The organism is Peribacillus sp. NPDC096379 (assembly GCF_044762875.1).
GTDB lineage: Bacteria > Bacillota > Bacilli > Bacillales > DSM-1321 > Peribacillus.
Window position 1 is genome coordinate 1 of record NZ_JBIWFD010000002.1, and the last position, 115,343, is coordinate 115,343.

Below are 115,343 nucleotides of genomic sequence, written 5' to 3' on the forward strand. Positions count from 1 at the left end.
AACCCTGTAGCTGAAACTTCGTTCCCTCCTGAGTGGATCCTGAGTACGGCGGGACACGAGAAATCCCGTCGGAAGCAGGGAGGACCATCTCCCAAGGCTAAATACTACCTAGTGACCGATAGTGAACCAGTACCGTGAGGGAAAGGTGAAAAGCACCCCGGAAGGGGAGTGAAATAGATCCTGAAACCGTGTGCCTACAAGTAGTTAGAGCCCGTTAATGGGTGATAGCGTGCCTTTTGTAGAATGAACCGGCGAGTTACGATTTCATGCAAGGTTAAGTTGATAAGACGGAGCCGCAGCGAAAGCGAGTCTGAATAGGGCGCATGAGTATGAGGTCGTAGACCCGAAACCAGGTGATCTACCCATGTCCAGGGTGAAGTTCAGGTAACACTGAATGGAGGCCCGAACCCACGTACGTTGAAAAGTGCGGGGATGAGGTGTGGGTAGCGGAGAAATTCCAATCGAACCTGGAGATAGCTGGTTCTCTCCGAAATAGCTTTAGGGCTAGCCTCGAGATGAGAGTATTGGAGGTAGAGCACTGATTGGACTAGGGGCCCCCAACGGGTTACCGAATTCAGTCAAACTCCGAATGCCAAATACTTATTCTCGGGAGTCAGACTGCGAGTGATAAGATCCGTAGTCAAGAGGGAAACAGCCCAGACCACCAGCTAAGGTCCCCAAGTTTACGTTAAGTGGAAAAGGATGTGGAGTTGCTTAGACAACCAGGATGTTGGCTCAGAAGCAGCCATCATTTAAAGAGTGCGTAATAGCTCACTGGTCGAGTGACTCTGCGCCGAAAATGTACCGGGGCTAAACGTAACACCGAAGCTGTGGATGGATACCGTATGGTATCCGTGGTAGGAGAGCGTTCTAAGGGCGTTGAAGCTAGACCGGAAGGACTGGTGGAGCGCTTAGAAGTGAGAATGCCGGTATGAGTAGCGAAAGAAGGGTGAGAATCCCTTCCACCGAATGCCTAAGGTTTCCTGAGGAAGGCTCGTCCGCTCAGGGTTAGTCGGGACCTAAGCCGAGGCTGAAAAGCGTAGGCGATGGACAACAGGTTGATATTCCTGTACCACCTATACATCGTTTGAGCGATGGGGGGACGCAGAAGGATAGGGTAAGCGCGCTGTTGGATATGCGCGTCCAAGCAGTTAGGCCGGAAACGAGGAAAATCCCGTTTCCATCAAGGCGGAGCTGTGATGGCGAGGGAAATATAGTACCGAAGTTCCTGATTCCACGCTGCCAAGAAAAGCCTCTAGTGAGATGTAGGGTGCCCGTACCGCAAACCGACACAGGTAGGCGAGGAGAGAATCCTAAGGTGTGCGAGAGAACTCTCGTTAAGGAACTCGGCAAAATGACCCCGTAACTTCGGGAGAAGGGGTGCTTTTTAGGGTGAATAGCCCGGAAAAGCCGCAGTGAATAGGCCCAGGCGACTGTTTAGCAAAAACACAGGTCTCTGCGAAGCCGCAAGGCGAAGTATAGGGGCTGACGCCTGCCCGGTGCTGGAAGGTTAAGAGGAGAGGTTAGCCGCAAGGCGAAGCTTTGAATTGAAGCCCCAGTAAACGGCGGCCGTAACTATAACGGTCCTAAGGTAGCGAAATTCCTTGTCGGGTAAGTTCCGACCCGCACGAAAGGCGTAACGATCTGGGCACTGTCTCAACGAGAGACTCGGTGAAATTATAGTACCTGTGAAGATGCAGGTTACCCGCGACAGGACGGAAAGACCCCGTGGAGCTTTACTGCAGCCTGATATTGAATTTTGGTACAGCTTGTACAGGATAGGTAGGAGCCTGTGAAGCCGGAGCGCTAGCTTCGGTCGAGGCGTCGGTGGGATACTACCCTGGCTGTATTGAAATTCTAACCCGCGCCCCTTATCGGGGCGGGAGACAGTGTCAGGCGGGCAGTTTGACTGGGGCGGTCGCCTCCTAAAATGTAACGGAGGCGCCCAAAGGTTCCCTCAGAATGGTTGGAAATCATTCGTAGAGTGTAAAGGCACAAGGGAGCTTGACTGCGAGACCTACAAGTCGAGCAGGGACGAAAGTCGGGCTTAGTGATCCGGTGGTTCCGCATGGAAGGGCCATCGCTCAACGGATAAAAGCTACCCCGGGGATAACAGGCTTATCTCCCCCAAGAGTCCACATCGACGGGGAGGTTTGGCACCTCGATGTCGGCTCATCGCATCCTGGGGCTGTAGTCGGTCCCAAGGGTTGGGCTGTTCGCCCATTAAAGCGGTACGCGAGCTGGGTTCAGAACGTCGTGAGACAGTTCGGTCCCTATCCGTCGTGGGCGCAGGAAATTTGAGAGGAGCTGTCCTTAGTACGAGAGGACCGGGATGGACGCACCGCTGGTGTACCAGTTGTTCTGCCAAGAGCATCGCTGGGTAGCTACGTGCGGACGGGATAAATGCTGAAAGCATCTAAGCATGAAGCCCCCCTCAAGATGAGATTTCCCATAGCGTAAGCTAGTAAGATCCCTGAAAGATGATCAGGTTGATAGGTCAGAGGTGGAAGCGTGGCGACATGTGGAGCTGACTGATACTAATCGATCGAGGACTTAACCTTATTGTTCTTGAAAAAAGCAAAAACCCTTCTTATTATCTAGTTTTGAAGGAATGAAAAAATATTATTGACTTTATTTAAAAGTATGATATAATAATAAATGTCTTTCAGAAAAAATGTCTGGTAATGATGGCAAAGAGGTCACACCCGTTCCCATTCCGAACACGGAAGTTAAGTTCTTTTGCGCCGATGGTAGTTGGGGGTTTCCCCCTGTGAGAGTAGGACGTTGCCAGGCAGTTTTTTAAAACCACATTATATTATTCCGCAGTAGCTCAGTGGTAGAGCATTCGGCTGTTAACCGAACGGTCGTAGGTTCGAGTCCTACCTGCGGAGCCATATGGAGAGCTGTCCGAGTGGCCGAAGGAGCACGATTGGAAATCGTGTAGACGGGTAACCCTGTCTCAAGGGTTCAAATCCCTTGCTCTCCGCCATTCTAAATAATGTGGCCCCTTGGTCAAGCGGTTAAGACACCGCCCTTTCACGGCGGTAACACGGGTTCGAATCCCGTAGGGGTCACCATATAAATAACGGAGGATTAGCTCAGCTGGGAGAGCATCTGCCTTACAAGCAGAGGGTCGGCGGTTCGATCCCGTCATCCTCCACCATTATTTTCATCATTTCTATTATCGCGGGGTGGAGCAGTTCGGTAGCTCGTCGGGCTCATAACCCGAAGGTCGCAGGTTCAAATCCTGTCCCCGCAATCTGGTCCGGTAGTTCAGTTGGTTAGAATGCCTGCCTGTCACGCAGGAGGTCGCGGGTTCGAGTCCCGTCCGGACCGCCATTTTATTTAGTAGTTAAACAAGCTTGTTGTTAATATAAATTAACCGGCTCAGTAGCTCAGTCGGTAGAGCAAAGGACTGAAAATCCTTGTGTCGGCGGTTCGATTCCGTCCTGAGCCATCAGTAACTTAATATGGAGGGGTAGCGAAGTGGCTAAACGCGGCGGACTGTAAATCCGCTCCTTCGGGTTCGGCAGTTCGAATCTGCCCCCCTCCACCATTAATTATAGGGGTATAGTTTAAAGGTAGAACAAAGGTCTCCAAAACCTTCGGTGTGGGTTCAATTCCTACTACCCCTGCCAACTTAAAAATTCATCTACATCATGGCGGTTGTGGCGAAGTGGTTAACGCACCTGATTGTGGTTCAGGCATTCGTGGGTTCGATTCCCATCAGTCGCCCCATTTTTAAACATAATGAATTGATTATTGAATATATATGTAACAATGGGCTATAGCCAAGCGGTAAGGCAACGGATTTTGATTCCGTCATGCGAAGGTTCGAATCCTTCTAGCCCAGCCATATGCGGAAGTAGTTCAGTGGTAGAATACAACCTTGCCAAGGTTGGGGTCGCGGGTTCGAATCCCGTCTTCCGCTCCAAAAGATGGCGGCATAGCCAAGCGGTAAGGCAGAGGTCTGCAAAACCTTTATCACCGGTTCAATTCCGGTTGCCGCCTCCATAAAGTTTTTGCCGGTGTGGCGGAATAGGCAGACGCGCACGACTCAAAATCGTGTTCCGTAAGGAGTGCCGGTTCGACCCCGGCCACCGGTATCAAATGGTCGAGTTAAAGAAAATACACTAGAAAAAGAGTTCTCACATTTTGTGGGAACTCTTTTTCGATTCTTCATAAATAGCAAAAATAGTGTCTTAATACAGGAAACCTTTGATAATGTAGGATTTTTTCTTATTACGCAAACGGACCAGATTGTGGAACAATACCCTCAAAGAAATTTTAATATCTAAATTAAAATTTAGAAGAGTTTGTGTGTGGGGACTTATTCTATTGGAGGTTAGTTTAATAAGAAAGGTAATTTAACACAGGGTTAAATTACCCCGTGTTAAATTACTTCTGTTTATCTAACGCTAACTTTAACCCTTTTTGATAATATTGATTCTTCATTTCTTCAGGAACCATGCTACCACCAGTCCCCCAAATAATATGTGTACCCTTACTCATCTTTTCTGTTAAACTATGCTTCTGTAAATAATCGATGCCCTCTGTACATAATTTACTTGGTCCTATCATGCCTGCTAGTGCAGAAGGTTCTAAATGAAGCCCCTCTGTATCGACTAATTCTTTTAGCAACTTATACAACTGTTCATCACTAACCGTATAATTACCACTTAAAAAAGGCTCAATAGTTTTACCGACAAACCCAGATGGCTTTCCTACAGCAAGTCCATCCGCGTCTGTTACATTATCGATACCAAGATCTTGTACAGAAACTTTATCATGAAGTCCAGTCATTAAACCGAGTAACATGCATGGTGAGTGGGTAGGTTCTGCAAAGAAGCAGTGAACATGGTCTTGATACAATAATTTCAATCCAAAAGCTACGCCACCAGGGCCGCCACCTACTCCACATGGAAGGTAAACAAACAAAGGATGATTTTCATCAATTGTTATCTCTAGCTCTTCTAATTGTTTCTTCAATCGAGATGCAGCTACTGCATATCCTAAAAATAGGTCGTGAGAATTTTCATCATCCACAAAATAACATGTTGGATCACTATCTGCTTGGATTCGACCTTCCTCTACAGCTTTACTATAATCAGCTTCATATTCAATAACTTTGACATTTTTGCTTCTAAGCAAGTCTTTTTTCCACTGTTTTGCATCAGCTGACATATGAACAGAAACATTAAAACCTAACTTTGCACTGATGATGCCAATACTAAGTCCTAAATTTCCAGTCGAGCCTACTGCGATTGAATATTGTGAGAAGAAAGTTCGAAACCTATCACTATCTAAGATCGAATAATCATCATGAATCGTTAATAATTGATGTTGAAAAGCTAATTCTTCTGCATGTTTGAGAATTTCATAAATCCCGCCTCTTGCTTTAATAGATCCTGATATAGGAAGGTGACTATCACATTTTAGTAATAATTCGCCTAATATAGGCTGTTGATACTCCCGTTCTAAGGATTGTTTCATCGAAGGAATTCTTACTAAAGGAGATTCTATGATACCATTCGATTCTTTTGTTTCAGGGAAAACCTTGGCGATATATGGGGCAAAACGTTTCAACCTTTCTTCTGCATCTCTTACATCTTCTTGAGTAAGGGGGGATTTTTTAATTCCCGATTGAAATTTTTCGACGTTTGGATTGAGCCAAAATACTTCATCCATCGAAATGAGCTTATTTAGTAAAGGATATTGGTCTTTCCATGTTTGTAATTCCTGGATTTCAATCTCTTTCATTTGTATGATCCTCCTAATTATCTTGTAGCAAGTTATTTTATGAATTATAATTAAATAAACTTAAATACAGTTTAACACACACTTAACTATATGTTAATTAATATTAACTTTATTTAAATTAAATTTAACATATTATGAAGGAGTATCGATTATGGAAAATATAGATATTGGTAAGAAAGTTGAAAAATATAGAAAAGCTAAAGGATTGAGTAGTAGAGAGTTAGCAAAATTAGCTGATATTACACCTTCAATGCTAAGCCAAATTGAACGTGGATTGGCAAATCCTTCTATTCAAACCTTAAAGGTCTTAGCTAAAACCCTAAATGTTCCAACTTTTAGTTTTTTACTTGAAGAAACAATTACGGAGGATTTAATCGTTAGGTCCAGTAAACGTAAGAAAATGATCATCGATAATTTGTCTTATGAGTTATTATCGCCGAATTTTACGGGGAATTTAACAACAGCGATTATGAATGTACCTTCGAATACTTCTTCATCCGAAAATCTTCTAGAACATAAAGGAGAAGAAGTAGCATTTATTTTGGAAGGAAAAATTAAGGTGTATTTGGGTGAAGAAGAATATCTATTAGAAGCTGGTGATAGCGTGAAAATACCAGCAAATTTGAAACATAAATGGGAAAATAATTTTAGTCAAAAGGCAATTGTATTATTTTCAGTTACCCCACCTGCGTTTTAATGGGAATAGGTTATTCTAGAGAATCATAGTTATCTTGAAAGGCTGAAGTTTTTTTGAGGGATGGGTTTTAATTTGAATCGAAGGGGAAGGGTATGGAACCGGTCATATTAATGAACCAGAAAGTACGGAAAGGGCTTCACTTCCTAATTTTTGGCTGGCGATTGTACCACTCGTACTTGTAACCTTATGCAATTATTTGTTTAGCCGTAGCGGAATTTCCGTTAAGAACTGGTACGATCAAACCGTATTAGCAGACACATTTAATATAGCTAATGTTAGTACAGTTACTTCTTCTTGGTCATTGATTGTTGCTTTAACAATTTGGGGACTGGCAGCGATGCTTTTAAATGTTAAACGGATTAAAGTAAAGCTGGCAAGCGGATTAACAGCTGCTGCAATGGGTTCATTGCTAGCTATTTTTAACACAGCATCTGAAGTTGGGTTTGGGAATGTAGTCCAAACATTACCTGGTTTTAAAGTAATTCAAGACTCAGTTTTCAATGCTAGTAGCTAGTAGCAACCCACTCGTCTCTGAAGCGATTGCTGTAAACGTTCTTGCAAGTATTACCGGTTCTGCTTCTGGCGGATTGTCCATCGCTTTGGAAGTAATGGGAAGTCACTATTTGCAATTGGCACAAAATCTTGGCATTTCGCCTGAGATGCTACACAGGATTGCTTCCATGGCTTCCAGTGGAATGGATACACTTCCACATAATGGCGCAGTTATCACACTACTTGCCATCACAGGGCTAACACATCGTCAATCTTATAAAGATATTTTTGTCATTACGATTTTGAAAACAGCGGCCGCATTTATTCTTGCATTTTTAGTATCATTATTTAGCTAAAGAATACGAAAGAATGGGGATGGGAAAATGGGGAAAGTTCTATCATCATTAGACGAAGTCATTCAACAAATTGAGGATGGCGCGACAATCGTTGTTGGTGGCTTTGGCTTATGTGGAATTCCAGAAAAATTAATTACGAGTTTACGAGATAAGGGAGTAAAAGATTTAACAATAGTCAGCAATAATTGTGGTGTCGACGACTGGGGACTAGGTTTGCTTTTGGAAAATAAACAAATAAAAAAAATGGTCGCTTCTTATGTAGGCGAAAATAAATTGTTTGAACAACAATTTTTAAGCGGCGAACTTGAGGTAGAACTTGTTCCTCAAGGTACACTTGCTGAACGCCTACGAGCAGGAGGAGCAGGAATTCCCGCTTTTTATACAGCTACTGGGGTAGGGACAGAGGTCGCTAAAGGGAAAGAGCATAAAGAGTTTGATGGCAAAACATATATTATGGAAAAAGGAATTGTTGGCGATTTCGCGTTTGTGAAGGCGTGGAAAGCAGATCCATTTGGCAATCTTGTTTATCGGAAAACGGCTAGAAACTTTAATCCCGTAGTCGCCACAGCTGGGAAAGTGACAATCGCAGAGGTTGAAGAAATAGTTGGAATCGGTGAACTGAATCCGGATGAAGTTCATACGTCTGGCGTGTACGTTCAAAAAGTTTTCGTTGGTGATAATTATGAGAAACGAATTGAAAGGCTTACAACAGCTAATGCATAAAGGGGAGGGGTTGTTATGACTGGAAGAAAACGTATTCTAGAACGTGCAGTTAAAGAATTACGAGATGGAATGTGTGTGAATTTAGGAATCGGGATGCCAACCTTAATCGCTAATATGATTCCGGAAGATGTCGATGTCATGTTGCAATCAGAAAATGGCTTACTGGGAATTGGTGCTTATCCGAAAGATATCGAAGTAGACCCAGATTTAATTAATGCCGGAAAAGAAACGGTCACAGCAAAAGCAGGTGCTTCCTATTTCGACAGCGCAGAATCGTTTTCGATGATTCGCGGTGGTCATATTGATCTTGCTATTCTTGGCGGGATGGAAGTTGCCGAGAATGGCGACTTGGCAAACTGGATGATCCCAGGGAAAATGGTAAAAGGAATGGGTGGCGCAATGGACTTAGTGCAGGGTGCTAAACGAATAGTCGTGATTATGGACCATGTGAATAAGCATGGAGAATCTAAAGTTAAGAAGGCTTGTACATTGCCACTAACCGGTCAAGGCGTCGTTCATTGCTTGATCACGGACTTAGCGGTGTTCCATTTCTCGGAATCAGGAATGGAATTGGTGGAGCTACAAAAAGGGGTTACCCTTGATGAAGTAAAAGCGAAAACGGAAGCGGATTTTGTGGTGAGTGAAACTCTTTCGGTAAATAATTAATCTGGAGTTTTAGCTTCATGATAGCAAAAGAGGGAGAAGCGAAGGCTTTTTTCTCTTTTGGATTTTTGTTAGAAAATATTACCGAACTTTCCGATAAGTTTTTGAATACCCAATACAAACTGATAATATTGTTTAAGAAAAACTTGCCTCATACATAAATTTCGTAAAAAAGAATGAAACTAGTCATTCATATTAGGACTCTTTTTTCTCTTTTCATCCTAGCCAAAGGTGTATATGATAGAGTTATACATAATTTGAACTAGGAGCTGTTGAAGTTGATTAAAGCGATCTTTTTTGATTTGGATGATACCCTTTTATGGGACCAAAAAAGTATAAGTGAAGCGTTTAAAGCTACTTGCGAGTTTGCTGTAGAGAAGTATGAAGTAGATGCTTTGCAATTAGAGGAAGCAGTGCGAGAAGAAGCGAGGAAGCTTTACGCATCGTATGAGACCTATTCTTTTACACAAATGATTGGCATTAACCCGTTTGAAGGATTGTGGGGAGATTTCGGTGATGAGGGGATCGAATTTGGTAAGATGAAGGAGTTTGCACCTGCTTACCGCCGAGATTCTTGGACTAGGGGCTTAAAGTCGCTTGGGATCAATGATGAAGAATTTGGTGCTGAATTAGCGGAACGCTTCCCCAAAGAGCGGAAAAAGCGGCCTTTTCTTTATGACGAAACGTTCCAGGTATTGGATGAGCTACATGATAAATATCGTTTATTATTGCTGACAAATGGTTCACCAGAATTACAAAATACGAAACTAGCTATTACACCTGAGCTTGCTCCATATTTTGACCATATTGTTATTTCGGGAGGATTCGGAAAAGGGAAGCCTGACGTATCCATTTTCGAACATGCATTAGAACGGATGGATGTGAGTAAGGATGAAGTCTTAATGGTTGGCGATAATTTAATGACAGACATCCTCGGAGCATCCCGCTTAGGCATTCAGTCCGTTTGGATTAATCGTCATGAGAAAGAACGAAATGAGGTTATTCCAACTTATGAGATTACACATTTAGAAGAGTTGTATCCCATTTTGCAGTCTTTGAAATAAAAGAATCAATTGCATGAAAAAGTTCTCCTATGGGGGACTTTTTCAATTTCACGAAAGCCCCGTAGAATTTTTTGAAAAAAGAGTTGCAAAAATCATGAAAGAAATATATAATTAATTTTATCGATAAGGAAACGCAAATTTCGACAAATTACATGCGGGTGTAGTTTAGTGGTAAAACCTCAGCCTTCCAAGCTGATGATGAGAGTTCGATTCTCTTCACCCGCTCCATACATAGCTACTAACGCAGTGTTTCGTTACATAGAGAACGAGGCATTGCGTTTTTTTATGTTTACCAAGGATTTGATCGCATTATGAGGTTAGGTCCTTTTTGAGTGGAAGTTATTTGACCTTTTCCAAATAGATAATACAACCTTGCTAATTTATATCGTGTGCAAAAGCATGACGTACATCCATTGACAAGAATATAAAAAAAGTGTAAATTTTAAACAACTACTTTGCATAATCAAGTAGTTACTTTTTTAGCAAGCTATCTTGCTTAATCAATTAGTGATTTTCCAAACAATTAAACGTAATTGGCGTAGTTTTTTTCTGATCACTATCTTGTTTAACCAAATAGATATTGAAGGATGGTGTATATGTCGATAAGAAGTCAATTATTAAAAGGGATTTTAGATGGATGTGTATTGGCAGTGATCGAGAAAGAGACTGCTTATGGGTATGAACTTTCACAAAAACTGCAAAATATTGGGTTAAAGGATGTAAGTGAAGGGACGATTTATCCTGTTTTACTAAGACTTCAAAAGAATGGATTAATTAGAGGAGAGATGAGACCATCTGATTTTGGACCTAATCGAAAATATTATTTTTTAACTTCTGCTGGACAAGAAGCTTTATCCACCATTATTGAGGAGTGGAAACAAATATCTGATCCAGTGAATGAATTATTAAAAGGAAGGTGAGTAAGGAATGGAGGCAAGAAATATGTTATCAGCTAAAAGTGAAACCTTTATTGATAATCTAAGACTTTATCTTATGACTTCAGGAAAAAATGAAAGTGAGATAAAAGAATTGATAGAGGAATTAAGGGGTCATCTCATTGAAACACAAAAAAACGGAAGAAGTATCGATGAAATCATTGATGGTACCCCAGAACAATATATGGTTTCATTAAAAAGAGAAATGAAAACTGATTATAAAAGTCTTATAAAAAATCTGCCGTTCTATTTTACAGGAGTCATTGCTTACTTAATAATGGGGCCTGCCATTAAAGGAGAATTTGAACTAAATATGGTTCAAGTTATTGGGTTTCCCATTTTCGCCGTGATCGGACTTCTTGTTTACGTGTTCTTTTTACAACAGTCAGGGAAAAAGCAATTCTCAAACAAAAAGTTTTTCCTTGTAGGAATTATTGCAAGTTCAAGTGTGACTGCACTTTTTATCATTCTATTGGTGGGAAGTGGACTTATTGTCGAACCTTTCTACAAAGGGAGCACGACAATCAACTGGATCGTCGTGGTCATCTGCACTTGTATTTTTGTTTCTTGCGCTATCTGGAGCAAAGTATGGTTTCCTATTTGGATACCAGCAATATTATTCATCCCAGATCTCCTTTACCGTTTTTCAAATTTAACGGATGAAACGATTCTCATTATTGGTTTTGTATCCATTATTCTTATCTTTGTTTTAATGATTTTAAGTCTTGTCATAACAGAAAGATATAGGGTAAAAGTCTAATGGTTGTCCTCCATAGTCAGTACCAACTATAGACTGGGATTATATTAGTTCTTTTCAATAGGATTTATAGTTTGATGTGTAACTTGTAATGGTTTGTTCAAATCTTAATCCTTCGAAGGAATAGAAACTGGATCGATTGGATGAGAATGAATGGTGTATAGTAACTTAACTTCTTATTTGTAAGCTCTAAAATTTCGTCAGTTCCATCAATTCTAAACGGTACATGCATATGTAGCCGTTCATATTAGCAGAAACGGGGTAGTAAAATGAAAGCATTAATCTTTGAGTCGTTTGGTGGTCCAGAGGTATTACACTATAAAGAGATATCAGACCCATCCATTAAGAAAGGGGAAATATTGGTGCGAATGAAGGCGATAGGATTGAACTTCGCTGATGTTTACAGAAGGAAGGGGAATTATCATTTAGCAGGTCTGCCACCCTATATTTTAGGCTATGAAGGTTCTGGTATTGTCGAAGAGGTAGGTGTGGGGATTACCGATATTAAAGTTGGTGACCGAATTGCATTTGCGGATGTGCCGTTTGCCAATGCAGAATTGGTTGCTGTTCCTGTTGAAAAAGCCATTTTGTTACCAGATGCTATTTCTTTTGAAACGGCATCAAGTGTTTTACTTCAAGGGTTAACGGCTCATTATTTAACAAAGGATAGTTTTGAAGTCAAAGCAGGAAACTCTGTTCTTGTTCACGCGGCAGCAGGAGGTGTCGGACAACTACTTGTTCAGATCGCTAAACTGCTTGGCGGGCAGGTTATTGGATTAACCTCTTCAACAATAAAGGCGGAGGCAGCGTATTTAGCTGGGGCGGATCATGTATTCCTATATGATGAAAAATGGTATGAAAAAGTAAAAGAAGTGACAAATGGTCGAGGAGTGGACGTCGTTTATGAGTCCGTGGGTTCGACTTTAGGAGACAGTTTTGAAGCAACAAAAATCGGTGGTACGATTGTGTTTTATGGCATGGCAGGTGGCGATCCTGCTCCAGTTGATCCACGTATGCTGATGGATACTTCAAAAACCCTAACTGGTGGAGACCTTTGGAATGTTCTAACTTCTTATGAAGAAAGGAATACACGCTCAGGACAATTATTTAACTGGATTATCGATGGAAAACTAGTACTGAAAGAACCGACTACATTCGCTTTAAAGGATGGCGCAAAAGCACATAAATTACTGGAAAGCCGAAAAAGCACAGGGAAAATCTTATTGATTCCATAAAAATCATGAGAGTTTATTGATCCTAAAAACTTTCTTTATGAGTAATCGCGCCTTTTGTATGATTTAGTTATGGGATTGCAGCATCAGCTTTTTTAAATACCTCAGTACAAAAACACCGTCCGATGATTTGGACGGTGTTTAGAGTCTTCAAAATTACTCTAACTGTAAGGAAGAGGGTCTATTTAACGATTGTATAAACCCCTTCACCGCCATGAACTTGTAGAAACATCTTCATTAATGATTGTGTCAGCTTATCTGCCTCATCTAGTGAAGTGGAGGGCTTTAGATAAATGATTTGTAGGGCAGAAGTTGTTGTTTCCGTTACCTTGGTACGCTCTGAATCAACGAAAGGACTGCCGAAAGGTCCATTTTTGTCGGCTGATGTAATCATATCTTTCATGGAATTCCTGCGACCATTTAACCCATCGTATTGATCGGTTTCTGCGCCAATTTTTAGCGTGACATCTCCCTCTATTTGGTCGAGGGTATATATACCAATTGGCACCTCGTATTGTAGAGAAAAGAAATTGTTTAAGTCGATGGCGGAATGGATAGGCTGTATGTAATTTTGTTTGCTTATTCGGCGATACAGGGCTTCAACAGACGGTCGGTAGCGTGATGGGTTTGTTCCAGTTGCTTTGAATGTTTGACGCCATTCTGTAATTCCAGAAAGATCACTTAATTCTTTGTCTTGAAGATCAAAGAAGATCGATTCCTGAAATAGCTGGAGCCTGCCTTTGACCATTTGCGGCGAGTCACCTACTACAATATTGTTATAAAAAATAATACCCGCTTTAAAATTAGGAATTTTATCACGAAGTATGGAGTCAATCTGAACTTCCAAACCTTTCACCTCCAAAAATGGTTGGATATAGTTTATCATAGATGAGAAGGGTTTAAGAAGGAGTATGCTCCTTTTAGTTAGTTGATAGGAGTGAATGATGTGGATATAGATGCATTTAAGCAAGAAGTGATTCAATATAGTAAGGAAATTGGCATAGATAAGATTGGTTTTACAACGGCTTCAACGTTTCAGGAAATGAAGAATTTACTTATTCGCCAGCAGGAATTAAATTACCAATCGGGCTTTGAAGAGCCAGATATCAATAAAAGAGTGGATCCAACGTTGATTTTCAATGAACCGAGATCGATTATTTCGATTGCGCTTGCTTATCCTTCGAAAATGAAGAATGCACCGCAAAGTAAGAAAGGTGAACGTCGTGGGATTTTTTGCCGAGCTTCATGGGGACAGGATTATCATGTTGTTCTACGTAAGAAACTACAACTACTTGAGGATTTTATTAAGGAAAAAATACCAGGAGCCATGGCGAAATCAATGGTTGATACTGGTGAACTAGTTGACAGAGCCGTTGCAGAGCGTGCTGGGATTGGTTGGAGTGGAAAGAACTGTGCAATTATCACTCCTGAATTTGGTTCGTATGTTTATTTAGGGGATATGATTACAAACATCCCTTTTGCACCAGATCAACCGATTGAGGATCAATGTGGCACATGTAATAAATGTGTGGACGTATGTCCGACAGGTGCACTCGTTCAAGGAGGACAGCTGAATGCGAAGCGTTGTATTGCATTTTTGACGCAAACAAAAGGATTTTTACCAGATGAATTCCGGACAAAAATCGGCAATCGGTTGTATGGTTGTGATACATGTCAGACTGTTTGTCCGAAAAATAAAGGCATGGATTTTCACTTTCATGAAGAAATGGAGCCTGATCCAGAGTTGGCTAAGCCGTTATTGAAGCCGCTCCTTACAATTTCAAACCGCGAGTTTAAGGAGAAATACGGCTCCGCATCAGGATCTTGGCGAGGCAAAAAGCCGATTCAACGAAATGCGATTTTAGCGTTAGCTCATTTTAAAGATGAGACTGCACTGCCAGATTTGATAGCCGTTATGAAAGAAGATCCACGACCTGTCATACGCGGGACAGCTGCATGGGCAATTGGTAAAATCGGTGGGGATGAGACGGTACCCTTGCTTAAAGAAGCACGTGAAAAAGAGACGGACGAAGAAGTACTAGCAGAAATTGATAAAGGTCTTCGTTTTAGTACGATAACTGAGTAATGGAGGTTCGACCTTTCGTGAGGAATTGCGGGGGTCAGCCTTTTTTTGTGTTTTTACTGAAGTTTTATACATATATCTTATCATATGGGTTTATTCCTATTTCAAATGTGTAAGAACATCAGGGAAATTATAGAGGTAAAATAGTAGATAAATCCCTGATTCATTCATCTGTATAAACCACGTTTTTCGGGTTAAGATCCCAACTGATGGAAGTTTCACTTTAAGAGGAGGGATTCGTTTGAAACTTCAGCTAAAAGCGATTGTGCAGAAGCGGATTGAACAATATATTGGAAAGTCGCGTGAAGAGGTAGAAGGAAAACTCTTACGTAAACAAAACTTATTTAAACAACGGGAAGCAGAAATTGTCCATGTTAAGGCAACTGGCCAAGTGCTATCGAGGCATGAGAAGCAGAATGAAACCGAATTAGATTATCAGCTCCATCTTCAATATTTTATTAAACAGGGAGACACTTTCTTCATTGAAGAAGAAACAGAAGATAGAAGAGTTACGTTTCAAGATGGAAGAGTGGTCAGTGATTATGAAAATGAAAGAATATATGGTCAGAATCGGGAAGAACGCGAAATCGATGTCGTTGCAGAAAGAATGGATTATACGTACGATCGCTTGAAGGCCGTAAAATATGCAGAAAGATGGTGGAATGATTTCAATCCAGCTTATCCTAAGTTTACGGATGATTGTTCAAGTTTTATCTCACAATGCCTTCATGCTGGAGGAATTCCGATGTGGGGAAGTCCGAATCGAAATAAGGGATGGTGGATGTCAGGAAAGAGTTGGAGCTTTAGCTGGACGGTTGCAAATGCATTGCAGCAGCTACTTGCAGGAGGAAAGGGAATTAGGACAAAGCAAGTTCGTACGGCTGAACAATTGAATGTGGGGGATATTATTTGTATTGATTTTGAAGGAGACGGCCGATTTAATCATTCGTTGATGGTGACGGCTAAGGATGAATACGGAATGCCGCTTGTGAATGCACATACCACAAACAGTCGACATCGTTATTGGACTTATGAAGATTCAAGCGCCTATACGCCTAATATTGTTTACAAGTTTTACAAAATCCTTGATGGAAGCTGATGATGAGGCACAAGGTACATTTAGTGATATAATATGGATTGAAGTTTATACTAGAGGTGAACAGAACGTGGCAATACATGTCGTTTTATATCAACCAGAAATTCCGGCGAATACCGGAAATATCGCAAGAACCTGCGCGGCAACTGATACGAAGTTGCATTTAATTCGTCCGCTTGGATTTTCCACAGACGATAAAGCTTTGAAAAGGGCCGGACTAGATTATTGGCATCATGTTGATATTCAATATTATGATTCTTTGGATGAGTTTTTTGAACAAAATGAGGGCGGCGATTTCTATTATCTGTCCAAATTTGGAGAAAAACCACATACTAGCTTTGATTACAGCAATCAAGAGCGTGAAATTTATTTCTTGTTTGGCCGAGAGACAACCGGGTTACCTAAGGATTTAATCCAACAGCAAAAAGACCGCTGTCTTCGTATTCCGATGACTGGAAATGTTCGCTCATTGAACCTTTCTAACACGGCTGCCATTCTCGTTTATGAAGCGTTAAGACAGCAAAATTACCGGGAGCTCGATTTGAAGCTAGAAGATTGACTTAAAAGTACATGTTCAAAAAGGAGGATAAAAGAGCGGGAAAGTTGTGCGAGCGCATCTCGAGAACCTTTCGCGTATGTAGTAATGCGTGAGGATCAGAGACAGAGCTTTGGTGCAATTCGCAAGCTTTTTTACCGGACTTGTTGAACATCATTTAAAAGGGCCGGTTTAAAAGCTGAGCCCTTTTTTACTAAGCTCTGTTAGATGAAGCTGTTGATTATTGGCTCATTTTTCTCTTGCCGATGAAACGGTGGTTTCACATGCTTCAAATAAAAATTATTTTATCATCGATTTGGGTGAATAAAGCTTTACCAAATGAACTTACATGAGGGTGAATAGGGTATGAATGAAATTATTGCAAAGATAATGGATCATCGTTCCATTCGATCATTTCAAGACAAGCTATTAACGTCCGAACAGATTGAAGCAATTGTCCAATCTGCCAAAGCAGCTTCTACTTCAAGCTTTGTACAAGCGTATTCGATTATCGGGATTACGGATCCTGTGAAAAAAGCGGCGTTGGCAGAACTTTCCGGTCCGCAGTCTTATGTGGAACATAATGGACACCTATTTATATTTTGTGCAGATTTGCATCGCCTTGAGATTGTAGCGGAAATGGAAGAAATGGATTTATCTGTGCCGTTAGAAAGTACGGAAAAATTCATGGTTGCGACCATTGATGCTGCACTTGCCGCCCAAAATGCTGCTTTAGCTGCGGAATCGATGGAACTTGGTATTTGCTATATTGGCGGCATTCGCAATCATTTACCTGAAGTAATAAAGCTTCTCAATATTCCATCCAAAGTCATCCCATTATTCGGTATGGCTGTCGGGTATCCAATGGGGAAAAGTGAAAAAAAGCCACGTCTACCCATTGAAAATGTGTATCATGAAAATGAGTATCAGCCTGATAAAGAGGAATTTATTGCTCAATTGGAGAATTATAATGATACGATTTCCGGGTATTACCGAAAACGGACGAATGCCGTTCGGAAAGATACATGGACAAGACAAATGGTCGGGATGATTACGAAAAAAAGCAGAATGTATATGAAGGATTTTATAGAACGTCAAGGCTTGAACAAACGATAAAGTAAAACTTTCATCAGGGGGTTATTATTTTTTGTAAGCGGGATAAATATGAGCTACCCGTACAAATGTAACGAAACCTTTTTTTAAATAGTGTTTTGAGTAGAGCCATACACATTTATGAATCGTTCTATTTTCTGTGTTCAGAATGAGGCGATGAAGATGAAATAGTTGACATAGAAATCGAAGACAAAGCCGTAGCGATCATTCTAAAAAAGGATGTCCCATATGAGACATCCTTTTTTAGAATGATCGCTACATTTTAAGTAAAACACTTATTAATTCTACCCCATTTAAACTTTGCCACGTGTTTTCTCTTACTTTTTCACAAATGGTTTGTCATTGTATCCAGCTGTGAAAATTGCGACTAAAAATGTCACCATGACCGCAAGAACAATTACCGTTCCCATTATGTACCCCCCTCTAAACCGAATTCTTCCAATATTGCGTATAAAGGTAGTATACCCCAATTTTTCAACGTTGTGAACGTTAATGGAGGGAATTTTTTGAATAGTACATGGGGCGTTTCCGAATTGCTTTTTCATTTCGTCTGAACTTTTGTACATGTTTGTCAGATTCGGTGCATAGATTAAAGTATTCATCTCTGATAGGTAACAAGGGGAGGTTGCTAAAGATGGACATTTTAGGAAAGATTGCGAGATTTAGAGAAGAAGAGCACAAGTTGAAATGGGAAGGCACCTTCGCGGAATATTTGGAGATTGTCAAAGAACAATCATGGGTTGCGCAATCTGCACATTCACGTGTATATAACATGATCAGAGATGCTGGTATAGAAGAAGTTAATGGAACACGGAAGTATAATTTTTTTAGTGGTCAATTATTTGGATTAGAGGAGTCGCTTGAACGCCTTGTAGAAGAGTATTTCCATCCGGCTGCAAAACGATTAGATGTGAGAAAAAGGATTTTACTCCTGATGGGACCGGTATCGGGGGGGAAATCGACGCTCGTTTCAGCACTGAAGCGAGGATTAGAATCGTATTCACTTAAAGATACAGGTGCTATTTATGCAATAAAAGGCTGTCCAATGCATGAAGATCCACTTCATTTAATTCCACAAAATTTACGCCAAGACTTCTTTGATGAATATGGTATTCGCATTGAAGGGAATTTGTCTCCACTGAATTTAATGAGGCTTGAGCAGGAGTATGGAAATAGAATTGAAGATGTGATCGTTGAGCGGGTATTCCTTTCCGAAGATAAACGGGTAGGCATTGGAACATTCAGTCCATCTGACCCGAAATCTCAAGATATTGCTGACTTAACAGGAAGCATTGATTTCTCGACGATTGCTGAGTTTGGATCGGAGTCTGATCCACGTGCATACCGATTTGATGGTGAGTTAAATAAAGCAAACCGAGGGATGATGGAATTTCAAGAAATGCTGAAGTGTGATGAGAAATTTCTCTGGCATTTACTTTCGCTTACACAGGAAGGGAATTTTAAAGCAGGTAGATTTGCACTGATTTCTGCTGATGAACTCATTGTAGCCCATACAAATGAAACCGAGTACAAATCATTCATTTCAAATAAGAAAAATGAAGCCCTGCATTCACGAATCATCGTTATGCCAATTCCATACAATTTAAAAGTAACAGAAGAAGAAAAGATTTATGAAAAGATGATTAACGAAAGCGATGTCCATAATGTTCATATCGCGCCACATACATTAAAAGTAGCAGCGATGTTCAGTATTCTGACCAGGATGAAGGATCCGAAAAAAGGAGATATCGATTTAATTAAGAAAATGCGTCTCTATGATGGTGAAAACGTGGAAGGCTTCAATTCAGCGGATATTAATGAGCTGAAAAAAGAGCATCAGGATGAAGGGATGAGCGGAATTGACCCACGATATGTGATCAACCGCATTTCTTCGACGATTATTCGCAAAGAAAACCCATCGATCAATGCACTTGATGTACTTCGTTCTTTGAAAGAGGGGCTTGACCAACATCCTTCGATTACAGCTGAGCTACGTGAAAGATATTTAAATTTTATTTCACTTGCCCGCAAGGAATATGACGCGATTGCGAAAAATGAAGTTCAAAAAGCATTCGTGTATTCATATGAAGAATCGGCGAAAACATTAATGGATAATTATCTCGATAATGTCGAAGCATACTGCAATAAATCGAGACTGCGCGATCCATTAACTGGTGAAGAGATTTCTCCAGATGAAAAGTTGATGCGTTCGATTGAAGAACAAATTGGAATTTCAGAAAATGCGAAGAAGGCGTTCCGTGAAGAAATTTTAATTCGAATTTCGGCTTACGCTAGAAAAGGAAAACGGTTTGACTATAATTCACATGACCGTCTGCGTGAAGCCATTCAAAAGAAACTATTTGCTGATTTAAAAGATGTTGTCAAAATTACAACATCTTCGAAAACACCAGATGAGAGCCAATTGAAGAAAGTGAATGAAGTAGTGGCAAGGCTAATCGAAGAGCATGGCTACAATTCTACATCTGCAAATGAATTGCTCCAGTATGTTGGCAGTCTATTGAATCGATAATTTATAGAAGGGGTCTGACTTCAGTTTGAGAGGTCAGATCCCTTTTTGCTTCGGACAAGTCATACTATTCAATTATGTTAAATGAACTTTATATTTAGAAGCTTGTACAGTTTAAAGGTATTTACCTATTTTAAAAATTTTTTTGTAAATTATTGCGTGTCCTTGCATAGGATAGAGTAATACAATCTTTTACGAAAATAATTTGCAAAGTCTATGGAGTTTCACTTTATAGTATTAGGGTTATAAAGATTTCCGCACTACCGTATCATATGCAAGGAGATAAAGGATGGTTCGAGAATTTATTAGAAATAAGAAGACTAATTCATAGAATATTGGTGTATAGCACGATACACGATCATGATTGCGATGATTGTACGGACTTCGATATTTGCAAAAAGAGTGTGGCAGAAATAGACAAAGTTTCATAAAGTCGCCTGTGTGTCAACGGCCAGAGATCACAAGTTAATCTGTCAAGAAAATCATAAAGTGATCTTTATACCTGCTCATATTGTTCTTGTCGCCGATAAGCAGGCGCATTATGCTTTGCTATTAAGGGGGGAAAGTGTATGACGAAAGAGAATAATCATCAGTTTGCAATTTCACAGGAGGATTGGTCCCTCCACCGAAAAGGTTTTGATGATCAACAAAGACATCAGGAAAAGGTGCAAGAAGCGATCAAGAATAATCTTCCGGATTTAATTTCTGAGGAAAGTATTATCATGTCTAATGGAAAAGACGTCGTGAAAATCCCCATTCGTTCATTGGATGAATATAAGATCCGTTATAACTATGATAAAAATAAGCATGTAGGTCAAGGTGATGGAGAAAGTCGAGTTGGAGATGTAGTGGCAAGAGATGGATCATCGGAAAAAGGACCAGGTAAAGGTCAGGGAGCAGGGGACTCGGCAGGAGAGGATTATTATGAGGCGGAAGTAACCATGCTTGAAATTGAAGAGGCATTGTTTAGTCAGCTAGAACTTCCAAATTTACAGCGCAAAGAAAGGGATGATAACACAGTAGAGGATATTGAATTTAATGATATTAGAAAAACGGGTTTGATGGGAAATATCGATAAGAAAAAAACGATGATCTCTGCATTTAAACGAAATGCCTTAAGTGGTGATCCAGGTTTTCATCCGATTTATAAAGAAGACTATAAATTTAAAACCTGGAATGAAATCGAAAAGCCGGACTCTAAAGCAGTCGTTTTAGCGATGATGGATACGTCAGGAAGTATGGGACTCTGGGAAAAGTATATGGCTCGTAGCTTCTTCTTCTGGATGAATCGCTTTCTCCGGACGAAATATGAATCTGTTGAAATAGAATTTATTGCTCACCATACAGAAGCCAAGGTCGTTTCAGAAGAAGATTTCTTTTCAAAAGGAGAAAGCGGTGGTACGATTTGCTCATCCGTCTATCGCAAAGCTTTAGAGCTCGTTGACACAAAATACGCCCCTGATAGATTCAATATCTACCCATTTCATTTCTCAGACGGTGACAATCTTACCTCTGATAACGCCCGCTGTGTAAAACTCGTCGAAGAACTCATGAAGGTATCTAATATGTTCGGTTATGGAGAGGTCAACCAATACAATCGCCACTCAACTCTTATGACAGCCTACAAAAATATAAGCAACGAAAAGTTTCGCCATTATATTTTAAAACAAAAATCTGATGTTTTTCACGCGATGAAGAGCTTTTTTAAAAATGAAGAAACGCAAATACATGCTTAATTAGGGCAAACGCAGAACAAGATTTCTTGGTCTGCGTTTATTTGTTATGATGGGGTGGAGTATAAAAATTTAAAGAATACACAGTATGCCATGTATTGGGCAAGAATGAGAAATGGGTGAAAAAGATTGAACGATTCACATACAGATTTTCAAATTTCTTTGCAAAATATCGAATTTCTTGCACCTAGAGTAAACAAAGGAATTAAGATCATCCTTGTTATAAATGGTGAATTAAAAATTGAAACCAATAGTCGTTTTTATCATTTGGAAGAAAAAGACTTGCTTGTTATTAATCGCAATCAGCTTTATCAGGTCCAAGGAAGTGAAAGTAATAGCACGCTTTCCTTAACTATCTCGGATGCCTTTATGGATCATCATTACGCGGAGTATCGGAATCGTCGATTTGAATGTTATTCTCGAGAAATCGATATGGGAAGAGATGACATGATTCAATCCATTCGAAGGTTGCTTGCAAATGTGATGGTCAGCCATTATAGACAAGAAGAAAGCTATAAGATCGAGATTTATGGAAATATCATGCAAATACTTCTGATCCTCATCCGTCGTTTCAAAGAAGAGGGTAGTGTCTTTGAAAGGGCAGATACGGACAACTTACGATTATCCAAGATGATTGACTATATGGAAAAGAATTATGAGCAGATGATTACTTTAGAAAAGGTAGCTGAGAAATTTTATCTTTCTACGAGCTATCTATCCCGCTATTTTAAACAAAAAATGGGGATGGGGTTCAGCCGTTTTTTAATGAATATCAGGCTTAAACATAGCATGAAGGATTTACTATATACGTCTGATTCCATTTCGCAAATTGCCATGAACAATGGATTTCCCAATTCTAAGTCTTTCTCTAGCCTTTTTAAAGAAGTATACGAAATAACCCCTCATGCTTATCGGGAAAAACATGGGATACAAACAGAAGATTCTGTTCAAAGCTATAGCATTGAGGATGCTGCGATGCTGATTCGTTCACCAGAAATAGTTGCGAATTTAAGCAGTCTGCTGATGGAAGATCAAAAGTCGTATTCTCACACTGAGACACGTTTTGATAAGCTGTCAATCAACTTGTCCAAGCCGTTATCGTTGAAATTAAATTGTCCAGATCACATTCTTAATATTGGAGAAATCGTCGAATTATTAAAGGAAGATGTTCAATCTCAAGTACTGGCAGTGAAACAAGATTTACAGCTTCGGTATATTGGAGTTCATCATCTACTCAGCCGCACAGTGATTCCTCCAGAGGTAGAAACAGATGAAGCGATTGCGACGACCTCTCCATATTTTAATATTGATCGTGCACTAGAATTTCTAAAAAAGTATGATTTGGCTCTATTCGTACGGATTGATTATAAGGATATTTCAAGGAATGAAGATCGTTATTTTACTAAGCTCACTCAATTCATGAGGCATTGTTTGCAAATATACGGAGAAGAGTTTGTTAAACACTGGCATGTTATGTTTTATGAGTCGTATTCTACAGGTGTCGAAGCGAAAGAGCTTCAAAGAATCTATCTAAAATTACACGGAGTACTGAAAAAGTATATTGGGTCGATTCGTGTTGGGGTCTATATGCCGTTTTCTTTCCACAAAGAAAAAACAAGTGATCATCATATATGGCAATTAGGATGCAGTGAGTACATAGATTTTATCGGCTACAGTGCGAACCAAAATGAGTTTATTGACTTTGAAGAAATGGTAGATGACTCGTTCCAATTAGCGAAGGATTATATTAAAGAAAAAACAAGTAAGGTGAAGCGGTATTTAAAGAAAAACCATTTAGAAAAACCGCTTCATCTCGTATCATGGAATACGTTGTCTGGGAATACCCGATTTACAAACGGCACTTTTTTTCGGGGAGCTTTAGTCTTAAAAAACGTTTTGGATATCGCGAATGACGTGGAATCGGTCGGATTCTGGATTAACACAGAAGTCCATGAAGAGGAGGGGAGCGATCAGCGTTTTCGAATGGACGGCTTAGAATTATTCCATTATTTTAACGGAAAGCGTCCTGCTTATTTTGCCATGATGTTCTTAAAACGTCTTCATGGCGAAGTTGTGGCACACGGTTCAGATTACGTGATGACGCAAAATGAGCGAGGTTTTCAATTGGTATTGATGAATTGTACAATTGTTAATCCTTATTTCTCACTCGAAGAGACAATCCTTCAAAAACTTAATAAAGATATTCGCATTACTATTTCTGGATTACAAACTGGCGAATATCAAATACGTAAACAAGTGTTTGACAAAGAACATGGAGCTTTATATACGAAATGGTGGAACTTAAACAGTAACCATGGAATGGATGCCGAAATTATTGATTATATCATCAATTCCAGCCGTCCTTCTTTGGAATTATTTGATGAAACGATTGATGGAAATTGGTCATTTTATTCCTACTTGACGAGCAACGCAATTCACTTTTTTGATATTCGAAAAACGTATCAATAAATAAAAGGATCAGACCACCAGCAAAAGAATATGGGGTCTGATCCTTTTTTGCTTTTAAAAAACATCTTTAATTAATAGATGGTAAAAAATCAACCCTCTTTTTTTTACCTGATTCGAGACGAGGTTTAATATTTCACTCAAAATGGTATGAAACAACATAAGGATTGACTCTACTGATTTATCTATATTTTTTATAATGAATGTAGAGAAAATAAACATAAGGTTCCTGTTAAGATTTGTTCTAATAGATTATTTCCACAAATTAAAGCTATTATGGATATTATTTCTATTGTGAAAACTTTACCCTATGCAAATGATAGAGGTAAGTAATCATTTAATCTTTAGACAATCTGATAGAAATCTAATCAAAACATCAGGAGGTTCACCATGGAAACAAATTATAAAGGCACAAATAAATTGATTATTGGTATTGTTTTCGGGGTTATCACGTTTTGGCTGTTTGCTCAATCAATGGTCAATGTCGTTCCGGCCGTTCAATCAGATTTAGGGATTTCACTTGGAACAATAAACATAGCCATTAGTTTATCTGCCTTGTTCTCAGGCATGTTTATCGTTGCTGCTGGTGGCTTTGCAGATAAGATTGGGCGTAAAAAAATCACGTATGTAGGGTTAATTTTAAGCGTTATCGGCTCCTTGCTGATTGTTATAACACAAGGAGCAGCATTGTTGATTATCGGACGTATACTTATAGGGATTTCAGCAGCATGTATTATGCCAGCAACAATTGCGTTAGTAAAAGATTATTATGAGGGGGCTGATCGACAACGAGCCCTCAGTTACTGGTCCATCGGTTCTTGGGGTGGCTCAGGTGTTTGTTCACTTGCTGGTGGAGCAATAGCAACATATATGGGCTGGCGATGGATTTTCATCTTTTCTATTATCTTCGCACTTCTTGCGATGTGGCTTATAAAAGATACTCCAGAAAGTAAAGCAGAATCAACAGGTGCTTTTAAATTTGACTATTCTGGATTAGGTATTTTTATTATTACGATGCTTGCTTTAAACTTGTTTATTACTCGCGGTGCGGATTGGGGCTGGACAAGCGCTTTAACTTTAATTTGTGCAGTGGTCGCAATCATAGGGATCATTGTATTCGTTAAGGTGGAATTAAAGAAATCGATTGCATTGATTGACTTCTCTTTATTTAAAAATAAACCATACGCAGGAGCCACATACTCCAACTTCTTGTTAAATGCAATTGCTGGAACACTTGTTGTAGCGAATACGTATGTTCAAGTCGCTCGCGGATTTACGGCCTTTCAATCAGGCATGCTATCAATCGGTTATTTAGTAGCAGTGCTTGCGATGATTCGTGTCGGTGAGAAAATTTTACAAAAATCAGGCGCAAAGTCTCCAATGATTTGGGGGGCTTTAATAACTACAATTGGTGTAGCTCTGATGGGATTAACATTCTTACCCGGTATTACCTATACAGTTGTCGTATTTATTGGGTTTGCTTTGTTCGGTCTTGGACTTGGAATTTATGCAACGCCATCTACAGATACATCTGTATCTAATTCACCTTCTGATAAAGTTGGGGCAGCGGCTGGGGTTTACAAAATGGCAAGTTCACTCGGTTCGGCGTTCGGCGTTGCGATTTCTGCGTCTGTTTACGGTGCCATTGCGGCTACTAGTAGTGTTGAATTAGCTGCAACAGGAGGGATAATTGTCAACGTAATCTTCGGTATACTTTCCATCATCTCGATTATTTTTATGGTTCCTAGTGATGCTGGAAAAACATCCAATGAGCCATCACCTCGATCAAGAAAAAATACTGGTCAACCACATCCTAGTCATTAAAGAAACACGTTGGGGAGAAGTCTTCTCTCCTAATATTTCACTTGGAACATCGAGTGGGGGAAGATTAATTCATTGAGAGGAAATACAGGAAACTGTCTAATCTTAACTTATAAATGAGGTAGATATAATGCGAAGTGAATTAATGGATTTGTTAGAAGCGCGTAAAGATGAAATGATTCAAATTCGTCGATATCTACATGAAAACCCCGAATTATCTTTTCAGGAAGAAAAGACAGCACAATATATTGTTGATTTTTATAAGGGCAAAGATGTGGATATTCAAACGAATGTCGGCAATGGGTATGGAATTATCGTAACGATTAAAGGTGACAAACCGGGAAAAACAATTGGATTACGGGCAGACTTTGATGCGCTGCCCATTGTTGAGGAAACGGATGTTCCGTTTAAATCGAAAAACGAAGGAGTCATGCATGCATGTGGGCATGATGGACATACGGCATATTTATTAGTGTTAGCCGATTGTTTAATTCAACTAAAAGATTCTCTTACAGGTACGATTAAAATCATACACCAACATGCGGAAGAGGTTCCACCAGGTGGAGCCAAGAGCATTGTTGAATCTGGCTTGCTTGATGACTTGGATGCGGTATATGGAATTCACTTGTTCCCAACAAGTCCAGCGGGTAGTGTAGGCTACCGTAGTGGCTATGCAATGGCAGGAAGAACATATTTCAAATTAGGGGTTCAAGGAGTGGGGGGACATGGTTCCTCGCCTCATTTAGCTAATGATGCCATTGTGGCCGCTGCCCATTTTGTAACAGCTGTTCAAACGGTGATCAGCCGTCGATTAAATCCATTTGAGGTCGGTGTTATTACGATCGGATCTTTTGACGGAAAAGGTACTTTTAATGTGATTAAAGATCGTGTTGAACTTGAAGGCGACGTTCGTTATATGACGAAGGAAACGCAAACTTTGATCGATCAAGAAATCCATCGAATAGTGAAAGGAATTGAAGCTGAATTTGATGTGAAATGTGAGCTCATATATACTGCGGATTATCCGCCATTATACAATGATCCTGAACGGACAGCTGAAGTTGTGAAAAGTCTTGAAAGCTTGAAAAAAGATGATCCGGATATTAAAAACGTTTATGAGTTCGACATGCTGTCTGGATCCGAAGACTTTGCTTACTATTTGGAAAAATTTCCTGGCGCATTTTTCTATATTGGCTGTAAACCTAAAGGGGTAGAGAAAGCCTATTTCAATCATCATCCAAAATTCGATATCGATGAAGATGCCCTTCTTGTAGCGGCAAAAGCAGTCGCTCAAGTAGTTTGCAGTTATTCCGATATAGAATAAGGTATCAAGTTTAATTGGATAATAATGGAATAACCTCGTTTTTGTAATAAAAGTGGTCATGATTAGGGAGGGAACTATTGTGAGAAAACAGTTAATGGAAATGTTAGAAGCACGAGAAGAGGAAATCATTCAAATTCGCCGCTATTTACATGAAAATCCGGAGTTGTCTTTTAAAGAAGAGAAAACAGCTCAATATATTGCTGATTTTTACAAAGGAAAAGATGTTGAAATTCAAACAAATGTAGGTAATGGTTATGGCATTATTGTAACGATTAAAGGTGGAAAACCAGGAAAAACAATTGGTTTACGAGCAGATTTTGATGCATTGCCAATCGTAGAAGAAACAGATGTCCCTTTTAAATCGAAACATGAAGGGGTTATGCATGCATGTGGTCATGATGGACATACAGCATATTTATTAGTGTTAGCTGATTGTTTGATTCAATTAAAAGAATCAATTCCAGGAACGATTAAAATTATTCATCAACATGCGGAAGAGGTTCCGCCAGGTGGAGCAAAGAGTATTGTTGAGTCTGGTTTAATCGACGACTTAGATGCTGTTTACGGCATTCATTTGTTACCAATGGGTCCAGCAGGAGTTGTGGGGTATCATGCAGGATTTTCATTCAATGGAAGAGCGTATTTCAAATTAAAAGTTCAAGGGATAGGCGGACACGGTTCGTCGCCTCATCTGGCTAATGATGCGATTGTTGCTGGTTCATACTTTGTTACTGCCATTCAAACGATTATTAGTCGCCGGTTAAATCCTTTTGAAGTCGGCGTTATTACAATTGGTTCATTTGATGGAAAAGGTACTTTTAACGTCATTAAAGACAGTGTTGAACTTGAAGGTGATATCCGTTATATGGCTTTAGAAACAAAGGAAAAGATTGAAAAAGAAGTTCGTCGTCTTGTTAAAGGCCTAGAAGAAGAGTTCGGCGTGACTTGTGAGCTAACATATGAACCGGATTATCCGCCTTTATACAATAACCCTGAACTTACAGAACAGGTTGCAGCAAGTCTAAGAAGTATGAATGATAAAGATATTAAAGAAGTGAAGGAATTTCCGGCATTACCGCCATCCGAAGACTTTGCCTACTATGCAGAAAAATTCCCTGCTTGCTTCTTTTACATCGCATGTTCTCCAAAAGGTGTAGAAGAACCTTACTTCAATCATCATCCAAAATTTGATATTGACGAAGATGCCCTTCTTGTAGCGGCAAAAGCAGTAGGACAAGTTGTATGCAGCTACTATGAAGTAGACTAACACAAAAAGTATATGACTTCGTTATTCAAATTTTTTCCTAAAATGAGAGCTTAGTGTTTTTACATCCCTTTTATTCGAATGAAACCTTATTGCATTCCTCGTGTTGTACGAGGGTGTGATAAGGTTTTTTTGTTTTATATAGAAATTTATACCGGTGATCCTACGTCTCGAGACTTAGAAAAAGATAATCCTAGGGCTCCATGCATTTAATGTAATTTTTTTCTAAAATGAACATGCAACCTACATATTAGCTAAAAGGAGGAATTATGAATGAAATGTAAAATTGTTAACTTTTAAAATTAACTAAATATTCGATACTTTTCTAGTGGGTCTATGGTAATATTTGTATCGATGTCAAATTTATCTATTGAGAGGTGACGTGGAAGTGTCGTTTATAACGAAGTGGGCGTTTGGTAATAAAGCTGCAGTTTCATTAATGACTATATTAATTTTAATCATTGGTATTGTTAGTTATTTGAGATTGCCAATGGAGTTTCTGCCTGCTGCTGATAATCCACAGGTAACGATTATCGCAATGGGTCAAGGTACCGATTCGAAAACAATGGAAACGGAGGTAACCATTCCTGTAGAAAGAGTAGTAACAGGTGTGAATGGAAAAACATCGGTTTACTCTACAACGGGAGATGGTTTCTCAAAAGTTGACATATTTTTCGAAGCTGGCTCGGATATGAAGCAAGCTAAACAAGAGGTTCAAGATGCGTTAAATCGTGTAACATTACCTCTTAATATATCAAAGCCTACCGTTTCACAACTTAATACATCTATGATTCCTATCGCTAATATAGCCGTAACTTTTGAAGATGGAATGACGGCAGATAATATGGCATTAGCACGGGAAAAACTCCAACCGCTATATCAAGATATCAAAGGTGTCTCGAGTGTTGATGTGTATGGGATTACAGATTCCAGCGTATCCGTCAAAATTAATAATGATAAATTAAATGAAAAACAAATTTCACTCCAAGCAGTTATGGGAGTTCTTCAAGGTCAAAACACAGCCTTATCCATCGGGGAAAAAATCATTGATGGAAAAACAAGCAATATTAAGGTGATCGGTGACGTAACTAGTTTAGAGAAGCTGAAAGGATTAGTGGTAGCTCCAAATGTAACGCTTGGAGATATAGCAACGATTGACGAAACAAAGAATGCCAATTTCATTAGTCGTTTTAATGGGAAAGATAGTCTAGATATTAGCATTACGAAGGACAGCCAATCAAATGCAGTGACAATAAGTAAAGAGGTAGAAAAAGTAACGAAGGAAATAAATGAAATGTATGATCAGCAGGAGTCTGTGGTTTACATATCATCTGCTGACATGGTACAGACCTCCGTACAAACCATGATGAAAGAAGTCCTGCTTGGTGCACTATTCGCAACCATTGTCATTATGGTGTTTTTGAGAAATATCCGGTCTACTTTTATTACCATTGTTTCGATTCCACTATCACTTTGTTTTACACTGTTCTTGCTGTCGTGGTCTGGAATTACATTGAATATTTTAACGCTTGGCGGAGTCGCTGTTGCTGTTGGGCGTCTTGTTGATGACAGTATTGTTGTCATCGAAAATATTTTCCGAAAAATGCAAACAGAGAAATTTTCTGTCCAAATGGTCATTGATGCAACGAAGCAAGTAGGAGTTGCCATTACCTCCTCAACATTAACGACAGTGGCGGTTTTCTTACCGATGAGTCTGTTGAACGGAGGACTTCAAGAATTTCTTTTACCATTTGCTTTAACGGTCACATACTCCTTGCTTGCTTCTCTCATCGTCGCATTGACCGTTGTACCATTAATGAGTGCAAGTTTACTGAAGAATACAAAGCTTCCTGAACATAAACCAGCAGTACGTTTTCCGAAAATGGTTACTTGGTCATTAAATCACAAATGGATTGTATTCTTGATTGCATTCCTTCTTTTTGTCGGTTCGATCGGGACATATTTTGTCATCCCTAAGGGGGCAATTGATAATTCATCTGCTGACTATGTCGTTGCCACATTAAGTTATCCGAATGATACACCGATTGAAGAAGTAAAGAAAAAGACGATTGAACTAGAATCATGGGTAAGTGGAATGGATGAGGTCAACTATGTATTCTCACAAGTAGGGTCTCCGGCTGAGGCTGCTCAGTTCGGTTATGTTGGATCACCTACTGAAGCGACCTTAAGTATTTTGTTACATGATAAAGAAGACACAGAAAAGATACTAGCTGAAGTGGAAAATAAGAAAAATCAATATCCTGATGCACAGTTAGAGGTATTCGCTTCCTCATTTATGATGGGGGGAGGCAGTACGAATGTCACAATCGATGTAGTCGGGGAAAATGTAACCGATCTTGAAAAAACTGCCAACGCTATTAAAGAAAAAGTAGAAGAAATTGATGGTGTCAAAGAAGTGACAACTAATCAAGATGAAAAGAAAACTGTTTATTCCTTAACGGTAGATCCTGCAAAAGGGAACACAGAACAAATTGCCAAACAAGTTGGTATCATGTTAAATCAAACACCAATTGGAACGATCAATTTGAATGACAAACAAACACCAGTCTTTCTGGAGCCTATTCTTGATACGAAAACGCCTGAAGAATTGAAAAATATTCCGATTTCTACAGATGCTGGTCTTGTTCCAGTATCATCTATCGCTTCATTACAAAGTGAAGAGCGTTCAACTAACCAGTTTCATAAAGACGGAGAAACTTACCTTCGTGTAACGGCTTCTGTCGATTCTGCAAAGCTGTCCGAAATATCAAGCAAGGTAAATCTTGAGATATTCGGGGACCAAAAGGATCATGAAGGGATGAATCTTCCAGAGGATGTAGACGTTCTTATCGGAGGAGCTAGTGCTCAGCAGGCAGATGACTTTACGGATTTATTTCTCATCATGCTTGTTTCCGTCGGCATTGTATTTTTAATTATGGTCATCACCTTTAAGTCGATTAAAGCACCAATTGCCATTCTTTGCTCTCTTCCGCTTGCAGCAATCGGCGCTATTTTAGGAATTGTCATAAGCGGAATATCTGTAGATATAACTGCACTTCTAGGAGCATTAATGCTTATAGGAATTGTCGTGACAAATGCCATTGTTCTTTTAGATCGGGTTAAACAAAACGAACAAACGATGATTATTCGGGAGGCGCTGGTAGAAGCAACAGCTACTAGAATGAGACCGATTTTCATGACAGCAATTGCTACAATCTGTGCAATGCTTCCACTATTATTGAAAGAATCGGAAACTGGCAGCTTAGTTTCACAAAGTTTAGCCATTGTGGTCATTGGAGGCTTAGCCATGGCAACCTTACTGACACTAATCGTCATCCCATGTATTTATGAGCTGCTATACTTTAAAAAATCAAAGAAACAACGGGCTGTAGAAAGCGTTGAACAGGAAATTTCATTATAATTAAAGGGGTAAAGAAGGTGTCAAAATAGTGTCTAACCCTTTTATTAAGTTGAAAAAATAGGAAACATCTTATCACCTTTTGGTGGTCAGGTGTTTTGTTTTTTTATAAGCTCATAATCACAAACGGAAAAATAATTAATAATAGGAAATCATGACCTTTTTAGAAAAAAAGTAATGGATCTTCTAATTTTATGTATAATTGAATATGTATGTTGTTAGTGGAGTAAGTAGAGGAGGACACAACTATGGTTGAAAACCCAGCAGGATTTTGGGTGCGGTTTGGCGCAAAGGTAATTGATGCACTTATTTTTATTGTACTTGGATTAATATTAGGAGCAATTTTTTCGGATGGGACTTCTGAATGGGTGAGCAATATTATTTCATTTTTATATGCTTTATTACTTCCTATCTTTTGGTATGGTTATACAGTCGGAAAAAAAGCGCTCAAGGTTCGAATTGTAAAGCTTGATGGAAGTCAGGTTACGCTCTGGACAATGATTAAGCGTAATGTCATTGCATGGATTGTATATGGATTACCTTCAATCTTAGGTGTTATCGGCTTTATAGTAACAGTCGGTATCTCAGGATTTGATGTATTAATAAATGAAGATTTGATGAGTGATGAGGTACTTGGCGGACTACTATTGAAAGGGTTCGTTTGGGTAATGATCGGCCTTTTACTATCAGGTGTTCTCTATATAATTAGTGCCTTTATGATTGGACTAAGAGAAGATAAGCGCGCGCTTCACGACTTGATTGCAGGAACATTTGTAACGAAAAACCTGCCGTAATGAAAAAGGATCAGACATTTGATGTCTGATCCTTTTTGAACCTAGAAAACTACTTGGAGATATACGAATTCCCTGTAATCCAGAAACGCCATGGATAATCCTTTGCTTCACCGCTATTCTCAATACCGATTCTAGGACCGCTGGAGATATGTTCGGGAATCATACCAGGGGTGATATAAATCGGCGGCTTTGTATAGCTCAAGCCATAGTCCTGCATAGTAATCCCAAGTGCCTTTGTTAACTTCCCGGGTCCATTCGTCAGTTTCTTTCCAGCTTGTAAGCCACGCCTTTGCTGCATCAGTTCAATTCCTTCGACAGGTTCTACAGCTCGAATGAGGATGGCTTCGGGGTTATCGACTCCACCACTAACGACATTGACCAATGTATGAGTATGCATTTGGTATGTATAGACCAGTCCGGACTGGCCAAACATGATTTCTGTCCGTTTCGTCCGTCGATTGCCAAAACTATGGGCGGCACGATCGCAAGGTCCCATATAAGCTTCGGTTTCCACGATATACCCTGAACAGATGCCTTCGGGTGTTTCTTTTATCAACAAACAGCCAAGTAAAGATTGCGCGAGATCCAATGTTGGTTTGTCATAAAAATCACAGGCTAATGCATGAAATTTAGTCATATGTTTACCTCCACTGTTTAGCAATATTATCCGGCATGAACGGAAAGTCAAAACCCCCACTGATTGAAGTTTCACTTTATAAGTCCATATATTTTTGTGTGATTGGGATCTATATGAGAAAATATCTTAATTGATAAATAATAGCATAGTTCGTTTAAATCATCTTATAATAAAGTGAAACTTCCATCAGTGAGTTTTTTTCCACTGTACTGTTAAACCGGGATAGAATAAACAAATAGGATGTGTCTTATATGAATAAACAAATTGGATTTATTGGCTGCGGAAAAATGGGGCAGGCCATGGTTGAAGGGATGATCAGGGCGGGCGTTGTACCAGCTGATTCAATAAAAGTAAGTACAAGTTCGGAAGCAACGTTATTCAAGGTAACTGAAAAGCTCCGAGTTCAAGGATCACTTAATAATAAAGATATTGCCCGATTTGCAGATTTTTTATTCTTAGCGGTTGAGCCATCGAGTTATGCGAAAGTGGTCGAAGAAGTTAAGCATGATGTGAAAGAAGATTCTGTGATTATTTTGCTCGCTGCAGGCATCTCTATTCAAACAGTGGAGTCTGCTTTCGGCAAGTCGGTTAAAGTGGTACGGACGATGCCAAATACACCATCTTTAGTTAGAGAAGGAATGACAGCCTTTGCCATTAATGAGTCAATAACTGAAGAAGATTTGGCTAATGTAAAAGATATCTTGAATGCGTTTGGAAAAACAGAACTTCTGAAAGAAGAACTAATGGATGCTGTGCCTGCTATTAGTGGTTCTTCACCTGCCTATGTGTATATGTTTATTGAAGCGTTAGCTGATGGCGGAGTCAGAGATGGCATTCCAAGAAAGCAAGCGTACAAAATGGCTGCCCAAGCTGTGCTCGGAGCCGCGAAAATGGTTCTTGAAACAGAGAAGCATCCGGGTAGCTTGAAGGATGATGTGTGCACACCAGGAGGATCAACTATTCGAGCAGTTGCTGCATTGGAAGAAAGCAATTTCAGAGCCTCAATCCTGAATGCCATGGAAGCATGCACTCGAAAAAGTAAAGGATTAGATGATGAATAAGAATGGAAGAAAAGCCAGTTACGATTGGCTTTTTTTTTGTTTAGCGAGCTATATGAAGTTAATTTCCATAATAGGAGTGTGAATATATTTAATTTTCTGTCAATATCGATTAAGATTAGGTGGGACAACGATTAAAGAAGAGGTGGTTAATATGATAAATTATGTAAAAGAGTTAAAAAGTCTATTAGCAGAGGACCGGGTAACCATTAATCAAACGATATTAGAGCAGCACAGCCGGGATGAGTCCTATCATACTCCACATTTGCCGGATGTCGTTGCTTTTCCAGAAAGTAAAGAAGAAGTGAGTGCTCTATTAAAATTTGCCAACGAACAAGAAGTCCCTGTTGTTCCTTTTGGGCTCGGTACAAGTTTGGAAGGGAATGCGATTCCTTATAATGGCGGCATCTCTCTGGATATGTCGCTGATGAACAAGGTGATTGAAGTACGAGAAAAAGATTTTTTAGTCAAAGTTCAGCCAGGTGTTACACGAACACAACTTAACAAGGCGTTGAAGAAATATGGACTATTCTTTTCAGTTGATCCAGGTGCAGATGCTACCCTTGGTGGGATGGCTGCGACCAATGCTAGCGGAACCACAGCGGTTAGATACGGGATCATGCGCGATCAAGTTCGTGACCTTGAAGTGGTTTTAGCTAATGGGGAAATCATCCATACTGGAAGCTTAGCGACGAAATCTTCGTCAGGATTACATTTGAACGGGTTGTTTGTCGGTTCGGAAGGGACACTAGGTGTATTCACCGAACTGACTCTTAAAGTATATGGCATTCCAGAAGAAATCGTCGCAGGAAGAGCCTTGTTTCCTTCTGTTAAGCAAGCGGTTTCAGCTGTGAATGGCATTATGTCTGCTGGGATTCCAATCGCAAGAATCGAACTGATGGATGCGCGCTCAATCACACAAGTAAATACCTATATGAACAAGTCATATGAAGAAAAACCAACTTTATTCCTTGAATTTCATGGTAACGCTGCAGGCTTAGCGCAAGATGTCGAGTTTGCAAAGGACATTGTTCGTGACTTGGGCTGTGAGAATATTACGTTTGAAATCGATTTAATCGCTAGGAATGAACTATGGGCAGCGCGACATAAGCTTGCATATGCTTTAATTCATAGCTCACCTGGGAAAAAGCTGATGTCTACTGACGTCAGTGTTCCACTTCACGAATTAGCGGATGCGATTCTGAACACTCGAGAAAAAATAGACCTCTCGAAAGTAGAAGGAGCCATTGCAGGTCATGTTGGGGATGGCAACTATCATGTGCTCTTTATGTTGGATTTAACTGATCCGTTTGAAGTAGCCGAGGCGATGCGGTTAAATGCAGAAATTGTTGACTATGCACTTAGTCGTGGGGGGACATGTACAGGTGAACATGGGGTCGGGATTGGCAAAAGAATTTACCAACGCCGTGAACATGGAAATGCGTATGATGTCATGTTATCGATTAAGCAAGTATTAGACCCGAAAGGAATACTAAATCCAGGAAAAATATTTTTGGACGAAACGAAATAAATCAATTTAATTTCCAATTATTGATAGATCTGAAAGTGAGTGAAAACATTTCCTGTTGTAAACAATTTGTGATCCCAAATTCGCCTGTTGTTACTCGTCATGTTCATAAATATCGGTGATATAGGATAAAGTAAATAAAAGTGTTAAATCTTATTCATGATAGGAGAGAGGAAGAATCATGCACGTTGAATTTAAGCAGCTTGATCATCGACCTTTTCCTTTGCCTTCCTCACCTTGGTTATTGAGTCAGGTGTGGGAGGACTTATTATTTATGCATTATCCAATGGACCCGAATGTTTTAAGGAATTACGTACCACTTGAATTCGATCTGGATGTTTATGAAAATAGGGGATGGATCACTATCATTCCATTTAGGGTCACGAAAATGAAGGCAAGGGGAATTCCTCCTCTTCCAATGTTGAATTCCTATCTGGAGTTAAACGTCCGAACTTATGTGACGTATAAGGGCATTCCAGGTATCTATTTATTCAGTCTGGATGCGAACCATCCACTCTTTGTGATTGGGGCAAAGCTCTCAGTAGGGCTTCCCTATAAACATGCCCATATGAAATTTCAGCAGCTGAAAAATGGTTTTCAATTTAAGAGCGAAAGGCACTTAGATAACAGCACCTCTGAAAAAATTGATCTCACCTATAAACCGGGAGATGTATTGTTTGAATCACTGCCGGGGTCTTTAGATCACTGGCTGTTGGAGCGGTATTGTATGTATTCGTTTCAGGGAAAAAAACTATTAAGAGGAGACATCCATCATGATAAATGGAAGGTATCGAAAGCTAAAGTAACCACTTTAATCAACACGATGGCATCCTTTTTACCAGTAGACAATATTGTGAAAATCCCTAGTTTACTACATTATTCAAACCGAAGAAGGGTTTTCGTCTATCCGCCAAAGAAGGTAGGAGAGAGGATGAAGTAGGTTAAGAGCGTAAAAAAAGAGAGGAGTTAGGATTAGCAGCCAAGCGAACATTAATCGATGTCTGACTAACAAGGGGTAACATAAAAAAGAAAGCTTCCGCTTAATAAATCGAGTAGGGAAGCTTCCTTTTATTTATATTTCCTCGTACTTTTCATATGAAATTTTTTATCCGGCATTAACAGGCAGTAAGACCCCCACCTCAAGGCTTAGAGGAATCGAAGAAGCGTAGGCGACACTAGAACGGGGCTAACAATCAGTGGGGATGAAGAAAACCCCACTGATTGAAGTTTCACTTTATCAATGACTATTTTGAAGATGTCCTTCAAACATATCGATAATTTCAATAAACCTTTCTGCTTCCCTAAATACATGATCAGCTAGAAGAGGGTGAATATTACTCTTGATCCGGCATGCTTCGATTAAATCTCGCGCTGTTTTCTTGAAGTCCCTTAGTGAAACGACGGAAACTCTGTTTTGATCTAAAAATTGGTCTAGAAGGGCAGGCGTCTCGGATTCTGGTCTCATATGCTCCAAATCGATTGCTTGGTACAGAAGTTGATCAAAATCATGACTAAATTCTCGTGCTTGGTCGACTAGTTTTCTTTCGCTAGGATCTAAAAGATGCCCGATAAACTTGGCGTGATCCGCCATAATTTTAAGAAAGAAAACATTTTCTTGAATAATCGCCTCAGGCAAAGGCACAAGTTTTCCTTCATTGAGCTCTTTCAATCGATTCGCGAAATAAGCAGCTTCTCGACTCGTATGATCAATCAACAATGGGTAATTATTTGAGAGCACCTCACATCGTAAAGTTAGACCCAATACCTTTCTTTTATAAGCCCAAATAGACGCCACGGATTGATACACTTGATTGTTAAACGCTTGAACCTGCTGTGGATCTGAACTAGGGGAAAACCGATTTACTTGCTCCTCAATTCTTTCAAAAACCGTGATGAATTGCTTAGCTTCATCAATTAATGTAGTATCATCTGAACTGAAACCCAAACTTAAAAATAAGGAATGCTCTTTCATAATCCTTGACCAGAAACGGATTTCATCTAAGGATTTGCTTACAAATTCATTTGCCATTAAAGCCCCTCCTCTTATCACAAGCTATTTAATCTATATGTGATACTGCTAGAAGTCATACATTTTAGCGGAGGGGTTCTCAAATTATGCTGGATGTCTTTTATTATGGAAAAATGAACAGGTACACTTAATGCACAGTGATGTTGCCGCTCGATACTTGAAGGTCTATTGGATATTTACCAGTGCCATACGTTCCTTCTATATTCTTATCTGATGTCGTTGCGTTTTTTAATTGAAAGCTATTATTAATAACTCCGCTGCTTACTTTGCCATGAAGCGTAAAGCTCGCGTCGTCTGGTACATCTAATTTGACGGAACCTGAACTTACTGTAACATCAGCTGGAGCGGTTAATTTATCAAGCTGGATATTTACAAGGCCAGAAGAAACCTCAGCTTGTAGTTGGCCACTATAATGTTTGACAACCATTCTGCCAGAACTCACGTCAAAGTTTCCAGAATCTGTTGTAATAGCGTTCATTTCAAAATTTCCTGATGAAACAACAGAAGTGAAGGTATCTACGTTAAGATTGGCGAAATCTGCGTGACCTGACCCAATATTTACGGAAAGGTCTTTAAGTTCCATTGGATGATTCTTTGAGTCACCAGCAAATTTCAAGCTGCCAGACGAAACGGAAATGTCCATGTTTTCATGATAATTTTCAGGAATATAGACCGTAAGCTTAGGAGAGTTGAAGAAGCCAATTTGCTCAAACCATTTACGCTTGTATTCAATCATTACTTTATTCCCTTTTTGCCTTACGTTGACAGAACCCTTACCACTTAACTCTGCCTTTATATCTGACCTTTTTTCGGGAACGATCTTTGCTTCGACACTTGAAATATGAAAATCAAGTGTATCTATTCCTTTTGACATTTTAGTATGATTCGATTCCCCATGAGAAAAAAGCGAAGGAATCGTATTGGATATTGTAAATAATAAAGCAATTCCAATAATAATAAGAAAAATCATTAGATAATTTTTCACAAAAAAACCTCCATTAGTGATTTGTTTTTGATAATTTAATTTTAAGGAAATACAGTTGTTGAAACAATGAGCTGGGGAATTATTTATTGCTAGGGCTTGAGGCGTAGTGATACGGTGAAACTTTCATCAGTGGCGATGCGAAGCCTAAGTCCCTATGTCCTTCATACAAATACAGTCGTTATATGTAGAACTAAATGGTCAAATGATAAAGTAGCGCTTCTTTGAAATATGATACTGGGCAATGTCAAATCCCATTTACAATCAAGCTTTGTCTGTAAAAGTGTTAAAAGCAGTGGATTTCGTTCACGAAATCCACTGCTTTTATCTTTGTTCTTTTATATGTGAGGTTCTAAAAAGAAAACGGCTTAGAGGATTAAGATGTTTTCTTAATAGCCTCATCCATTAATATTTTCATTTTTTAACGCCGTTTCAACGTGTACGTATTTATAGCCAAGGTCTTTAGCAACGGCCTCAAAGGTAATTTCGCCGTTTGCGACGTTTACTCCTTTTGCCAGTGCTTCGTTTTCAAGAATGGCTGTCACGGCACCTTTATTGGCAATTTGTAGCGCGTACGGTATTGTCACATTTGTTAAGGCTAGAGTTGATGTATTTGGGACAGCTCCAGGCATGTTCGCGACAGCATAATGGACGACTCCATGCTTTACATATGTCGGTTGATCGTGAGTGGTAATCTTGGTAACTGTTTCAAAAATCCCGCCTTGGTCAACAGCAACGTCAATGACAACTGAACCAGGCGACATCGATTTTACCATTTCTTCTGTAACAAGCTTAGGAGCCTTTGCTCCAGGAATCAATACGGCACCAATGACTAAATCAGATTCAGATACAGCTTGTGCCACATTATATGGGTTAGAAATTAATGTGGAAATTTGATTTCCGAAGATATCGTCTAATTGGCGAAGACGGTCTGGGCTGAGATCAATAATCGTGACATTTGCGCCTAAACCGATGGCTACTTTGGCTGCATTCGTACCGACAACACCGCCACCTACAATCGTTACTTTTCCACGTATTACGCCTGGAACACCACTTAATAAGATTCCTTTCCCACCATGAGTTCTTTCAAGAAATTGAGCGCCTATTTGTGCAGCCATTCTACCAGCTACCTCACTCATTGGCGTCAATAGTGGAAGTGTGTTACTCACTGAAACCGTTTCATAGGCAATGGCAAGGACACCACTATCTTTAAGTGCTTTTGTTAACTCAGGATCTGCAGCTAAGTGTAGGTATGTGAAAAGAATTAAATCTTTCCGGAAATATTGATATTCTGACACGATAGGTTCTTTTACTTTAAGGATCATTTCAGCGGTGGTCCAAACCTCTGCGGCTGTTTCGGCAATAATAGCTCCAGCAGCTAAATAAGATTCATCAGAAAAACTGCTTCCTTGACCAGCGTTTTTTTCAACATATACTTCATGACCAGCATTACGTAAAGCGACAACACCAGCGGGAGTAATGGCGACACGATTTTCATTGTTTTTTATTTCCTTAGGAATTCCAATTCGCATAATCAAATCACTCCATTTCAAAAAAGAATCACTCTTTGTACACAAAGTATAACTGTATCAGAAAAAATATGATATGTGAAATCAGAAAATTACAAGACGAATATTTGTGGAATTCTACAAACGTTATTTCAATTAATCGATTTTTGCTTCTAATCGCATCATAATTCGACGCTTCCGATAGAGCATACTGCCAACTTCAGCTACGTCAGCAATCATGCTCCGATTGGTAAAGGCCCCAAAGACCATACCGGCAATCGGAATCATTTGCAGGAGTTTTTTCCAACCAAATTGATCACGATATGTATAGACAACTTCACGCCAACCTTGAAGCTGACTGACCATTTCTTTTCGATCAGCCTGTTCGTTGCGGTGAAACGAGGATAAATCATTTAATATTGCTTCTTTGCCAACAATATCTGCTGTCGCAAATTGCAAGCATTTAACCATAAAAACTCGTTCTTCTTTGTCTTTCGGATCAAAGCCATATGCTAGGGAGATATCTTGTAAGGTTTTCAGAGACAAGCTCAATAATAAAGGGATGTCAATAGATAACGTGAAAATCCCCCCAATTCCAGTGGATGCCCCTTGTACAGTAGCAAGCTTACTATTGGCTTTTTTAATATCTTCACTTACCGAGTTCATGACAAGGAGCGAAACATTGGCACAATCATCGACAGAGGTAATGGATTCTCCTGGGACATATCCTTCAATTCGCTTAAATATTGACTGTTCTTTCGTTAAATATTGCCCGCCACTTTGAACGAAGCTTCCTAATTCATCGAGTAAGAGAGCGATCTTGTCTTGAATAAATGCAGGGGTCGCTTTATCAAGTAATTTAAAGGGTAAACGGCCAATTTTCTCCCAAAACCATAACCCTTTTTGCTCCTTTTCCCATTTACTTATGATTTGTAGCTCCGATTCCAAATATTCCTTTGATTCATTGTTCAAGGGGGATCCCATCCTTTTATTTTTTCTTAAAAAGTCTTGATCATGCCTGATTTTTAAATCTAGAAAGATGGTCATTTTTTGCATGGATCCTTTGGACGAACATGACCAACTGCTGCAATTCGTTTCAAGCGATAATTAAGCTTGTTAACATGAATATGAAGCTGTTTGGCGGCATCATTTTGACTACAGTCTTCTTCACGTTATTTTAATCTATTTGTTGACTTATTTGAAAGAATAAGTTCCTTTGAAGGGGGGGAAGGGAATAAGTGAAAAAAGCGGGCAATAAAAAAACCCTTCCGCTTCAGTAGGTCGGAAAGGAGGATAAAGAGGGATTACATAAAAAAATTCAGTACGAAGTAAATTAAACCTGCAAGCGTTGCTGAAATAGGTAATGTAATAAACCAAGTAATAATCATGCTCTTGGCAGTACCCCATTTGACACCTTTAATCCGGTGAGCTGAACCTACACCAAGGATAGATGAAGAGATAACATGGGTTGTACTGACTGGCAAGTGAATAAGTGTTGCGCCAAAGATAATGGCAGCCCCTGTTAAATCGGCAGCAACGCCGTTTACCGGACGGATTTTCATGATTTTCCCGCCGACGGTTTTAATAATCTTCCAACCGCCGATAGATGTGCCAAGACCCATAGCAAGTGCACAAGAGAATTGTACCCATAACTGAATATCGTCGCTTTTCGTGAAGCCATTCGTCATAAGAGCAAGAGTGATAAGCCCCATGGCTTTTTGAGCATCATTTGTTCCATGTGAATACGATTGAAGCGCAGCTGTAGCAATTTGAATAGTACGGAACTGCTTGTTTGTTTTTGTTAAATTATTATTTTTAAAGATAATTTTAATAATGGAATAAACAAGAAAACCTACAGCAAAAGCGAGAATTGGTGAAATGATTAGGGCTTGAAGTATTTTTAAAAATCCGCCCCATTTAATTTCTGAGAAACCAGCTGCTGCAATCGCTGCGCCTGCAATCGAACCAATAAGTGCATGGGAAGAACTGCTTGGAATCCCATAATACCAGGTAATTAAATTCCAAGCGATAGCAGCAATAAGGGCAGCAAGAATTACGGTGGAACCATTCGGTAATGTAAACGGGTCGACAATGTCCTTCGTTATCGTTTTGGCCACACCTGTGAATGTCATTGCACCGACGAAATTCATCGTCGCAGCTAAGATAATCGCGTGGCGTGGTTTTAATGCTTTTGTTGATACAGAAGTTGCAATGGCATTGGCAGTATCATGGAAACCGTTAATAAAATCAAATGCAAGTGCAAAGATGACGATTAATATCGTTAATAGAAATAAACTATCCATTTGTGGAAGACTCCTTACGCGTTTTTCATGATAATAGTTTCAAGTGTATTGGCGACAGTCTGACAATGGTCAGCAATTTCTTCAAGGCTTTCATAAATTTCTTTATATTGAATAATACGGATTGGGTCTTTTTCAACTGAAAACAGATTTTTGATGGATTGACGTTGAATTCCATCGCATACTGATTCTAAATCTTTAATTTTAATCGCGTGTTCACGAATGTCTAGTAATTTTTTTGTTGTTAAAAGATCAACAGATTTCTCGATTTCATACGTGCATTCTTTAATCGCTTCGACAAATCTCAACATATAGTCATCTACATGGATAATTGAATACATTTCAAATAAAGCGGCACAATGCTCTAGGCCGTCTAACACATCATCCATGCTCATTGTTAATAGCAGGATATCTTCACGCTCAATCGGCGTAATGAAGGCATTGTTAAGGTCTGTAATGACGCCGTGAACCATATCATCGCCTTTGTGCTCATACTCTTTCATCATTTCTGAGAAAACCTTAAGATCGCTTACGTTCTTTAATTTAAAATCAGCAAAATAGTCTGCGCTCTCTTTTAAATTTTGAGAAATATTAATAAGAGCTTGTGCGAACTTGTCTTTCTTTGATTTGAAAACCATTTGAAAACCCCCATTAAAGCAGAATTGGCATAGCTTTGACAATTAAAAGTCAGAAGCCTATGTATAGTATTAGCGAACTTATTGTAACGAATTCTCTTAGTTATAGGGAAGTTATTTCGACGAAACTTTACAAAAACTTTACAAAAGAATTACAGAAAATTTAAAAAACTACATAGTGAATGCTAATTACATCAATAAAGTTTAATTATAATATAAGATTATGTGTTTTTTTTAGAAATGGTTACAGGGTGTACGCGTAAAACGATTCTGTTTGTGGAGATCATTTCTTTAGAAGAAGAAACCAGTTAATGGTATAATTTGTGTTAGTTTAGAAGGGGGTTATTCGATGATTAAAAGTATGAACGAAACGATCACATTACATAATGGAGTAGAAATTCCACAGCTCGGTTTTGGCGTTTTCAAGGTTGAAAATGGAATTCAAACTGTTGAGTCAGTAAGGAAGGCGTTAGAAGTAGGTTACCGTTCCATCGATACTGCTGCTATTTATAAAAATGAAGAAGGCGTGGGGCAGGCCATTAAAGAAAGCGGAATTCCTCGTGAGGAGCTTTTCATCACATCTAAAGTTTGGAACACGGATCAAGGGTATGAGTCAACTCTTCAAGCATATGAAGCAAGCCTTGAAAGACTAGGGCTCGATTATTTGGATTTATACTTAATTCATTGGCCAGGGCAAGATAAATATATCGAAACTTGGAAAGCGCTTGAAACTCTTTATAAGGAAGGCCGAGTTCGTGCCATCGGTGTAAGTAACTTCCATGTTCATCATTTGGAAAACTTATTAGCGAATACAGATATTAAACCAGTTGTGAACCAGATTGAATTACATCCACGTCTTTCACAGCTTGAAATAAGAGCGTTTTGTAAACAGCACGATATTAAAGTGGAAGCATGGGGGCCGCTCGGGCAAGGACATCTTATTGATGAACCAACCATCAACCACTTAGCTAAAAAACATAATAAATCTGCTGCACAAGTCTTAATAAGATGGCACTTACAACATGGAACGATAGTGATACCTAAATCAATTACACCATCAAGAATTGAATCAAATGCTAAAAGTTTTGACTTCGAATTAAGTTTAGATGAAATGAACAAAATCAATGCATTAAATCTTAATGAACGATATGGATCAAATCCTGACGAAGTCAAATTTTAAACCAAAACCTGAAACAAGCAGATTATTGCTTGTTTCAGGTTTTTTTTGATGATCGCTTGTAGCGTGAGAGTTTGATGAATTAAAAGCGGGCGTAAATAAAAAGAAATGTCACAGAGAATAGGTATCTTCGAAATTTCATCAAGTATTCGAACACTTCTTCACGCCGATCTGAGCGTTCCTCCGTACTAGAACAAAGGTCCCTATATTCCCACATTGTTCAAAAATAAACGTTGAAATAATTACATTTATTTATTCGGCTTTTTTGGGTTTTAGAATCTAAACAGGGGGAAAGTAAGTATATAAGACGGTAAGTAAGGCGTCAGTGCAAAATACTCCGAATGGGTGGAGGGTGACAGCGCAAGGGATAAGATAGAAAGCAGGATATTATTCAATATTATAGAAATATGTCACTCGATTTTTGAACTGCACCTAAAAATCACTTCCGTTGATTAGAAGTAAGAGGGTGCGCAACCTCTTAGCATTTGCAATCTAAAACATTGAAGGAGGAATTAAATAGTATGAGTTTTCTTTGGTCATTAATTATTGGTGGGATTATTGGTTGGCTAGCAGGAATGATTATTGGACGTGACGTGCCATTTGGGATAGTCGGAAATATTATCGCGGGTTTCGTCGGTGCTTGGTTAGGGTCATTGGTTTTAGGAAATTGGGGACCTGTTATTTCTAACTTTGCGATCATACCAGCATTGATTGGCGCTATCGTATTCGTGTTTATTTTAAGTCTGATATTACGTGGCACCAGACGTGCTTCTTAACTCAATCCCCAAAAAAAGGATGCCGATTCGGCATTCTTTTTTTGGGGGAAATGGGCGGGGCTTCGCAAAAACAGCTGGGCACCGCCACCTTCATAAGGTGATACAATTTGAGAATCTGAACCTTTTCATCGTTGGGTTGGAAGCAGACGCTAATGGATGTTTTATATGGTGAAAATGAGCGGTTCATCTAAATATGGTGCAGTAATACACAGGTTTTCTTCAGTCATGGGATGAATGAAGGCTATTTTTCGGGCATGTAAAGCTTGACGGGGAAATGTTTTCTTACCTCCATACAAAGTATCGCCTGCTAATGGGTGCTGAATATGACTAAAGTGGACACGGATTTGATGAGTGCGTCCACTGTCTAATGTACAGCTTACCATCGTTAGATTTTTTTCGGGAAAAGATCTTAGTACTTTATAATGAGTGATGGCTGTTTGGCCAGTCGGCGATACTCGTCTTCTCGTAGCATGATGGCGGTCCCGTCCTATTTTAGCATCAATGCGACCTTGGTCATTCGTCATTTGCCCCTCTGCTAATGCCACATAGGTCCTAGTTATTGTACGTTCTTCTAACATCCGATCTAGAATGGCGCCAACGAAGGGGTTTTTCGCGAATAGCACAGCACCTGTTGTATCTTTGTCAAGGCGATGGATATGTTTGATGAACGGCTGTTGATTCGTTTCTGCTAAGTGATAAGCAACTCCATTAAGAAGTGTGTTGTTTTGTTCAGGCTTTGCGGGATGGGTATCCATACAAGCTGGTTTATTAGCAATTAGGAGGTGGTCATCTTCATATAAAATATCGATATGGAGATCCTTCGGCACTGGGGAATCGGTGATGGGAAATTCGAATACGGGAATTCCCAGTACGTCATCTTCTTGTAACGGTTTTGTCCACTGAGCAGTTTCTCCATTAATTGTTACCTTTTTACTCATTCGCCATTCGTGTATCAGCTTTTTGGGGGCTTTCCAATAATCTTTCATAAGTTTTTCTGTTGTTAATTCATTCCACTTTTTTGGCACGGTTATTGCCAAATTATCTTGAATTCGCTTGTTAGTAAGCATTTTTCCACCACTTTCGACATATAAATATTTAATTCGACAAAATACTACATTGTTCTGATAGGATAATGGAATTTTTACCAATCTTTCTACCTATAAAAAAAGTAAGTGGCGATATTTCCCACCCTTTCTACCTAAATCTTATGGTATTCTATTGAAAGAAACTGAAACCATTATCATACTTATTGATTTACAAGGGTGGGTTGTTAGTGAAGGTTGTTTATTCTTCTACATATGAACAAGAACAAAGAATAGAGAATCTTGTATCATATTTTTTTGACTTTATTTTCCCAAATTACTTTCCGGAAAACGAAATCTCACATTTTAAAAAAATTGGTGTGCTTCGGTCTGAGGCATACGCTGGGACGTTAAGAAGAGCGTATCAGATTATGACTAGTTTGCAAGTAATCACCACGATTCTTGAGAAAAATGAAAATAGTGAACAGAATTCGATTGATATGAAAATGGAATTACTATTAAGCAAAAATATTCAATTACTTAATGAAAGCGGTATGTTTTTCCCTTTTCTTAGCAATCACTTTCTTCAATCAAATAATGAAAACACCTCAATGGTCTACGAAGAGCTGGTCAATCAATTTTTAAACTAGTCATGATCCTTCATTTTACCTAAACAAGAGGCTGACGCAAACTCGTCAGCCTCTTGTTTATCCTTTGAAAAGTTGTTTCATTCATTTTGCAGTTTAGTTAAAAGTAGAAGTACTTCTTAAAAGGGGTGTTTGCTCTTAATTAACACCATTATCTTCGAACCATTGTTTAAATGTTGCTTCGTCATTTTCACTTGTGATGCGAGCTTGTTCAACACCGTTTTTATAGAAAACAATTGTCGGCGTTACTTCTACATTATATTCATTCCAGCCTTGTTCGAATTCAAGAAGATTGTATTGAACAAGGTCGATACCCATTTCTTCAGCAAGTGGAGCTACAACTGGTGTTGTTCTTTTGCAGTGCTCACAAAGTGGACTGAAGTAATAAACGGCTACATCTTCTTTCGCTTTCAACTTTTTATCTAATTGGGCTGGCAGGATGATGTTTTGATAGTTTGGATCATCCAATTGGTCGATAGTTGCCGGGTCAAGCTTGTCGGTGCCATATGGATTATCCGCTGTCTTTAGTTTTTCGTCTTTTTGCATAGTTGTTACAATCCCTAGTGTTGCGAATAACGCAATGATGACGACTAGAAAAATAATGATTTTTTTCATGCGTACTCCTCCTTGGATTTTTTCCAGATGATAATGCTACAGATGAAGATTAGGACGAATGCAGTCAAAGCAAGGAACGGAATGGTAATAAAGCCAAACCAGTTAATGTATTGCCCTGTACAAGGAACCCTTCCACAGGAAGCAGCATGATCACCGAATAGAGCAACTTTTTGAATTAAATAATGATAGCTTGAAATTAGTGCTCCAACCCCGGATAGAATCATGGTATATAAACTAATCCGATAATCTTTTCTAACAACCGCAATCCCTACTATCACTGTAAATGGATACATGACAATTCTTTGGAACCAACATAGTTCACATGGTTCGTATTGCTTAATCTCGGAAAAGTACAAACTGCCGAGCGTTGCGATGACAGATACTGCCCACGCAAAGAATAAATAGTTATCACGATTATCTTTTATCGTTTTCATCTTCTCTCCACCTATTGTTTTTTCATAAAAATTATAGTATGTCCAAAGCCCTTATGTAAAATAAATGTACTTACTAAAAGTTATTTGCACAATGCTAGAAAGTGGATTTATCCCGTATTAACGGAAAGTCAAGACCACTAGCTCAAGACTTAGAGGAACGGAAGAAACGTAGGTGGAGGATGAAGAAATCTCCCTCGTTTGAAGTTTCCCTTTATTTGGATACTTTAAATAGAATTGTCGATTGTTCTATAAGTATTCTGGGTAAATGCAAACGGATGAATGGGTTTTTGTGTGAAAGTAGTGATAGATATTATAGTAAGTTAAATAGGTCTAAAGAAGTAGGGGAATAAGATAATTGTAAGTTACATAAATTTTAAAAAAATAAATGTGAAAACATCCTTGTTTTCTACGATTTTTAGTCGTTTCGGGGCTTGTTCATTTCTTTTGGAACAGTCTCTTTTTCTGCTTCTTTTTTTTATACAAATGTGGTACGGTAAAAAGGAAATATATATCCAAGTGTGAATTTTCAAAATGTTATCCACGTTATAGAAAAGGGGACTGTGCTTGTGAATTGGAGAGATACATACGCAAAATGGATAGGGGATCCAAATTTAGACAACGAATTACGAGTGTTGCTTGACCAATTAGAAGGCGATGATGCATTGCTAGAGGATGCATTCTATAAAAACCTTGAATTTGGGACAGGCGGAATGCGTGGGGAAATAGGCGCAGGAACGAATCGGATGAACGTATATACAGTCAGAAAGGCAACATTGGGTCTAGCTCAATATATAGAATCATTTGGCGAGGAAGCGAAATCACGTGGTGTGGTCATTGCCTATGATTCCAGACATAAGTCTCCAGAATTTGCATTAGAAGCAGCAAAGACCCTTGCGACTTCCGGTATTAAAGCCTATCTCTTCGATGAGCTTCGTCCGACACCAGAATTATCATTCGCCGTTCGAGAATTGAATGCTTTTTCGGGAATTGTTATTACTGCAAGTCATAATCCACCTGAATATAACGGATATAAAGTATATGGTCCAGATGGTGCCCAGTTGCCACTAGATGCGGCAGACAAAGTCATTCAATATGTGAATGCAATTGAAAATGAACTTGTTCTTCAAGTTGATGATGCAAAGACATTGAAGGAAAAAGGGCTTATCGTTTCCATTGGTGAAGAGCTGGATACAGCCTATAATGAACAATTATTAAGCATCCCAGAAAATCCAACACTTGCAGCGGAAACGGATATTTCAATTGTCTTTTCACCGCTTCATGGTACAGCTAACAAATCCGTGCGGCGTGCATTGAAGGATCTTGGATATAAGAATGTCCATGTTGTAAAGGAACAGGAGCTGCCTGATCCTAATTTTTCTACGGTTACCTCACCGAATCCAGAGGAGCCAGCGGCATTTGAATTAGCCATTGAGCTTGGTAGCAAAGTAGACGCGGATCTATTAATTGCAACAGATCCTGATGCTGACCGCCTTGGAGTCGCTGTGAAAAATTTGGATGGGGAATATGTGGTGTTAACTGGCAATCAAACCGGTGCCCTGTTCTTGGACTATTTATTAAAGCAAAAACAAGCAAAGGGAACTTTACCTACAAATGGAGTGGTATTGAAAACGATTGTGACATCCGAAATAGGCCGCGCGATTGCTACTAGTTTCGGGTTACAAACGATAGACGTCCTGACTGGGTTTAAATTTATTGCCGAGAAAATTGGTCAGTACCACGAGTCAGGTGAACATCAGTTTCTATTTGGATATGAAGAGAGCTATGGCTATTTAATTAAAGATTTCGCGAGAGATAAAGATGCCATTCAATCTGTCGTATTAGCTTCTGAGGTATGTGCATATTACAAACAACAAGGCATGACATTGTATGAAGGATTATTAGAAGTTTTTGAAAAATACGGTTTTTACCTGGAAGGGTTACAATCACTTACGCTTAAAGGAATTGATGGTGCCAGACAAATTCAGGGGATATTGAATGAGTTCCGGGAAAATCCGCCAAAAGCAATTGCTGGATACCATGTAGTGGTTCAGGAAGATTACCAAAGCAGTCAAAAGCTTTTCTTGCTAAAAAACGAACAAACTGCAATTGACTTACCTAAATCCAATGTACTTAAATACTTTTTAGAAGACGGCACATGGGTATGTTTACGACCATCGGGTACGGAACCAAAAATCAAATTTTACTTTGGTGTACAAGGAAAGACGATGAAGGACACGAAAGAAAAATTAACGGTTGTTATGGAAGATTTCATGACACGTATTCAACAATTGATCTAATAGGTATGTAAAGAAAAAATGCGTCTTATAAGGGTCTGACCCCGCACACTAAATCAGTATGTAGTGTTTCATACACTAATCTTGTACTGTATTTAGTTGTTGCAGGGTCTGACCCTTTTCTTTTTTAGACGCCCCTCTTTTCATGTATATATGTTTCCAATTTGCAGAAGCTATAGCAATGTTAGCTAGGAAGCAGCTCGAAGTAATCTGTCATATTTTCAGCTGCATGATCGAGATAACGAAGTAATGCATATAGATGTGTTTCAATGAGCTTGTGATCATGTTCAAAGTGATATGCATGCAAAAAGCGCTCAATCTTTTTTGAGAGAAAATGATCTCGGGTGCGGACCATTAAGATAAGCAAATTATCCCATTCTGACCTGTGTGTGTAAAACAATGCTCTGTCGTAATCCGTTTTGGTCATGAAATCTCCTCCTTACTAAGGAGCTATTTGTAGTTTGTTCAAACTTGTTCGTTTATTACAATGAAAAATGTGGAGATGTTATTTCTTAGGGATTGTTGCTATTTACCTGGCTAAAATGAAAATTCCATTAGTGGAGATTACCTCCTCCCTATTGATGGTTAGCGTTGTTTTACTGTCGCGTTGGCAAAGTTCACCGTATTTCCCCAATCAAAGATTTTCTTATAAAGTAAAACTTCAATCAGTGGAGGGGCTTGACTTTCCGTTAATGCGGGAGAAAAATTGAAGTACTGTTAGTTTGAACTTGTTAAACCGGGTAAACGAAGGTGGTTTATAAATGAAACGAGTCATCGTTTGCATAGTAGGTTCCATGATTTTGATTGGTTTTCCCATTCAAGCTGACACAAAGACACCAAATCCTGTCTATACAGTTGGGCAGTTTGAAAAAGAGATAAAGGATTTGGAGAAACGCTATCATCTTGACTTGATGTCAATCGGTCAATCTGAAAAGGGAAAGAATATTTGGGCAGTGAAGCTTGGAAAAGGAAAAAAATCAATTTTGATTAACGGTTCACACCACGGCAGAGAATGGCTCTCTACTTTATTAATTATGAAAATGATCAATGCATACGCAAAAGCCTATGAATCAAAGTTGAACATTGATGAGTATTCCACAAATATATTAGATGAAGTCAGCCTCATATTTGTGCCTCTGTTAAATCCGGATGGTGTTCAAATCCAACAAGGGGATTTTTCCGCATTTGATCTACAGGAAAAATGGGCATTGTTTAGGATGAACAACTTTAGCACAAACTGGTCAAGGTGGAAGGCGAATGGAAGAGGGATAGATTTAAATCGTCAATATCCAGCCGGTTGGAATGAACTGGACACAAATACACAGGCACCAAATTATCAATTTTACAAAGGAAAGCAACCGCTGCAAGCCTCTGAATCAAAAGCGCTCGTTCACTTTACTAAACAAATCAAACCAATACTTGCTGTTTCCTATCATACATCAGGGCGTGAAATTTTTTGGTATTACCATAATAAGCCTGAGAATATCTTACGTGATTACTCTTTGGCGGAAAAGACGGCGGTTTTAACAGGTTACAACTTGTCTATTCCTGAGAAACATGCCAATGGAAGCGGCTATACCGATTGGTTCATCACCGAATTTGAACGACCGGCCATGACGATTGAGTTAAGCTACCTTGTCGATGAAACGAGCCCTCCACTCGAGGTAATTTACGAGGAATGGAATCGCAACCGTGCCGTTTTATTAATGCTTGCCTCGTCCGTTTTTTAAAAACTTAGAATAAGAAGAAGAATACGTTCCATACTATAGGTATACCATTGCAACAGGAGGAAAACGATGAAGAAAATCATAGGTATACTTATATTCATCCTAAGCCTTAGCTCGTTTCAACTAGTTTTGGCCCAACAGTCTGATTATGAAAAATACGGAAAAATTGCCATTGCTGTTGTACAAGCAAACCATCCGGCTGAAGAAGTCACCGACTACGAATATAAAGGCCGAAAACAGTTGACAAAAGATGAAGTAGAAGATGATTTTCTTTTCTTGGTAGCGGAAAGTGGAAAAGAATTCAATGTGCTTGTCAAAATCAAACATAACCTAGCCAATAATAAGTTATTAAATTTAACGGTTGAAGAAAGTAAGTAAATAAAGGAATTGAAAGACATGGCAGAAAGCTGTGTCTTTTTTTGTTTCAAAAAATGAAGGATTTTAAATGAGTAGAATGATGGGGGATGTAGTTATAATATTTTGGAGCTAATCTAACTTCCGTCATGTTCCTACGCCCCTTTTTAGATTACTGTTTTCAAATCAAATTAATCATCTTAAATAAGCTTACCAAACAGCGGTACATGAAGATATAGTTAAGGAAGTTCTTTTAGTAATAGCAACATAATGAATACTCATTTCAATAACTGTAACCTTAGTCACTCAAAGTTCCAAAATATTAATTTCAAACATTCTCTTTATGCTGATTTAAACCTTTCTCATAGCAAAGTGAGGTTAGTTACTTTAGGAGGAGTTCGCTTTATAGATACAAATCTTGGAGATGATGAAGAACCAATCTCTTTTGAAAGATGTGACCTTCAGGGGACTAAAATTAGTAACAGCAACCTAAGAAACTTACAAATTAAGGATAGTGACTTAACAGGAATGACAATAGATAATATTTCAGTAGAAAAACTACTTGAAGTGTATTACCAAGAGTTTAAAAAGTAGTTAAATATTACTTTACAGAGCGCAGCTGTTCCTCGATGGAATGGCTATTTTTTAATACTTTACGCAAAAAATTCACTGTAATACTATTTGAGTTTTGACAGCCACTGAGTAACATCTGATTTATCTGTTCTTTGTCTGCCATCTTCTTACTTTGCTGAAGGAAACTGAACCAATGGTGGTGATTTGTCCATTATGCCACCCTATGGTCTTGAAACTCTTACTTTTAGGATTCCTGGTTTTGAGGTAATAAATTTTAAACATAAAGAAATAAAAGTGGAAGATTTACCTAAAGATAAAATCAAGATACAAACGGACATAAGTAAATCATTCTTTTTCAACTCTCATGAAAATAAACAGTATTAGCAGGAGCATCCATTTTCATCCTCAGTGGTGAAGTATTGGTCTTGCGCTACATGGATGGCTAACGGGTACTATCGTGGAATAAGGGGTTGCTAAGGCAACCGTTATTCCTGTTCAACTAAAGGGGGAGTAATGTTGAATAAGAAAATAAGCTAGGGAACGCTAAAATGAGGGGTCGTCTATGAAAAAATACATATGGAAATGGTTAAAAACTTCTGTGGTTTATAATGTATTTTATGGGTCTGTACAGGATATTCATAAAAATGTTCGATCCTTTGGAGATCAATGAGACTCCTAAAAAGAACATAGATCGGCTGTGTGCTACTCTATAAATTCTTTAATATGCTTCATATGGGGATAATATTATGGAGCTATTCCAACTTCCGTCATGTTCCCGCGCTTTTTTCATACATTAATGTAAGGAAGAAAAAAGGGGGAGAGGCGGATGAATACAGAAGATCAGAAAGCATTGGAATATGCGATAAGTGAAATTACTGAGATTGCAGAGGGATTTGGACTGGATTTCTATCCGATGCGGTATGAAATTTGTCCATCAGAAATCATTTATACATTTGGTGCGTACGGAATGCCAACCAGGTTTTCCCATTGGAGCTTCGGGAAACAATTTCATAAAATGAAAATTCAGTATGATTTTGGGTTGAGTAAAATATATGAATTGGTTATTAATTCAAATCCTTGCTATGCGTTTTTATTGGATTCAAACTCGCTCATTCAAAACAAATTGATTGTTGCGCATGTGCTTGCTCACTGTGATTTCTTCAAAAATAATGTTCGATTTCAGAATACAAAGCGTGATATGGTCGAAAGTATGGCAGCAACGGCCGATCGGATTCGCCAATATGAAATTCTACATGGCAAAAAAGAGGTTGAAATATTTCTAGATGCAGTGTTGGCCATTGATGAACATATCGATCCGTCTTTAATCCGGCCGAAGCTAGATTGGTCCATGGAGGACGAAGATTATGATGAGGATGAAATTAAACCAATTGTGTCCGCATATGATGATCTGTGGTCCTTGGATAACAAAGAAAAACCACTACGTAGTATAGGGAAAAAGAAAAAGAAATTTCCACCACAGCCAGAAAAGGACATCTTACTATTCATTGAACAATACAGCCGTGATTTGACCGAATGGCAGCGGGATATTTTAACAATGATGCGCGAAGAAATGCTTTATTTTTGGCCACAGCTTGAAACGAAAATCATGAATGAAGGCTGGGCATCTTATTGGCATCAAAGAATCGTCAGGGAATTGGATTTGACTTCGGGAGAAGCATTGGAGTTCGCCAAGCTGAATGCTGGTGTCGTCCAACCATCACGTACAAGTATAAACCCATATTACCTCGGTTTGAAGATTTTTGAAGATATTGAAGAACGTTATAATAACCCGACTGATGAAATGAAGAAACTTGGTGTCAAGCCAGATTCTGGTCGAGAAAAGATGTTTGAAGTTCGAGAAATCGAAGCGGACATATCTTTTATCCGGAATTATTTAACTAAAGACTTAGTGACACGCGAAGATATGTATCTATTCCAAAAGCAAGGGAAGGATTACAAAGTGGTTGATAAGGCATGGGAGCAGGTTCGCGATCAGCTCGTCAGCATGCGCGTCAATGGCGGGTTTCCATACATTACGGTAAATGATGGCGACTATCTAAGAAACGGCGAGCTATATCTGAAACATTGGTACGAAGATATTGAGTTAGATTTGAAATATCTAGAAAAGGTACTGCCTTATATTCACCAGCTTTGGGGACGCCCTGTTCATTTGGAATCGGTCATGGAGAAAAAAGAAGTGCTCTTTTCATATGATGGCAAAGGCGTGCATCGGAAATATTTATAAAGGATAGCCGGCCGCTTATATGGTCGGCTGTTTAATATGTACCTCAGGGTAGACCATGCAGTAATAATGAAACCTATTAAAAACAGACAAAGTTAATTATTTATGAGTTACGGAATTATTACAGAGTTGTAACGACAGTTTAATTGAACAATAAATTGGATATTAAACCTGATTTAAATAGGAATCATGGTGCTAGTATAGTCGTGTTCACAAGACTGTACTAGCACCATACATATGAAGACTAAATGCTTCAGTAACCCAATTATCCAAATTATAAAAACTCACAATTACTTTTAAATATTCCGTTAAACGATTACTAGCTATGTAATCGGAGTTAATTTGAAACCATTTTTTAAGCAGCTTAAAGTAACAGTTTTTTATTGAAGATGCTTTTTTTGCTTGTGTGTATAAGGATATGCTTATACAATGATGAGGGTTTAAAAAGATTTAAAGGATATTTTCTTTTGTATATAAGTATATAATTATTTATGAATAAGTAAGGGAGGTAAGTAAAACATGCAAATGAATGAAAAATTAGATATTGAAATGACCGCAAACGTTCTTAAACTTCTTGGTGATAAAACACGTTTGACCATGATTAAAATTATGTCTGAGCATGAGTGTTGTGTCTGTGAATTTGTGGACCTATTTGATATGAGCCAACCTGCTATTAGCCAACATTTACGAAAATTAAAAGATAGCGGAATCGTGAAAGAAGCCAGAAGAGGGCAATGGATATTCTATTCGTTAAACCCAACATCTTCGTATTTCTCATATATTCAAACCGTTATCAAGGACTTGCCAAGTCTAAACTTTAAATTAGAAGAATTAACAGCACAAGGAAAACGAATATGTTGTGACTAACTAGGAGGAACTACTTCAGTGGGATCAGTTATTTTGGCAATTATCATTTTTTTATTAACACTCATTCTTGTTATCTGGCAGCCAAAGGGATTGTCGATTGGATGGTCAGCTTGTGGCGGTGCGGTTTTAGCTTTACTTGTTGGTGTAGTAGATTTTACAGATGTCATTGACGTGACATCAATTGTTTGGAACGCAACGCTCGCTTTCGTCGCCATTATTATTATCTCCCTTATTTTAGATGAGATAGGCTTTTTTGAATGGGCAGCTCTACATATGGCTAGAGCGGCTAAGGGAAATGGTGTAAGAATGTTTGTCTATGTAAGTATTCTGGGTGCTCTTGTGTCTGCTATTTTTGCAAACGACGGAGCGGCTCTTATCCTTACACCGATTGTATTAGCAATGGTTCGTGCCTTGAAGTTTAGTGATAAAATGATTTTCCCATTTATCATAGCGAGTGGCTTTATTGCTGATACTACCTCTTTACCTTTGGTGGTAAGCAATCTTGTAAACATTGTGTCGGCAGACTTTTTCAGTATTAGTTTTGCCGAGTTTGCATCAAGAATGATCGTACCAGACCTCTTTGCACTGGTAGCAAGTATTTTGGTTTTATATTTGTTTTTCCGTAAAAGTATTCCGAAAAATTATGATGTATCACAACTTAAAAAACCAGTGGATGCCATTCAAGACAAAAGAATGTTTCGACTGTCTTGGATTGTATTAGGAATATTGCTGATTGGTTATTTTTCAAGTGAATTTATGGGGGTACCTGTATCCATCATTGCAGGCATCGTCGCGATATTCTTCCTAATGATGGCTAGAAGGAGCCCAGCAGTCAACACGAAAACAGTGATTAAAGACGCACCATGGGCAATTGTATTTTTCTCGATTGGCATGTATGTAGTAGTTTACAGCCTACGAAATGTTGGATTAACGAATGTATTAACAGATGTAATCCAAGTTACCGCTGATCAAGGGTTATTCACAGCAACGATGGGAATGGGCTTTATTGCGGCTACACTTTCCTCGCTCATGAATAATATGCCAACTGTTATGATTGATGCACTTGCGATCATGGACACGAGTACAACAGGCGTGATCAGGGAAGCACTGATTTATGCAAATGTCATCGGTTCGGACTTGGGACCGAAAATTACACCAATTGGTTCTTTGGCTACATTATTGTGGCTACATGTACTTTCATTAAAAGGCGTGAAGATCTCATGGGGAACTTACTTTAAAACAGGACTGATTTTAACCATCCCAACATTGTTTATTACATTAGTTGGCTTGTATATATGGTTGCTTATTATTCATTAAAAACGAATTTTACTTAAAAAGGAGAAATCAACATGACGAAAAAAACACTTTACTTCTTATGTACGGGAAACTCTTGCAGAAGCCAAATGGCGGAAGCTTGGGGAAAAAAATATCTAGGAGACGAGTGGCAAGTGCTTAGTGCAGGAATTGAAGCACACGGCTTAAATCCTAATGCCGTAAAAGCAATGAACGAAGTTGGACTTGATATTTCCAATCAATCTTCGGACATCATTGACCCTGATATTTTAAATCATGCTGATTTTGTTGTAACGTTATGCGGCGATGCGGCGGACAAATGTCCCGTGACACCTCCACATGTAAAACGTGAACACTGGGGATTTGATGACCCAGCAAAAGCGGAAGGAACAGATGAAGAAAAATGGGCTATTTTTGGGCGTGTCCGTGATGAAATTGGCAAAAGAATTGAACGTTTCGCTAAAACAGGTGAATAATTAAAGAGGGAAAGCCGTGAGACATCTCTTGGCTTTTCTTTTAATTCATGTATAAGTAAATGGTTATGTGAGAGAGATGACGATAATGAAAGTTGAAACCTTTGATCCTGTCATCATTTAATCTCATAAATTTAAGCTACCTATTTAATAGGACTTGTTATCTTGAATACAGGAGCTTACACTTTAATTAACATTGAAGAGGAAAGGGATAAAAAAATGAAAGTTAAACATTCGTTTATGATTGTGATTTGTGTTTTATTAGGAGTAGTATCAGCATGTTCAAATACTACGGTTGAGGAACAGAAAAGTGAAAAAGAAGAAGTTCATGCAGAACACACAGAACATGCTATTAGTGATGTCCGTGAAGAAACAAGCAGCATTGATGTATTGCCGAACTTTATGAACGGTAAATCAGAAGATATGAAATTAATTTATACCGCAGCCGCTAACCATAAAGGTTTGCTCGAAAAAATTCCTTGTTATTGTGGATGCGGTGAAGCGGTGAATCATAAAAGTAACTATGATTGCTTTATTTTTGAAAACAAAAGGAATGGAGCATTAACTTGGGATGATCATGGAACAAAATGTGGTGTCTGTTTAGAAATAGCCGCACAATCGGTCATTGATTATAGCGAAGGGAAATCTATTAAAGAAATCCGAAAAGCAATTGATAAAAAGTATGAAAATGGATACGCTAAGCCTACACCAACTCCAGAAGCTTAATAAATTAGGAAAGGGTCAGATCTCACACTCTAAACCGTTTACACGTCATAAACGATAGAGAGAAGGTCTGATCCTTTTATTGATCGGAATGTGAATACGTGAAATTTAGCAAACATTCAAATAATTGTTTGACTAATGAAAAAGTACCTCATATACTAATAGTCAAATAAGTATTTGAATAATGGCGGTGAAAAAAATGAAACAAACTGATGTATGTGAAGTAACTTGTATTGATGAGTCAAAAGTAAAAAGAGTGAAAGAATCTGTATCCAAACAAAATACAATGGCTGTCTCGCAAATATTCAAAGCATTGGCTGATGATACAAGAGTTAAAATCGCTTTATCGTTGAGTGAAGAAGATGAATTATGTGTATGTGATGTAGCGAGTATTGTTGGGTGTACAACTGCGACGGCCTCTCACCACCTAAGGTTATTGCGAAACTTAGGTTTAGCTAAATATCGGAAAGAAGGAAAGTTAGTGTTTTATTCCTTGGATGATGATCATGTTAAACAGTTAGTCCAAATTGCATTTACTCACCAAAAGGAGGTGGCAGTGCATGAATAATAAGCTAGAGACTTCAGAGGAAAAAGCAGTCTATCGAGTTCAAGGATTTTCTTGTGCAAACTGTGCAGCTAAGTTCGAAAAGAATGTAAAAAGTCTAGATGGAGTATCAGATGTACAATTAAACTTTGGAGCATCTAAAATTACAGTTTTTGGTGATGCTTCCATTGAAGAATTGGAAAAAGCGGGGGCTTTTGAAAATTTAAAAGTCACTCCCGAAAAACAACGTCTTGTAGAAGTGAAGGAACCTTTCTGGAAAAAGAATTCTTCGGTTATAGGCGCACTTATTTTCCTATTACTTGGTTACTTTTATGGGCAATTAAATGGGGAAGAAAGTGTAGCTACGGTATTGGCTTATGCAGCATCTATGATTATTGGTGGTTATCACCTCTTTCTCACAGGAGTTAAAAACTTGATTCGTTTTCAGTTTGATATGAAGACTTTAATGACGATTGCTGTAATAGGTGCTGCTATTATTGGAGAATGGGGTGAAGGTGCTACTGTTGTGATTCTCTTCGCAATAAGTGAAGCATTAGAATCCTATTCAATGGATAAAGCCCGCCAATCGATTCGCTCTCTTATGGATATCGCACCAAAAGAAGCGTTCATTCGTAGAGGGACCAAAGAGTTCATGATAGAAATTGAAGAGATCAAAATCGGCGATATCATGATTGTAAAACCTGGGCAAAAAATTGCAATGGATGGAATAGTTAGTAAAGGTGCATCCACGATCAATCAAGCGGCTATCACTGGAGAATCGGTACCTGTTGCTAAGGGAATAGATGATGAAGTGTACGCTGGAACCTTAAATGAAGAAGGACTTCTTGAGGTACGGGTTACGAAACATGTGGATGATACGACGATTGCAAAGATTATTCACTTAGTGGAAGAAGCACAAGCAGAACGTGCCCCTTCCCAAGTATTTGTAGATCGGTTCGCTAAATATTATACACCATTAATCATCTTGGTTGCTTTAGGGGTAGCAACCATTCCTCCACTGTTTTTTGATGGTGATTGGAACAAATGGATTTATCAAGGCTTGGCTGCATTAGTGGTGGGGTGTCCATGTGCATTAGTTATTTCTACACCTGTTGCGATTGTAACAGCAATCGGAAACGCTGCTAGAAAAGGTGTCTTAATTAAGGGAGGCATCCATTTGGAGGAGATGGGCGCAATTAAAGCCATCGCATTCGATAAAACGGGAACCTTGACGAAAGGTGTTCCTGTTGTAACGGATTATCTTCCATTAACGGATATGAATTCGGGTGAACTTCTAGCGATTACCACAGCTTTAGAGAACGGATCTCAACATCCATTAGCATCAGCTATCATGAAAAAGGCAGAGGCAGAGAATATACCTTATAAAGAAGTAAACATCAAAGACTTCACCGCCATTACAGGTAAGGGCATTAAAGGGCAGGTAAAAGATGAGACTTATTATGTAGGAAGTCCCCAATTATTTAATGAAATAGTTCAGAATGGAATCCCGACAACCACAAAGGAAATGATCACTGGATTGCAGAATCAGGGGAAAACAGTCATGTTGATTGGTACTGCAAATGGTGTGTTAGCCTTGCTAGCGGTCGCGGATATAGTGAGAGAAAACAGTAAGACAGTTATCGAAAAGCTTCACTCACTGGGTATTCAGAGAACGATCATGTTGACTGGAGATAATGCAGGCACAGCAAATGCGATTGGGAGCCAAGTCGGTGTTTCCGATATAGAGGCTGAATTACTCCCTCAAGATAAATTATCTTTTATTAAGGATCTCAGAAGAAAATATGAAAAGGTGGCCATGGTTGGAGATGGTGTGAATGATGCTCCAGCACTTGCCGCATCGACGGTTGGTATTGCAATGGGCGGTGCCGGAACTGACACGGCCCTAGAGACAGCTGATATCGCTCTTATGGCAGATGATTTAGAGAAATTACCATATACGTTACAACTAAGCAGAAAAGCTTTATCAATCATCAAGCAAAACATCACATTTTCATTAGGGATTAAACTTGTGGCTTTATTATTGGTAGTACCTGGTTGGTTAACGCTCTGGATTGCAATTTTTGCCGATATGGGTGCCACTTTACTTGTCACACTTAACAGCTTACGACTTCTTAAATTAAAAGATAAATAAAAAGTGCCGGGCATAGAATCTTATGCCCGATGATACAAGTAATTGGAACGGATATCGGAATAGACTTTTATCCCGCATTAACGGGCAGTAAAATCCCATCTCAAGGATTAGAGGAACCAATTGGATTCGTAGTGTTGCTTTACCTACGCTGTGCGGAGGTATTAGCGACACTAGAAAGGGACTAACATTGAAGTTTCACTTTATGATGTTTACAAAATTGTCGAAAATATGTGCGAAATTATCGAGGCTAAAAATGTTACGATAAAAAGGTTATATAGAAAAATATTAGTCAAAAGAAAGGATCGATAATGAAAAAGTTACTCTTTATGTTGATATGTATGTTCATATCAATCCCTACCATGGCAAGTGCACATACTCATCTATCTTCATCTAATCCTACAGAAGGCCAAGTTGTGACGGAGGAACTTAAGGAAATCACTCTCGACTACGCTGAGAATATTGAAAAATTAAGCACTATGAAGCTTTTGAAAGATGGAGTAGAAATACCACTTTCTCAAATCCTAGTACAAGACAGGCAACTGGTTGGAACACTATCTGCCCCTCTTGAAAATGGTTCTTATATCATTGATTGGAATATTGTAGGTGAAGATGGGCATCCAATAACTGGCAAGGTTTCATTCACTGTAGAAATAGAACAAATAAACAAAGAAAAAGAAACAACACAACCCAAAGTAGAAGAAAACAAACAAGCGAATGAACAGCAGGATAAAGTAGAGACTCAAACAGAAGATCAAACAGAAAATCAAACAGAAAATCAAACATCAACCAATACAGTAACAACAATTATTACAGTACTTCTTTTAGCCATTTTGGTTATGGGTTTAGTTGTATTGTTCAAGAAGAAGCGTAAATGATGAATGTACTAATTCAAATTGCTGAATTGGGAAATTATCTGATGTTTTCAATTCTAGCGGGGTATATCGCGCTACAATTTGTACCAGAAGAAAGTAAGCCAAAGATAAATGTTCCGAAATCTGTATTATTACTTTCAACTCTTGGGATCATTATTTTTACTTTAGTACCCATTGTGCAAGTCATCTCCTATTTTAAGGACAGTGTTGGGTTACAGCAGGCGACGATGTCTGTCCTTACTGAATTTCAGATTGGGAAGTCCTGGATTTTCATAGGCTTTATGGCAACGTTTTTATGGATGACCATCTATGTAAAAGGATCTAAATATTTACAGGCATTGCTGCTATTCTTAATGATTCTAGGAGTAGGATATGCTAGTCATAGTGCATCATTGTCTTTTTGGAAAGGATTATTCTCTAATACGACCCATTTTCTAATCGTTTCTATATGGGCAGGTATACTCATTCATATATCATGGTTCTCAAAGAATCATTCCAATTGGTTAAAATTTTTGCGCTGGTTTACACCATTTGCTATCGTCTGTTTAGTCGTAATTTTTATAAGTGGATTTATGATGATGGTACCGATTGTGGAACCGAAAGATTATGTGAAGTCTTGGGTCTTACCTTATGGACAGATGTTGCTCCTTAAACATATTAGTATCATACCTGTCATTGTTTTTGCTTTTGTTAACGGATTTCTTGTGAAAAAAGCAATGAATCATTCGACGTTCAACCCACGTCCTTGGCTGATTGTTGAAAGTGTTTTACTAATGTTTGTATTCTACTTTACCGCTGTAATGGGGACATTATCGCCCCCTCATACAATTGATCTTACAGTAATTTCTGAAGGGGCCTCTCCTTGGGTAGAAAGGTTATTAGGTATAGATATTATTGTTCCGTTACATGTACAGTTCACTCCATTTTTTCAAACGATATTGTTAATAATCATCTCCTTCGTATTTTTGGCGATGATTATTGTAAGTTTTAAAAATAGAAAACCTTATTTAGGATTACTATTCGGAGTGAGTTTTATGGCTGCTGTGTATATGGGATTGATGTTATCCATGTCCATATAAATCCATATACAAATATGTTGTTATCAAATCTAAATGTGGATCAAAGTCATCTTCTTGTTAAAGGAGGATGGCTTTTTTCTTCTAAATTAATTGAATTCTCGTTATAAAATAGAGTTAATGTTGCCTATTTACATGAAATAGTCTGAATGGCAGGATGTTTAAATCGTTTATATGGCGATATTTACATAGGCTTTGAAGAATTCAGTGAATTTTGAATTGGATCAAGTATAATTAATTTTACCAAACATATGTGAGTAAAGATGATCTATACGATTGCTGTATTTTTATTTGCGGGATTAGCAGAAATTGGTGGAGGTTATCTTATTTAGTTATGGCTTCGTGAGGGAAAGCCCTTTTATTTGGGGATGTTAGGAGGACTCGCCTTAGCTTTATATGGAGTTGTTGCTACGTTTCAAACATTTCCATCTTTCGGTCGTGTTTATGCTGCGTATGGAGGTGTCTTTATTATACTTTCGGTATTATGGGGATGGGGAGTAGATAAAAAAACGCCAGACTTGTACGACTGGGTAGGTGGTGCCATTTGTTTAATTGGTGTATCTGTTGTGTTATGGGCACCAAGGCAATAAACAAATCGATTGTAATGAAATAATACTGTTATTATATTATCCACAATAAAATAAGCGTGCAATCTTTTAACAAGAGAATAAGTCGAATATATTTGAGAAACAATACCTTTGTCTCCTTTGTCGCGACAAAGTTAGCTTTCTTCGTTATTGAATGCTTGAGACTCGTCCTTTACCATTAATGATGAATATAATGAAGGGAAGAGAGAAAATGGCTCAACTAAATATAAAAGTAGCAGTACAAAAGTTTGGTAATTTCCTTAGTTCGATGGTCATGCCGAATATTTCAGCTTTCATAGCGTGGGGGTTAATTACCGCACTATTTATACCTACTGGTTTCTTTCCAAGTGAAAGTTTAGGCCAAATGGTCGATCCAATGGTTAAATACATGCTGCCACTATTAATAGGTTACACAGGCGGTAAGATTATACATGATCAACGCGGTGGTGTTGTTGGTGCTATTGCGACAATGGGTGTCATCGTAGGATCAGACATTCCGATGTTTCTTGGTGCCATGATCATGGGACCGGTCGGCGGATATGCAATAAAGAAATTTGATCAGTTTATTGAGGGGAAAGTGAAAGCTGGCTTTGAAATGCTTGTTAACAATTTCTCAGCAGGAATCATTGGCGGAGGTCTCGCTATTCTATCCTTATTAGGGGTTGGTCCTGCTGTAAACTTGTTTACGGGTTGGCTTGTGAATGGTGTAGATTGGCTGGTGGCAGCTGGACTACTGCCGTTGACAAGTATCTTAATCGAACCTGCAAAAATATTATTTTTAAATAATGCTATCAATCATGGCATCCTTTCACCAATTGGTTTAGAGCAGATTAAACAGACAGGACAATCGGTCTTGTTACTACTTGAAGCAAACCCAGGACCTGGTTTTGGCGTCTTGCTTGCTTATAGTATTTTTGGACAAGGGACAGCCAAGAAATCAGCACCGGGAGCTGCCATTATTCAATTCTTTGGCGGAATCCACGAAATTTACTTCCCATATATATTAATGCGTCCGATGTTATTTTTTGCCGTTATCTTGGGTGGAATGAGTGGCGTATTTACATTAGTACTTTTAGGTGGAGGATTATTCGCCCCAGCATCACCTGGTAGTATCCTGGCAATCGCTGCAGTTACTCCACATCACACAAGTGCGTTTATAGCAAACTTTGCAGGTGTGTTAGTAGCAGGAATTGTTTCATTTGTTATTTCTGCATTCGTCCTGAAAACAGGGAAGCAAACAGATGAAAGCATTGAAGATGCAGCTAAAAAAATGCAAGAAATGAAAGGGAAGAAAAGTTCTGTTGCAGATGTATTTGTTTCACAAGGTACGATGCCGGATAACGTGAATAAAATCATCTTTGCATGTGATGCCGGAATGGGTTCTAGCGCAATGGGTGCTTCTCTTCTTCGCAAGAAAGTGAAGGAAGCAGGAATGGATGTCGCTGTTACGAATACATCTATTAGTAATCTTCCTTCTGATGCCCAAATTGTCATCACACAGGAAGAACTGACACCGAGAGCACAGAAACAAGTGCCGAATGCGTATCATATTTCCGTGGATAATTTCTTATCAAGTCCAGAATATGATCGATTAATCAGTCAGTTAAAGTTTCCAGCCAATGCAGAGCTTCATGAGATCGTAGAAGATGCACAAGAAGCTGTTCCTGGTAACCCTGATAGTGAGAATGACAATGACGGCTTGCTTCGTCCGGAAAATGTGTTTCTAAATCAAGAATTCGCTAATAAAGAAGAGGCGATTCGCTTTGCTGGAAGAGCATTAGTGAATGCTGGATATGTGAACGAAAGCTATATTGAAGCCATGATTGCTCGTGATGAAATGACTTCAACCTATATGGGTAATGATGTTGCGATTCCACACGGTACTGAAGAAGCGAAAAAGGATGTTCTCAATTCTGGATTTACCGTTTTACAAGTTCCAAATGGAGTGGACTTTGACGGTCAAAAAGTACGTTTAATCTTCGGTATTGCTGGGAAAGACGGTACACATCTTGAGATATTATCTGGAATCGCCGTGACATGTTCTGATATGGATAATATTGAAAAGTTAGTCGAAGCGAAAACGGCGCAAGAAATAATAGCTATTTTAGGAAAAGAATAAATACTTGCATTTACGAATAGAAAAGTGAACCAAGCGCTTTTCTAATCTCCCTTTTGTAAGAGTGAATTCTTACAACAAATCTGTTTTCTAGCGCAAGGCGCAATCGGTTCTAGGAACATAAGACGATTAAACTGATAGGAAGAAGGATGTTCCTTATACAGCTTGATAAGTCTTTATCCGGTCACTGAAACTTGCTCCTTGCGCTTTTCTAATGAAATGAGATGGTAGCATGTATATTACCTCAAGGGAAAAAGCAATTATTGAATTAATTATTAAAACATCTGGGAAACATACAGCTTTTTCTATTGCGAATTATCTAAATGTAAGTGTCAGAACCATTCATCGTGATTTAAAAACAATCGAAAAGATTCTCCTGCCATTTGAGCTTGATTTAGCCCGCAATGCGGATAAGGGGCTCAAGATTGAGGGGAAGAATGAAAAAATATTTCGATTGGTTCAGTACTTATTGGGCATTCACCCAATCGATGAAACACCAGAGGAAAAAAAACTGCAGCTACTTTTAGCACTATTGCAAGAAGAATCATACAAAATCCAGTCGTTAGCCACTAGTTTAGGTGTCAGTAGTACGACACTAACCACCTACTTGGATGAATTGACAGACTGGTTAACTCATTCAAATGTGCAAATCACTAGAAAAAGAGGAGTCGGGGTTGAGCTTCTCGGGACCGAAGCGAATAAACGAAAAGCCTTGGCAAACTATTTCTTACTGTATTTTAATGAAGAACTGATTGAGAGCCTATTTTTATTAGAAAATGGAAAATACTCAAAAGAAATGGTCTTGTATTATTTTCTTCCAGAGTATTTTCTTGCTATTGATCGATTAGTTATTATGACTTTAAATCGTTTACAGCCACGTCTTGCGGATGGCGATTATATTGGATTGATTGTACATATGTGTATTTCCATGCAAAGGACAGAATCCGATTTTCTCTTAGAGGAAATTGTAGATTATTCGCTTGAATTAACTGAGGAATATAATCTAATCGTGAAAATATGTAAGGAGATTGAAGAAACTTACTCGGTCGTGTTTACTAAAGCCGATTTGATTTATTTGGCGGTTATTCTTAAAGGATCTAAGCTACAAGCAGCTGATACCGTTCCCTATGATAGCGTTGTATTAAGCCGAAAGGTAAAAAGCTTCATCCGAAATGTGTCCTCAAAGCTACATGTTGATTTAACAATGGACTTTTCCTTGTATCAGGGGCTTCTTGCTCACATGGAACCTGCGTTGTTCCGCCTTAAACAACAAATGGGATTATTTAACCCACTTAAAGAGGAAATCAAACAAAAGTATCCGGTTCTATTTATGGCTGTACAGAACAGTGTAGAAAAGGAATTTGAAGAAGTTGAATATTTTCCCGATGACGAAATAGCCTTTATTACCCTTCATTTTGGCTCAGCACTCGTTATGAGGGAAGAAGGAATATCAATAAAAGCACTAATTGTGTGCCCAACCGGTATAGGTACCTCAAAGATGCTAGCAAGTCGAATAAAAAAAGAAATTTCAGAGATTGATTCTGTAGAAATCAGTTCGATTAAAGATCTTCAGAAGCATGGAAATTTAAAAAACTTTGATGTTATTATTTCTACCGTCCGCCTTCCTTTTATTCACGTTGAAAATATCTTGGTTTCGCCACTTTTAACTGAGGAAAACATTTTGACGATTAGGAGATTTTTACGGAATAACATCGAGAACTTAACAAAAAATAAGCATTATAAAAAAACAGCAAAAACGGAATCCTCCTCTTCTCGCGTAGCAAAGGATGGGATTAGGGAAATCTTACAAGAGCTGAAGGATGTACAAGAAAGCATCCAGGCTGTTCTAGATCATTTTCGGGTGTATCGGAAACCTCATTTAAAAGGCCACGAACAAGTTATTAAAGAAATGGTTTGGATGGCGCAAGAAGATAAGCTTTTAACTCATGCAAATGAAGTGTTTGAACTGTTAATGGATAGGGAAAGAAAAGGCGGGCTTGGCATTCCAAACACAGGAATGGGTCTTTTTCACTGCAGAAGTGAGAACGTTCAAGAGCTTATTTTCCAAATCTCCCATTTAGAAGAGTCTTGTCTGATAAAAGGTATGGATGGTAGAGACATGTATATGAAGAATTTGCTGTTAATGTTGGCGCCTGAGGAACTGAGTGTAAGTAAGCAGGAAATCGTCAGTTTGATAAGTACAAGTTTAATTGAGAATAATGAATCGATTATGACTTTTTCCTCATCGAATGAGGGCATGATTCGTGCAAAATTAGAGGCCGTTTTTCTAGATTATCTTCATACTAATTTAATAAGGGAATGATATGAATGAAACAAGCAGTACATTTTGGAGCAGGAAACATTGGAAGAGGATTTATTGGAGCACTTTTTTCACAGTCTGGTTATCAGGTGACATTTATCGATCTTGCGGATCAAATCATTAATCAGTTAAACGAGAAGAAGAAGTATCAAGTTAAATTGGCTACAGATCAGAAAGAAGCTGTAACGATAGAAAATGTATCAGGACTAAATAATATGAGGCAGGAAAATGAAGTCATTGAAGCGATTAAAGGTGCAACTTACCTGACGACTGCAATTGGACCGAATATCCTACCACGTATTGCTCCATTGATCGCAAAGGGCTTGGCTGCTCGCGTAAAGGAAAATGATGAAAAAATCTACGTGATCGCTTGTGAGAATCAAATCTCGGCAACAGACCTTTTAAAAGGCTATATATTAGAAAATCTAGATGAAGAGACCCAAGCAAATTTAGCTGGTAAAGTCTATTTCTTTAATTCAGCCGTTGACCGCATTGTTCCTATTCAAAACAATCAAGATTCTCTCGATGTACTGGTTGAGCCTTATTATGAATGGGTTGTAGAAACAAGTGAAAGCATTCCGCCAATCGAAGGGATGACAATTGTTTCAGAACTTGCACCATTTATTGAAAGAAAGCTTTTTACAGTGAATACAGGACATGCTGTTATTGCATACCTTGGGTATCTTGAGAATAAGTCGACGATTGACCAAACGTTAGCTGATGAAAAGATTATCAAGCAAGTTCAAGCAACACTTGGTGAAACGGGTGCTTATTTAATTAAGCAATATGGCTTAAATCCAGAGGAGCATCAACAATATATTAATAAGATTATTAATCGCTTTAAAAATGCTTACTTAAATGATGATGTGACTAGAGTGGGCCGCTCGCCTCTTCGTAAGCTTGGAGCAAATGACCGTCTAGTACGCCCAGCTACTGAGGCAAAAAAAGCTGGACTATCTTACACGAATCTTACCAAGGCAATCGCATCAGCCTTACTCTTTGATAACAAGGAAGATGAAGAAGCAGTAAAAATGCAAGCCATGATAAAAGAACATGGTGTAGCGTATGTTCTGAAAGAAGTAAGTGGATTAGATGAAAATAGTGAAATTACGCTAGAAGTAATCAAGCATTACGATGTATTAAAAAAATAAAGTGAAACTGCAATCAGTGGGGGCTTCATCTCCACTGATTTTTTTACTTTATTACCGCAAGCAATTATGTTGCACTAAGCAAAAATTTTCGGAATACATTATGTAGTAAAAAGGAGAGAACAAGATATGTCTTATTCACAGCGGACTCAAAAGAAAATCGTAGGATATTCAGCGATCTTTAAACAACTCGGAATCATTACTGAACAAGAATATCAAGAAATTAAGCAAGCGTATGTTATTAAGAAAGCTGATTAAAGATTATCAAACATAATCCGCTAAACAAGCCAGTTTTCAGCTGTAATTAGTGGATTTTGTATGAAGGACATGGGGGCGGGTCTCCGCGACTTATTAATATAGCCAATCTACTTAGTAGGTATACGGATTTTACCTTAGAAAGCATCCAAAATTCGGGCTCCGCACCGCCACCATTGTGATTAGGTGGTGTAGCGTGCTACAGGATTAATCCTTCATGGTAAATGTTGGCGTTTTGACACCATCTAGGTTTTGTATGCAAATAATCGTCTGTACGCGAAAAAAATCCAGCAATAGCTGCTGGATTCAGATAAGGAGGAAAAGGTATGTTGCTTATTCTTTATAGTATAGGATAATGATGAACAAATTATGAATAAAATGAGAAATTCTTATGAAATGAAGAGATAAATGAAACACGCCGATATATTTCTAATTCGGCTGATATATTGTCGGAATCGATTGATATATGTAAAAGAGCCACACTTATGGAGGAAATGCTGGACGCATGGTCGTGATCGAATCTTTTTAATGGATATAACAAGAACCTTTTCTCGTTATTTGGAATTGACGGAAAGGCTTGTATACTATACTCTAAATAGAGAAAAAGTGGTTGTATCGTCGAGGAGTAGATTGGTTAATACTTGTTTTCGGTTGCCGGCTACTTGTCGAAATGAAGCGGATGCCTATTGCCTTAGTTTGGCATCCTTTTTAGTATGCAATCGTTAGAAGATGGAGGGTATTACAAATGGAATCCATTATTATGGATATGATTGAGGCCTTTAAAGGATTGGGCTATTTTGGAATCATGCTTGCTTTGACCTTTGAATTTATACCGGCAGAGCTCGTGTTGCCACTTGCAGGTTTTTGGGTGTACGAAGGGGATATGAATCTTTATTTGGCCATTTTCGCTGGTTCGATTGGCGGTGTGTTAGGACCTCTAACACTGTATGCTTTAGGACGCTATGGCGGAAGGCCGATTGTTTTGAAATTTGGAAAATACTTTCTTGTGAAAGAAGTTCATATTGATAAAGCAGACCATTTTTTTGAAAAATATGGTGGAAGCGTGGCATTTTTCGGACGGTTTATACCTGGTGTACGAACAGCTATTTCAATCCCATGTGGAATGACGAAGATGAATATTTGGAAATTCATCGTGTACACCTATGTAGCTATGCTACCTGTCACAAGTGTTTATGTGTATTTAGGCTATAAACTTGGACCTCAGTGGGAAAAGGCCGGTGCTATCTTTGGACAATACGCAAACCTTCTCCTTATTCCCATTGCGATTATCATTATTTGGATGATTGTGAAGGCCAGAAAATCGAAGACAAGAACAAATTAAAAGTTAGAATATGCTAGCTTGTGGAGAGAAGGAAATGTATCTCTGCAAGCTTTTTTCTTTTTTAGAATAGATTAGAATTGAAGCTGTCCTTCAATTAGCGGTAATTAATACCGTGAAGCAGTAAAAGATTAACGAGAAATAGATACAATAAGGAAAGACGCTCATATAAGCGCCTTCCTTCATTATTTAAGCTTATTAGCAACAACCATAGCCTCCACCGTATCCTCCTTGGAAACCTCCGACAAATCCACTGCACCCGATAATAATCAAAAGAATGAATAACACAATGATTAAAGCAAAACCATTATTGAATCCACCACATTCGCGTTCACCCACACAAGACATAGTAGTTCCTCCTCTATTTTGAAAAGCTTTCTAGCGGCTTAGTAAAAGCAAATGATCTAAGCTAATTCATCATATGTCCATCACCCAGAAATGTTTGCCTGTTTATTAAAATGGGCGCTAGATGATGGTGATAAAGGCTGTGAGGTGCTTATTAGATTTCCGGAACTTTCCCTTTTTAGTAAATAATCTGTTTTTGAATCAAACAACCTAAACGATTTCAACATAATGCTGACACATATGTCCTATATACTGTTTCTTATAATGAAGCGTCCATCAGAGCGAAGTCTTGTGATGGATTTTGCTATTGTTTTGAGGCTTATGCCCTACGACTAGCACTTCGGTGATAAATTCATTATACTTTTATTCAAGGAAGTGAAGAAGGCAATGAAAAAGATTTTAATTGTAGAAGATGAAATCGCCATTTCAATGGTGTTAAAAGCATATATGCAGCGAGCGGGATATGAAATCATTCAAATCTACGATGGCTCGCTTGCATTAACAGCATATAGAGAGCATGAACCTGATCTTGTCCTCCTTGATGTCATGCTTCCTGGAATGGATGGGTGGACAATTTTGGATAAAATCCGTGAAAGTAGCTCTTGTCCGGTTATCATGTTGACAGCACTTGGAGATGTGGATTATCGTTTGTCTGGATTTAAATCTGGTGCAGATGATTATATATCAAAGCCATTTGTAGCAGACGAAGTTGTAGCAAGGGTCCAAGCAGTCCTTAGAAGATCACCAGCTTTTGCTGATGAGGAAAATGAAAACACCAAACAATTGGGAAGCTTGAAGGTTGATTTTAACTCCTATCAGGTTCATTTGAATGAACAAGAGATACCATTCACACCACGTGATCTTTCATTATTCATGTTCTTGGTTAAACATCCTAACCAGATTTTCACAAGGGAGCAATTACTCGATCAGGTTTGGGGAATCGATTACGATGGAAGTGATCGAGCGGTGGACCTTGCTATTAAACGAATAAGGAAATCACTGGGGAAATGGCCTGATACAGAAGGAGAAATAAAAACATTACGTGGAATGGGGTATCAGCTGCTTGTCTATGAAAATTAAGAAAAGAACGACACTTATACGCTATTGGACAACCAGATACTTAATTACACTGACAACGGGTTTGCTCATATTATCAGCTGTTTCGTTTTGGTGGATGGAAAAGACTGCTTTAGAATACAGACTTAATCTGTTGAAATATTTAGCGGAAGAAACAGCTGACCGTGCAATAAAAGGAAATGGACAAATCGTTGTTGGACCTGTTCTAGCGAAAGCGATTGAAGAACGGGAAAAAATGATTAATCTAAATAAAACCCCGATCATTTACATTGTAGAGCCTGATGGGGAAATTATTTCTACCATCCCTCAAATCTATATTGACAGCAGTGCAAGTAAGCTACCAGCTGCTATTATGAACCATAAGCAAACGGTTCAGAAAGTGAAATTTGAACAGGCAAACGAAGTGTATATCGTGAAGTCTCCAATCATAGATCATGATGAAATAAAAGGTTGGGTGATTATTGCCCAGGAAGAAGCATCTTTAAATGAAATCAACACGGATCATGGGATGCTTGCTGTAATGATGTGTGGTCTGTTGATTCTTGGTTGGGGTGTTATCTATGCTCTTTCTCGGAAAATCTCGATACCGATTCAACATGTAGCGAATGCTGCGGCGCAAATTCGTGAAGGGAATTATGATATTCAACTAAAAGAAGAAGAGACACGGGAAGAGGAGATTTATGAATTGGTCGAATCATTCAAAGAAATGACAAATCGGTTAATTCAAATGGAGAGATTACGAGCTGAATTACTTGCTGGCGTTACACACGATTTGAAAACTCCAGTTACATCCATTAGCGGCTTAATTCAAGCAGTAAAAGATGATGTCGTAACTGGGGAAGAAAGCAAGGAGTTTTTGGATATTTCGCTTAAAGAGACCCACCGACTGCAAAGAATGATTGAGGATTTACTCGATTATAATTCGCTGTCAGCTGGCTCATTTACCATGCTCATGGCGAATGCAGATATAAATGAATTTCTTCGAGAAATGGCGTATCGCTGGAAAATGACGCAAGAGGAGCAAGACTTTGATCTACATGTCAAAGTGCCTGATCAATCTGTTATTGGCTATGTCGACTCCTTTAGACTCCAACAAATTATCATCAATCTGTTGAATAATGCAAAACAAGCATTAGTGGAAAATGGGGAAATTGAAGTTTCCTTGTATGAAGAGGAAAATGAAATTCGGATTGATGTAAAAGATAACGGACGAGGCATACCAATACATGAGATAAATTATGTCTTTGAACCTTTTTACAGAGGCGAGAAGAAGAAGCTTAAAGTAAGGGGATTAGGTTTAGGCCTTCCGTTCAGTAAAATGCTCTCCAAAGCACAAAAAGGAGATATTACACTGAAAGAAAGCAGTGAAAACGGTACAACCTTTACGATTCATCTTAGAAAAGCGGAGACTTAAAACCTAAAAGGGGCATCCCTAAAGCCACTTTTACGGATCAGATTTTTTAATAGTATGACGAGTTATTAAAAAGATATCTAAACAGTTGAAAATGTTTTAAACCATCAAAAGAGGCTGTCTATTGAGACAGCCTCTTTTGATAAATGAGTATTAATTGATCAAACTAATCGCTCTCCACAATTGGATATGGCGAACTTGACGTGGCAGGAAGCGTCCCATTTCTTCTTCATTATAGCCGGCATGTAAATTCTTTTCATCAAAGATAATAGGGCGGCGAAGCAAATCAGGATTTTTTTGAATGATCTTGCATAGCTCATTTAATGGTGTTGTATTAATATCAATATTTAAATTTTTGAATTTTTTTGAGCGTGTTGAGATGATTTCATCTGTGCCACCTTCAGTTTTACGAAGGATTTCCTTAATTTCTTCAACGCTTAATGGTTGTGCATATAAATTACGTTCTGTGTAGGCAATATCATGTTTGTTTAACCAGGATTTTGCTTTTCGGCATGCTAAGCTGCTTGGAGTAGTATAAATAGTAACCAATTCAATCGACTCCTTCTAGAAATTTTAATAGTTTAAGTATTCAATGTATAGTTATTGTTTGTTTAATGATGAAGTAACGGGTAAATTACGAAACTCTCATCTGAAATAGTACGTTACCTTTTTCACTAAGTTCTGCGGTGAGAACATTGATTGCTTTTCTTGATACTCTTACTTTACCGTTTGTTTGTGTCAGCTACATGTCAGACTTCTATATTTTTTAGAAAAATTAATTTCGCTACTATTATACTGGTTTTAAAGGCGACAATACTCCCATTAATGGAAGTTCCACTTTCTTGTTGTCGAATGTGATGGTGTTTATCCCGGTTTAACAGGCTGTAATACCCCACCTCAATTTTTGAGGGAGAATCAAGAAATAAATAGGTGGGGGATAAACAGCCTAATCTAGCTGCGGCTCCTAGCCCCTCGAGTTCATAAGATGTAATACTCGGTGGCAAACTACGCCACGCCGTATTACATCTTATGCTTGTCGAGGCTGAGCAGTAGCCTCGCTTATTGAAGTAAATCCCCGATTGGTGAGATACAGTGAGACTACCGCTATGCTCTTCAGCGGTTTAGTTGAGGCCCATAAGGATGTGGGTCACTCAGACGTTGCCGCAGGATTTTAGTCTGAGTTCGTTGAATCGGGTTCGTACGTCGCTTTATCGAAGATTTAGCGACAGTAGAACGGGACTAACCATCAGTGGGGGATGAAAACCCCCCCACTGATGGAAGTTTCACTTTATGTTTGTTTTCTATAGAAAATTATTCTTTCATCCTCATTTATGATATAATCGACGAACACTATTGAATGAATGAAATGAGGAACGATTTTGTTAACTTTTGAAGAGAAATTAAAGATTATTGAAGCATTTCCAGAATTAACGAGAAAAGATGTTTCACTTGGAAGAGTGAATTTTCATTATGAAGAAAGTTTGCATGAGAAAAAAATTGTTGTGCAGCACCTACATCCGAATGGAAATGGATTTGTGTTTGCCAGACATTTGCCTAAGAAAGAAAGAGGACCTAAAGGATTCGTGAATATTAGGGATTATTCTGAGGCTGAGTTGAAGAAAATCATTGCATCAAGCCTTGCTTATTTAGCAGAACCGTTTGAAGAAGTGGAAGAAGCTGAAGATGAATTTTCGGACCTTGAGGGGATCTGGATTGGTCGTGACAAACAGGAGCTGACTTTAGTTCATGAGGACTTGTTATGGAATATTTATTCAGGCATTAATATTGAAGAATGCTTCGAATCCCCAGTTGAGGCAGAGCGTTATTTAATGGAAGAACGCTTCAGAAAAAAGAAGTAAAAGCCTTTTGATTGTAGAAAAATAGGAGGAATTGTCGATTGTTATTTGGGCAATTTCCTTGTTTTTTTTCTAAAATACATGGTATACTATAATCAATTATTTTTGTTCGGAATAAGATTCATAGAAGGAAGTACCTTTATGGTTTCCTCTTGAAGACATTATCCTAGATCAAGAATAGTAATAAAGGGATTTTTTCCAAACAGGAGGCACTATACATGGTACAAGGTAAAGTAAAATGGTTTAACGCAGAAAAAGGTTTCGGTTTCATCGAAGTTGAAGGTCAAGACGACGTATTCGTACACTTCTCAGCTATCCAAGGTGAAGGTTTCAAAACTCTTGAAGAAGGTCAAGAAGTTTCTTTCGAAATCGAACAAGGCGCTCGCGGACCACAAGCTGCTAACGTTCAAAAATAATTTATGATTCTATAAGAAAAAGGCTCCATTTTGGGGGCCTTTTTCGTGTTTTAAAAACCTATTTTAAAAGAGTGGTAGTTCATCCAGGTTATTTTCCTTAATCCCGTCCGGCTCACTTCGTAAAATATCTCGTCCATATTTATGGAAAACATCTACGTGAGCAAGTTTTCCATCTTTTGCTTCGGATATAGCGGTAGGGTAATCTAGCTCTCTGCCAGCATTTGTTTTAACGGCAATGATATTGCCATCATCGTTTTTCCGAACGGCTTCAATATATTCCTTGCCATCATCAATCTCTGGATTTATCCGACTGTCTGTAGCTTCTTGTTCTCTATATTGATTGTATGCATCTTCAAAACGATCCATTTTGTATGCCACCTCCTATATATAGAATAAGCAAATAGAATAAATGTATACATAGGAATATAGCAAATTCGTATTTGTTCATTGAATAGTTAACTAAAGATTTAGCGACAGGAGCAAGGGGCTATCATTAGTTGAAAAAAATCCACCGTCTATTCATAGGACGGCGGATTTTTCAAACTTATTTTGTTGAGCCCTTAATTTCGCTTTGAAAACTTCTGTGAACTTTTGAATTCGCGAAAGGTCTGAATCTTGATACATCTGCTCAATCTTTAATGTAACGGCTAATTGTGTGTTGGCAAATAGCATGTCGCGGAACTGGTTAACAGCTCCGCAAAAATGATTGTAGTTTGTTTCACCTGTACCAAATACGCCGGTAACTAATGGCGTTACTTGAGCAACTTCTAATTCTTCATATAATGGAACGATTTTTGCGGGTAAATCTCCATCGCCCCATGTATAAGTACCTACCAATAAACCTTCATATTGGGAAATCGTGCTGAGATCAAAATCTTTGATTCTAAATAGCTCTGCTTCCGGCAAAAAAGAAAAAATGGCTTCTGCTAAGGCTTTTGTATTACCTCCGGCAGAATGGTACACGATGGCCGTTTTCATAGCTCATCGAATCCATTGCTTGCATTGACCTGACTATACGTTCTAGATTTTTGTTCAAAGAAGTCTGTTTTGGTCAGTCTGATTGATTCATCATCAAAGGTCTTAATCCAAGGCATTGGATTTTCTGGATATTCCTTATAGAGATTATCCAATCCAAATATGCGTAATCGTTTATTAGCAATGTATTCAATGTATTCGTAAAACTCTTCTAAATCAAGATCTGCTTTTCCTTGAATGTCTTCAAGCATATACTCTGACCATTCTTTTTCTAAATCCACAGCTTTTTCTAACGTTTCATAAATGAATTTCGTGTTACTTTCATTGTTCAATTCTGGATATTCATACATTAAAATTTGTACAAGCATTCCGACAAAGTCAAAGTGGACCATCTCGTCACGGTGAATATAGGAAATCATCGTTGCAGAACCAGTCATTAGGTTTTGACGGCCTAAATTGTAATAGAAGGCAAAAGCAAGGTAGAAATAAATACCCTCGAGATTGGTCGAATGTATTAAAGCTTCGAATAAATGTTGTGGACTCGGATCATCAACAAATTTTTGATAAGCATCTACAATGGGTTTATTTCGTTTTACAACTTGTGGATGCTGTTTAATACGATCAAACAATTGCTTCTGCTTATTTAAAGGAATCAAAGAAGCAAGGATGTAAGAGTAGGACTCGTTATGAATTGATTCTTGCTGTGCCATATTTGCAAGGATGGCCTTTGCAGCAGGGTCTTTAACGTATCGAAGAATCTCCACTAGTGTTGGTGTTTGCAAGCTGTCCATGCCAGCGATCATCGTAAGAATGTCTAGAAAAGCGTCTTGGATGTCTTCGTCCAAATCTCCCCACTGCTTTTTATCTTGAATCATGTTTACACTTGAAGGCTTCCAAAAGTTATTGATTAGCTGTGTATAGACATCATAAAATTTTTCATATTGAATATCATTCCAGAGGAGAAAACCGGATCCCTCACCTTTGAATACCCCTGTTGCCTTTGTGGGATATGTTGGTTCTAACAAGCGGATTTTTTTTATGTGAGTTGTCATATAATCGCTCCTTTGTTTATAGGGAATATAAGTTCGTATCAAGATCGTATTAAAAGCTGAATAAAAAGGGAGCCTTTTTATTCAGCAAATGTGTACGATTATATTTTTAATAAATTTACTACTAATAAGGCGCTAAGGCTTTTAACTAGAACAGCTTTCGCATGCATTATCATATTCAGAAGAAGTGGAACGAACGTAGTACGTTGATTTCATTCCACTGTTCCATGCGGTCATGTGTATATCGAGTAAATCTTTCGCTTTAATCGTGTTATGAACGTACAGGTTAAAACTGATAGCCTGATCGATATGACGCTGACGAGCTGCATTATGTCGAATGCTTTCTTTTTGCGATAAGTGGAATCGCGTTTTCTTATAGTATTCATAGGTTGATGGCGTTAATCCTGGAGCCGTTACCTTGAACTTAAAGTTTTTCTTTTCTTCGTAAAATTCAATTTCATATAACGGGTCGATTCCATCTGTTGAATTTCCGATTTTAGCGGTCGATGAATTCGGTGCAATCGCCATCAGGTAACCGTTTCGAACGCCGTGCTTTTGCACTTGTTCTTTTAATGTTGTCCAAGCTTCGTCTTGGTAATTTCTAAGTTCGAAGTAGTTGCCTGTATTCCAATCAGAGCCTTCATAATATGGATAAGCACCTTTTTCTTGTGCCAGCTCACTTGATGCTTTGATTGTTAGAAAAGCAATTTTCTCATAAAGAGTGTCAGCTAGCTCAACTGCTTCGTCTGACTCCCAGTACACATTTTTCGTAGCAAGCAGGTGATGCCAGCCAAATGTACCTAAGCCAATCGCGCGGTATCGTTTATTTGAGATTTCCGCTTGTTTGACAGGAAGATTATTCACGTCAATTACATTATCAAGCATCCGTACTTGAATCGGGATAAGCCGGTCTAATACTTCATCACCAACAGCGCGAGGCAGGTTGATGGAAGAAAGGTTACATACAACGAAATCACCACTCTTACGAATCATGACAACATCGCCATCTTCTGTTTCGTATTCTTCTGTAATTGAAGAAGGACTTAAGTTTTGCGCAATTTCTGTACATAGGTTCGAACAATAAATCATCCCTTTATGTTTGTTCGGGTTTTTGCGGTTCACTTCATCCCGATAAAACATGTAAGGCACGCCTTCTTCTAATTGAGAAATCATAATACTTTTCATAATTTCAATGGCGTTGATTTTTTCAAACGCATAGCTTGGAAGAACACCGTTTTTGGCTGCCTCTACTGCAAGTGCGTAATGTTCACGGAAGCTTCCTTCCCCTTTCTTCTCATCATAGAAATCTTCAAGTGAGAACCCAAGTGTTTGCTTGACTGTATGAGGATCAAATAAATACCATTCTTTGCGATTCTCTACAGCTTCCATAAAAAGATCAGGAATACAAACGCCAGTAAAAATATCATGTGCTTTCAGACGGTCGTCCCCGTTTTGTGTTTTTAAATCAAGGAAGCTCATAATATCTTTATGCCACGCATCAAGATAGATCGCAATTGCACCTTTTCTCTGTCCGAGTTGATCAACACTTACTGCTGTTTGGTTAAATAGGCGAATCCATGGTGTTGTACCTGAGCTGTTGCCTGAGAAGCCACGAATGTCCGAACCGAGTGAACGGATTTTACCGACATAAAGCCCAACGCCGCCGCCAAATTTAGAAACTTTTGCAGCATCGTAGTTTGATAGATAAATGCCATCAATCGAGTCTTCAATAGCGTCAATAAAGCAAGAGCTTAGTTGTCCATGTGTTTTCCCTGCGTTCGAAAGAGTAGGCGTCGCAACGGTCATGTAGAGGTTTGACATGGCCCAATATGCTTCCTTGACGAATTGAAGTCGATATTCTTTCGGTTCAAGACGCATGATTTCCATTGCAATGATCATAAACCGTTCTTGGGGCAACTCATAAACAGCGTTGTTCGTTGGGCGTGCAAGATATCGATCGTTTAACAAATAGAGACCAATATACGAGAAGAGCTTGTCTTTTTCAGGATCAATGGTTGAGCCCAATTCGTCAATCTCTTCTTTAGTATAAGCATCAAGTAATTCAGCTTTATAAACGGGGTAGCGTTGCCCGTCTTGGACGCTGGACATTAAGTGAATCAATTCATAAAGGGAGCCATATTTTATCCCTTCATAGCCTCGATTAGCCTGTGCTTCACGATACATGGAGTTCAATAACTCAGCCGCTGCCACGAACGTCCAGTCTGGAGCGTCAATGTCGACACTTTCAAGAGCCATTTGGATCAGTTTCTTGGAAGTTTGCTCTTCTGTCGGACCATCTTGGCGATCAAGCCACTTCATAAAGCGTTTTTTATATTTGTCCATGTCCAATTTGTCTTCGAATTCTTTGGATAGGTGGTTTAAATGTAGTGAGTTTGCATTTTCTGTTAAATTTTCCACATCAGGAAAGGCGAAAGAATTATTAATTGGTAGGTTCATAGTAAGTTCCTCCTTAAATACAATCAAAAAAACGTAGCATTTTTTGTGAAAAGCCGATTCGTAATAGTCACACATGGTGAGTGAATCAAAACATCTCGCAACATAAAAACTGTTTGTTTGCAGACAATCTTTTCATTCACTCACATAAGTTAGAGATTCACTATATCTAGTTAGGTGAATTTGTAGGATTATGTCGACCCTACTGTTCATATCGGCAAAGCACGGTTTTAGCATCTAAAGCTCAATTTCTATATATAGATATATTTCTGGTTTTCAACATCTATATATTGTGATTCGCTCCTTATTATCCTAATGGATAAATAAAAATAAATCAAATCTTGATTTTTATAAAAAGTATAGTTTCTGCTGAAAAAATTGTGGAATAAGTGCCTGAATTGCTTATTCTATCAAATGGTTGCTAGACTGAGCAAGGATGAAGAAGGTTTAAAAAAATTAATTTTGATGCATGATTGATTAGGTAGCATGGAGTATCATCTATTTTCAGTAATTTGCGTAGGAGCTAATTAATAAACTTGCAAGTTTGAAATGTGTTTTGCAAAGAACTTTATGTTAAAATAGAAGAATTGAAACAATTTTATTTTAAAGGGGTAATAACGTGGAAAAAGTACTTGTTTTCGGACATAAAAATCCAGATACGGATACAATTTGTTCAGCAATTGCGTATGCCGATTTGAAAAGACAATTAGGAATGAATGCAGAGGCAGTTCGTCTAGGCGAAGTGAACGGTGAAACACAATATGCACTTGATACATTTAAATTCGAAGCACCACGCTTGATTACAGCAGCGAAAGGAGAAGCTTCTGATGTGATATTGGTAGATCATAATGAGCGTCAGCAAAGTGTAGATGACATTGATCAGGTTCGAGTCATTGAAGTCATTGATCATCACCGAATTGCGAATTTCGAAACGAGCGATCCGTTATACTATCGCGCTGAGCCAGTTGGTTGTACGGCAACGATCTTAAATAAAATCTATAAAGAAAATAATCTTGAAGTACCAAAAGAAGTTGCAGGGCTGATGCTTTCTGCGATTATTTCTGATTCATTATTGTTTAAATCACCAACATGCACAGAGCAAGATGTTGCGGCTGCCATGGAATTAGCAGAAATTGCTGGGGTTAATGCGGAAACATATGGTCTTGAAATGCTTAAAGCAGGAGCAGACCTTAGTGACAAAACGATTTCTCAACTCATCACGCTAGATGCTAAAGAATTCACAATGGGGGATGCTAAGGTTGAAATCGCCCAAGTAAACGCAGTCGATGTGAATGAAGTGTTAGCACTCCAAGCAGAATTGGAAGCAGCAATTGAGGCCGTAATCGCAGACAAAGGACTAGACTTGTTCCTATTTGTCGTAACTGATATTTTGACAAATGATTCTGTCGGACTTGCACTAGGTAAACAAACTCAAGCTGTGGAACGTGCGTATAATGTCACATTGAATAATAAAATTGCTGTTCTTCACGGTGTTGTATCGCGTAAGAAACAAATCGTGCCTGTGTTAACAGACATTTTCACGAAGTAATAAATGTAAAAGAGGTTGTCCCATGAGGGTCTGACCTCGCACTCTAAAACAGTATGTAGTGTTTCAGACACTAATCTTGTACTGTATTTAGTTGTTGCGGGGTCTGACCCTTTGCTTTTTTGGCAGCCTCTTGTGTATGAACGACATGGGGACTTAGTCTCCGCGACTTATAAATATAGCCAATCTATTTAGCAGATATACTTATTTTATCGAGAAAGCATCTAAAATTCCGGCTCCGCACCGCCACCCTTGTGATGGGGCGGATGTAGCGTGCTACAGGATTAATCCTTTATGGTAAATGGTGGCGTTTTAACGCCATACAGATTTGTATGGATTAATTTACTGTCTCAACTTTATATGCAGCTAGTTTTTTGAGCAGTTGTGAGCTTTCTGTATCAAGACCTTTAAGTTGGACCGTTTTACCGTGTGCTCGGTATTTCAAGATAATCTTATCCACGGCACCTACCGCAGAATCGTCCCATACTTTCGAGCCACTAAAATCAATAACAACACGATCAGTTATTTCCAGCAGGTCAAACTGTTTCACAAAGTCTTGTACGGACGCAAAGAACAGAGGACCTCGTACGTAGTATAAAGTCTCTTTGCTGGTTTCAACTACTGTCTTTTCAACTCGCACTTTAGAAGCTTTAGCCGAAAAGAAAATCATGCTTAAGATTACGCCGGCAAATACACCTTTTGAAAGATCATTTGTGTAAAGAACAACGATTACTGTTACTAGCATGACCAATGTGTCGGTGATCGGAACCAGATGCAGTTTTTTCAGTGATGACCAATCAAATGTACCAATTGAAACCATAATCATCACGCCAACAAGGGCTGCCATCGGAATTTTCACAAGAACATCATTTAATAGAACAATTAATATTAATAGAAAACCACCAGCAACAAAGGTAGAAAGTCGACCGCGACCGCCGGATCTAATATTAATACCTGATTGACCAATCATGGCACAACCAGCCATGCCACCGAAAAAACCCGCAACGATATTCGCGATACCCTGGCCCCGTGCTTCTGTGTTCTTATTACTTTCTGTGTCCGTTAAATCATCTACAATTTGAGCGGTTAATAAACTCTCTAGTAGTCCTACAAATGCTAATGCAAGTGAATAAGGAAGAATAATCATGAATGTTTCCATCGTAAATGGAACGTCAGGAAGGAAGAACGTAGGTAACGCTTGTGTAAGTTCCCCCATATCACCGACTGTCCGCACAGAAGCTCCTGTCGTGACAGCGATAATGGTCATGACAACAATCGCAATAAGCGGGGATGGAATGACTTTAGTAACATAAGGAAATAAATAAATAATCGCAAGTGCACCTGCGGTCATCACGTACATGACCCATGATTCACCGACAAAGTGAGTCAATTGTGCAGAGAAAATTAAGATCGCCAGTGAATTGACGAAGCCAACCATAACAGGTCTTGGGATAAATTTCATTAGTTTGCCAATTTTAAATACGCCAAGGAAAATTTGGATGATTCCAGTTAAAATGGTCGCGGCTAATAAAAACTGCAAGCCATGATCTTTAACCAAATCAACCATGACAAGTGCCATTGCTCCAGTCGCGGCTGAAATCATCCCAGGGCGACCACCTACAAAGGCAATGACAATTGCAATGCAAAATGAGGCGTACAAACCAACCATCGGATCAACGCCTGCAATAATTGAAAATGCAATCGCTTCAGGAATTAAGGCTAATGCAACAACAATGCCCGATAGGATATCGCCACGTGTATTGCCAAACCATTCTTGTTTTAATCTAGCGGTATTCAAGTAAACACTCCTTTATCTAAAAAATATTCATGAGCATCTGATCCTAACTAAATTGATGAAAAAGGTTCAGGTTCTCAAATTGCATCACCTAATGAAGGTGGCGGTGCGAAGCTCCGCACCTTTTTTCCACAGAAAATGACTTGATTAAATAGGAAACGTGTGGAAATGCAACGGAATTGATTATAACATGCGTCTTTGGCAATGAATAGAGTATATAGCTACCTAATTAAAGACAGGCGGTTGCCTCAAAACCAAAGAGAAAGCGTGATCATCTGAAGGGTGTAGCTCTACAATGGATCTAGTTTGCCCATTCCGCAATATTTACTAGAGAAAAAATAGGATTAGAGACAAGTGATGATGAATATCTTGGGAAATACAGCAGGAGTTTTCCTAATCGCTGCTGAACTGTTAAACATAGAAAGCGAGGGGGAGAGTCGATGGGGAAAATTTTATTAACATCAGCTGGTTTTTATACAGATGCAATTAGAAGTCGTTTTTTGCAATGTTTTGAAACTAAACCAGAGGATGCTAGGATATCAATAATAACGACAGCTTCAATTAATGAGAAATCGAATAATGAGTTTGCTTTAAAGATATTGCGTGATTTTCATGAAATGGGAATGAAGAATGTTCGTTTTGTAGATATTGAGTTTGAAGAACCTGAGACACTTCGGCAATCAGATGTCATTTATTTGAATGGCGGTAATCCATTTTATTTATTGCATCATCTCAAAAGGAGTGGGGCAGATAAGGTTATTCGAGAGTTTGTCCAAAATGGTGGACTGCTGATAGGGGTAGGCACAGGTTCTATCGTTCTTGGCCCTGATATTAAGTTGATGCAACATTTCTCTCCAGAAATGGATTCGGTAGGCTTGGATGATTTAACAGGTTTAGCGCTAACGGATGTACGGGTTTTTCCACACTATGGGAACGAAACGTTGTATCCTGATAAACAAGGAAGAAGAGTTGAAGAGCGTTTACTGGAGTTTGAACGGGCGCATCGTTGTTATGTTAATCGTCTTAGAGATGATGGTGCAATTGTCATTTAATAGTTGACTATTGCTGAAACAAATGAGGAATGTAAATGTTATGTAAATTTGTTGAAAATCATGATCCTTCTATTATATGCTCTAATACATAGAAGCTAAGATTAGGAATACAGTTTTGGTTTAATAAAGGGAGGATAAATAATGAGTGTTCGTCAAGGGTTTGAAGAAGAGCTTTTTGCTCTTAAAAATTTGGTGCTTGAAATGGGGACAAGAGCAGCTAATGCATTACATGAATCTGTAGAGGCTTTAGTCGCGCAGGATATTGACCGAGCATTAAAAGTTATTGATAAAGATTATAAAATTAATCGAATTGATCAGGAAATAAACGAAAAGGTTATTTGGCTGATCGCTAAGCAACAACCTGTTGCATCAGATTTAAGGAGAATAATTTCAAGCATAAAGATTTCAACAGATTTAGAAAGAATAGGGGATTTGGCTGTAAATATTGCAAAATCAACCATTCGTATCGGCGAAAAGGAATTGTTTAAACCATTATATGATATTCCTTTGATGGCTGAGAAAGCAGCATCGATGTTAAATCAAGTTATGCTTGCTTACGATGTGCAAGATGAAGATAAGGCAAGAGAAACGGCAGAGCTCGATAATGAGATTGACGAAATGTATGGAAGACTTATCCTGGAATTATTAGAATATATTGCGAAAAATCCTGAAGTAACGTCTCAAGTTACCCAATTATCATTTGTTTGTCGCGATCTAGAAAGAGTCGGTGACCATGTAACAAATATTTCTGAAAATATTGTTTTTATGGTAAAAGGTCAGCTGTATGATTTAAACAGTTAAATCTATATAAAAGTTTAGACAAATTAGTAAAGGGTACCATGTAAGGCGTGTGAATTGGCACACGTCTTTTTATATTGAAAAATTGAGCATTGTGAGTAATCTTATAAAATGCTGTGGAAACGGGAAATAAGGGATTCTGTATTTGGCAGTTAACCAATGTATGTTTTGGCAATATATTTATCGAATCTAAAGTATTAATTCTTTCCCAAAAGTCATTTGGTAGCATAAATTTAACTTTTTAAAACGCTCTTTTCGTATAGATTGTGGTTTTTTGACCATCCTCTTGGAAGATGTTAAATACATCACTCAGTAGGTTTTAATAATGAGTGATAATATCTGTTCGATTCAATAGATAGTGACCGAACAATAGGTGGCTTTTCTTAAAGACTAATTGAGCCAAAAGAATAATCAACAATCTTCAGCAATAGTGCGCTTTAATGAAGTAGCTAAAGTCTAATTTCTCACTTATAACACCGAGAAATTAGGTTTTTTTTATTTGGATTTCCTTAACGTTGTAAATCCACATTATCCTGATTCTACCCCTAAATAGCTTTTTACTTATTTTGATCTTTCCTCGATCCCCATTGTAATATTTATATATAAAAGTACCCTAATAAAGTAGGCTTTTTAAAATGTCTACTCTATAGAGGATAGATTTAATGAGCAGCCTAGCAATTAAGACTGTATATCGATCCTTCCTTTTTTTGATTGTTGAAGAAATTTACAAATGATCAAACTTTTTTATTAAAACGAAACTTCTGCTGGATAAGAATCCACTTTGATCAATCTTTTTCCAAGAGTCACATTTGCTTCATACATAAAACTATAAATGTTGTTGACAAAGTAGTTATATATACAATATTATAATGTTGAAAATGATAATCGTTCTCAATTTAAATAATATCTGGAGGTTGAAATGCGTACATATTCAAAGACTATAATAATGTTAGTATCCATTTTCTGCTTAGTTTGTTTAGCAGCTTGCGGCAACAAAGAAGTTGGGACAACAGATACTAAGACAGAATCAAATCAATCATATACTGTGAAGCATGCTATGGGGGAAACAACGATTCCTGAAAAACCAAAGCGTATTGTCGTTTTAACAAATGAAGGGACAGAAGCACTTTTAGCTATGGGCGTAAAACCTGTAGGTGCTGTGAAATCGTGGCTTGGAGATCCGTGGTATGATCATATTAAAGATGACATGGGTGAAGTGGAAGTTGTAGGGACTGAGCTTGAAGTTAATTTAGAAAAAATCGCTGCTTTAAAGCCAGATTTAATTGTCGGAAATAAGGTTCGTCAGGAATCTATTTACGAGAAGTTAAGTGCAATTGCTCCAACTGTTTTTTCTGAAACTTTAACAGGAAAATGGAAAGAAAACTTTAGTCTATATTCAAAAGCAATCAATAGTGAAGATAAGGGAAATGAAGTATTACAGCAATTCGATAACCACGTTGCAGCTGTGAAAGACAAACTAGGTGATAAAGTAAACCAAGAAGTATCAGTTGTACGTTTCTTAGCGGGCACTTCTTATGTTTATTATACGGATTCATTCTCTGGAGTGCTTTTTGATCAGTTAGGATTTAAACGTGCAGAACAACAAAAAGAATTATTTAAAGCAAATAATAAGCTTGGAAATTTTTCTGTTGAAGCGGGTAAAGAACTGATTCCTAAAATGGATGGAGATATATTATTCTACTTTACTTATGCACCAGACGGTGATCAAAAAGCAATTGACACGGCTAAAGAGTGGACTAGCGAAGCTCTTTGGAAAAATCTGAATGCAGTAAAAAAGGGACATGCGTATGAGGTAAGTGACGCAGTATGGAATACAGCTGGCGGTGTAATTGCAGCTAACAAAATGTTAAATGAAATTGAAGAAATTATGACTAATAAGTAAGATTTCTAAAATTTTTTCGATTTAGAAGAAACCGGAAAGTATATTAATGCTTTCTGGTTTTACTCGTTTCTTTGCATGGTTACATCCAATAAATATAAGAGTAATGATGAGGAGGAAATGCTAATGAAATATACACCATTATCATTACCAATGATTCAAGTATATATACTTTCCATGTGTTTTTTTACAGCTAGCTCAGTGTTAACAGTCATTTTACCTTTACAGGCTTCCGATAGTGGTATGTTAGAAGGAGAAATCGGAATTATCATGGGAGTATATATGCTCGTATGTATGATTTTAAGACCATGGGCTGGACAACTTGTTGCTAGGTACAGTGTATTAACCATTATGAAATGGCTTTTACTAGGTCATGCAGTCACTTTGTTAATTTACATTACTTTTGGTATCGACAGTTTATATGTTGTACGTGTGTTACAAGGTATAGTAACAGCCTTTTTCTCAATGGCTATTCAAATAGGGATATCTGAAACACTACGAGATAAAGATCGTGGGCAAGGTATGTCTATGTATTCTCTCTCATCTGTTATGCCAAGCTTATATGGGCCAGCTTTAGCACTATGGCTTTGGTCACAAACAGATAAGATATATCTACAAGTATGTATTATTACTTTAGCAGTTTTACCACTATTATCTTTTATTCGTTCCCCTCTACCAAAAACAAAACAGCCAAACGTATCATTCACGTTACAGGACATGTTAAAAGAAATAAAGAAGGCAAAACATCATAAAGGATTGGTTATTGCTTCTATCACGATGTTAATAGGTGCATGTATATTCGGAGCAATTTCAACATTTTTACCGTTATATATGGTTAATGAAAATGTAGGAAATGCAGCACTTTATTTATTCTTTCAAGCTGTTATAGTTGTGGCTAGTCGCTTTATTTTACGAAAACACATTCCATCAGACGGAACATGGCATCCTAAATTTATCACTCTTGTTTTATTTTCATCTGTTGTGGGAACCACAATCCTTGCGTGTAGTTCTATAATCGGACCATATATATATGTTGCAGCTGTGTTTAATGGCTTAGCATCAGCTATGTTATATCCAACATTAACAACTTATATTTCATTTGCAGTACCAGAAGAGTCAAAACATATTCTATTAGGTGTTTTTCTTGCTTCATATGATCTGGGTTTTTCTCTAGGTAGTCTTGCTATGGGATTCATTGTTCAATTTGCTTCATTTTCAACCATGTTTGTGGCTTGTTCTATACTAGGTATCATTGTAATGGGATTAGTAGTTTTTCAACGAAACCAAAAAATTAATATCAAAGAGTGGTAAGTCCAATTCAATGGGTCTACTGCGCTTAGCATACGAAATTCGTGTTTTGTTTGAGCGATCCCTTTAATGCAAGTCGAATGAAACACTTCCTAACCGTGAAAGTGTGGATATTAAGGATGAAGCGCAGGTAAGTGTGGATTTACAACGATAAATATTTTGATTTAAGTCTTACGTGACATTACGAATCCTAATTTGGAGGGGATTAATAGTGTCTCAATAGGTGATATACGCTGGATAAAAATGAAGGATGGCAGATTCAGGCCATGAAAGAGATTTATACATAGATAAACGAAGAGGGAAAGATTCAACCGAGTCCAATATCAATGATAAAACGTATAATATAGAAAGAACTTATCAAAAATTAGCCACTGGCAACTCAAATGCTTTGGTATCAGTGCTAAAACAGACTTTTTGAAACATATTTACTTTTATATAATTCACCCTTCCAGAGTATTCAAAATGATATTGACAATCATATGTTTACTCTTTACAATTGAAAATGATTTTCAATATCATACAGGAGGCACCAATTTAATGTCCAAACGACGAACTAGCACTCAAATGTTACTTATATTTGCAATCGTTCTTATTTTATCAACGCTTTTACTTGGATGTACAAATGAATCAAAAGAAGATTCAGCGTCAAATCAAGAGAGTAAAAACATGCTTACTTTAGCTTGGCCTAGAGATATAGGCGAAATGAATCCACATGTTTATAATCCTTCTCAATTAATTGCTCAATCAATGGTTTATGAACCTCTAGTTAGCTACCAAGATGGAGGAGAGCTGAAACCACATTTAGCAGAATCTTGGAAAATTTCCGATGATGGGAAAGAATATACTTTCAATCTACGTCAAGATGTGAAATATTCTGACGGTACAAGTTTTAATGCTGAAAATGTGAAAAAGAACTTTGATGCTATATTGAAAAATGTTGATATACATAGTTGGTTAGGTTTTATACCGAAAGTGGATCAAACAGAAGTAATCGACAAATACACGTTTAAACTAACATTAAAGGAACCATATTACCCTACTATTCAGGAGTTAGCTGTCGTTCGTCCAGTCCGGTTCTTAGGTGATGCTGGATTTCCTGAAGATGGTGACACTTCAAAAGGTGTTACAAAACCAGTAGGTACAGGTCCATGGATTTTGGAAGAATATAAAGCAGATGAATATGCTATTTTCAAACGTAATGAAAATTATTGGGGTGAACTCCCTAAAGTAAAGAAAGTTAAAATCAAAATTATTCCAGATGCTGAAACACGAGTTCTTGCTTTTGAAAAAGGTGACCTAGACCTAATTTATGGTGAAGGTGTTATCAGTATAGATGCTTTCAAACAATTAGACTCAACAGGTTCCTATCAGACTAGTATTTCTGAAGCAGTTGCAACAAGACAATTAGTTATGAATACAAAGAAAGAACAGCTCTCAGATTTACGTGTTCGTCAAGCGCTACAGTATGGATTTAATAAACAAGCAATGGTAGAAGGCGTGACTTCTGGGTTGGAGGAGAAGGCGGATTATATATTACCAACAAACTTCCCTTACACTTCAGCTGTTGATATAACCCCAATTGATTATAATATTGAAAAAGCAAAAGCTTTATTAGATGAAGCAGGATGGAAGTTGCCAAAAGGAAAAAACGTCCGTGAAAAAGACGGAAAACCCCTAGAAATTGAATTAATGTACAACTCTGCTGAATCGATTCAAAAAGCAATGGCTGAAACATTACAATCTGAGTGGGCAGCACTAGGCGTTAAATTAAATATCGTTGGAGTAGAGCTTACGGTTCAAATTCAAAGATTTAAAGGAAATGAATTTGATTTAAATTTCTTTAGTAACTATGGCGCACCATATGATCCACATACTTTTGTAAACATCGTTGGTTCAGAAGGATTTGGATTTAGTGAAGCCATTTCATCTTATCCGAACAGAGATAATTTGTTAAAACAAATTGCTGAGGTTCCTCGAACAACAGATGAAAAAGAACGTCAAGAACTTTACACCTCTATTTTAGAATCACTACAAGACCAAGGGGCAATTGCACCTATTTCTTATATTAAAAAAATAGCTGTCTATCAAAAAGACGTATCTAATTTTACTTTCCCTGCTAACCGGGATGAACACCCATTCACAGGAATTAGCATCGAGTAGTATACGACAGGAGGGTTTTCATGGGTATTTATATCTTGAAACGATTTATGGCCATTATTCCTATTTTCTTTTTGGCCAATCTTATAACGTTTGGAATGATTCAACTTTCACCGGTGGACCCAGCTGAGGCATATTTATCAGCTGCACATATCCAACCAACTGATGAGATGTTAGCTCAGAAAAGACATGATTTTGGCTTAGATCAACCTCTCCTTGTTCAATATGTAAACTCTATTATTAAGATATGCCATTTTGATTTTGGCATATCTTTTGTTTCGAATAAACCTGTTTGGGACGAGGTTACATATCGAATGCCAGCGACCATTCAGTTAACTTTAGGTAGTATTATATTAGCGATCCTGGTCAGTGTCCCACTTGGTTTTTTTGCAGGCATAAAGAAAAACAGTGCGGTCGACCATTTTAGTCGACTACTCTCTTTTTTCGGGGCATCGATACCCTCCTTTTGGCTTGGTTATTTATTGATTTTTTTCTTTTCTGTTAAACTCGATCTTTTCCCGGTAGAAGGAATCGGGACTTGGCAGCATCTAGTACTACCTTCAGTTACTTTGGCATTGCCATTAATAGCTTTGTATACTCGACTATTACGTGCTAGCGTTCTTGAAAATTTACAGGAACCTTATGTCCTTTTTGCACGTACAAGAGGGATACATGAAAAAGTCATTATGGGAAAACATGTATTGAGAATTGCCATTTCTCCCATGATTACGGGTCTTGGGATGAATCTAGGAAAACTATTGACAGGAACAATTATTGTCGAAGCGGTCTTTTCATGGCCAGGGTTTGGTCGTTATTTTATTGAAGCTATTTTTAATCGGGATGTTCCAGTCATTCAATGCTATGTGATTTTAGCAGCAGGTCTATTCATTATTAGCAACTTGATTGTTGACCTTGTTCAAATGTATATTGACCCACGCATCTCCAGAAAAGGAGGGCAAAGTCAATGATAACAAGAATTCGTGTTATGTTGAGAAGCCAAAAAGCGATTACCGTTTGTTCATTCATATTATGTTTGCTTTTTATCATCACCATCTTAGCTCCTTGGATTGCACCAAATGATCCTAATGTTGTAAATTTAGCTAATAAACTTCAGCACTCTTCCTTTGAATATTTATTAGGGACCGATCATTTAGGAAGAGATATGTTATCACGAATCTTGTATGGTGCTCGTATATCGTTAGGTTTTGCCACATTAATCTTCATTTCATCTTTAGGCATTGGTTTGATTGTTGGAACCATTGCTGGTTATAAAGGTGGTTGGGTGGACCAGGTGCTTATGAGAATTTGTGATGGTGTAATGGCATTTCCAAATCTTCTGCTCATTCTAGGTCTTGTTGGAATATTGGGACCTGGCCTTAAACAAGTCATCATTGCATTGGTCCTTGTGCAATGGGTGTACTACGCGAGAATTTTCCGAGGAATGGTGCTAAGTCTAAAAGAACAAAACTACATTGCGGCAGCTAAAATAAGCGGTTCGTCTCAATGGAGGATATTAAGGAAACATATTGTTCCAAATGTCCTCCCACCGCTCGCGGTTATGGGTACATTAGAAATGGGTTGGGCCATTATGGATATATCAGCCATGTCGTTTCTAGGTTTAGGTGTGCAACCCCCTACACCAGAATGGGGGGCGATGATTCATGAAGGAAAATCGTATATTCGGACGAATCCAGAATTAATGCTATATCCAGGTTTGATGATTATGCTCGTTGTCGTCACCTTTAATTTATTAGGCGAGGCGCTTACAGAACGTTTTGGAGTCAAACGTCGTTAATAAAAAGGAATGAGAAGATTGAGAACAGAACAATCGAATATATTAAAAGTTAGCGATCTACATGTACAAGTAAAAACAAAAGATGGTGTCTCCACCCTCGTTCAGGACATTAATTTTGAACTGAAACAAGGGAAAGTACTAGGTATTGTAGGGGAAAGTGGCAGTGGTAAAACCGTTACAAGTATGTCCATCTTACAGCTTCTTGACCGGAAAACAGCGAGAATTGAAGGGAGCATTACTATACAAGGACGCGAATTGAATGGTTTAGACGATAAAGAAATGCGTGAAATTCGGGGAAAGGACATCGCCTTTATTATGCAAAATCCGATGAATGCATTTACGCCTGTTTTTACAATTGGCAATCAATTTGTCGAATCGATTAGGTCTCATACCTCATTGAATAAAAAACAAGCAAAGGAGCTTGCCATCGATGCGATGCAAAATGTAAACCTACCCAATCCCGCGAAATTATTAAAAAGCTATCCATTTCAATTGAGTGGGGGTATGCTTCAACGCGTGATGATTGCTATGGCCGCATGTTTACATCCGTCCGTTATTATTGCTGATGAGCCAACAACTGCACTCGACGTTCATAACCAATTACTAGTACTTCGCCACTTGGATAAAATTCGTTCTGAATTTGGAACATCCATTTTACTCATTTCTCACGATCTTGGAGTCATTTCTGAAATGGCAGATGATGTTGTTGTAATGCAACATGGCAGAATTGTAGAATCTGCAAATGTGTTTGAACTATTTGATAATCCGCAGCATGAGTATACCAAGCAACTGCTGAATGCCCGTCCTATCTTACAGCTTGAAGAACCTATCACCCATATGTTGTGATATATAGATTGCATTCTTTTGAGGGGTGAACAAATGAGTTTATTACAAATAAAAGAAGTATCTCATGGCTATAATTCTAATACGTTTTTTAAATGGAAAGACCGTTCTAAAAAAGTACTCACTAACATTTCCCTCACTATTGACGAAGGAACATGTTTAGGACTACTTGGCACGAGTGGAGCTGGAAAAAGCACCTTAGGAAAAGTGATTCTTGGCTTAGAACGTCCACAGCAAGGACAGGTTTTGTTTCAAGGGCATGATATTTATACTGCTGATAAGCTTATTCGACAAAAAATACGCCGTGATTTACAAGTTGTCTTTCAGGATTCGTATTCATCGGTCAATCCACGAATGACAGCGGAGAGTATTATAGGTGAGCCATTAGAAAACTATGAAAAATTAACTATAGCCGAACAAAGAAGAACCGTTATTGAGTTATTGGAAAGAGTAGGCCTAAGTGAAAAGGATTTAAAAAAATACCCACACCAATTTAGCGGTGGACAACTGCAAAGAATCAATATTGCTAGAGCAATCTCTCTTAAGCCAAAACTAATCGTCTTAGACGAGTCAGTAAGTAGTTTAGATATGGTTAATCAAACACTAATTTTAGAATTATTAAGCGAGTTAAAAAAAGACTTCAGTTTATCTTATCTTTTTATAACACATGATATTAAGGCAGCCTATACAATCGCTGATACTATTGGTGTACTAGAAAAAGGAGAATTAATCGAGTTTTACGATTCTAAAAATCAGTTTTTTTCGTCAGAACATCCTGTTGTTAAACAGATGAGAGGTTCTATCCTTGCTGAGCATCCACGTTTTCGTTCTCTTCCAACAAGGATTAGTAAGACCTAGTATAACTTAAAAATAGAACCGAATAGTGTGGATGAAGAATTTTCTCGTGAGCTAGGTGAAAGTGGGAAAATAAGAGCTACAAGACCTAAATGAAACTTTTAAAAAAGTGAAAGATACAGATTAATTACATTCCTCTTTAGATTTTAATAAAACAGATAGATTATGTTCATAATAAGTGTTGATAAATACGAATAAAAATTCTCTCCTTATAAGTAGGAGAGAATTTTGTTTTTTCTAACTTGTTTTCCTATCCAAAAACCAATAGCCCGATGGAACTTTTCATCTGTTTTGACTTATCTCAGTAATATGAATTCTATTTTATCCAAAGTACTTCTACGGGGCATATTAAAAGAAATGTAAATAAAGCCTTTAGAGTAGTACTGCTAATCTATTAGGTTCACAGGTGTTTATTATTACTGAAGATGACTTTATAAAGATAAACACGGTGGTTTTCTTGATGAAAAAAATATACTGCCATTTCATACATAAATTAAGTGGCAAATACACCTATTCCTAATGTAAGTGGTTTGTTTTCTTTTAGATAATATGGAAACAAAGTAATAGTTGAAAAGTAGACTTAGATTACGTATTTTAGATTCAAAGTAGGGAAAAGAGGTTGCCATTATAAAAAGATTATTAAAAATTGGAGCAGCGCTTTTAGTAGTTATCCTTCTTCCTCGACTTTATCTGAATTTCCCTTATTGACTTTAAATCTTTTCAGCTCTATTTTACATGATATGCTGCACCCAATCTTTTTTATTAGATCTCACAATTAATGTTTTCATAATAATGTGAAAATGATAGAATTATAATGCAAAAAGAAATGAATGATTGTTTTACGATATTTCCCAATGATAGAAATGCAGGGATTTTACTCCTGACAAAAAATTAAGTTATACAGCTAGAAAAATGTTGAAAGCTGTTAGATTTCATCTAAATTCAATATGAACGCGGTACTAATAATACTTTGAACAAATTACTAACGCTGAATAAATGGCAAGTTACTTGACAGCAAAGAGTGTACGAATATCCTGGAGAAGAAAAAAATGACTATCAGAATCATGTGAATGAAAAATACATATGGATGAATGGGACAAATAAATGAATCGTAATGGAGGATGTTCAATGAAGATACGCGAGTTTACATTAGGGGACTATGTAGAGGTAGCAAATGTTTGGGAACAGGCAGGAATTACAGTATCAGCTTCAGATTCACTCAAAGGGATTGTACATAAAGTAGGAAGAGATTCAGAGTTGTTTTTAGTTGCAGAAGAAAACGAGAAAATCGTAGGGTCTGTGATGGGCTCGTATGATGGACGCCGGGGCTGGATCAATCATTTAGCTGTTCATCCTGATTATCAAGGAAAACGAGTGGGTAAATTGATTATGGAAGAATTAGAACAGAGGTTAAAAAGAATTGGTTGTAAAAAAATCAATCTCTTGATTGAATACGATAATTCAAAAGTAATTGGCTTCTATGAAAATCTCGGGTATAACACAGATGAATTGGTGTTTATGGAAAAATGGATTAAGTAAGGACTTGTACAATTAGAAAAATATCAATGAAGGTGTCCAATTTCGTTACGGGACATCTTTATTTGTTGTTTTTTCGTTTACGCTTTAATAAAGTCAGTGTAAACTACGATGCTTATTTCAATTTATCCCGCATTAACGGAAAGTCAAAATCCCCACTGATTGAAGTTTCGCTTTAATAAAAAATAGGTTTGGATAATAAAGTGGGGAAGGGCATCTTTAACTTTATCCTAAAATAGAAAAGAAGGTGAAAAGAATTTTGGGATTGAATCCAACTTTAATAGGCCTTATGATAAAATAAGCCTTTTGTTTAGCGCACCTAGAAATGAGGATTAAGAATGACTAAAGTGAAAGAAATCGTACCAGGTTTAGTTTTATGTCTCGTAATCGCTTGTTTCTCCATCTTAATCGCAAATACATTCTCTTTATTTGGAGCAGGGACATTTGCAATTATTGCCGGGATTATTGTCGGCAATATTGGTACTGGTAAGATGAAGCGGTTCAATGCAGGAACGAAATATTCAGAATCTAAATTGCTTTATTATGCAATTATCTTATTAGGCGGTTCTATCAGTTTCCATTCAATTGTAGAAATTGGTTTTTCTGGAGTGACTTTTATCCTGTTACAAATGGCAATAACGCTGATGGCTGCGCTTTGGATTGGAAAAAAGTTAGCACTTCCAGAAAACTTTCGGCTATTAATGGCGAGCGGAAATGCTGTTTGTGGATCTTCAGCGATTGCTGCGACAGCCCCCGCTATTCAAGCTGCGGAAAAGGAAAAATCACTTGCCATAACTGTTGTCAATTTAACCGGCACTGTCCTCATGTTTGTTTTGCCTCTTGTAACAACACTGCTATATAAACAAGAGATGCAACCATCGTCAGCAATGATTGGAGGAGTGCTTCAGTCAGTTGGACAAGTTGTGGCAAGTGGAAGTATGGTAAGTGAAGTCGTAAAGGAAGAAGCTACGGTTTATAAAATGGTCAGGATCTTATTGCTTGGTGTTGTCATTTATGTATTGATGAGATATAGCAAGAAAGCCCCTGTTGAGAAGAGTAAAAAGGAGAAGAGTAAAAAAATAAAATTGCCAATCCCTTGGTATATTTCAGGATTTTTGCTACTATGTGCATTACATAGCCTATTTGCCTTCCCGACCCTACTGCAGGAAGTAATACAAAATACCGGGACTTTTTTTGAAGTAGTTGCTCTTGCGGGAATCGGATTGAGAATTCAAATGAGAGATTTAGTTGAACAAGGTGGGAAGGTCGCCGTCTATATTGGGTTATTGTCAGTTGTCCAAATACTAGCGGCTGCGCTTCTGATTGCATGGCTTATTCTCTAAAAGTGAAGGAAACTTGATTTAAGATTGCCAATCAGATGGAAATCTTCTTTTCTTACTTGTTAGTTCGATTAAATGGAGAGTATAAAGTAAAAATGAGGAAAGGATCTGATCCTTTCCTCATTTTTCATCTTATGAAACGACTTCAGTAGAAGGCTGTGCTTTTCCTTGTTTATGCACATTTACATGCTGTGGAAACTCTTTCACTTCATTGGTCATTTTTACTGTTTTGTAGATTTCTATATAACGGATATGATGGTCTTCCATATCTTTTATTTTGAAGCAATACTCTTCATGTTCGATGATATCGCCTTGCTTAGCCTCGTAATTCTCTGATAAGATCCAGCCGCCGATTGTATCCATATCGTCATCGATGATTTCAAGCCCTATCAAATCATTTACTTCGCTGATTAACACTTTACCATCAAGAATATAATGATCTTCCTTCATTTTCTGAATCTCAGGAATTTCGTCAAGATCAAACTCATCGCGAATATCGCCTACGATTTCTTCTAGGATATCTTCAACTGTCACTAATCCGGAAGTTCCGCCGTATTCATCCATTAAAATAGACATATGAACACGTTCTTTTTGCATCTTTACTAGTAAATCATGAATTGGAATTGTATCGATCACTCGAATAATTGGACGAACGTAACGTTCAATTGTTTGGGTGGATTGTGTTTTATTTGCAATCATTTCGGTGAACAGTTCCTTAATATTAACCATCCCAATGACATGGTCTTTATCGCCGTCAATCACAGGATAGCGAGTATATTTTTCTTTTGACATCACGCTGAAAAATTCTTCTATCGTATCATTAATCGATAGGGTCGCAATCTCAGTACGAGGTACCATAATTTCTTTGGCAATCCGATCGTCAAATTCAAAAATGTTATTCACATATTTAAACTCTGATTGGTTAATTTCACCATTTTTATAGCTTTCAGACACGATTATACGAAGTTCTTCTTCTGTATGGGCCAATTCATTTTCTGAAACAGGCTCAATTCCAAACAATTTCACGAGCAACCTAGCTGAACCATTTAAAATCCAAATAAATGGATACATGATTTTATTAAATAAAATCAATGGTCTAGCTACGAGCAAGGTTATTTGCTCAGCTTTTTGAATGGCTACAGTTTTCGGTGCCAATTCGCCAACTACCACATGAATAAAGGTAATAAAAGCGAAAGCAATGGCAAACGATATGAAATGTGTAACAGAAGTTGGCATGTCATATTGCGTCAATAAAGGTTTAAGCAGCTCTACAATCGTCGGTTCGCCGAGCCACCCAAGTCCGAGAGCTGTGACAGTAATTCCAAGCTGACAGGTTGAAAGGTATTCATCTAGATTGGAAATAACATGCTTAGCTGGGACTGAATTGATTCTACCTTCATCGACCAACTGATCAATTCTTGAACTTCTCACTTTCACAATCGCAAACTCCGAGGCTACAAAAAATGCCGTCAAAGCAATTAAAATGGCTATGAAAACCAAGTTTATTATGTCCAAATAGTCTCCCTTAACTCGTCGTGAAGACGAATAAGGAGTCCACCTCCTAAGATATTAAAGAATAAGTTGTTTGGTAAATTCGTATAGTTTTTGCACCGTTGAAATTAAGCGCAGTGACCAGTGGCATACGGACGGGAAATCACTTCGACCTGTCTTGCGATAAGAATAATATTTCTACCAGCATTTTGGTCAAGGAAAAATTGTGTGTTTATTCGTCCATTCATTAATACCCCATCTAATCACCCCAGCTTCAAAATTAAGTAAATACGTTCATTATAGAAAAGGAAAGCCATATCGTCAAACTATAAAAATGACCTAATATCGCTATAATTTTAACTATATGGCTCATTATGAACATATATTAGCCTTTTTCAAAAGATCTCATAAATGTTTGGATTGGTAAGTTTGAATCTTCTTCTTGGAAAAAATACGTATGATTTCATGTTTACTGGGCAATTATGACTAAAGGTGTGATAAATAATAGAAGGTGAGAAAAGATGAGTAAAAAAATAATAATAGGGGTATTATTAAGCATGATGCTTGTAGCTTGCCAAGCAAAAGCTCAACCTGAAGGAGAAGAAGTCAGTAGTCAACTGATTCCTTTGACCGCTGTGATTAAAATAGAAGGGGCAAAGGAAAGTGGTACAGAAGTGAAACTGGTTGCTTCGGTCATGCAAGGATCGAAGGCGGTAGAAGAAGCTGACGATGTGGTCTTTGAGGTTCGTAAAGCGGGACAAGACGAGAGAAAAATGCTACCTGTCGAACATATGGCTAAAGGGGATTACAGTAGCAGCTATACATTTGAAGAAGCAGGAAAATACTACGTTGTTGTTCATGTAACTGCGAACGGTCTGCATGTTATGCCAGAGAAAGTGATTGAAATTGCAAGTGAATAATTAGAATCATATGGATATAATCGATTTAAGTAGTATTATTGGGTGTTACAAAAAAATGGAAAAATAAATGAGGTGAATTCAGGTTAATGAATCATTGTATCCAGAAATTAAGAAGTAAAGGGATCAATATTGCAAAAACGAAGTCACGTCATGATATTTTCTCGAATTTATACCAAGTAGATCCAAGCTTATTAGTTGTCGGTATCCAGCAAGTTCAACCACCACAGATAAAGCAGTAAAAGACCATTGTATAAATCAATAACTGAGGTTGTCCCGTAACGAACGGGTTAGACTCCACATCTATTGTATATCGTTCATATTATGTATAGAGTGTGAGGTCTGACCCTTATTTTTGGGAAAGCCTCTTTTTTGCATTACTCAGCAAGAATAAAAGTAGAGCCAAGCTTATATACTATGTATAAAACAATGAAGACTAGGAGTTTACGATGTCAAATTTGATTATGAATATATTATTGTTCTTTCAAGAGATGGGTTACCTAGGAATTGCATTAGGCTTGATGATTGAGATTATTCCTAGTGAGCTTGTGCTGGGGTTTGGGGGCTATTTAATCGGCACTGGCGTAATTAACTTTTGGGGTGCACTGCTTGCTGGTGTTATTGGAGGGACGTTTGCTCAGTTGTTTTTGTATTGGGCAGGGTATTTTGGAGGTCGGCCATTTTTACTTAAGTATGGGAAATATATCTTCATTAAAGAAACGCATATTGATGCTGCAGAACAATGGTTTGAGAAATATGGCGTGGGTGTCGTATTTACTGCGCGATTTATTCCAATTGTTCGCCATGCAATTTCGATTCCAGCAGGGATTGCCAAAATGTCATTCGTGAAATTTACTGCCTATACGATAGCTGCTATGATCCCATGGACAATCCTGTTTTTATTGCTAGGTAATATGCTTGGTGAGAATTGGTCACAGATCAAACATATTGCTCAGCCAATCCTTCTGCCGATTATTATCGTAGCAATAATAGGAGTCATTATCTATACGCTTTGGAAAAGAAAACAAGAACCGCCAATCATCATCGTATCCAAAAGAAAATAAAGTACAACCAACCATCAGTGGTTTTTTTCATCCCCAATGATGGTTAGTTGAACCGGGATAAAGCAGAAATCACAAAGGATCTGACCCCATATTACGTGTATGTAACACGAAAAAGGTGAGAAAACGGGGGATCCTTTGTGATATTTTTACAGGGACAAGCATATTGATCTTTCTTATCCGTCTTCGGAAAGAACTTGTTTATCCTCTATCGGGACTCTTTGAATTTCAATATAGCGAATCATATGATCTTCCATTTTATTTACTTTGAAGGTAAAAGATTCTGCTTCTAAACAATCGCCTGTTTGGATTTCGTAGTTCTGTGTTAGAACCCAACCGCCAATAGTATCAATGTCATCGTCTTCCAAGTGAATTCTCAGTGTATCATTGATTTCCGAAAGAAGGGTTTTACCGTCAACGATAAAATGCTCTTCCGCTATTTTGCGGATGGGAGGAATTTCATCCACATCGAATTCATCGCGAATTTCACCGACTATTTCCTCTAATATATCTTCAACGGTTACCAAGCCTGCTGTACCGCCATATTCGTCCATGAGTATCGCCATGTGAATCCGTTCTTTTTGCATTTTTATAAGTAAATCTTGAATCCGGGTATTCTCCATCACTCGGATAATAGGTCGTGTAAATGATTCTAGGGTAATGGCTTTCACTTTTTTACTTTTAGTAATATCAGAAAAAACTTCTTTAATATTCACCAGTCCAACAACATGATCCTTGTCATCTTCAACAATCGGATAGCGGGTAAACCTTAAGTCTTTCGCATGTTGGATAAAATCTTGTAGCGTATCATCTTTTGAAAAATTGACGATATCGGTACGAGGAACCATGACTTCTCTTGCGGTTCGGTTGTCAAAATTAAAGATATTATTCACATATTTATATTCGGATTGATTAATTTCTCCGCTATTGTAGCTATCGGATAATAACATTTTCAATTCTTCCTCTGAATGAGCAATATCACTTTCTGAGGATGGCTTTATGCCGATGATACTAGTAATAAAACCGGCTGAATGGTTTAGAACCCAAATAAATGGAAACATGATTTTATGGAACCAAATGAGAGGTTTCGATACTAGCAGACTTACTTGTTCTGCTTTTTGAATAGCAATTGTTTTCGGTGCCATTTCTCCAACGACAACATTTAAAAAAGTGACGATTGAGAATGCGATAAGAAAATTTAGAATTTGGCTGAATTGCGCTGGTATATGAAATATTTCAAGAATCGGTTTGAGAATATGCCGCATCGTTGGTTCTCCAAGCCAGCCTAAACCTAAGGCGGTAATGGTGATCCCAAGTTGAGTGGCAGATAAATATTCATCTAAATTAGATATGACCTGCTTGACTGCGGGTGCTTTCGGATGTTGCATCTCAATTAATTGATTAATTCTTGAACCACGAACACGGATAATAGAAAATTCTGATGCAACAAAAAAAGCGGTTAAAATAATCAGTATGATTACCAAGAGTATTTTTACTATGTCCAAACGCTAAGGAACGAAAAGAATTCGTATTAAGAAAGAGGGAAATAAAGTTTGCTAAAACGTCACATCTCACTAGATTGTACGAATTATTTCGTACCGGTCACCTCCCAATAAATTATGTAAAAATGAATATGTGATCTCTTTCATACTTACAGCTATAAATAAGTACTGATTAAAGGCCAATGACCCACGATATTTAGCCTATATATAGGTATTACCTAATTCACTTCACTCTATTTTATAAAAAAAATATCCATTCAGTCAAAATTAAACGGTCGATTTCTAACGAATGAAAATAAGATCAAAAAAAAAGCCACAATCATTTATTGATCCAGGCTGTAAAACACAAAAAAATAATGAGGAAAAGAACATCATGAAGTCAATAATCATCAATCATACACAAGGCATTCGAATCGTAAATGTTGTTAGTACATCATTGGAACTGCATGTTAAAGAACCTTGATTCTTTTCAATGATTTCTTTGCATACAAATAATCCAAGCCCTGTACCGCGTTCTTTGGTTGTAATGAATGGTTTGAAAATATCGCGAATCATATCCTCTTGAATTTTTTGACCGTTATTGGAAATGTTTATGGTCAGTTGCTTTGATCGTTCTTCTGTTGTAGAAATATCAATCATAGGATTCGCATTCTCAATGGATAATACATCTAAAGCATTTAAAATAATATTTAATAGAACTTGACGAAATTCTTCTTTTGAACCAGAAATTAAGATATTGTTCGCCAGATTCGTATTAATGTTGGCATTCACTTCAAGAATGCTTGGATAGAGGAATTCAATTACCTCTTGAATTAAGTGGCCAATATCAAATATATTTTTTTCTGATTCTTGTGTTTCCTTTTTTGAGATATCTAAAAACTGAGTGATCCTCGAATTTAGCTGTTGAAGTTCAGTTGAAATAATGTCTAAATATTTTATATCAGGTGTTTCCGCCTGAAGGAGCTGAACAAATCCCATAATAGAAGTAAGTGGATTTCTAAATTCATGAACAAAACTGGACGTCATTTTTCCGAGAAGGGTAAGTCTCTCTTTATGAGTTTGACTTAGAGTATCACAATGGTCCTTCACCGTTTCCGACTGTAATTTCGAATAGTAGGAAATTGAATCAAATAAAAATTGATCTATGCAAGAATTCATTAATTTTAAGATCGACTGACTTTCTACTGTAGACATGTTCTGTAGCAATAAATGATGTATAAGAATGGAACGTCCACTTGAAACATGATTAATAAAATCCACAATAGGTGTTCTGGCTTGTAATCGTTCGTCTGCTATGATATGTGCAAGCTGTTTTACTGAATCATCTGTATGAGCATCTTTGTGCATGAAAGATTGAATCAATAGCTCAATAAACTGTCCAAAATGCAATGGAATTTTATCGTAAAAAGGATCTTCTGGGGAATAAAAGATTTGTTCGTTCCATTCATTGATTATTTTATTTTTATTAGTTATGAGAAAATCAATCGCTGATTCTTTAATGGATATCATTTGAACCTCCAATTGAAAAATCCGACATTGTATATGTATTTTCGCCAATAGATTAAAAAACCCTTTTTTTTGCCAGGCTGGTCATTAAATATTTTCCATGCATAGCTGAAATGACTGAAAATCAACTTCTTGGGATATCATAACCTGTTATTAAATAAATAGAAAGGCGAAAGGAGTCATAAAACAATATGGAACTTCGGTAAAAGATGGGTAAGAAAAGTATGCATCTATAGTAGTGCGTGTTCAAAAAGAGCCGAGAAGTTCGAGAAGCGCATCTTGAGAGGACCGGAGCGTATGCAGTAATACGTGAGGACCAGAGAGATAGAGCTTTGAAGCAATTCGACAGCTATTTTTACCGGACTTTTTGAACATCCTCTAGTAGTATAGGCATATAAACACATTCATTTTTAAGTTCAGGAGGGGCAAATGAAAGATTTTTTTATTAAAATATTCAATAAAAACAAGCTCTCTTATCTTTTTCATATTGGACTTATTTCATTTTCCGCAGTTCTACTGATAGCTGTGGGTTTTTTAACTTTTTACAGGCCAGATATTAGTCTTTTAACAACAGAACTTAAGCAGTCAACAGAAATTTATGATGTGGACGGTGAGCTTGCTAGTAAAATAACCGCCAATAAAACAGAAGGAGCCTCGAAAGAAGATATTCCTAGCCATGTGAAGAATGCTGTAGTCGCTATTGAGGATCATCGTTTTTATAAGCATACTGGTATTGATTATCAAGGGATTTTCCGCGCCGTTTATGTGAATATGAAGGCCGGCAAGGTAGTTGAAGGCGGAAGTACAATTACTCAACAATTAATAAAAATTGCTTTACTAGAACAGAATCGTACATTTAAAAGGAAGCTTGAGGAATTTTTTATAGCGAGAGAAGTAGAGAAGGAATATTCCAAAGATGAGATATTGGAAATGTACTTAAATCAAATTTACTTCGGTCATGGCGCTTGGGGAATAAAAAAAGCCGCACGGATTTATTTTGGCAAAGATGTGAATGACTTATCTTTATCGGAAGGGGCTATGCTTGCAGGAGTAATCAATATCCCGACAAAGCTTGATCCATATAACCACTATGATGCTGCACTGAAACGGAGAAATCTTGTTCTGACGAGGATGGTGACGAATGGATTTATCGATTTAGAGCAAGCTGAGCAAGCGAAACGTGAAGAGATTATTTTAGCCCATAATCAAAAAGGCGATCAATTGAAAGGGAAATATCCTTATTTTGTCGATGCGGTGTTAACAGAGGCTTCGAAAAAATATAATCTGGAAATTGATGAACTGTTGAGAGGTGGTTATAAGATTTATACAACTCTTGATCAACCTATCCAACAAGCCTTAGAAGAAGTGTATGAAAACGATGGAAACTTTCCAAAAGGAGTAACAGATGCGCTTGTTCAAAGTGGTATGGTATTGATTAACCCGAAAACGGGTGGAATAAATGCTCTAATGGGTGGCAGAGGGGAGCATCAATTTCTCGGCTACAATCGAGCGACTCAATTAAAGGCTTCACCGGGATCTACAATCAAGCCGTTAGCTGTGTATACACCAGCACTTGAAGCAGGGTATAAGTTAACCGATTTATTAGTAGATGAAAAAATGAGCTTTGGAGGATATGAGCCATCTAATGCTAATGGTCAATATGTAGGCGAAGTCCCGCTATTCGAAGCACTTATTAAATCATTGAATGTTCCTACCGTTTGGCTTATGAATGAAATTGGAATTGAGAAGTCCATCGGTTCATTGGAGCGTTTTGGCATTCCGTTAACTAAAAACGACCGGAATTTATCGCTAGCACTCGGTGGAATGGAAAGGGGAGTGTCCCCACAGGAGATGGCTGAGGCATACTCTGTTTTTGCAAATAAAGGTGAACGAATTGAATCTCATACTATCGTGAAAATTGAGAATGCACAAGGTCAAGAAGTTGCAGTATGGAAAGAAAAAAGTACGAAGGTTATCGAGAACAAAGTGGCAGACCAAATGAACCGATTGCTCTTAGGCGTGGTTGAATATGGCACGGGAAAGAATGCAGCAGTTCGGGGCTATGAAATTGCTGGTAAGACAGGCTCTGTACAAGTGACAATTCCAGGTATCAAAAGTGGTGTAAAAGACCAATGGTTCGTAGGCTATACACCGTCATTAGTCGGAGCGGTCTGGGCAGGGTATGATCGTTCGGATAAAGACCATTATTTAACCACCCATAGTAGTCAAGGAACAGCACTTATTTTCCAAAAGGTTATGACGAATGTTCTTTTAAATGAGCAAGCGGAATCCTTTTATGTAGCAAGCTTGAAACCTCTAATAGAGGAACGGAAAAAAGAACTAGAAAAGCAAGAACGTGTACAATATTGGCGTGATAAAGGAAGTGAACTGAAGGATTCATGGGAAAAATGGTGGGAGAAGTTGCTTAAGAAATAAAGAAAAGCAATCACTAGGTTGTGAAGAAAAAGCGTCAAACAGTCACTTAAATTTTTACTATTCGATACAAATAGTCACCTAAGCAACTGTGAAAGAGGCTGTCCTATAACAAAAGAGTCAAGATCCCACATCTACTACGTTTAGATTACGTGCAAATGACATAATAAACGATGTGAAGAGTGTGAAATCATGACTCTTTTGGGTAACTCGCCTTATAAATATGAGATGATTTGTTAAAATGCTATTAAAAAATTAGGTTAATAAGAAAACCAATTACCACGATTGCACCAATAATCATAAGAATTGCTCTCATTTATTCACTTCCTATTATCCATGATCGAACACTGAATGTTTATTTTAGTTCTCACAAGATTTTTTATCCTGGTTTAATAGCCTGTAAATCCCCGATTGGTAAGTTTGGGTCACACAGACGAAGACATGAGGACACGGTGTACTTATGTCTCTGTTCGTTTAACCTTAATTCGTAGTATCGCTTTATCTACGGATAGTTTGCGATTTAGCGATACTAGAACGTGACTAAGCATTAGTGGGAGATGAAAAAACGCCCACTGATTGAAGTTTCTGTTTATTATTTATGTAAATGTTGTATGTAGTTTCTCGATGTTGTTGGCTAGGCTGACAACAATTTTTGATTTTGGATATGACATGTTGAATATGGTTACCGGCTATATGTATTTTTAGCTGTTTGCAATCTTTTAAAGTAAGCATGAAAGAAACAAGTTTAGATAAACGTTTTGGCTCCACAGTACGCGCTTCACATTGTAAGGTAATGGACCCGGGATAGTCCTTTATGACTTGGAATAATTCCGTGATTTGCCGGATATTTAGTTGTTCATTAATCGTAATTTGAGATATAGTTTGTTTCATAATTGAAGCCTCCATTTATGGGATTAATTAAGCTAGGTTCTGTTCTTCGATTTTCCATTGTTTTTATTAGATATGATAGATATGTACCCGAGCTTTTAATAAATAAAACCTTTCAAAGGTATAATGATAAAAGGAACCTAGTTAGAGAATCTTGAAATCCTATTTTTTGTAAGAAATATCTCAAGTGGTTAGCGAAATGATAAAAAGTAGTAGTTTTATATAGAAAGGAAGACTTTCATGTTAACTTTAATCAAAAACGGTGAAGTGTATGCTCCTGAATATCTAGGGAAAAAAGATGTTTTGTTGGTAGGGAAGCAAATCGGATTCGTGCAAGATACAATTGAAAGACCAGAACATTTCGTCGAGATTGACGTAATCGACGCCACTGGTATGCTAGTCGTTCCAGGATTTATCGATGCGCATGTTCATCTCATTGGCGGTGGTGGAGAAGGTGGTTATAAGACGAGAACACCTGAAATTCAGTTAACAGATGCAACGCTCGCAGGAATTACAACGTTAGTCGGAGTTATTGGCACGGACGGTACGACAAGGACGATGCCTGCTTTATTGGCAAAAGCAAGAGCACTTGAAGAAGAAGGCATCACCTGTTTTGTGCAGACAGGCTCATATCAAGTACCAGTGAAAACACTGACAGGCAAAATAGAAGACGATCTTATCTTAGTTGATAAAATTATTGGCGTTGGGGAAATTGCAATTGCAGACCATCGTTCCTCACAGCCGACTGTGGAGGAAATCGCTAAACTTGCTTCCCAAGCTAGAAATGGTGGCCTTTTATCCGGGAAATCAGGTATCGTGAATATCCATGTAGGAGATAGCCATGATCATTTACAGATAATCGAGGAAGTAGTAGAAAAAACAGAACTTCCAATTAGTCAGTTCTATCCTACGCATATCAATCGAAATCCTCACCTATTTGAAGCAGGAATTAACTTTGCCAAAAAAGGGGGCTACATAGATTTCACAACAAGCACTGTCCAACAATTCCTGGATGATGGAGAAGTAAAAGCAAGTACAGCCTTAAAACAAGCATTGGATGCAGGTGTCGAGCCTACGAAGATTACGTTTACCTCTGATGGACAAGCGAGCCTTCCGAATTTTGATGGGGGTGGAAATCTGCTTGGGCTGAATGTTGGGAAATGTATGTCCCTTTACGAGGCGGTTGTTGATGCGATTATTTGGGCCGGTGTGTCGATTGAAGATGCAGTTAGAGTGGTCACAGAAAATCCAGCGAGTATTTTAAAATTAGTAGGAAAAGGCCGTATAGAAGCGAAGAAAGATGCGGATTTAATCTTACTAAACAAAGAAACGTACAAAATTGATACGGTCTTTGCAATGGGACAGAAAATGGTCGAGAACGGCGAAGCAATTGTAAAGGGCACATTTGAGAATTGAATAAACTAGAGGAATGAAGCAAATGTTACCTATTCAACTAAGGACGAACCCACTTTTAAAATCTTTATCAAAGTTGTTGTGTCATTTACCTAATAAAAACATACTATACAATTAACCCATGTAAGTACCTCCTCAAAAAAAAGGAGATGTTTGTGTATGTCAGGTTGTGTAGATGGTGGTTTTGGATTTGGCGGAGGTTTCGCCTTTATCGTTGTTTTGTTTATTCTGCTAATCATTGTTGGAGCTAGTTTCTGTGGTGGATTTGGCGGTGGAGTTGCTCCAGGATACGGATATGGTGGATACTGCTAAAATGTTTAAAAAAGCCGATCTAATTATAGGTCGGTTTCTTCACGTTAGATTCCACTTTTTAATGTCAGTATATGTATCAAAGATTTTCAAATCATTCATGCGTATTTATGAAGAATGAAACACTATTTAATACTATGGTAAAGTAAGAGGGGAATTTCGAATTGATATCGAATAGGAATCTCTAATAGGTGGGTTTCAGATAGAAAATAATAATCTTAACAAAATACATATTATTGGTTTTTAGTTGGGTGTGGAACAGTTAAATCGCTTTGACATATAAAAACAGGAGAATTAACCTTTCATTTGAGATAGAATGGACGTATATAGAAATATAAAGAGAAGAAAGGGATTGGGATGAAGATGAAATGTATTTCAATTGATTTAGATGGTACGTTGTTAAATCCTCAAGATGAAATTACTGAGGGAAATATAAGAGCTTTAGAAGAATTAAATGAAAAAGGTTATAAGCTCATTTTGAATACGGGAAGAGCTTATGCGGATGTCATAAAACTCAAAGCCGTACAAAAGATGGATGTTCCGATTTTTTGCGTAAATGGTTCTGTTCTGTACTCAGAAAGCGGAGAGATATTATATGAAGCAACCCTTTCTATTTCGACATATAAAAAGATATTCTCTATTTTACAAAAATTAGGGGTGGGTATTCTTGTCTATACGAATTATGGAGGATTCCCTTCTACTTTGCCACCACTACATCATAAGAGTAAAGAAGAACTGAATACTCTATTTCAGGAATATAATTACGATGACATTTTAAAACATGACAATCTTAAAATCTATAAATTAATTGCTTTGGTCCACCAAGAAGATGTGGAAAGAATTGAGGAAGTAATAAAGGCATTAGTGGATACCGATGACGTTACAATGGCTTCTTCATTCCCTAATAATTTAGAAATTACTTCACATGAAGCACATAAAGGGAAAGCATTGTTTCGATATCAAGAAATTATGAATCTATCGTTTGATGAGATCTATGCTTTTGGTGATGGGGGCAACGATCTTGCCCAATTTGAAGTAGCAACTAAGTCAGTTGCAATGGGAAATGCTCCCCTTCATATTCAACAAAAAGCGGATTTAATAACAAAGACAAATGACGAAGATGGGTTTGCTTATGCAGTGCGCCATCTTTTAAAATTAATAAAAACAGAAGAGGAAATATCAGAGACTACTGTTGTTTAAGAAAATTTAAGATAGCCGTAAGCATAAACGTAAACTAATGAGGGTATCCCAAAAGGGTCTGACCTAGCACTCGCTACACAGTACATAGTGTTTCTTACACTTTAATTAAGCTGTGTGCAGTAGTTGCGAGGTCGGACCTTTTATTTATGGAATATCCTCCTTTCTGCGTTAATTAGCTAACTGAATTCACTGTTTTTAGATGGTAGACGCTTAGACTTCCTTTTTGGTGACCATACTTGTAGCGATGAAAAATATGAATGGATCTTAATTGAACGGTTATCCGAAGAAGAATGGAGTACATACTTTGAGATCTTCCATACTACACTAAAAAAATCAAAAGAACGATTTAACACGGCTAAAAATAAAAGATACAAAATATATAAATGGTACTTTCAAATACATCTGATATTCTTTATGATAGGGGATATGGAAAAAATCGAAGGGATATGTAATCAATGTGGAGTAACATAAAAAGCAGGCTGGAGAAACTGTCACCTGCAAAGATTATTACAGGTTATTATTTAATGGCCGTAACTATATCAATTTTATTATTCAGTATTCCGGCAGTACATAAGCCTGGAGTCGAAGTGTCCTTTATTGATACAGTCTTTACAGCTGTAAGTGTGGTAAGTGATACAGGGTTGACTGTTTTTAATATTTCGGAAACATATAGTGTATTTGGGTATTTTGTCATTATGATCGTCTTGCAATTCGCGGGCCTTGGTATTATGGCCATTAGCACATTTTTCTGGATGATTTTAGGCCGGAAAATTGGATTACGTGGTCGACGGTTAATAATGGTCGATCATAATCAGCTCGCATTATCAGGGCTCGTTCAATTAGTTAGGGAAATAATCAAGCTTATTATTCTTATCGAGCTTTTAGGGGCATTTATTCTAGGCGTGCATTTCTTGAACTATTATCCAACTTGGAAGGAAGCTTTTCTCCAAGGTTTATTTGCATCTGTAACTGCGACAACAAATGCCGGAATGGATATAACTGGTCAGTCTCTTGTTCCATATGCGAACGATTATTTTGTGCAATTAATAACGATTATCCTAATTATTCTTGGGGCGATTGGATTCCCAGTATTAATTGAAGTAAAGGAATTTTTAATTAGGAAAAAGACCGACCTTGAACATCCTTTCCGTTTTTCACTATTTACAAGATTGGCCACATCAACATATGGAATTCTTCTCGTGATTGGAACAATTCTTATTTTGCTATTTGAATATCAACATTATTTTAAGGATTTGACATGGCATAAAAGTTTTTTCTATGCTTTTTTCCAAGCGGCAACGACGAGAAGTGCAGGTCTCTCTACGATGGATGTGACCGAATTTACGCTGCCAACGCTCTTAGTTATGAGTGTTCTCATGTTTATTGGCGGATCCCCGACTTCAGTGGGCGGAGGAATTCGAACGACAACATTTGCTTTAAACATATTATTTATTTATCATTTTGCTAAAGGCAATCGTGATATCAAAGTCTTTAAGCGAGAGCTTCATCAAGATGATATCATGAAGTCACTGGCCATTACGCTATTGGCTATTGTCATGTGCTTTACTTCGGTAGTCGCAATCAGTATTTCTGATCCTTACCATCAGCTAATCGAGATCGTTTTTGAAGTTTGCTCTGCCTTCGGTACGGTAGGATTGTCTATGGGAATCACCCCGGATCTTAGCATTTTTGGGAAATTCGTTCTCATGGTTTTGATGTTCATAGGAAGAATTGGCCTTACTTCATTCTTATTTATTATTGGCGGCAAGAAAAAGGAAACAAATTATCATTATCCGAAAGAGAGAGTTATTATAGGCTAATGGAAAAATTCGGGGATCGTTTTTTAGGACCCGGATTTTTTTATACCCATTTTTTCAGAAACTTGCCTCGGAGACCCTTCTTTTCGGGCACTACGATTCAGAAATCGAATTTGCGCGCCAGCTGACTCTGTTAATAAATTGTCTACTCTTAACTGTATCAATTGTAGCAGTGTTAACCGTTATATCTTAAAAAATAAACAAATCCTATATTTACAAATATAAAAATACATTGTAGTATTTAGTTAAATACTTAAATTAATTTGAAAGGAATTAACCTATGAATAATGCGTTTAAGGCTCTTTCTGATCCGACCCGTAGAAAAATCTTGGACTTATTGAAGGATCGAGATTTAACAGCAGGGGAGATTTCAGATCATTTTAATATGACAAAGCCGAGCATTTCCCAGCACCTCAAATTATTGAAAAATGCTGATCTTGTGCAGGATGAGAAAAAAGGTCAGTATGTTGTCTATTCTTTAAATACGACGGTGTTTCAGGAATTAATCAGCTGGGCATTGGATTTTATCGATAAAGGAGATGGGCAGAAATGAAGAAACATCTTTTACCTGTCTTATTGATAGCGGCCACCGCTATCTTATGGCTTGTATTCTATCAGCAGCTACCAACGCAAATACCGATACATTGGAACCTCAATGGAGTCGCAGATGGGTATGCCACGAAATTTAATGCAATGCTAATGAATATAGGTATGATGATCATTCTATACGTATTGTTGATTTTTTCACCTAAACTTGATCCGAAGAGGAAGAATTATCAGAAGTTTTCTAGATCTTATTCCATGATTACAATCGCCATTTTATTTTTTCTCTTTTTGATAAATGCCCTCGTTATTTTTACTGGAATAGGCTATGACATCCCTATCGGAAAAATAGTTCCATTTATCGTTGGATTCTTGTTTATCGTACTGGGAAATTATATGCATTCCGTCAAACCGAATTATTTTGTCGGAATTAGAACACCATGGACATTGAGTAATGATACGATTTGGAAAAAAACGCATCGCTTTGGGTCACGGATCTTTATTCTAGCAGGATTCTTATTTATAATTTCTCCTTTTTTACCAGATTCTCTTGTTAGGATATTCATGTTTCCAGTTATTTTTCTAATCATTATCTTACCTATTGTCTATTCGTATTGGGTATATCGGAGAATGGATATGGAGTGAATGTGATAAGAGACCTTTGTAACCTTTTGGATAAGTCTATTAATGAGCTCACCAAAACGCTCTCCTTTATGGGATTTTGAGAAATATCGTGATGAAGGAGATGTAATGGAACTGTCTGTAAATGATAATACAGCAAAATAGACACAAGAAACCATGTAGCAATTTACATGGTTTCTCTCATCCTAACAGAAAAGGATTATAACAAGTCTTGTCCAAGATAAAACTATTTTCGGGTAGATCCTCCATACCGATCTTCCCAATTAGAACATTCATATAATACATTATCCAAGAAATTATCCCAATAACAATGGCTGTACTTGTGACAGCAATCTTTATTCGAATGCTTTCCAGAATGGTTCCTATTTCCGTGACTCATGAAAACACCCCCTCTACACAAATTTAGTATATTCTTGTTCGCTAAAATTGATTGGACTAGTCGACATATTAAACTCATTTCAAACATGTATGAATATAGGATGAATGGGGCTTCCTTTATTAATAAAAAAATAACGGATTTTACAATCATTTCATATATTTAAGTATTTGCTTAAATAACTAATTAAAAAGGAGAGAGCCATTATGGAATATCTTCAACTTTTATTTCCAATTATTATTTTTGAACTTATTTTAAAAGGTATTGCACTCAGGGATTTACTCAAACGAGAAAGGAGTATGGTGAAAGGCGAGAATAAGCTGGTTTGGGTACTAGTGATTATACTGATTAGCACAATTGGGCCGATTTTCTACTTAATATTCGGAAGAAAAACTGATTGAGATTCGGGAGGAAAGACGAATGATGATACATTGTGAGAATGTTACGAAAAATTATAATTCATTTCAGGCACTAAATGGAATTAGTTTTTCAATTGAAGGAAATGGCTGTTTCGGCTTTCTCGGCAAAAATGGTGCTGGGAAGACGACAGCAATTCGCATGTTGGTAGGACTTTCTGAGCCCACTTCGGGAATTGTGACAGTGAACGGTTTAGATGTTCAAAAAGAGAAAGAAAAATTAACTGAAACAATGGGCTATTTACCTCAACACCCAGCATTTTATGAATATATGACAGGGAGAGAATGGATGCAATGGGTCGGCCAGCTATTTCGTTTAGAGAAGAAGACGATTGAAGAGCGAGCAAAAAGCTTATTGCAGGAGTGTGGAATATGGGAGGCGCGCAATCGGAAAATTTCAGGCTATAGCGGAGGCATGAAACAAAGACTGGGACTTGCACAAGCATTAATGAATCAGCCTAAACTATTAATTCTTGATGAACCAGTATCTGCTTTAGACCCTGTTGGACGTCATGAAATGTTAATGATGATTATGAAATTGAAGGAGAACATGATGATTTTTATGTCCAGCCACATACTGGATGATGTTGAAAAAGTAGCGGATCACATCATTATGATTGATAAAGGAGAGATGGTTTTGGCATCTGATATACAAGAACTAAAATCAATGTATACAAGTCCAGTCATTCGTTTTTCAATTTCAGAAGCAAAGCGAGCGTTAACAAAGGTTCTCGATGAACAGGTATGGGTTAAAAATATTCAAGTGAACATTAATGACTATATCTTGACTGTAAAGGATATGAATATAGCGGGTGCTCAATTGCCGAAACTTATTTCTCAATCAGGTGCCATGCTTATTTCCTATCAGGTAGATACACCTTCTTTGGAAGATATCTTTTTAAGAAAGGTGCGTTAATATGATGATATTCATGAGAATGTTCCAAAAAGAATGGAAAGAACTGATGGGTACGTACAAAATCATTTTTGTTCCGATCGCCTTTGCTGTCTTAATGATTAGTTTTCCAATTTCAATGAAACTTTTGCCCGATTTATTAGCGCGTGAAATGCCGGAAGGAGCTGTTATTGAAATCCCAGAACTATCTACATCAGAAATGATGTCAGCTGCATTTAGTAATTTTGAACTAATTGGTGTCATTATACTAAT

The 115,343-nt window shown here is 37.9% G+C and carries 98 protein-coding genes, 15 tRNA genes, 2 rRNA genes and 4 pseudogenes (1 of these 119 running past the window's edge); 93 read left to right on the forward strand and 26 right to left on the reverse strand.

The window, feature by feature from the left end; translation table 11 throughout:
- From ACIQZI_RS09040 to ACIQZI_RS09115, 16 genes are all read left to right on the forward strand, one after another.
- A 23S ribosomal RNA gene (locus tag ACIQZI_RS09040) occupies window positions 1–2,561 on the forward strand; the annotation flags it as partial.
- A 116-nt stretch (window positions 2,562–2,677) separates the two neighbouring features.
- Window positions 2,678–2,793: ribosomal RNA gene (gene rrf / locus ACIQZI_RS09045) — 5S ribosomal RNA — on the forward strand.
- A 26-nt stretch (window positions 2,794–2,819) separates the two neighbouring features.
- Window positions 2,820–2,894, forward strand: a tRNA-Asn gene (locus ACIQZI_RS09050).
- 3 nt (window positions 2,895–2,897) lie between these two features.
- A tRNA-Ser gene (locus ACIQZI_RS09055) sits at window positions 2,898–2,989 on the forward strand.
- A gap of 13 nt (window positions 2,990–3,002) precedes the next feature.
- Window positions 3,003–3,077 (forward strand) — tRNA-Glu (locus ACIQZI_RS09060).
- A gap of 10 nt (window positions 3,078–3,087) precedes the next feature.
- Window positions 3,088–3,163: transfer RNA gene (locus ACIQZI_RS09065), tRNA-Val, on the forward strand.
- A 22-nt stretch (window positions 3,164–3,185) separates the two neighbouring features.
- Window positions 3,186–3,259, forward strand: a tRNA-Met gene (locus ACIQZI_RS09070).
- A gap of 3 nt (window positions 3,260–3,262) precedes the next feature.
- Window positions 3,263–3,339, forward strand: a tRNA-Asp gene (locus tag ACIQZI_RS09075).
- Between the two features lie 45 nt (window positions 3,340–3,384).
- Window positions 3,385–3,457, forward strand: a tRNA-Phe gene (locus ACIQZI_RS09080).
- Window positions 3,458–3,472: 15 nt separating this feature from the next.
- Window positions 3,473–3,556: transfer RNA gene (locus tag ACIQZI_RS09085), tRNA-Tyr, on the forward strand.
- Window positions 3,557–3,564: 8 nt separating this feature from the next.
- Window positions 3,565–3,638 (forward strand) — tRNA-Trp (locus ACIQZI_RS09090).
- A 24-nt stretch (window positions 3,639–3,662) separates the two neighbouring features.
- Window positions 3,663–3,738, forward strand: a tRNA-His gene (locus tag ACIQZI_RS09095).
- A 43-nt stretch (window positions 3,739–3,781) separates the two neighbouring features.
- Window positions 3,782–3,856: transfer RNA gene (locus ACIQZI_RS09100), tRNA-Gln, on the forward strand.
- A gap of 3 nt (window positions 3,857–3,859) precedes the next feature.
- Window positions 3,860–3,934 (forward strand) — tRNA-Gly (locus ACIQZI_RS09105).
- A 6-nt stretch (window positions 3,935–3,940) separates the two neighbouring features.
- Window positions 3,941–4,014 (forward strand) — tRNA-Cys (locus ACIQZI_RS09110).
- Window positions 4,015–4,024: 10 nt separating this feature from the next.
- Window positions 4,025–4,106, forward strand: a tRNA-Leu gene (locus tag ACIQZI_RS09115).
- A 292-nt stretch (window positions 4,107–4,398) separates the two neighbouring features.
- Here ACIQZI_RS09115 and ACIQZI_RS09120 read toward each other — a convergent pair.
- On the reverse strand, window positions 4,399–5,760 hold the full coding sequence (locus ACIQZI_RS09120; RefSeq protein ID WP_403072221.1) for a D-serine ammonia-lyase: 1,362 nt from the start codon (window positions 5,758–5,760) through the stop codon (window positions 4,399–4,401).
- Window positions 5,761–5,911: 151 nt separating this feature from the next.
- Between ACIQZI_RS09120 and ACIQZI_RS09125 the strand changes: the two genes are divergently transcribed.
- The 10 genes and pseudogenes from ACIQZI_RS09125 to ACIQZI_RS09170 all read left to right on the forward strand — a co-directional run bounded on the left by ACIQZI_RS09125 (window position 5,912) and on the right by ACIQZI_RS09170 (window position 12,682).
- On the forward strand, window positions 5,912–6,457 hold the full coding sequence (locus tag ACIQZI_RS09125) for a helix-turn-helix domain-containing protein (RefSeq protein ID WP_403072224.1): 546 nt from the start codon (window positions 5,912–5,914) through the stop codon (window positions 6,455–6,457).
- Between the two features lie 82 nt (window positions 6,458–6,539).
- Window positions 6,540–7,305 (forward strand): annotated as a pseudogene (locus tag ACIQZI_RS09130) (GntP family permease); the annotation flags it as partial.
- 27 nt (window positions 7,306–7,332) lie between these two features.
- Window positions 7,333–8,028 carry a CoA transferase subunit A gene (locus ACIQZI_RS09135; protein WP_403072227.1) on the forward strand — a complete coding sequence of 232 codons (696 nt, stop codon included), beginning with the start codon at window positions 7,333–7,335 and terminating at the stop codon, window positions 8,026–8,028.
- Window positions 8,029–8,043: 15 nt separating this feature from the next.
- Window positions 8,044–8,694, forward strand: a complete 651-nt coding sequence (locus ACIQZI_RS09140; protein WP_062182866.1) for a 3-oxoacid CoA-transferase subunit B — start codon at window positions 8,044–8,046, stop codon at window positions 8,692–8,694.
- 17 nt (window positions 8,695–8,711) lie between these two features.
- The gene (locus tag ACIQZI_RS09145) at window positions 8,712–8,852 is read left to right on the forward strand and encodes a hypothetical protein (protein ID WP_403072231.1); all 141 of its coding nucleotides are present in this window, start codon (window positions 8,712–8,714) and stop codon (window positions 8,850–8,852) included.
- Window positions 8,853–8,969: 117 nt separating this feature from the next.
- Window positions 8,970–9,755, forward strand: a complete 786-nt coding sequence (locus tag ACIQZI_RS09150; protein ID WP_403072234.1) for an HAD family hydrolase — start codon at window positions 8,970–8,972, stop codon at window positions 9,753–9,755.
- A 154-nt stretch (window positions 9,756–9,909) separates the two neighbouring features.
- Window positions 9,910–9,983, forward strand: a tRNA-Gly gene (locus ACIQZI_RS09155).
- A gap of 368 nt (window positions 9,984–10,351) precedes the next feature.
- Entirely contained in the window at window positions 10,352–10,675 is a 324-nt protein-coding gene (locus ACIQZI_RS09160) for a PadR family transcriptional regulator (protein ID WP_403072237.1), read from the forward strand.
- Window positions 10,676–10,682: 7 nt separating this feature from the next.
- Complete coding sequence (locus tag ACIQZI_RS09165; RefSeq protein ID WP_403072240.1) at window positions 10,683–11,450, forward strand: HAAS domain-containing protein; 768 nt, start codon at window positions 10,683–10,685, stop codon at window positions 11,448–11,450.
- 266 nt (window positions 11,451–11,716) lie between these two features.
- Entirely contained in the window at window positions 11,717–12,682 is a 966-nt protein-coding gene (locus tag ACIQZI_RS09170) for a quinone oxidoreductase family protein (RefSeq protein ID WP_403072243.1), read from the forward strand.
- A gap of 178 nt (window positions 12,683–12,860) precedes the next feature.
- Here ACIQZI_RS09170 and ACIQZI_RS09175 read toward each other — a convergent pair whose 3' ends face one another.
- Window positions 12,861–13,526 carry a B3/B4 domain-containing protein gene (locus tag ACIQZI_RS09175; protein WP_403072246.1) on the reverse strand — a complete coding sequence of 222 codons (666 nt, stop codon included), beginning with the start codon at window positions 13,524–13,526 and terminating at the stop codon, window positions 12,861–12,863.
- Between the two features lie 99 nt (window positions 13,527–13,625).
- Between ACIQZI_RS09175 and queG the strand changes: the two genes are divergently transcribed.
- From queG to ACIQZI_RS09235, 12 genes are all read left to right on the forward strand, one after another.
- A complete protein-coding gene (gene queG / locus ACIQZI_RS09180) occupies window positions 13,626–14,765 on the forward strand; it encodes a tRNA epoxyqueuosine(34) reductase QueG (protein WP_403072249.1) in 1,140 nt (379 codons plus the stop codon).
- 238 nt (window positions 14,766–15,003) lie between these two features.
- Entirely contained in the window at window positions 15,004–15,861 is an 858-nt protein-coding gene (locus ACIQZI_RS09185) for an amidase domain-containing protein (protein ID WP_062182850.1), read from the forward strand.
- 67 nt (window positions 15,862–15,928) lie between these two features.
- The gene (gene trmL / locus ACIQZI_RS09190) at window positions 15,929–16,417 is read left to right on the forward strand and encodes a tRNA (uridine(34)/cytosine(34)/5-carboxymethylaminomethyluridine(34)-2'-O)-methyltransferase TrmL (protein WP_403073954.1); all 489 of its coding nucleotides are present in this window, start codon (window positions 15,929–15,931) and stop codon (window positions 16,415–16,417) included.
- Between the two features lie 342 nt (window positions 16,418–16,759).
- A complete protein-coding gene (nfsA, locus tag ACIQZI_RS09195; RefSeq protein WP_062182844.1) occupies window positions 16,760–17,509 on the forward strand; it encodes an oxygen-insensitive NADPH nitroreductase in 750 nt (249 codons plus the stop codon).
- Between the two features lie 631 nt (window positions 17,510–18,140).
- A complete protein-coding gene (locus ACIQZI_RS09200; protein ID WP_062182841.1) occupies window positions 18,141–20,036 on the forward strand; it encodes a PrkA family serine protein kinase in 1,896 nt (631 codons plus the stop codon).
- 566 nt (window positions 20,037–20,602) lie between these two features.
- Window positions 20,603–21,769, forward strand: a complete 1,167-nt coding sequence (gene yhbH / locus ACIQZI_RS09205; protein ID WP_403072255.1) for a sporulation protein YhbH — start codon at window positions 20,603–20,605, stop codon at window positions 21,767–21,769.
- A gap of 126 nt (window positions 21,770–21,895) precedes the next feature.
- A complete protein-coding gene (locus ACIQZI_RS09210) occupies window positions 21,896–24,235 on the forward strand; it encodes a helix-turn-helix domain-containing protein (RefSeq protein ID WP_403072258.1) in 2,340 nt (779 codons plus the stop codon).
- Between the two features lie 387 nt (window positions 24,236–24,622).
- Window positions 24,623–26,056: an MFS transporter gene (locus ACIQZI_RS09215; RefSeq protein WP_403072261.1), complete on the forward strand. Its 1,434-nt coding sequence runs from the start codon at window positions 24,623–24,625 to the stop codon at window positions 26,054–26,056.
- A gap of 127 nt (window positions 26,057–26,183) precedes the next feature.
- Entirely contained in the window at window positions 26,184–27,377 is a 1,194-nt protein-coding gene (locus tag ACIQZI_RS09220; protein ID WP_403072264.1) for an amidohydrolase, read from the forward strand.
- Between the two features lie 79 nt (window positions 27,378–27,456).
- On the forward strand, window positions 27,457–28,644 hold the full coding sequence (locus tag ACIQZI_RS09225) for an amidohydrolase (RefSeq protein WP_403072267.1): 1,188 nt from the start codon (window positions 27,457–27,459) through the stop codon (window positions 28,642–28,644).
- A gap of 385 nt (window positions 28,645–29,029) precedes the next feature.
- Complete coding sequence (locus ACIQZI_RS09230; RefSeq protein ID WP_403072270.1) at window positions 29,030–32,062, forward strand: efflux RND transporter permease subunit; 3,033 nt, start codon at window positions 29,030–29,032, stop codon at window positions 32,060–32,062.
- A gap of 245 nt (window positions 32,063–32,307) precedes the next feature.
- A complete protein-coding gene (locus ACIQZI_RS09235) occupies window positions 32,308–32,853 on the forward strand; it encodes an RDD family protein (protein ID WP_403072273.1) in 546 nt (181 codons plus the stop codon).
- A gap of 49 nt (window positions 32,854–32,902) precedes the next feature.
- Here ACIQZI_RS09235 and ACIQZI_RS09240 read toward each other — a convergent pair whose 3' ends face one another.
- Window positions 32,903–33,490, reverse strand: coding sequence for a DNA-3-methyladenine glycosylase (locus ACIQZI_RS09240; RefSeq protein WP_403072276.1), 588 nt, complete (start codon window positions 33,488–33,490; stop codon window positions 32,903–32,905).
- A gap of 251 nt (window positions 33,491–33,741) precedes the next feature.
- Here ACIQZI_RS09240 and proC point away from each other — a divergent pair, with 251 nt between their 5' ends.
- The 3 genes from proC to ACIQZI_RS09255 all read left to right on the forward strand — a co-directional run bounded on the left by proC (window position 33,742) and on the right by ACIQZI_RS09255 (window position 37,016).
- The gene (proC, locus tag ACIQZI_RS09245) at window positions 33,742–34,551 is read left to right on the forward strand and encodes a pyrroline-5-carboxylate reductase (protein ID WP_062182658.1); all 810 of its coding nucleotides are present in this window, start codon (window positions 33,742–33,744) and stop codon (window positions 34,549–34,551) included.
- A gap of 154 nt (window positions 34,552–34,705) precedes the next feature.
- A complete protein-coding gene (locus ACIQZI_RS09250) occupies window positions 34,706–36,079 on the forward strand; it encodes an FAD-binding oxidoreductase (RefSeq protein ID WP_403073956.1) in 1,374 nt (457 codons plus the stop codon).
- 178 nt (window positions 36,080–36,257) lie between these two features.
- Entirely contained in the window at window positions 36,258–37,016 is a 759-nt protein-coding gene (locus tag ACIQZI_RS09255; protein ID WP_403072280.1) for a YqjF family protein, read from the forward strand.
- Between the two features lie 297 nt (window positions 37,017–37,313).
- On the opposite strand, the gene ACIQZI_RS09260 is transcribed toward ACIQZI_RS09255, so the two are convergent.
- The 7 genes from ACIQZI_RS09260 to ACIQZI_RS09290 form a co-directional block, all read right to left on the reverse strand.
- The gene (locus ACIQZI_RS09260) at window positions 37,314–38,105 is read right to left on the reverse strand and encodes a DUF2935 domain-containing protein (RefSeq protein WP_403072283.1); all 792 of its coding nucleotides are present in this window, start codon (window positions 38,103–38,105) and stop codon (window positions 37,314–37,316) included.
- Window positions 38,106–38,232: 127 nt separating this feature from the next.
- Entirely contained in the window at window positions 38,233–39,090 is an 858-nt protein-coding gene (gene liaG / locus ACIQZI_RS09265; protein WP_403072286.1) for a LiaG family protein, read from the reverse strand.
- Window positions 39,091–39,485: 395 nt separating this feature from the next.
- The gene (ald, locus tag ACIQZI_RS09270; RefSeq protein ID WP_403072289.1) at window positions 39,486–40,619 is read right to left on the reverse strand and encodes an alanine dehydrogenase; all 1,134 of its coding nucleotides are present in this window, start codon (window positions 40,617–40,619) and stop codon (window positions 39,486–39,488) included.
- Window positions 40,620–40,751: 132 nt separating this feature from the next.
- Window positions 40,752–41,579 (reverse strand): EcsC family protein, encoded by an 828-nt coding sequence (locus tag ACIQZI_RS09275; protein ID WP_403073958.1) that lies wholly within the window; start codon window positions 41,577–41,579, stop codon window positions 40,752–40,754.
- Window positions 41,580–41,638: 59 nt separating this feature from the next.
- Window positions 41,639–41,722: a hypothetical protein gene (locus ACIQZI_RS09280; RefSeq protein WP_082675124.1), complete on the reverse strand. Its 84-nt coding sequence runs from the start codon at window positions 41,720–41,722 to the stop codon at window positions 41,639–41,641.
- 177 nt (window positions 41,723–41,899) lie between these two features.
- Complete coding sequence (locus tag ACIQZI_RS09285) at window positions 41,900–42,898, reverse strand: inorganic phosphate transporter (protein ID WP_403072292.1); 999 nt, start codon at window positions 42,896–42,898, stop codon at window positions 41,900–41,902.
- A 14-nt stretch (window positions 42,899–42,912) separates the two neighbouring features.
- Window positions 42,913–43,533 (reverse strand): DUF47 domain-containing protein, encoded by a 621-nt coding sequence (locus ACIQZI_RS09290; RefSeq protein ID WP_403072295.1) that lies wholly within the window; start codon window positions 43,531–43,533, stop codon window positions 42,913–42,915.
- 346 nt (window positions 43,534–43,879) lie between these two features.
- Here ACIQZI_RS09290 and ACIQZI_RS09295 point away from each other — a divergent pair, with 346 nt between their 5' ends.
- Both ACIQZI_RS09295 and ACIQZI_RS09300 read left to right on the forward strand, forming a co-directional pair.
- On the forward strand, window positions 43,880–44,710 hold the full coding sequence (locus tag ACIQZI_RS09295; protein WP_062182638.1) for an aldo/keto reductase: 831 nt from the start codon (window positions 43,880–43,882) through the stop codon (window positions 44,708–44,710).
- Window positions 44,711–45,228: 518 nt separating this feature from the next.
- Entirely contained in the window at window positions 45,229–45,483 is a 255-nt protein-coding gene (locus ACIQZI_RS09300; RefSeq protein WP_062182635.1) for a GlsB/YeaQ/YmgE family stress response membrane protein, read from the forward strand.
- A gap of 161 nt (window positions 45,484–45,644) precedes the next feature.
- Here the strand turns inward: ACIQZI_RS09300 and ACIQZI_RS09305 are convergent, their stop codons facing one another.
- On the reverse strand, window positions 45,645–46,550 hold the full coding sequence (locus ACIQZI_RS09305; protein ID WP_403072300.1) for an RluA family pseudouridine synthase: 906 nt from the start codon (window positions 46,548–46,550) through the stop codon (window positions 45,645–45,647).
- A 206-nt stretch (window positions 46,551–46,756) separates the two neighbouring features.
- Here ACIQZI_RS09305 and ACIQZI_RS09310 point away from each other — a divergent pair, with 206 nt between their 5' ends.
- Window positions 46,757–47,155, forward strand: coding sequence for a DUF5365 family protein (locus ACIQZI_RS09310; protein WP_403072303.1), 399 nt, complete (start codon window positions 46,757–46,759; stop codon window positions 47,153–47,155).
- Between the two features lie 135 nt (window positions 47,156–47,290).
- Here the strand turns inward: ACIQZI_RS09310 and ACIQZI_RS09315 are convergent, their stop codons facing one another.
- Both ACIQZI_RS09315 and ACIQZI_RS09320 read right to left on the reverse strand, forming a co-directional pair.
- Window positions 47,291–47,767: a thioredoxin family protein gene (locus ACIQZI_RS09315; protein ID WP_403072306.1), complete on the reverse strand. Its 477-nt coding sequence runs from the start codon at window positions 47,765–47,767 to the stop codon at window positions 47,291–47,293.
- A complete protein-coding gene (locus ACIQZI_RS09320; RefSeq protein ID WP_062182626.1) occupies window positions 47,764–48,201 on the reverse strand; it encodes a disulfide oxidoreductase in 438 nt (145 codons plus the stop codon). Before ACIQZI_RS09320 ends, ACIQZI_RS09315 begins: the two co-directional genes overlap by 4 nt.
- Before the next feature lie 566 nt (window positions 48,202–48,767).
- Here ACIQZI_RS09320 and ACIQZI_RS09325 point away from each other — a divergent pair.
- Window positions 48,768–50,498 (forward strand): phospho-sugar mutase, encoded by a 1,731-nt coding sequence (locus ACIQZI_RS09325; protein WP_062182623.1) that lies wholly within the window; start codon window positions 48,768–48,770, stop codon window positions 50,496–50,498.
- Between the two features lie 181 nt (window positions 50,499–50,679).
- Here the strand turns inward: ACIQZI_RS09325 and ACIQZI_RS09330 are convergent, their stop codons facing one another.
- On the reverse strand, window positions 50,680–50,922 hold the full coding sequence (locus tag ACIQZI_RS09330; RefSeq protein ID WP_403072311.1) for a YhdB family protein: 243 nt from the start codon (window positions 50,920–50,922) through the stop codon (window positions 50,680–50,682).
- 334 nt (window positions 50,923–51,256) lie between these two features.
- Between ACIQZI_RS09330 and ACIQZI_RS09335 the strand changes: the two genes are divergently transcribed.
- The 4 genes and pseudogenes from ACIQZI_RS09335 (at window position 51,257) to ACIQZI_RS09355 (ending at window position 55,394) form a co-directional block, all read left to right on the forward strand.
- Window positions 51,257–52,225: a M14 family zinc carboxypeptidase gene (locus ACIQZI_RS09335; protein ID WP_403072314.1), complete on the forward strand. Its 969-nt coding sequence runs from the start codon at window positions 51,257–51,259 to the stop codon at window positions 52,223–52,225.
- Window positions 52,226–52,291: 66 nt separating this feature from the next.
- Entirely contained in the window at window positions 52,292–52,600 is a 309-nt protein-coding gene (locus ACIQZI_RS09340; protein WP_403072317.1) for a DUF3889 domain-containing protein, read from the forward strand.
- Window positions 52,601–52,819: 219 nt separating this feature from the next.
- A pseudogene (locus tag ACIQZI_RS09345) lies at window positions 52,820–53,170 on the forward strand (pentapeptide repeat-containing protein); the annotation flags it as partial.
- An 805-nt stretch (window positions 53,171–53,975) separates the two neighbouring features.
- On the forward strand, window positions 53,976–55,394 hold the full coding sequence (locus tag ACIQZI_RS09355; RefSeq protein WP_403072320.1) for a SpoVR family protein: 1,419 nt from the start codon (window positions 53,976–53,978) through the stop codon (window positions 55,392–55,394).
- A 237-nt stretch (window positions 55,395–55,631) separates the two neighbouring features.
- On the opposite strand, the pseudogene ACIQZI_RS09360 reads toward ACIQZI_RS09355, so the two are convergent.
- Window positions 55,632–55,727 (reverse strand): annotated as a pseudogene (locus ACIQZI_RS09360) (nucleosidase); the annotation flags it as partial.
- A 183-nt stretch (window positions 55,728–55,910) separates the two neighbouring features.
- Between ACIQZI_RS09360 and ACIQZI_RS09365 the strand changes: the two are divergent.
- The 15 genes and pseudogenes from ACIQZI_RS09365 (at window position 55,911) to ACIQZI_RS09435 (ending at window position 71,159) form a co-directional block, all read left to right on the forward strand.
- The gene (locus ACIQZI_RS09365; protein WP_062182600.1) at window positions 55,911–56,258 is read left to right on the forward strand and encodes an ArsR/SmtB family transcription factor; all 348 of its coding nucleotides are present in this window, start codon (window positions 55,911–55,913) and stop codon (window positions 56,256–56,258) included.
- An 18-nt stretch (window positions 56,259–56,276) separates the two neighbouring features.
- Entirely contained in the window at window positions 56,277–57,575 is a 1,299-nt protein-coding gene (locus tag ACIQZI_RS09370; protein ID WP_403072323.1) for an arsenic transporter, read from the forward strand.
- A gap of 32 nt (window positions 57,576–57,607) precedes the next feature.
- Window positions 57,608–58,027 carry an arsenate reductase (thioredoxin) gene (gene arsC, locus ACIQZI_RS09375; protein WP_062182594.1) on the forward strand — a complete coding sequence of 140 codons (420 nt, stop codon included), beginning with the start codon at window positions 57,608–57,610 and terminating at the stop codon, window positions 58,025–58,027.
- Window positions 58,028–58,243: 216 nt separating this feature from the next.
- The gene (locus ACIQZI_RS09380) at window positions 58,244–58,750 is read left to right on the forward strand and encodes a PCYCGC motif-containing (lipo)protein (RefSeq protein ID WP_403072327.1); all 507 of its coding nucleotides are present in this window, start codon (window positions 58,244–58,246) and stop codon (window positions 58,748–58,750) included.
- A gap of 196 nt (window positions 58,751–58,946) precedes the next feature.
- A complete protein-coding gene (locus tag ACIQZI_RS09385; RefSeq protein WP_403072330.1) occupies window positions 58,947–59,315 on the forward strand; it encodes an ArsR/SmtB family transcription factor in 369 nt (122 codons plus the stop codon).
- Window positions 59,308–61,443: a heavy metal translocating P-type ATPase gene (locus tag ACIQZI_RS09390; protein ID WP_403072332.1), complete on the forward strand. Its 2,136-nt coding sequence runs from the start codon at window positions 59,308–59,310 to the stop codon at window positions 61,441–61,443. Before ACIQZI_RS09385 ends, ACIQZI_RS09390 begins: the two co-directional genes overlap by 8 nt.
- A gap of 29 nt (window positions 61,444–61,472) precedes the next feature.
- Window positions 61,473–61,628: a hypothetical protein gene (locus ACIQZI_RS09395; RefSeq protein WP_403072335.1), complete on the forward strand. Its 156-nt coding sequence runs from the start codon at window positions 61,473–61,475 to the stop codon at window positions 61,626–61,628.
- 123 nt (window positions 61,629–61,751) lie between these two features.
- Complete coding sequence (locus tag ACIQZI_RS09400; RefSeq protein ID WP_403072338.1) at window positions 61,752–62,318, forward strand: copper resistance CopC family protein; 567 nt, start codon at window positions 61,752–61,754, stop codon at window positions 62,316–62,318.
- The gene (locus tag ACIQZI_RS09405) at window positions 62,315–63,394 is read left to right on the forward strand and encodes a copper resistance D family protein (RefSeq protein ID WP_403072340.1); all 1,080 of its coding nucleotides are present in this window, start codon (window positions 62,315–62,317) and stop codon (window positions 63,392–63,394) included. Before ACIQZI_RS09400 ends, ACIQZI_RS09405 begins: the two co-directional genes overlap by 4 nt.
- Window positions 63,395–63,654: 260 nt before the next feature.
- A pseudogene (locus tag ACIQZI_RS09410) lies at window positions 63,655–63,981 on the forward strand (YnfA family protein).
- A gap of 208 nt (window positions 63,982–64,189) precedes the next feature.
- Window positions 64,190–66,097 (forward strand): PTS mannitol transporter subunit IICBA, encoded by a 1,908-nt coding sequence (locus ACIQZI_RS09415; protein WP_062182581.1) that lies wholly within the window; start codon window positions 64,190–64,192, stop codon window positions 66,095–66,097.
- A 229-nt stretch (window positions 66,098–66,326) separates the two neighbouring features.
- Window positions 66,327–68,417: a BglG family transcription antiterminator gene (locus tag ACIQZI_RS09420; RefSeq protein ID WP_403072343.1), complete on the forward strand. Its 2,091-nt coding sequence runs from the start codon at window positions 66,327–66,329 to the stop codon at window positions 68,415–68,417.
- Window positions 68,418–68,422: 5 nt separating this feature from the next.
- Window positions 68,423–69,565, forward strand: a complete 1,143-nt coding sequence (locus ACIQZI_RS09425; RefSeq protein WP_403072346.1) for a mannitol-1-phosphate 5-dehydrogenase — start codon at window positions 68,423–68,425, stop codon at window positions 69,563–69,565.
- 126 nt (window positions 69,566–69,691) lie between these two features.
- Entirely contained in the window at window positions 69,692–69,820 is a 129-nt protein-coding gene (locus ACIQZI_RS09430) for a hypothetical protein (protein ID WP_403072349.1), read from the forward strand.
- A gap of 742 nt (window positions 69,821–70,562) precedes the next feature.
- Window positions 70,563–71,159: a DedA family protein gene (locus tag ACIQZI_RS09435; RefSeq protein WP_062182574.1), complete on the forward strand. Its 597-nt coding sequence runs from the start codon at window positions 70,563–70,565 to the stop codon at window positions 71,157–71,159.
- A 195-nt stretch (window positions 71,160–71,354) separates the two neighbouring features.
- Here ACIQZI_RS09435 and ACIQZI_RS09440 read toward each other — a convergent pair whose 3' ends face one another.
- On the reverse strand, window positions 71,355–71,504 hold the full coding sequence (locus ACIQZI_RS09440; protein WP_403072352.1) for a YjcZ family sporulation protein: 150 nt from the start codon (window positions 71,502–71,504) through the stop codon (window positions 71,355–71,357).
- A 384-nt stretch (window positions 71,505–71,888) separates the two neighbouring features.
- Between ACIQZI_RS09440 and ACIQZI_RS09445 the strand changes: the two genes are divergently transcribed.
- The gene (locus ACIQZI_RS09445; protein WP_403072355.1) at window positions 71,889–72,581 is read left to right on the forward strand and encodes a response regulator transcription factor; all 693 of its coding nucleotides are present in this window, start codon (window positions 71,889–71,891) and stop codon (window positions 72,579–72,581) included.
- Window positions 72,571–73,992 (forward strand): HAMP domain-containing sensor histidine kinase, encoded by a 1,422-nt coding sequence (locus ACIQZI_RS09450; protein WP_403072358.1) that lies wholly within the window; start codon window positions 72,571–72,573, stop codon window positions 73,990–73,992. Before ACIQZI_RS09445 ends, ACIQZI_RS09450 begins: the two co-directional genes overlap by 11 nt.
- 150 nt (window positions 73,993–74,142) lie before the next feature.
- Here ACIQZI_RS09450 and spx read toward each other — a convergent pair whose 3' ends face one another.
- The gene (spx, locus tag ACIQZI_RS09455; RefSeq protein ID WP_062182566.1) at window positions 74,143–74,538 is read right to left on the reverse strand and encodes a transcriptional regulator Spx; all 396 of its coding nucleotides are present in this window, start codon (window positions 74,536–74,538) and stop codon (window positions 74,143–74,145) included.
- A gap of 830 nt (window positions 74,539–75,368) precedes the next feature.
- Between spx and ACIQZI_RS09460 the strand changes: the two genes are divergently transcribed.
- Both ACIQZI_RS09460 and ACIQZI_RS09465 read left to right on the forward strand, forming a co-directional pair.
- On the forward strand, window positions 75,369–75,848 hold the full coding sequence (locus ACIQZI_RS09460) for a hypothetical protein (protein ID WP_403072363.1): 480 nt from the start codon (window positions 75,369–75,371) through the stop codon (window positions 75,846–75,848).
- A gap of 215 nt (window positions 75,849–76,063) precedes the next feature.
- Window positions 76,064–76,261 carry a cold-shock protein gene (locus ACIQZI_RS09465; protein ID WP_028393295.1) on the forward strand — a complete coding sequence of 66 codons (198 nt, stop codon included), beginning with the start codon at window positions 76,064–76,066 and terminating at the stop codon, window positions 76,259–76,261.
- 63 nt (window positions 76,262–76,324) lie between these two features.
- Here ACIQZI_RS09465 and ACIQZI_RS09470 read toward each other — a convergent pair whose 3' ends face one another.
- The 4 genes from ACIQZI_RS09470 to ACIQZI_RS09485 form a co-directional block, all read right to left on the reverse strand.
- Window positions 76,325–76,627: a DUF3892 domain-containing protein gene (locus tag ACIQZI_RS09470; RefSeq protein WP_403072366.1), complete on the reverse strand. Its 303-nt coding sequence runs from the start codon at window positions 76,625–76,627 to the stop codon at window positions 76,325–76,327.
- Window positions 76,628–76,780: 153 nt separating this feature from the next.
- Window positions 76,781–77,239, reverse strand: a complete 459-nt coding sequence (locus ACIQZI_RS09475; RefSeq protein ID WP_403072369.1) for a flavodoxin domain-containing protein — start codon at window positions 77,237–77,239, stop codon at window positions 76,781–76,783.
- The gene (locus tag ACIQZI_RS09480) at window positions 77,236–78,288 is read right to left on the reverse strand and encodes a ribonucleotide-diphosphate reductase subunit beta (RefSeq protein WP_062182554.1); all 1,053 of its coding nucleotides are present in this window, start codon (window positions 78,286–78,288) and stop codon (window positions 77,236–77,238) included. The genes ACIQZI_RS09475 and ACIQZI_RS09480 overlap by 4 nt, the downstream gene beginning before the upstream one ends.
- 141 nt (window positions 78,289–78,429) lie before the next feature.
- Window positions 78,430–80,742 (reverse strand): ribonucleoside-diphosphate reductase subunit alpha, encoded by a 2,313-nt coding sequence (locus tag ACIQZI_RS09485; RefSeq protein WP_403072373.1) that lies wholly within the window; start codon window positions 80,740–80,742, stop codon window positions 78,430–78,432.
- A 616-nt stretch (window positions 80,743–81,358) separates the two neighbouring features.
- On the opposite strand from ACIQZI_RS09485, the gene ACIQZI_RS09490 reads away from it, so the two are divergent.
- The gene (locus tag ACIQZI_RS09490; protein ID WP_403072376.1) at window positions 81,359–82,288 is read left to right on the forward strand and encodes a manganese-dependent inorganic pyrophosphatase; all 930 of its coding nucleotides are present in this window, start codon (window positions 81,359–81,361) and stop codon (window positions 82,286–82,288) included.
- Between the two features lie 334 nt (window positions 82,289–82,622).
- On the opposite strand, the gene ACIQZI_RS09495 is transcribed toward ACIQZI_RS09490, so the two are convergent.
- A complete protein-coding gene (locus ACIQZI_RS09495; RefSeq protein ID WP_403072379.1) occupies window positions 82,623–84,083 on the reverse strand; it encodes a SulP family inorganic anion transporter in 1,461 nt (486 codons plus the stop codon).
- 437 nt (window positions 84,084–84,520) lie between these two features.
- Between ACIQZI_RS09495 and ACIQZI_RS09500 the strand changes: the two genes are divergently transcribed.
- From ACIQZI_RS09500 to ACIQZI_RS09550, 11 genes are all read left to right on the forward strand, one after another.
- Window positions 84,521–85,132, forward strand: coding sequence for a Type 1 glutamine amidotransferase-like domain-containing protein (locus ACIQZI_RS09500; protein WP_403072382.1), 612 nt, complete (start codon window positions 84,521–84,523; stop codon window positions 85,130–85,132).
- Between the two features lie 141 nt (window positions 85,133–85,273).
- Window positions 85,274–85,933 (forward strand): phosphate signaling complex protein PhoU, encoded by a 660-nt coding sequence (phoU, locus tag ACIQZI_RS09505; RefSeq protein WP_172796852.1) that lies wholly within the window; start codon window positions 85,274–85,276, stop codon window positions 85,931–85,933.
- A gap of 916 nt (window positions 85,934–86,849) precedes the next feature.
- Complete coding sequence (locus tag ACIQZI_RS09510; RefSeq protein WP_403072386.1) at window positions 86,850–87,833, forward strand: ABC transporter substrate-binding protein; 984 nt, start codon at window positions 86,850–86,852, stop codon at window positions 87,831–87,833.
- Window positions 87,834–87,956: 123 nt separating this feature from the next.
- Window positions 87,957–89,141, forward strand: coding sequence for a staphylopine family metallophore export MFS transporter CntE (cntE, locus tag ACIQZI_RS09515; protein ID WP_403072389.1), 1,185 nt, complete (start codon window positions 87,957–87,959; stop codon window positions 89,139–89,141).
- Window positions 89,142–89,675: 534 nt separating this feature from the next.
- Window positions 89,676–91,298, forward strand: a complete 1,623-nt coding sequence (nikA, locus tag ACIQZI_RS09520; protein WP_403072392.1) for a nickel ABC transporter substrate-binding protein — start codon at window positions 89,676–89,678, stop codon at window positions 91,296–91,298.
- Window positions 91,299–91,318: 20 nt separating this feature from the next.
- Complete coding sequence (gene nikB, locus ACIQZI_RS09525) at window positions 91,319–92,263, forward strand: nickel ABC transporter permease subunit NikB (RefSeq protein WP_403072395.1); 945 nt, start codon at window positions 91,319–91,321, stop codon at window positions 92,261–92,263.
- Window positions 92,260–93,090: a nickel ABC transporter permease subunit NikC gene (nikC, locus tag ACIQZI_RS09530; RefSeq protein WP_403072398.1), complete on the forward strand. Its 831-nt coding sequence runs from the start codon at window positions 92,260–92,262 to the stop codon at window positions 93,088–93,090. The genes nikB and nikC overlap by 4 nt, the downstream gene beginning before the upstream one ends.
- 18 nt (window positions 93,091–93,108) lie before the next feature.
- Entirely contained in the window at window positions 93,109–93,936 is an 828-nt protein-coding gene (gene nikD / locus ACIQZI_RS09535) for a nickel import ATP-binding protein NikD (protein WP_403073961.1), read from the forward strand.
- 33 nt (window positions 93,937–93,969) lie between these two features.
- Entirely contained in the window at window positions 93,970–94,791 is an 822-nt protein-coding gene (nikE, locus tag ACIQZI_RS09540; protein WP_403072401.1) for a nickel import ATP-binding protein NikE, read from the forward strand.
- A 1,125-nt stretch (window positions 94,792–95,916) separates the two neighbouring features.
- Window positions 95,917–96,327: a GNAT family acetyltransferase gene (locus tag ACIQZI_RS09545; RefSeq protein WP_062182535.1), complete on the forward strand. Its 411-nt coding sequence runs from the start codon at window positions 95,917–95,919 to the stop codon at window positions 96,325–96,327.
- A 335-nt stretch (window positions 96,328–96,662) separates the two neighbouring features.
- Complete coding sequence (locus ACIQZI_RS09550; protein ID WP_403072405.1) at window positions 96,663–97,667, forward strand: YeiH family protein; 1,005 nt, start codon at window positions 96,663–96,665, stop codon at window positions 97,665–97,667.
- A gap of 129 nt (window positions 97,668–97,796) precedes the next feature.
- Here ACIQZI_RS09550 and ACIQZI_RS09555 read toward each other — a convergent pair whose 3' ends face one another.
- Window positions 97,797–99,179 carry a hemolysin family protein gene (locus tag ACIQZI_RS09555; protein WP_403072408.1) on the reverse strand — a complete coding sequence of 461 codons (1,383 nt, stop codon included), beginning with the start codon at window positions 99,177–99,179 and terminating at the stop codon, window positions 97,797–97,799.
- Between the two features lie 497 nt (window positions 99,180–99,676).
- Here ACIQZI_RS09555 and ACIQZI_RS09560 point away from each other — a divergent pair, with 497 nt between their 5' ends.
- From ACIQZI_RS09560 to uptA, 3 genes are all read left to right on the forward strand, one after another.
- Window positions 99,677–100,075, forward strand: a complete 399-nt coding sequence (locus tag ACIQZI_RS09560; RefSeq protein WP_403072411.1) for a FixH family protein — start codon at window positions 99,677–99,679, stop codon at window positions 100,073–100,075.
- An 86-nt stretch (window positions 100,076–100,161) separates the two neighbouring features.
- Window positions 100,162–100,314: an Lmo0850 family protein gene (locus ACIQZI_RS09565; RefSeq protein ID WP_157279568.1), complete on the forward strand. Its 153-nt coding sequence runs from the start codon at window positions 100,162–100,164 to the stop codon at window positions 100,312–100,314.
- Window positions 100,315–100,521: 207 nt separating this feature from the next.
- On the forward strand, window positions 100,522–101,136 hold the full coding sequence (uptA, locus tag ACIQZI_RS09570) for an undecaprenyl phosphate transporter UptA (protein WP_403072415.1): 615 nt from the start codon (window positions 100,522–100,524) through the stop codon (window positions 101,134–101,136).
- Between the two features lie 173 nt (window positions 101,137–101,309).
- Here uptA and ACIQZI_RS09575 read toward each other — a convergent pair whose 3' ends face one another.
- Together ACIQZI_RS09575 and ACIQZI_RS09580 are read right to left on the reverse strand one after the other, a co-directional pair.
- Entirely contained in the window at window positions 101,310–102,623 is a 1,314-nt protein-coding gene (locus tag ACIQZI_RS09575; protein ID WP_253722582.1) for a hemolysin family protein, read from the reverse strand.
- Between the two features lie 405 nt (window positions 102,624–103,028).
- Window positions 103,029–104,144: a histidine kinase N-terminal domain-containing protein gene (locus ACIQZI_RS09580; protein WP_403072418.1), complete on the reverse strand. Its 1,116-nt coding sequence runs from the start codon at window positions 104,142–104,144 to the stop codon at window positions 103,029–103,031.
- 426 nt (window positions 104,145–104,570) lie between these two features.
- Here ACIQZI_RS09580 and ACIQZI_RS09585 point away from each other — a divergent pair, with 426 nt between their 5' ends.
- The gene (locus tag ACIQZI_RS09585; protein WP_403072421.1) at window positions 104,571–106,577 is read left to right on the forward strand and encodes a transglycosylase domain-containing protein; all 2,007 of its coding nucleotides are present in this window, start codon (window positions 104,571–104,573) and stop codon (window positions 106,575–106,577) included.
- 537 nt (window positions 106,578–107,114) lie between these two features.
- Here ACIQZI_RS09585 and ACIQZI_RS09590 read toward each other — a convergent pair.
- Complete coding sequence (locus tag ACIQZI_RS09590; RefSeq protein WP_403072424.1) at window positions 107,115–107,465, reverse strand: hypothetical protein; 351 nt, start codon at window positions 107,463–107,465, stop codon at window positions 107,115–107,117.
- 237 nt (window positions 107,466–107,702) lie between these two features.
- Here ACIQZI_RS09590 and iadA point away from each other — a divergent pair, with 237 nt between their 5' ends.
- The 9 genes from iadA to ACIQZI_RS09635 form a co-directional block, all read left to right on the forward strand.
- Entirely contained in the window at window positions 107,703–108,878 is a 1,176-nt protein-coding gene (gene iadA / locus ACIQZI_RS09595; RefSeq protein WP_403072427.1) for a beta-aspartyl-peptidase, read from the forward strand.
- Between the two features lie 156 nt (window positions 108,879–109,034).
- Window positions 109,035–109,187: a YjcZ family sporulation protein gene (locus ACIQZI_RS09600; protein ID WP_082675071.1), complete on the forward strand. Its 153-nt coding sequence runs from the start codon at window positions 109,035–109,037 to the stop codon at window positions 109,185–109,187.
- Window positions 109,188–109,541: 354 nt separating this feature from the next.
- Window positions 109,542–110,384: an HAD family hydrolase gene (locus ACIQZI_RS09605; protein ID WP_253722518.1), complete on the forward strand. Its 843-nt coding sequence runs from the start codon at window positions 109,542–109,544 to the stop codon at window positions 110,382–110,384.
- 455 nt (window positions 110,385–110,839) lie between these two features.
- Window positions 110,840–112,204, forward strand: a complete 1,365-nt coding sequence (locus tag ACIQZI_RS09610) for a TrkH family potassium uptake protein (RefSeq protein ID WP_403072432.1) — start codon at window positions 110,840–110,842, stop codon at window positions 112,202–112,204.
- Window positions 112,205–112,481: 277 nt separating this feature from the next.
- On the forward strand, window positions 112,482–112,754 hold the full coding sequence (locus tag ACIQZI_RS09615) for an autorepressor SdpR family transcription factor (protein WP_062182503.1): 273 nt from the start codon (window positions 112,482–112,484) through the stop codon (window positions 112,752–112,754).
- Window positions 112,751–113,389, forward strand: coding sequence for an SdpI family protein (locus tag ACIQZI_RS09620; RefSeq protein ID WP_403072436.1), 639 nt, complete (start codon window positions 112,751–112,753; stop codon window positions 113,387–113,389). The genes ACIQZI_RS09615 and ACIQZI_RS09620 overlap by 4 nt, the downstream gene beginning before the upstream one ends.
- Window positions 113,390–113,968: 579 nt before the next feature.
- Window positions 113,969–114,163, forward strand: a complete 195-nt coding sequence (locus ACIQZI_RS09625; protein ID WP_062182497.1) for a PLDc N-terminal domain-containing protein — start codon at window positions 113,969–113,971, stop codon at window positions 114,161–114,163.
- A 19-nt stretch (window positions 114,164–114,182) separates the two neighbouring features.
- The gene (locus ACIQZI_RS09630) at window positions 114,183–115,094 is read left to right on the forward strand and encodes an ABC transporter ATP-binding protein (protein WP_403072440.1); all 912 of its coding nucleotides are present in this window, start codon (window positions 114,183–114,185) and stop codon (window positions 115,092–115,094) included.
- 1 nt (window position 115,095) lies between these two features.
- Window positions 115,096–115,343 carry the 5' end (the start) of an ABC transporter permease gene (locus ACIQZI_RS09635; protein WP_403072443.1) on the forward strand. 520 nt of this gene lie beyond the right edge of the window, so only the first 248 of its 768 coding nucleotides appear in the window; the start codon lies at window positions 115,096–115,098; its stop codon lies off the right edge, out of view.

Coding starts and splice junctions, on each gene's coding strand:
- ACIQZI_RS09340 (WP_403072317.1), top strand. CDS start 52,292: ATGAAGAAAATCATAGGTATACTTATATTCATCCTAAGCCTTAGCTCG.
- ACIQZI_RS09200 (WP_062182841.1), top strand. CDS start 18,141: ATGGACATTTTAGGAAAGATTGCGAGATTTAGAGAAGAAGAGCACAAG.
- ACIQZI_RS09420 (WP_403072343.1), top strand. CDS start 66,327: ATGTATATTACCTCAAGGGAAAAAGCAATTATTGAATTAATTATTAAA.
- ACIQZI_RS09405 (WP_403072340.1), top strand. CDS start 62,315: ATGATGAATGTACTAATTCAAATTGCTGAATTGGGAAATTATCTGATG.
- ald (WP_403072289.1), bottom strand. CDS start 40,619: ATGCGAATTGGAATTCCTAAGGAAATAAAAAACAATGAAAATCGTGTC.
- ACIQZI_RS09300 (WP_062182635.1), top strand. CDS start 45,229: ATGAGTTTTCTTTGGTCATTAATTATTGGTGGGATTATTGGTTGGCTA.
- ACIQZI_RS09565 (WP_157279568.1), top strand. CDS start 100,162: ATGAATCATTGTATCCAGAAATTAAGAAGTAAAGGGATCAATATTGCA.
- ACIQZI_RS09510 (WP_403072386.1), top strand. CDS start 86,850: ATGCGTACATATTCAAAGACTATAATAATGTTAGTATCCATTTTCTGC.
- ACIQZI_RS09380 (WP_403072327.1), top strand. CDS start 58,244: ATGAAAGTTAAACATTCGTTTATGATTGTGATTTGTGTTTTATTAGGA.
- ACIQZI_RS09425 (WP_403072346.1), top strand. CDS start 68,423: ATGAAACAAGCAGTACATTTTGGAGCAGGAAACATTGGAAGAGGATTT.
- yhbH (WP_403072255.1), top strand. CDS start 20,603: ATGACGAAAGAGAATAATCATCAGTTTGCAATTTCACAGGAGGATTGG.
- ACIQZI_RS09335 (WP_403072314.1), top strand. CDS start 51,257: ATGAAACGAGTCATCGTTTGCATAGTAGGTTCCATGATTTTGATTGGT.
- ACIQZI_RS09285 (WP_403072292.1), bottom strand. CDS start 42,898: ATGGATAGTTTATTTCTATTAACGATATTAATCGTCATCTTTGCACTT.
- ACIQZI_RS09435 (WP_062182574.1), top strand. CDS start 70,563: ATGGAATCCATTATTATGGATATGATTGAGGCCTTTAAAGGATTGGGC.
- ACIQZI_RS09500 (WP_403072382.1), top strand. CDS start 84,521: ATGGGGAAAATTTTATTAACATCAGCTGGTTTTTATACAGATGCAATT.
- ACIQZI_RS09315 (WP_403072306.1), bottom strand. CDS start 47,767: ATGAAAAAAATCATTATTTTTCTAGTCGTCATCATTGCGTTATTCGCA.
- ACIQZI_RS09235 (WP_403072273.1), top strand. CDS start 32,308: ATGGTTGAAAACCCAGCAGGATTTTGGGTGCGGTTTGGCGCAAAGGTA.
- ACIQZI_RS09600 (WP_082675071.1), top strand. CDS start 109,035: ATGTCAGGTTGTGTAGATGGTGGTTTTGGATTTGGCGGAGGTTTCGCC.
- uptA (WP_403072415.1), top strand. CDS start 100,522: ATGTCAAATTTGATTATGAATATATTATTGTTCTTTCAAGAGATGGGT.
- ACIQZI_RS09385 (WP_403072330.1), top strand. CDS start 58,947: ATGAAACAAACTGATGTATGTGAAGTAACTTGTATTGATGAGTCAAAA.
- ACIQZI_RS09140 (WP_062182866.1), top strand. CDS start 8,044: ATGACTGGAAGAAAACGTATTCTAGAACGTGCAGTTAAAGAATTACGA.
- ACIQZI_RS09450 (WP_403072358.1), top strand. CDS start 72,571: ATGAAAATTAAGAAAAGAACGACACTTATACGCTATTGGACAACCAGA.
- ACIQZI_RS09585 (WP_403072421.1), top strand. CDS start 104,571: ATGAAAGATTTTTTTATTAAAATATTCAATAAAAACAAGCTCTCTTAT.
- ACIQZI_RS09365 (WP_062182600.1), top strand. CDS start 55,911: ATGCAAATGAATGAAAAATTAGATATTGAAATGACCGCAAACGTTCTT.
- ACIQZI_RS09120 (WP_403072221.1), bottom strand. CDS start 5,760: ATGAAAGAGATTGAAATCCAGGAATTACAAACATGGAAAGACCAATAT.
- ACIQZI_RS09415 (WP_062182581.1), top strand. CDS start 64,190: ATGGCTCAACTAAATATAAAAGTAGCAGTACAAAAGTTTGGTAATTTC.
- ACIQZI_RS09550 (WP_403072405.1), top strand. CDS start 96,663: ATGACTAAAGTGAAAGAAATCGTACCAGGTTTAGTTTTATGTCTCGTA.
- ACIQZI_RS09610 (WP_403072432.1), top strand. CDS start 110,840: ATGTGGAGTAACATAAAAAGCAGGCTGGAGAAACTGTCACCTGCAAAG.
- ACIQZI_RS09480 (WP_062182554.1), bottom strand. CDS start 78,288: ATGACAACTCACATAAAAAAAATCCGCTTGTTAGAACCAACATATCCC.
- ACIQZI_RS09290 (WP_403072295.1), bottom strand. CDS start 43,533: ATGGTTTTCAAATCAAAGAAAGACAAGTTCGCACAAGCTCTTATTAAT.
- ACIQZI_RS09170 (WP_403072243.1), top strand. CDS start 11,717: ATGAAAGCATTAATCTTTGAGTCGTTTGGTGGTCCAGAGGTATTACAC.
- ACIQZI_RS09580 (WP_403072418.1), bottom strand. CDS start 104,144: ATGATATCCATTAAAGAATCAGCGATTGATTTTCTCATAACTAATAAA.
- ACIQZI_RS09390 (WP_403072332.1), top strand. CDS start 59,308: ATGAATAATAAGCTAGAGACTTCAGAGGAAAAAGCAGTCTATCGAGTT.
- ACIQZI_RS09355 (WP_403072320.1), top strand. CDS start 53,976: ATGAATACAGAAGATCAGAAAGCATTGGAATATGCGATAAGTGAAATT.
- ACIQZI_RS09275 (WP_403073958.1), bottom strand. CDS start 41,579: ATGGGATCCCCCTTGAACAATGAATCAAAGGAATATTTGGAATCGGAG.
- ACIQZI_RS09630 (WP_403072440.1), top strand. CDS start 114,183: ATGATGATACATTGTGAGAATGTTACGAAAAATTATAATTCATTTCAG.
- ACIQZI_RS09465 (WP_028393295.1), top strand. CDS start 76,064: ATGGTACAAGGTAAAGTAAAATGGTTTAACGCAGAAAAAGGTTTCGGT.
- ACIQZI_RS09295 (WP_062182638.1), top strand. CDS start 43,880: ATGATTAAAAGTATGAACGAAACGATCACATTACATAATGGAGTAGAA.
- ACIQZI_RS09605 (WP_253722518.1), top strand. CDS start 109,542: ATGAAGATGAAATGTATTTCAATTGATTTAGATGGTACGTTGTTAAAT.
- ACIQZI_RS09620 (WP_403072436.1), top strand. CDS start 112,751: ATGAAGAAACATCTTTTACCTGTCTTATTGATAGCGGCCACCGCTATC.
- ACIQZI_RS09430 (WP_403072349.1), top strand. CDS start 69,692: ATGTCTTATTCACAGCGGACTCAAAAGAAAATCGTAGGATATTCAGCG.
- ACIQZI_RS09145 (WP_403072231.1), top strand. CDS start 8,712: ATGATAGCAAAAGAGGGAGAAGCGAAGGCTTTTTTCTCTTTTGGATTT.
- ACIQZI_RS09305 (WP_403072300.1), bottom strand. CDS start 46,550: ATGCTTACTAACAAGCGAATTCAAGATAATTTGGCAATAACCGTGCCA.
- ACIQZI_RS09445 (WP_403072355.1), top strand. CDS start 71,889: ATGAAAAAGATTTTAATTGTAGAAGATGAAATCGCCATTTCAATGGTG.
- ACIQZI_RS09400 (WP_403072338.1), top strand. CDS start 61,752: ATGAAAAAGTTACTCTTTATGTTGATATGTATGTTCATATCAATCCCT.
- nikB (WP_403072395.1), top strand. CDS start 91,319: ATGGGTATTTATATCTTGAAACGATTTATGGCCATTATTCCTATTTTC.
- proC (WP_062182658.1), top strand. CDS start 33,742: ATGAATAAACAAATTGGATTTATTGGCTGCGGAAAAATGGGGCAGGCC.
- cntE (WP_403072389.1), top strand. CDS start 87,957: ATGAAATATACACCATTATCATTACCAATGATTCAAGTATATATACTT.
- ACIQZI_RS09475 (WP_403072369.1), bottom strand. CDS start 77,239: ATGAAAACGGCCATCGTGTACCATTCTGCCGGAGGTAATACAAAAGCC.
- ACIQZI_RS09440 (WP_403072352.1), bottom strand. CDS start 71,504: ATGTCTTGTGTGGGTGAACGCGAATGTGGTGGATTCAATAATGGTTTT.
- ACIQZI_RS09560 (WP_403072411.1), top strand. CDS start 99,677: ATGAGTAAAAAAATAATAATAGGGGTATTATTAAGCATGATGCTTGTA.
- nikA (WP_403072392.1), top strand. CDS start 89,676: ATGTCCAAACGACGAACTAGCACTCAAATGTTACTTATATTTGCAATC.
- arsC (WP_062182594.1), top strand. CDS start 57,608: ATGACGAAAAAAACACTTTACTTCTTATGTACGGGAAACTCTTGCAGA.
- nfsA (WP_062182844.1), top strand. CDS start 16,760: ATGAATGAAATTATTGCAAAGATAATGGATCATCGTTCCATTCGATCA.
- ACIQZI_RS09615 (WP_062182503.1), top strand. CDS start 112,482: ATGAATAATGCGTTTAAGGCTCTTTCTGATCCGACCCGTAGAAAAATC.
- phoU (WP_172796852.1), top strand. CDS start 85,274: ATGAGTGTTCGTCAAGGGTTTGAAGAAGAGCTTTTTGCTCTTAAAAAT.
- ACIQZI_RS09240 (WP_403072276.1), bottom strand. CDS start 33,490: ATGACTAAATTTCATGCATTAGCCTGTGATTTTTATGACAAACCAACA.
- ACIQZI_RS09125 (WP_403072224.1), top strand. CDS start 5,912: ATGGAAAATATAGATATTGGTAAGAAAGTTGAAAAATATAGAAAAGCT.
- ACIQZI_RS09215 (WP_403072261.1), top strand. CDS start 24,623: ATGGAAACAAATTATAAAGGCACAAATAAATTGATTATTGGTATTGTT.
- ACIQZI_RS09160 (WP_403072237.1), top strand. CDS start 10,352: ATGTCGATAAGAAGTCAATTATTAAAAGGGATTTTAGATGGATGTGTA.
- ACIQZI_RS09395 (WP_403072335.1), top strand. CDS start 61,473: ATGATACAAGTAATTGGAACGGATATCGGAATAGACTTTTATCCCGCA.
- ACIQZI_RS09485 (WP_403072373.1), bottom strand. CDS start 80,742: ATGAACCTACCAATTAATAATTCTTTCGCCTTTCCTGATGTGGAAAAT.
- nikC (WP_403072398.1), top strand. CDS start 92,260: ATGATAACAAGAATTCGTGTTATGTTGAGAAGCCAAAAAGCGATTACC.
- nikE (WP_403072401.1), top strand. CDS start 93,970: ATGAGTTTATTACAAATAAAAGAAGTATCTCATGGCTATAATTCTAAT.
- ACIQZI_RS09320 (WP_062182626.1), bottom strand. CDS start 48,201: ATGAAAACGATAAAAGATAATCGTGATAACTATTTATTCTTTGCGTGG.
- iadA (WP_403072427.1), top strand. CDS start 107,703: ATGTTAACTTTAATCAAAAACGGTGAAGTGTATGCTCCTGAATATCTA.
- ACIQZI_RS09165 (WP_403072240.1), top strand. CDS start 10,683: ATGGAGGCAAGAAATATGTTATCAGCTAAAAGTGAAACCTTTATTGAT.
- ACIQZI_RS09330 (WP_403072311.1), bottom strand. CDS start 50,922: ATGACCAAAACGGATTACGACAGAGCATTGTTTTACACACACAGGTCA.
- ACIQZI_RS09135 (WP_403072227.1), top strand. CDS start 7,333: ATGGGGAAAGTTCTATCATCATTAGACGAAGTCATTCAACAAATTGAG.
- ACIQZI_RS09255 (WP_403072280.1), top strand. CDS start 36,258: ATGCACGTTGAATTTAAGCAGCTTGATCATCGACCTTTTCCTTTGCCT.
- ACIQZI_RS09545 (WP_062182535.1), top strand. CDS start 95,917: ATGAAGATACGCGAGTTTACATTAGGGGACTATGTAGAGGTAGCAAAT.
- ACIQZI_RS09625 (WP_062182497.1), top strand. CDS start 113,969: ATGGAATATCTTCAACTTTTATTTCCAATTATTATTTTTGAACTTATT.
- ACIQZI_RS09220 (WP_403072264.1), top strand. CDS start 26,184: ATGCGAAGTGAATTAATGGATTTGTTAGAAGCGCGTAAAGATGAAATG.
- ACIQZI_RS09260 (WP_403072283.1), bottom strand. CDS start 38,105: ATGGCAAATGAATTTGTAAGCAAATCCTTAGATGAAATCCGTTTCTGG.
- ACIQZI_RS09470 (WP_403072366.1), bottom strand. CDS start 76,627: ATGGATCGTTTTGAAGATGCATACAATCAATATAGAGAACAAGAAGCT.
- ACIQZI_RS09590 (WP_403072424.1), bottom strand. CDS start 107,465: ATGAAACAAACTATATCTCAAATTACGATTAATGAACAACTAAATATC.